The following is a 111,043-nucleotide window of genomic DNA, read 5'->3' on the forward strand; positions in this document are numbered from 1 at the left end:
CGGCCATCGGCGTTGGTGAACTCGGTCTGCTTTTCGCTGAGGGTCTTCGCCGAATTCCGACGGGCAAAGGACTCGGCCGCGGAGGGCGGAGACTCGCGGCCGGCCGCCGCTGTGGAGGTGCCGCCGAAGCCAGTGCAGGTACCTCGGTCACGGTACGCAGTGCCCCGACCGTCACAGGCCGGACTATTCGTCGCTTGAGCGAGGTCACTGATGTCCTTTCAGGCATGGGTGACCGCACATCAGCATTCCCCCCACACACGCATGTAATGTTCGTGTAAATCCCCGCAAGAAAGTACCTCTTTGGTGAAGGCCAAGTCATCACCGGGAGGCGTGAGCTGCCTCACAGCAGTCTCACAAGGTTCTTGTAGGGCCACCTCTGCGCGTGGGCTTACCGGGGATGGTGAGCTTTTAGTGGGCTGGCCCCGGTCGTCCTCAAGAGGCTGAGGCGCTGCCGCGATCCGGGCGGCCTCCGTAGAGCTTGTGAAGGAAACGTAATGTCATGAGGTTGGGCGCCCGGGCTGAACTCTGACGATAGGCAACTCACTTTGTCGACAAAAGTACTGAGCTGGATGCAATACGTGGATTCCTGCTCGGGGGTGTCCCTTGACCGAAGCAACAGAGGCACCCCCGGGTCGGTGGTAGCGGCGGTGCGCCTCATGGCAGGGCGCGAGTGGCCTGTTCAGCCGCGGCCGGCATACCGGAACCGCCCCTCGGTTCGGGCTCAACTGCCGTTGGCAGCTCGCTGGCGCTGGATCAGGTCAGCTACGGCCGCCGGGCGGCTCAGGTAGGGCGAGTGGCTGGTGTCCCACATCTCCGCGCGAGAGCAGTGCCCGGCAAAACGGTCCGGAAGTGGAGTCACGATGGTGCGGTCCCGCCGGCCGCGTAGGTAGAGCGACGGGGTGTCCCGCCAACTCACGTGCGTGGGTGTCGCGTTGAAAATCGACAGAGGTTCCGGACGCAGTAACTCCAGCGCACGCGTGGCCGCCGGCTCGCTGATGTCGCCGAATAGCTTTGTCCGGGCATCGTCCGGGTCGAGGTGAAGGCGCCCGTCCGCGTCCGGCAGCGCGAGCAACCCCTCCCCGGGTTCACCAGGAGTCTCCGCGAGGATCTTGGCGGGGGACTCGTCGACGTCGAGGATCCAGCTGTTGAGGAAGACCAACGAGGCGGCGCCGCGTACCGTCCCGGCGGTGACGCCCCCGAAGGAATGTCCCACCACCACCGGCGGCCGCGACGAGCCCGACACGATGGCCTCGACCTTCGCGGTGCTCTCGGCGAGCGACAGCCCGTAGAGATCGGGCACCTCCACGGACAGGCCCCGGGAGTGCAGCTGATCGGCTAGGTCGGCGTAGTGAGCGGGCTGGTGCCAGGCTCCGTGAAGAATGATCACATCAGTCATTTGGGCACGTTAACGCCAATTGCCCGACTGGCACCAGGTTCTCGGCCTGGCTGGAGGGCGTGGAGCCCGGATGCGAGACACGTGGGCCACACGAGTCAAGAACCTCGCCGCAAAGTGCCGGTTCCACCGCTCGCGGGTGAAGAAGGTGGTGCGCGAGTTGGCGCAGGGCGTACTGCGCCTGAGCCGATCGCAGTGGCCCTGCGCAACAGGGGTGTTGGGCGCTGGACGGGAAAACGTCGAAGGTCGTGCGGGGTTGCATCCGCGAGAGCGTGCTGTCGGCCGGTTACCCCGTACGGTCCCTACCGCGTTGCAGAGCTTGGTGGGCCGTCCTTGTGTAGAGGAGACACGAAAACCACAAACCGTGTCACACGAAAGGATTGTCATGCGTCTCCGAGTAGGCATCGCCGCTCCGGTAGCCGGTCTGGCTGCTACAGCTGTACTCGTTCTCTCCATCAGCCCGGCTGCGGCCGCTACGGACCCCACGCCGCCGGTCGCCCCGCCGGCAGTGCCCTCTCTGCCGGTGACTCCGCCGGCGGTCCCTCCGCTGCCGGTGACTCCGCCGGCGGTGCCTCCGCTGCCGGTGACCCCGCCGTCACTGCCTCCGCTGCCGGTGACTCCGCCGGCGGTGCCTCCTCTCCCGGTGACCCCGCCGGCCCTCCCGGTCACCCCGCCCGTTAAGCCGTAGCGCGGAACTTCCGATGTCCCTGGGCCGCAACTGTTTCCATCAGTCTGCCTCGGCCGTAGGTCGCGCCCGCGTTTCGGCGTCGGCGCTGGGTCGCCGCTGGACAGTCGGCCCGGGACACCGGGAGCCTTGGGGGCGGAATCGGACCGGTGCGGGCAGCGGTCGGCGTGAAAGCTGCGGTGCCCGCCTTTCAGCAACGGTCGATGGGCTCTGCCGCGGTCAGCCCGAAGTGGGCGCGGCCGTCGAGCAGGAGCGGCACCAGTGAGCGTAGCGGCTGCCGCAGAGGTGCCATGGCGCCTCCGTCTGGCATTCGGTACAACTCAAGCCCATGCAGGGCGAGTTGGGTGCCAACGCGTTCGTACTGTGCTGCGGTGAGGCGATAGCCGCAGGGCGGGGGATCGAGAATTTCGGCGGGTCGCGGGCGGGTGTTGTCCGCACCGGCCAGATAGAGGGGCCCTTGGTCGCGGTGACCGGCGAGGCGAGACCTGGCCGTGGCTGCCTCGATGGCTTCCCGGCGGTCCGTCATGAAGCTGAACAGGCCGCCGAGTCCGGTCAGTTGGGATGCCACTCGGCGTCGTCTGTTGGCCTCGGGACTCGTCCTCTCCGCCTCGGTCGCGGCGTCGGCGCGACTCTCGATGAGCAGGGCAATCGCGTGTTTGACGGCCGCCGTGTTGCGCAGGATGCGTTCCTGTCCGTCTCCGGCCACCTGTTTGACGGGGGCGCCGGTGCCCGGGTCGGTCCAGATTCCATAGGTGCCTGTGCTGAGACCGGCGCTTCGCGCTGCTCGGCGAACGTAGTCACCGGACAGCACCTGCGCCTGCTCGCGCAGCCCGGGGGAGGTGTTGAGGTTGCGCGGCCACAGGTCGAACAGGTCCTTGTCGTAGTACCCGGGAACAGCCCAGTACTCGTGCAGGTCATAGACGACATCGGGGTGCCGGTCACGCAGGACCGTCGCGATGGCGGCCGCCTCCGCGGTCCGCAGAGCCACGTGGTCGCGGTTGATGTCGACGCCTTCTGAGTTCTTGCGGGTGTTGCTGGCCCGGCCGTCCGGATTGGCCGTCGGGACGACCAGGACCGCGGTGTGTTCCAGGAAGCGCAGCATGGCCCGATCCCTCGTCAGAGCAAGGTCCCGGACCGTGGTGAGGCACGCCTCACGCCCCGCCGGCTCGTTGCCGTGCTGGCTGCACACGAGAAGCACGGTGGTGGTGGCGCGCTGGGCACCGATGCGTACCTCTTGCAGCGGACGGCCCTGGCGGGTGGTGCCGATCCGTCGGACCGAGGTCCGCTCGCTGAGCCGGTCGACGGCGCCGAGGAACGATTGCTCCTGCTCCTGACTGGTCCAGTGCGCCCCGCCGCTGGTCTCGAAGCCGGTCCGGGGCACAGCTGTCGGCTCTCCGCCCGGGCCGTCGGGAACGGCGACGGCGACGGCGAAACTGCCGAAAGTGAGGCTCAGCGTGGTCAGCAGGGAGAGCCCCACGACGAAGCCAGTGGCGATTGCGCGCCGATGCATAGCGACCCTCATCCCGTGCTATCGGATCGGAACCCCCTGGGGAACCCGACGCTAGACATCAGCCGACGGTTGTGCACTCCGTGAGAGCCGAAAGGCGCCTGCCGGGGCTGCGGCCCTGTTGCGTCTTGCCGCGGCAGTCGCTTGCGAAGCCATCTCGATTTCGCCTCTCGCCGGGCCTTCGTACGGCCGGCCCTTCGAGCTGCGGCTTCCCGGACGGCGGCTCCTTGGGGCGCCGCCCCGCTGCCCCGCCAGGGTCGCGGTTCGACGTCTCGCGTCCTCTGCGGCCGCGACCGGCCACCTCCCTCAACGAGCTTGGCCTGTGCAGTGGTTGATCGTCAGCAGGTACGTCCGCGCCGCTCCGAGTCGGATCGTTTCGCGGAGTGGAGGCTGTCTCGCGGCCTCCCGGCGACACCCACGCTCACGGCCATCGGCGGCCACGTCTCCCCTCCTGCGATGAACAACCTCCGCCTGAACCCTGAACCCTGAACCCTGAACCCTGAACACCGCATGGGCCCAGAACTGGCAGAGCTGCGGGCGGGCCAGGGGGTGGGGGTGACTGCTCGGCCGGACCAGCTGGAGGAGGGCCGGCACGGCGGACGGACGAGGCACACCGCTCGCTGCGAGCGAGGGTCTTTCGTTCCGCCGATCTCTCCTGGCCCCTCCGAGGCGCGTTTCGCGGACGAGCGATGATTTCCGGCGGGGGACCGGGTCTACGTCTACATGACTCGAATCATCGCTGACATCTCAATCTCACTCGACGGCTTCGTCACCGGACCCGACCCCGGCCCGGGCAACGGTCTGGGCACCGGCGGCGATGCCCTCCACACCTGGGTGTTCTCTGACGATCCCCAAGATCGCCGCATCCTGAGCGACGGGACGACCCGGTCCGGAGCCGTCATCCTCGGCCGACGGCTCTTCGACCTGGTCGACGGGCCGGGCGGCTGGAACGACAACGTCGGCTACGGCGCCCGAGAGGTCGGTAAACCCACGTTCGTCGTGGTGACGAGCGAGCCGCCGAAGTCCGTACGCCTCACCGACCTCGACTGGCAGTTCATCACCACCGGGCTGCACGACGCCGTCGCCGCCGCACGCGAGGGTGCCGAAGCCGCGTCCTCGGACAAGGGCCAGGATCTGGACGTCGTTCTCATGGGAGGCGGGGCCCTCATCGGGTCGGCACTCGAAGCCGGCCTGGTCGACGTGTTGAGCCTGCACCTCGCACCGGTCGTACTCGGCGCCGGCACCCCGCTGTTCATCGATGGTGTGCGCCACACGCTGACGCAGCGGAGCGTGATCCCGACGTCAACGGCGACGCATCTGACCTACGACGTCGTGCGGTGATCCGATGACCACTCTCACCACCGGTGACGTCAACAGGATCGATCTGGGCATCGAGTCATTCGGTGACGAGAACGCGCCACTCGTCCTGCTTGCGGGCGGGACGACGATGCTCTCCTGGCCGGACGCGCTGTGCGTGCGCCTCGCAGCCGGTGGGCGTCGCGTCGTGCGCTACGACCTGCGCGACAGCGGAGAGTCGACAACGGCGGACGTGGAGGCGCCCGCCTACACCCTGCGCGACCTTGCCGCTGACGCAGCCGCCCTCGTGGACGCGCTCGGCGGGGGCCCCGCGCACCTCGCGGGCATCGGAGTGGGCGGGATGGTCGCTCAGGTGGCCGTGCTCGACCATCCTGGCGCGTTCTCGGCGCTGACTCTGGTCGGTACCCGCTCGGTCGCCCCGGGCCCGCCCGACGACGACCTCCCCGACCACGACCAGGGCACGATGAGTCGACTGTTCGCGCGTCCGATGCCCGACTGGGCCGACCGCGAGGCGGTAGCCGACTTCATCGCGGCCGGCGCGGAGATCCTCGGCGACGACCCCGTGGCCGCCCGCGCCGTAGCCGCACGCATCTGGGACCGCACGCCCCTAAGCACACCCCCGGTCCACATGGCGAACCAGATGGGCATGGTGTTCTCCAGGCTCGACTGCACCCCGCGCTGGCGGGAGCGCCTGTCGGAGATCGAGGTGCCCACGCTCGTCGTCCACGGCCGCCGGGACCGGTTCTTCCCCGTCGGCAACGCAGAGGCGATCGCGCATGAGATCCCCGGAGCGGAGCTGCTCGTCCTCAATGGGGCCGCCACCGCGATCCCGGACACGTCGGTCGGCGAGGTCGCTCAGGGGATGCTCGCTCTCGGCTAGCGGGACAAGGGATGCCGGCGCCCAGGTGACCCGTATGCGCATTCGGTTAGGCTGAACGTGGCTGGCGTGCGGGTTCACATGGTGAGGTTCCGGTGCCGAAGGTAGGAACCGTCGGACGGAACGGGTAGAGGCGGGGCGCAGGTGAGAGACGGTGACCGGGCTTACGCCCACCGGGGATACGACGCCGTGCGGGCGGGGCAGGTAACGCGTTCCGGCGCCGAGTCTGGGACGGGGCGCCGTGGATAAGCTCGTGCTCACTGCTGGAGCCCTGTACGTCATCGTCCTGCTCCGCGCCGCAGGAACGTTCGCCGTGGGGTGGCTCACCGCTGCCGGTGCCCGCCGCAGCCGGTTCGCCGAGCGGCTTTCCTCGGCGAAGTTCCGTCGCGTCGAGGGGGCGATCCAGCGGTGGGGCGCGCCGGTGGTGGCCGTCTCCTTCCTGACCGTCGGCTTCCAGACCGCCGCCAACTTCGTCGCGGGCAGTGTGCGTATGCCGCTGTCGCGCTATCTGCCCGCCCTGTTCGTTGGCGGAGCTGCCTGGGCACTGATCTACGCGACGGCGGGACTCGCCGTGTTCAAGATGCTGGGAAGGTTCTTCGCCGAACAGACGGCCGTCGGAGTGTCCGCCGTAGCAGTCCTTTGCCTCGTGGCGTGCGGGGTGGTGGTGTACCGCCGAAGGCGGGCGGCCCTGCCTCCCGTCGACGTCGTGCCCGGGGAATCCTGAGCCCATCTGGCGAATTCCCCGTTCGCCGGCGCCCAGATCCCGTGGCTTCCGCTAGCCGTAATTGCCACAGCCCACATCCCTCAGCCCTCTGCCCACAGTCCTGGCTCGCGGTGAGCGCCGAATCAGGTTCCGCCGCCTCGCCGGGGGTTCCCTGCCAGGGCCTGCCAGCGGCCGGATCGCGGTGCCGGACGGGCGGTTGACAGCGGTATGAGGTATGCAGGCGGGATGGATACCGAACGGCTCACCTTCGATGGATGGATCGCCGCTGTGGGGACGGGTTCGGGCACGCGTGTGGTGGTGGGCCACTGGCCACGGTCTCCGTTCGGCGCGTTCAGCGATGTCATGGTGGAGCGCGCTGATGGGTGGCGGTTGCTGTTGGCACCGAGTGAGGCGACGGCTGAGTACGTCTCCGCGGTCTACCACTTCGACGAGGTCCGACGCGTTGCGGTGAAGGTGGAGGTGCGGAATGCCGTGTGGGACGTGACCGCCGGCCCCTTGGACGTGCAGTTCGCCGTCGGGCGTCGGGGCGTTCTGGGACTCGCGCTGCGGGCGGTCCCGCGCCCGTTGGCCAGAAGGCCGCTGTGGGCGGCGCTGGCGGACGGGCCCGCCCGGCTGATGACCGGTGTTCGTACTCGGGGCAGCTCGCGTCCGGGCTGTCGGCAGTGGTACGCGGCCGGTGACCTGCTGCCGATCGTCTCCGCCCGGGCCCGGTTCGACGGCAGCGACCTCGGCCCGTTGGCGCCGGTCTCCCCGCCCGTGCGTTTCGGCTTCGCCTCGGCCCCTGCCGCTCCGTCCCTGGTACGGGTCGTCTCTACCGTGGAGCGCACGCGCTCGGCGTGATCGACCACGATCGCCGAGATCGGCCAGCCTGACGACGTACTGCGTAAGCGTCCACGTCTGTCTCCCGCGTGGGCATCCAGGTACCCGACCGCATATTCCGCCCGCGTTCCGCTCGCCCGCGCGCACTCGCTCAGGTCATGGGGAGGCTTGTGGATCTGCATGGGCCAGCAGGGGGGGCGAGTGGGATGCCGGATCGCGTTGCTGCGGTTCGGCATGCGCGCAGCCGGGCTCTGGTCCGGGGCCGGAACTGGGGCACTTTGCCGCAGCCGCAGGGCTCGCGGCCCTCGTAGCGCAGGCCCTCGTTCAGTACGGCGGCCACGACGGACCATGCCTTGGAGTCATGGCGGTGTGGGGCCGCGAGATCGTGGCTGGCGCAGACCATCGGATCCGAGCATCGGGGGCACTTGGGCTCGCCAGATCCGAGATGCCGCTTGAACGCCACTCGGCGGCGCAGGCACGCGTAGTGCAGCTTGTAAGGCTTCTCGCCGTAGTGGCATACCAGGTGAACGTACGCGGCGGTGTCGCAGCTGGCTTCGTTCACGTGAAGTAACAGCGATTGGTCAGCACTTGGGGCAGCAGTTAGTGATCTTGAGTGCTGCGGATGTTCACCAGATATGGTTCTGGCTCGCTTCCGTGAAGTGCGCACGCTGAGTGACGACCGACGCTCGGATCTGCCTTCGGGAGCTTGCCTGTAAATGACCAGTGCCGATCTTGGTGTGGTCGACAGTGCGGCGTCATGGAAGAGACGTTGCTACGGCTGGAGGAGCTGCTGGTCCCGTCCATCGCAGACGTAGCGGTGCTGTCGGTGGACGTGAACGACGAGACGATAAGCATCGGGTCCCGAAGTACGGCGGCCGGGGCAGCGTGTCCTGACTGTGGGAGCCGATCGAGTCGCATACACAGCTCCTACCTGCGGTTTCCCGCCGACGTACCCAGTGCGGGACGGCGGGTGGTCCTCTGCCTTCGGGTCCGCAGGTTCTTCTGTCCGGACGATTCATGCGGACGGCGGACGTTCGCCGAGCAGATGTCCGGGCTGACCCGGCGGCACAGCAGATGGACCGAGCGGTTGCGTTCGACTCTCGCCGCGGTCGGTCTCGCCCTCGCCGGCCGGGCCGGTGCCCGGATGGCACGAGTCTTCGGGGTGTCCGTTAGCCGCAGCGCGGTGTTGCGGTTACTCGACGCGTTGCCTGACCCGGAGACACCGGCCCCACGGGTGGTCGGCGTCGATGAGTACGCCATGCGCAAGGGCCACGTCTACGAGACGGTTCTGGTCGATGTCGAGACCCGAAGGCCGATTGATCTGTTGCCAAACCGGGAGGCGTCCACCCTGGTCAAGTGGCTGGCGAAGTGCCCCGGAATCGAGGTCGTCTGCCGGGATCGAGCTCCGTTCTTCGCGGAAGGTGCCACGGCCTGGGGCACCTCAGGCGGTCCAGGTTGCTGACCGGTGGCATCTTTGGCACAACCTTGGCGAGGCCGCTGAACGGTGCGTCGCCGATCACCGGGCTTGCCTATGGGGCACGGCGCCCGAGCCCCCCTGCCCGGTTGAGGAGCCCGATGCCCCAACGGACAGTTCTGGCTCGCCGTGGCCCACCGGCCACCGGTTCGCCGACCGGACTCGGGCCAACCATGCGGCCGTCCACGCACTGCTCGCCGCCGGCCACAGCCGCCGTACGATCCAATGCCAACTCGGCATGACGTACCGCACTTTCAAACTCCTCGCCGACGCCACCGCGCCGGAGGATCTCTTCCGCGGCCAATGGCAGGGGCTCCCTTCGTGCTCGATGAGTACAAGCCCTACCTGGACGATCGTTGGAACCAAGGCTGCACCAACGCGTGGAAGGCATGGGAGGAGATCGTGCCGCTCGGCTACAAGGGCAGCTACCAGCGAGTTGGCGCCTACTTCCGCACCAAGCGCCTCTCGACAGATCCAGTCACTGCGCCACCGCCTTCACCTCGCACGGTCGCCGGCTGGATCCTCCGCCACCCCGACACCCTCACCGAGGCCGAACAGCTCCGCCTCAAGGCCGTCCTGGTCCACTGCCCCGAACTGGATGCACTCACCGGACATGTCCGGTCCTTCGCCGAGATCTTCACCGAGCGGCTAGGCCAGCGGCTGCCCGCGTGGCTCGATGCCGTCCGCAACGACAACCTGCCCGGCCTCCACAGCCTTGCCGCCGGTATCGACCGCGACCGCGACGCTGTCATCGCCGGTCTCACCCTGCCCTGGAACTCTGGTGTCGCAGAGGGGCACGTCAACCGGATCAAGATGCTCAAACGGCAGATGTTCGGCCGAGCCGGATTCCCGCTCCTGCGAAAGCGAGTACTGCTCTACAGGTGACCGATGCGTCAGGACGGCTGTCCCGCTGGCTCGTACCCCTCATCGATTCGGCGAGGAGCGACGCCGAGAACCAAGTTCTCCATGGCGTGAGGCATCGGTCCAAAGCTGGCAACCCAGGTTTCGACGAGATAGATCATGCCCACTTCATCGATGCCCAGGAAGAACCGGCCGTGGTCCAGCTCGCCAAGTGGGTAAAGATGGCGCCCGATCGCTTCGCCCCACTCCGTGAATCGGTCGTCCTCGCCCCAGGCCAGCTCGGGGTTGAGCTCGAACGGCGTACGTGCACAGCTGATCCCTGGTCCGCTGACGTTCACAGTCAAGCCGCCGAACTCTTGAAGGAAGGCTTCCGCAGCGTCGTGCATGGCGAGCCCGACTGCATGGAACATGGATCGCCAGCGGGCCGTGTCTACCTTCCGTCCAGGCGTCCATCCCGACGCCTCCAACACCTCATCTACCTCTGGCGACCAGCTACTCATCTGGGGCCCCGACTCCTCAGCTACGGGTGAGCAGTGATCATCTCAGCGGTCGGCGTCGCCGAACAGTGTGTGACCGCTTCACGGAAAGCGAGCCAGAACCCCAGATATGACATCACCCAGTAGTGATGGGGATCGTTGAGACTAGCTCCGCCGGGATTCGTGAAGGCCCCCCGGCCGGCCTGCCCATGGGTCTGTCGGAGTCGTAGGCGACCATGTCGCCCGTGGACGACTTTGCGCAATTGGTCGAACGAGTCGCAGCCAAGGCGGCCGAGAGCGCGCGGCTGCAGCTTCCGGTCACCGCGGATGCTCTGGACGAGGCCGAGCGGAGGCTCGGTTTCCGTCTGCACCCGCTTCTTGCCGCGCTGTACTTGAAGGTGGGCAACGGCGGGTTCGGTCCGATGGACTCGTTGCTGCCTCTGTCAGGTGGTCCGAATCTGGATGGTGTGGAGGCCGCGGTTGAGGACTATCTGGGACGGATCCCGGCTGCGGGCGCGGACACCTGGTGGTCGTGGCCCAAGGGCGTCCTGCCGATCCTGGACTGGGGTTGTGCCATGTTCGCGTGCGTCGATTGCCGGAGCAAGGACGGAACAGTCCTCCTCTTCGAGCCGAACGCAATCAGCGGGCAGGACCTGTCCCTGGCGTGGTTCGTGGATGCGGGGAGCCTCACAGAGTGGCTTGAGACCTGGCTGGCGGGCCGGGGATGGTATGAGGAGGGCGTTGCGGACGAAGGCTTCGAGATGGCCCTGTGGCCCGAAGCTTCCGCGCGGTTGTAGCCGTTCGTCGGTCACGATCTCGACGGTGACGGTTCTCCGCCCGGAGGGCGGGAACCGTCGAGTAGTTACCCGCAAAGGTCAGCTGGCCTTCGCCGACTCCTCGGCCCGCGCCCGCGCCCGCGTCGAGGCGATGCGGTAGGAGTCGGTGCCGGTTTCGATGATAGTGCCGTTGAAGGTGAGGCGGTCGACGATGGCTGCGCAGAGTCGGGAGTCGGTGAACGTCTTCGTCCAACCCCCGAAGGACTCGTTGGAGGCGATGGCGACGCTGTTCTTCTCCTCGCTTTCGGTCAGGATCTGAAAGAGGAGTTCGGCTCCGTGGCGGTCGAGTTCCATGTAGCCGAGTTCGTCGATGCAGAGCAGATCGACGCGGCCGTATCGGGCGATGGTCTTGTTCAGCTGCTTCTCGTCGGCAGCCTTGACCAACTCGTTGACCAGCTTCGTGGCGAGGGTGTAGCGGACGCGGTAGCCCTTCATCGCGGCCTCGGTGCCCAGAGCGATGAGCAGGTGGGACTTGCCGGTGCCGGAGTCGCCGATCAGGCAGAGGGGCTGGCTCTTCTTGATCCATTCGCAGCTGGCGAGGGCGTGGATGGTGGCCGGGTCGATGTTCGGGTTCGCCCCGAAGTCGAAGGATCGCAAGGACTTCTCCCGGGAGAAGCCTGCTGCCTTGATCCGCCTCTCCGACCTGCGGCGAGCGCGGTCGTCACACTCGGCCATCAGCAGCTCCGCGAGGAAGCCGCGGTAGGTCATCTGGTCCTCCGCTGCCGAGGTTGCGATGTCGGGAAACTCGGCCCGGATCGCGGCAGCCGCAGGAGACGGCAGGCTGTGTCGATCGCGGCGTCGGCGGCCTGCTCGGTCATGTTCCGCTGGCGGGGCAAGGTCACTGGGCTTCTCCCTCATGGTGGGTGCCGCCACTGGTGCGGTGGCGGCGGAGCAACTGGCCATAGGGGGCCACCGAGGGCAGCGGCCTGGTGGCCGGCGGAAGGTGTGCGAGCCGCCACTCGTCGTGCAGAGGCGTGATGGTCGCCGAGGACTGGACTGCCGGATGCGGATCGCGCGGGGTGGGGATAGCGGCGGGTTCTTCCTCGGCCTGGGCGGCTTTGCGGGCCTCCAGGGCAACGGCATCGGCGGTCAAACAAGCACCGCCGGGGTGCCCGAGGTTCTTGTGACCCAACCGATGGGAGTAAGAGGCAGCTCACGGGGCGGTTGCACGCGTGGCGCGCGAACGGCGTCCTGAGTAGTCCCCATCGGACCCGGTGGCTGGGCCTGGGTCATCGATCACCACGTGTGGTGGGGATGCCGAGTCGACTTCCGTGGGCTGTCCGCGGTGACGTTCGAGCAGGCGGAGCATCTCCTCGGCGCCGACCAGGCTGACCTGGAGCCCTTCGACTTCGCCGAGCCAGCCTTCACGTTCGGCATCGGCGATGCGGGCGATCAAGTTATCGCGGATGTCGGCAAGCCGTGCCGCGTTGGGACGGGTCAGGTCGAAGGAGCGAGCATCTGACGCAAGCGTGCTCATGAATGCACGGCGTCCCGAAGGCGCGTGCGCGGGCGCCGATGGATACCTTCCGCTTCTCAAAGTGGGCGAGGAATCGAACAGCGCCGTCACCCTCCGCGCTGGCTCCCCAAGATCTGTGCCAGAACCCGTTACCCGTGAACAAAGCCATGCAGCCGACGGAGCCGCAGTCAGGGAGAATCAGCCGCTGTGAACATGGGGATCTTTGGTTTCGAGCCGTCTTTCCTGACCGGGATCGAGGCGATTCGGCAGGCTCACGCATCACGTCTGGCGACGCTCGTGGGTCGGCGGCTGACCCGGTGCGCTCTGGTGCGCTTCATCGAGAACGGAGTCTGGTTCGCCGACTGCCCGGTGGTGCTGGACTTCGACGGTTTTCAGGTGGAGGTTTGCCACTCCAAGCTCGATGAGCTCTCGATCGGCTGGAACACGATCGACACCGCTGCAACCATCACCGGATGGGAGTGGTTCGAGCTCACGCCTCAGTGGTCTCACTACGACGCAGGCCTCGAACACTTCGTCGGCCAGGAACTGCGCGAGGTCGCGCTGCTTGAGTGGCGGCCAGTGGAGCACGACCTGGCGGCCGGAACGGTGATAGTGGAGTTCGTATTCACCGAGGGCTGTCTGAGGATCGTCAACGGACTCGACGAGAACCGCATCGAAATCGCCATCCCGGCCCGCGCCCAGCACGTGACCCAGGTTCCAGATCGTGCGGTCGGCTGCCAACGCGCCGACCAGCACGGCGATCAACACTGAGGTGCCGCGCAGCCGATGCCGTCCGGACAGCGGACCGATCCAGTGCCCCGGACCTTTGGCGGAGATCCCATCCATGGGGTGGGCTCTCCGCCCGTCCGTCACGGCGACGAACCCGTCCTCCGGCCCGTGCGGCACGGTCTGGCGCGGAAGGTCACGCAGAGCGGCCGTTGGCCGAGAAGTGCTGATAGTCCGGCGGATTCCAGCGGCCGCCCCACTGCCAACCCGCTGCGCGCATCGCCTTGCTGATCACATCCCCTGGATGGATCATGCCCTTGGCCTGCTGTGACCGGTCCAGGAAGGCCGCGCCGGCAGCGGGATAGACCTTTTCGTTCACATCGACGTACGGGTTCTCCAGGGTGTTGATGTCCACCGCGTCCCCGTACGAGTGCTGGGAGACCTCGGACGGATCGCCGGTGACCTTGCGGCAGTTGAACGCAGAGGTGTTGTCGGCAGCCATCGCCGCCTCGTCGTTGCCGTCGAATTCTGCCATCACCCGCATCTGGCGAATGGGGAACTTCGCTTGCAGAGCCTGCCCGAACACCTTCAGCAGCGATGTCACCGCCCGCTGCCGTACGACGAGTTCGCCCCGGTGAACCTGATCGTCGAAACCCCAGTGGTTCATCTGCACCAGCCGCAGCTCGGACGCCGGGACCGGGCAGCCTGCGTGCCAGCTGAGGCCAAGCTTGGCCGGCGGTACGGCGGTGACAACGGCGTCGAGCGCGGGACCCGGTGCGTCGCGCTGGGGGACCGGCGGCCGGGCTGCGGCGACGGGGCAGGGAAGGATGTAGAGGGGCAGGGTGCAAACAGCTAGCGCGGCGACGACGGTACGGAGTCGGGTCTTGATCACCGGACAGGCATAGCCCGTTCCGGCAGCTCGATCACGCTTGATATCGGCGATAGGGAAGATTGTGCGGAAACTTCCCCCGAATGCGGCCATCGCTTGTCCGCGGCCCGCGGTGTTCCATGGTCCTTTCGCGACCGGGACCGGGGCTGGGGGCCGCGATCGGGGACCGGGACCGGCGCCTGGAAGACCGGGACCCGGGGCCTGGTGCCTGGGGCCGGGTCCGGGATGCTTTCCGGCAGGGAACGGGTGTCCCTCGAAACGGACTTGGATGAGTGGGAACCTTCGGCCCCGTGCCGGACATGGACGGAGCATGGAACTGAACGACGCTGGTTTCGCCGTACCGGTCGGCGAGACATCTGACCGGGAGCTGTGGTCGAGGGCAGTCGACGGTGACCGCGAGGCGTTCGGCCGGATCTTCGACCGGCACGGCAAGACCGTCTACAACCATCTGTTCAGGCGGACGGCTGACTGGTCCGAGGCCGAGGACCTCACGTCGACCGTGTTCTTGCACGCCTGGCGACGGCGATCGGAGACGGTGCTCGACCGCGATTCGGCGCTGCCGTGGCTACTGGGCATCGCCAACGGTCAGTTGTCGAACACCAGGCGCCGGCTGAGACGGGCCGAAGCCTTGCTCCAGCGGCTCGTCTCGCATGACGAGTCGGTGGGCGACCACGCGGACCGCGTGGCCGTCCGGATCGACGACGAGCGTCGCATGTCGGAGATCCATCGGGCGCTGGCCCGGCTGCCGCGTCACGAGCGCGAGGTCGTCGAGCTCTGTGTGTGGTCGGGCCTTGACCAGCAGGCGGCCGCGGCAGTGCTCAAGGTCGCGGTCGGAACCGTGAAGTCCCGACTGCACCGGGCGCGGCAAAGGCTGGGTGCCGACCTCGGCGAAGCCACGGTCCGAGCGCCGTTCAGTTCGAAGCATCCCGTCAACGCGAAGGAGGTCGCACGATGAACGACGCCCAGGGCGTTCCCGCGGCTCCTTCCGACGATCGTGATCTGCCGAACCAACGGCGGACCCGAGAGGAACTACTGAAGATGATTGATCCCCAGGAGAACGAGATTTCGCTGCGACGCCGATGGGGGGTGCCACTCGGGGTCGCCGCCGGTGTGGCGGCGGTGAGCGTCGCGGCCGTATTCGCCCTCGGCGGGACGGGCGAGGCCGGGACGAGCGCCGCCGATCCCGCACACGGCGGTGCGGGGCCGGCGAACCCCGCTTCGGCACCGGGTGCGAGCGCATCGCACGGGGCCACGTCGGGGGGATCCGGTTCGGCGCCGTCCTCGCCGTCCTCGCCGTCCTCGCCGTCCGCGCCGTCCGCGTCCCGCGCGACGTCGTCCAAGGCTGCTGACTTCACCATCACCGACGGGACGACGACCCCGATCGATGCCGGGTCCATCAGCAGGATCCTGTCCTCCTGCCTGGGGCCGGACGCGTCCCAGTACCACGCGGTGATCGCGGAACGTATGCCGCTGGCCTCATCGGATACGGACGGCGTGGTGGTCGCCGTCAACTCGGCCAAGCAGTACGTGCAGTGCCAGACGAAGGGCAACAAGGGGCAGAGCCAGGACTCTCCGCCCACGTTCATCAACGACCGGCTGTGGGGCACCGGTCACACGGTCGAGTATTTCGACTCCATGCTCCAGCCCGCCGGGAAGGGGAAGTACCTCATGCTGGGCGCCGGACACTACATGTCTGGCGTCGCCAAGATCACCATCAGCTACGGCAACGACCCGAAGCAGTACCCGGCGCGCATGGCGGGCGGCGCGTTCGTCTACGGGGCCGCTCTCTCCTCGGACGCGCCGCCCAGCGCGCACTTCATGGGCCCGGACCCCTACGTCCATGCCTACGACGCGTCAGGCAAGGAGATCTACAACCAGGCCAAGGACCCGAGGTTCACCAGCGAGAAGTAGGCCGCCCGCCCAGGGCCGGCCCCTTACACCAGGCCCCCGTCTGAGGAAGACCGGCCCCGGCCGATGAATCTCCTGGCCCCGACGACAGACGCCAGGTGATTCATCGGCCGGCCTGGCCGGCAGCTCCCGCTCGTCCTTCTCATCGGTGTCCAGGAGCGGTCGTTCGTCCCGCTGTACAGGTCCCCTGTTCCAGCCAGCCAGGCTTGAAGCACGCGGCGCGAGGCGACCGGGTCCGCTCGCCGGGGCCGCTCCGCGCATCGGCAACCGTCCTCGGCCCGGCACCGCTGGTGACCTGGTTCGACGTCGTCGGTCCTCGGCCTCGATGCCGGGCATGTGCCTCCGGCGCCGCCGTGAGGGACCCACCCAAAGGCTCACTCGCCGCCTCCACACAAGACGCACTTTCACGCCACATCGAGATTCCGGCCAAGCTTTGAATGACTCATTGACGCCTGGTCCTTTCGTCGTCGTCAATTGTGGTGCGAGCGGGCCGGGGTCTTCGCCATCCCGGTGCGCGCATGGATATCCGACGGGGGGCGGGTATGATCCAGAACGCGTTTCAGTTTGTGCTGGACCAGAGCGAATGCCATTACGCGGCACGTTCGATCATCCGTGCCTCGCCATCGAGTGATTCGTCCGCAACGCTCGAAGAGCATTTGGAACGCAGCTTTCCGTCTTTCCGGACCGCCTTCGCGGAGTGTCTCACCGGCGAGGCCGATGGATATGTCCTTGAACTGCCGGGCTGGGCGGGGGAGTCGCTGGAGCGGCTTGAGGAGACGACCGTCGCCGTCTTCGACTGGTACGGGGCGCGTTCGACGCCCCGGCGGCCCGCGGTATCGCGCGAGGACGTCACGGACCCCAGCCACTGGTTCCACTGGGGAGAGCACCGGGCGTTCGTCCTCTGCTTCGCCCCCTGCTTCCGTGAGGACCACGCCCGCTACGGGTTCGGGCGGCCCGAGACATTCGTGATGTTCCAGCACGAGCGCGCCTTCCACCGCCGCCACCCGCAGCAGATTCCCGTCGGCGTCCGCCGGGCCGTCCGCCGCACCTTCGACGAGGCCGGGCGGGGATACGAGTACGACATCGGGGCGGTGCCCACCTATGACTGAGCGGCTGACCGGGTTGCTGCCCGCACGCGCCGAACTCCTCTCCTCGCACCGGGACTTCGGCCGCGCAGACGTGCTGCGGCGGCGTGCCCGGCACGTACTCGGGTTCACCCTCGCGGCCGCCTTGCGACGCTTCGGTCAAGGCGACGACGTCATGGCCGATCCCGAGATCGCCGAAGACCCGGCGGTGTGGGCTGCGTTGCAGGCCATGTTCGACGGGCTACACGAGCCGGTGGCCGATCCGGCGTCGGTGCTGGCCGCCGCGGTCGCTCGTGGAGCAGTCCGGCGCGAGGGCTTGTCACCGACCGGTGCGGAGCCACCGCGTATACGCACCGCGCGGATCGGTGGGCGGCGGCGGGGGACCGTGTGGCTGTGGCAAGGGGTGCACGGGCCGCTGACCGCGGCTGTCGATGGCGCTTTCCAACGGTACGCACTCACCGCGCCGCCCACACGTGAGACGCATTCTCCCAACCTGCCTGGCGGGAACGGGGATTCCGCGATCAAGAACACCCTCTATGCCGCCGGAAAAGCAGAACAGAAAGCCGTCGAGACGGCGGCGGAAATGATCCGTGAGGCCGTACCGGAGATCGCTCGCGAGACATTTCCCTTCATCGACGGGATCGCGTTCTTCGATGGTGAACTATTCGCCAGCGGCACGCTTCTCTCGCAGCCGAGGATCATCTTCGTCGAACGCCGCATGACCGGCGATACCGACCGCCTCGCCGAAGCCCTGCTGCACGAGGCACTCCACCTCAAGCTCAACGCGCTGACCCTGACCCGCCCGATCTACCGCGCGGGCGTCATCGACGACAGCGCGGTCCTGCTGCCGATTCCCTGGCACCGGGACGCGTCCGGCGTACCGCACCGCTGGATGGCCAACCGGGCACTGGCCGCCGCCCATGTGTACGTCCATCTCGTTGCGCTGTACGAACGTCACGACCCGCCCGCCCGTAGCCGGGCGACCGGTCTCGCGGCCTGCCGGGAACGTGCCGCCCATTTGCTGACGGAGCTGGCGGGCGAGGCCTCCCGGGACCTGGGGCCTGCCGGGGTCCGTATGACGCGCTGGCTGCGCGAAGTCCTGGAGGCCGCGCCGCAGGACCTGGGCCGTGGGGCGGCCGGGGCCAAGCTGCTGCCCGGCCGCGAACCGGAACCGGAACCGGAACCGGAGCGGCCTCGGCCGAGTGCCGCGGTCGGTATTCCATCCGGCACCCTGCGCCGTGCCGCCCCAGGGCACCGGGGCTGGCGGCCGGAACCCGACCTCGGCCTCGTGGCCACGTGCCAGCCGTGGGACGTGCATGTGCTGAACGCCTACCAGTGGACCCTTTTCACCGCGTGCGACGGACTGGACAGCGGCCTCGCGGTCCGCTCCCTGCAAGCCGCCGCGCCCGGCTCGGCCGCACCGATGGTGGCCCGAGCACTCATGGACCTGCTCGACACCGGCTTGATGGTGATCGAGTAGCGCCCCCAGGACGCAGTCCACGGGGGAACGAACGGGAAGAACGGGGGAGGTGAACAACATGACCACCAAGTCCACCGAACAGGAGCTCGTGGAGAAGCTGGCCGAAGAGCTGTCCTTGGACGGCTTCGAGGACACGGACGAGGCCGCGGCCGAGGCCGTCAGCCTGGGCGGCGCGAGCTACGTGAAGATGCTCGGCCGTACCTGGACCGCCGGCTGACCCATGGCGGCACCGGTGGTCCCGGCAGCACACTCCACAGCCGGGGCCACCACCGGCTCCACCACATCGAGGACACGGACCACAAGGAAGCGCGGGATGCGGACGACTCATCGCTGGCTCGACGAAGCCGGCCACGTATATGTGGCCGAGGGCGGCCCGCAAGGGCAGTGCGTACGACTCAACGCCGCCGCCTCCAAGGTCTGGCGGGCCCTGCTCGCCGAGCAGATCACCCCCGACGAACTGGAAGGCAGCGACGGGGAGTTCGCCCGCTCCCTGCTCGTTACCGGTGTCCTCCTGCCCGGGCCGAGCGACTGATGGCGCGGACCAAGCCGGCCGCGCGGCAGACGACCGGGACCCGGCAGCGCTCCGAGGTCCTGCGGATCGCGCCGGCACTCACTCTCGCAGCGGCTGCCGAGTTCGCCCCGGCCATGGCGTTCGTGAACCCGTCCGTCGGCTACTCGGACCGCCGCAAGTCCAAGCCCATCGGGATCGCCTATGTGATGGCCTATCTGCGCTCCCACGGCTTGGAGAGCGAAGGCTTCGACTTCGGCGGCGCGCTCACCGAGCCGGAGCTGCTCGCCGCCGAACACCGGCTCGACACCTACGACATCGTAGGCTTCTCGGTCTACAACGAGTCTGCCGACAACGCCCTCAGCATGGCCGCCTGGATCAAGGAACGGAACCCGACCGCGCTGATCGTGATGGGCGGCCCGCACGCGACCGCGGTCGCCGACCACCTGATCGCCGCGCACCCGCAGGTGGATCTGGTGGTGCGCCGGGAAGGCGAGGAGCCGATGCTGGAGATCGCGCGCCGAGTCGCCGCGCGCCGGCCGGTGACCGGCGTTCTGGGCACGACGTGGCGGGAACCGAACGGCGAGGTGGCATCCCGGGAGGATCCGCCGTTCATCGAGGACCTGGACACCCTGCCCTTCCCCGACGCTCGGTTCACCTCCGACTCGGGATACCCGACCCTGTCCTACTTCGACGACGTCAGCGGCCGGCTCAAGCCCGCGCTGACCGTCAACACGAGCCGGAGCTGCCCGTACAACTGCTCCTTCTGCGGAGTGCTGACCATCGGACGACGCTACCGGACGCGCTCGCCCGGGTCCGTGGTCGAGGAGATCGACTACTTCCGGAATCGGGACGGCATCCCGTACCAGCACATCTACTTCAGCGACGCCAACTTCTACGTCAACCCACGGCGCTCCCTCGCCGTCATCGAGGCGATCCACGCCTACGACCCCGCGATCACGGTCAGCTTCGGCACCCGCGTCAACCAGATCCTGCGCAGCGAGGACGTGTTGGCGCGGATGAAGGAGATCGGCCTGCGGTTCGTCGAGCTCGGCATCGAGAGCGCCTCGCCCGCCATGCTGGAACGGCTGGCGAAGGGCGTATCGCCCCAGGTCAACGTCGACGCGGTACGCACGCTTCAGCGGCTCGGGCTGGAGATCGTCGTCGACTTCATCATGTTCGACCCCGCGACCACCCTGGCCGATCTCCGGATGAACCTCGCATTCCTCCGACGGCTCGGCTTCTACGACTACGTTCCGCACGAGGCGATCTACACCACCCTCGTGCTCTATCAGGGCACGCCCATCCGAGAGTTCTACGAACGCCGGCACGGCCGTGCCTTCGCGCCCAACGAACTCCCCGACATCGTGGGCCTGTACGAGAACGACGACGTCGCCGCCGTCGCCGCGGGCATGCGCTGGTTCCGCCGCACATGGCAGCCCGCCATCGACACCGCGCTCGCCGACGGTGAACTCTGCGCCGAGAAGTGGCGCTCGGGCGGCCGCACCGGCGACCGCCTCGCCCAGCTCCAGCTGGACCTCGTCGCTCTGCGACACGTTCCCTACGTCTTCATGCAGCACCTTGTGGAGGCGGCCGGAGACGGCCGACTGGCCCTTGAGGAGGAGTACGGCGCCCACCTGCCCAGCACCGGAGCGCCGGCGGCCGCTCTGACCGAACTGCTGGCGCGCGTCGCGGAGTTGGTGGGCGACGAGCACTTCGAACGAGACCCCTCGCTGCTCACCCGTTTCGCGTGACCTTGTGCTCCGCCCGTCCGCCCTCCCGACCCTCCGCCCGTTCTCGTGCCGGCGTAAGGAAGAACTTGACCACTGATCTGCCGTCCCAGGAATCCCAGGAACCGTCCGTCGTGAAGGACGTGGCGGCGATCCGGCGTACGACCAGGATGTTCTACGGTCTGTCCTACGTCGGATACTTCATCGACTTCACCTGGGCCGCCACGTCCGTCCTCTACTTCGCCGCCATCGGTCTGAGCCCGGAGGCGATCTTCGCCACGGTCGCGGTGGTGTGGCTGGCCGAGGCGGTCTTCGAGATTCCCACGGGCCTGGTCGCCGACCTGCTGGGCCGGCGCAGTTCGGTCATCGCGAGTTTCGTGTTCCGTTCGGTGGGGTTCGGGGTGCTGTTCTTCGCGCACGACCTGCCCGCTCTGCTGCTCGCGCACGTCCTGGTCTCCATCGGCACGACGTTCGAGTCGGGGGCGCTGGAAGCATGGGCGGTCGACGAGAGCGAGCACTTCGGCGCCGACGAGACGGTGGACGCCCTGTTCACCCGCAGCCGCATCGCCTGCAACTCCGGTCTCATCTCGGGTGTTCTGGTGGGGGCCGTCATCGGCACCCGGAGTCTGGCGCTGCCGTTCCTCCTGTCGGCGGTGGTGTGCGCGGTGACCGCGGCTGTCCTGCCACTGGTGATGCGCGAACACAGCAGGGCGCCGCGACCCGCAGAGCTCTCCCTGTCCACTGCCCTACAGGCCAACCTGGGCGGCACCGGGGCGGCGCTGCGCGGGGACCGGGTGCTGATGTTCCTGGCCGGGGCCGTCGCCTTCGTGGCACTGATGAGCAGCCTGCCGGGCGTGCAGTGGACGACCTACCTGGAAGGCCAGTTCACCACCAGCCTGGTGCTGCTCGGGCTGGTGCGCTGCGCCGGGCCGCTGGTCCAGATTCCGCTCCTGGACCTCGTGCGTAGGCTGCGCACCAAGCGCGGCGTCGCCCGACCGCCGATCGTGCTGGCCGCCTCGTTCACCGCCGCCATGCTCCTCCTGCTCACCGCGTACAGCGGCGGTGCCTGGCAGGCCGTCGCGCTGTACGTGTGCTTCTCCGCGGCGGCGGGCGTGGCCGTGCCGGTCATCCAGGGTGCCGTCAACGACCGGCTCACCAACGCCAACCGAGCCACCATGCTGTCCTTCGTCTCCCTGGTGTCCGGGGCCGTGACCGGAGTGGGGCTCCTCGTCGTCGGTTCGTTCGTCACCGCCATCGACTCGGTCACCGTCACCTGGTCGATCGCCGCCGCTGGGCTCGCCGCAGGAGGCGCGCTGACGGCCTGGCTCTGCGGCCGGAGTCGGTGAGCGGATGCCGCAGCCGCAGGAGGTGTACCTCGAAGCGCGGGTGCTGGCCCACCTCGGGCTCGGGGCCGACCCGGGACCGGCGCCCGCCACCCCCTCCGGGGGCATACGGAGACTGATGGCTCAACTCGCCCCGGACAAAAGGGGGATGGGCCCGTCGCCCCTGCTCGCGCTCGACACGAGCCCCACCGCGGATCCGGCGGTCCGGCGAGCGGCCGTCGATCGGCGCCTCGACAAGATGGACGCGCACGAGGTGGCGGCCGACTTCCTGGAGCGGCGCAGGACGGGCGACCCGTGGTGGGAGCGGGGGCGCCCCTTCCCGCTCACTGCCGACACCCGGGCCTGGCTGCTCCGTTGCGGCGGGCCGGTGGCGCCGGTCGACGGGCTGCTGCGCCGCTGGTCCGAAGCGGGCCCCGACGAAGACGTGACCACCCCCGAGTTCAGGACCACCCTCCGAGAGGGCCGCCACGGCCCGGCAGTCGCGCTGCCGTCCGTCGACACCCTGCTGCGGACCCTGGTCGGCCGCCTGCGGCAGGCCGGGCTGCTGCCTCCGGAGCACCGGGTCACGCTCGTACGGAAGGTCTGGACGAGCGCCGTGGCCGTGCCGGTACGGGTGCCCGGCCGCAGTGTCCTCGTCCTGTCCAGCACCCCGGCCGTACCCGCCCTGGCCCACCTCCTGCACGAATTGGCCCATGTGTCCGAACACGCCCTGCGAGCACCCGAGTTGGCCCTAGAGGTCCGCTGGTGCTTCGACCCGGTGCGCTCCGAAGGATGGGCACTGCTCCTCGAATCCCTGGCCACCGATCCGCTGTGGCTCGCCTCCCTCGATCTCTCGCACCCGTTCACCGAAGCCGTGCGCGTCACCGCCACCTACACCGAACTCCTCGACCGCCAGATGTTCCGAGCGGCTGCGGCCCTCGACGACGAGCTGCCGCCCGACGCCACATCCGCCGATGCCCTCACCCTGACCCATGACCTCATCGCCCGCCTGGGCATCGCCCGAGTCCCGCAAGCGCTGCTCCAAGACGCTTCCGACGGCCTTCAGGTCCGTGCCTATCTGGCCGGATTCGCCTGGCGCGACGAGGCTCTGAGCTGCCTGACGGGCCGCTGGGGCTCACGGTGGTGGGCAGAGCCGGCGGCCTGGGCGGCCGTACGGGACGTTCTGCGCGGGGACGGCGACGCACGTTCCGCTGTGGCGGCGCTGGCCTCCGACGCCGCGGCGAGTGCGGCGTGAATACCGCCCCGGCCCCCGTGGCCGCGCTCCTCGACGCCTGGGACGACAGTTCCCTCTACCCCGAGGCCCTGCGCGCCGGCCTGCTCCCGTACCTCCACACCCAGGGCCCCTGCATCGCCGTGGGCACCCGCGACGGAAGACGCGCATGGGCCGTCACAGGGCACCGCGCCCTGCGGGAAGCGGCGCTGAGGCCACGGGACTTCAGCGGGGAGCTGCTCGGTACGGCGATGAGCGATGCGACTCCTGAGGAGACGGCTCTGCTGCGCCGCCAGCTCCCCGGGCTTGCCGACGGTCCGCATGCCCGGATGCGGCGTGGACTGTCCGCATCGCTGCGCGCCGACATCAACCGGGGGCTGAGCGAACGGGCACGGGAGGCGGTCGCCGGTCGAACGGCTGCCCTCCGCCGAACGTCCTGCGCCGGCAAGCGGGCGTGCCTCGCGGATCTCGTGGGGGACGTGGTCGTCCCCGTGGTGGCGGACGCGCTCGGTGAACTCCTCGGTGTGCCAACGGCGTTGAAGGAGGAATTCCGGTCCTGGTGCGTGGACAGCAGCGAGATGACGGCAGAACCCGAGGCCGAGGAGCGGGCGCTGCGCGCCTTCCTGCACATCTGCGCACAGCTGCGTCGGCACCGCACCGTCCATCCGGCCGAGGACCTGCCGACTTTCTTGGCGGCCCGGCTGACGTCCACGGCCGAATTCGCGCTCAACTGGGTCCTCCTCGTCAAGGCTGGCTTCGGGGCAACGGTCTCGGCCGGGGCACAGTTGCTGCGGGCACTGCCCCGGGACGGCTCGGCAGCCGAGGAAGTGCCGACGCTCCTGGACGACACCTTGCGCAGACACCCTCCGATCCTCCAGGCACGTCGTACGGCCACGCGTCCTACCGTGCTGGCCGGCCAGGACATTGTGGCGGGCGAGCGTGTACTGCTGGTCTTCGCCGCCCCCGGGCTGGGCCCCGGCGCCGCGCCCCACACAGCGTTCGGGCACGGCCGCCACGCCTGCCCCGGCGCCCCCTGGGCGCGCGCCCTGCTCACCGGACTCGCCCACGGCGCCGCCCCGGCCGCCACCCGCTGGCAGCTGCCCGACACCGCCTCTGCCTATGCCACCTCCTTCTCCCAAGGACTGCTCACGCTCCCGGCCGACCATGCCCCCGCCGCCCGATGCCCCGCCGACCCGAGGTCCGCCAGATGAATCCGCGTATTGCCGAACCGCTCCTGTCCCATCGTGTCCGCGACCACGTGCTGTCGACGGCGGTCGCTCCCGTCCCTGAGGCGCCACTCATCCGCTCCGGGCCGGTCGAGATCTGGGCGACCACGCAATCAGGTGTTCCTGGGACCACCCTGAGCACCGTCGGGGTGTCCGACACGGAGCTGGCCTCGACGATCCGTCGGCGGCCCGTACGAGTCGAATTCCTCGCCATCGCGGGCGAGGACCCATGGCGCCCGGTGCTGACCGCTGCTCTGGCCCAGGTCGCGGAAGACTGTCTGGCGGCCGGAGTCGTCGTCAACCGAGGTTCGGCCGTGCGCTGCCGACCGGAGGTCGCCGCCGCATTGGGCGCCGATCACCTCTACGTGAGCCGGGCCGTCTACCACCACCGATCGTTCTCACAGGTCAGGGCGGAGGGCCGACGGGTCGAACTCTGGTGGCTCTTCCCGCTCCACGCCGAGGAGGAGCGCTACCTCGCCGCGAATGGCTGGGAGCGCTTCGAGGACCTCGTCGTTGAGGCCCGTCCCGCCCTGGCCGATCCCGCCCGGCCCGTGATTCCGCTGCCCGCCGCCCGTCCGAGGCGCACCGGGTGAGCGCCGCGCCGCCGCCCACGGCAGCCCGGCGCCTGCGCATGCGCTGGGACCTGACCGCGCCACCGCGCCACTGTCCGCTGCCCGATTCCTACCGAGTCGCCCCCGTCACCGCGGCCGACGCCACGCTCCTGGGAGCACTGTCCTACCGTGCGTACCGGGGCGGCGTCGACGACAATGGTGAGTCCGCGAGCTGGCACCGGGCCGAGATGAACGCCGCGCTCGCGGGCGAGTTCGGCGAAGTCGACTGGCAGGCGACGCGGGCTGCCTGGTACGGCCCCACCCCGGCGTCCCTCTCGCTCGTGACCCACTGGAAGTCCAGCCCCCTCGTGGCCTTCGCGCTCACCGACCCCGCGCATGCCTCAAGGGGCCTGGCGAGGTTCCTCCTCACACACAGCGCGACGGCACTTCGCGCCGCCGGCGCATCCGAACTCACCCTGGTGGTCACCAACGGCAACCCCGCTGCTCGCCTCTACACCCACCTGGGCTTCGCCCCGGTCGACTGAGTCGCCGATGGCGCCCAAGGCCTGTCCCGTAACCGGCGGATGGGCCGCGAGGTGTGCTGTATATCCTCGACTGGTGCAGACACCCGAGGAGCCGTCGAACGCGACGCACGTTCTGGCGGCGGCGTTCCCGTCCCGTCTTGCCGATGACGTGCGCGATGTCCTGGCCGTGGTGCCGACCGCCGAGTTGTCCCCGGCGCGTTCGTTCACGGTCGAGGTACGGGGCGAGGAAGTCGCCATTCCCTCGCGCATCTACAACGAGGAGCCGGGCGCCGACCCGCAACGGAGTTTGACACCCACCCAGCAGGTCATCCTGCACTGCCTCTACACCCGGCACAGCGACGGCCGGGTCCGTCAACGCCACCTTGAGCGGATCGTGGCGTGCGACGAGCCGTGGGTGGTCCCGTTCGTGATGCAGTTGGCCGGCGAGTACGTGCTGGAGATCCTTGAGGCCATCGCCGGGGGGCTTCCCGGACTGTCCATCCCAGGCTCTGCAGCGCGTCGGCTCTACGGGGAGTTCATCGTCCGGAATCCGGCCTTCTTCGCTCTTACGGAGCAGCGAGCGGTCAGCTACTGGTCGTGCTACTACCGCTGGAGGTATGGCGAGTTCGGGATGTATCCCGGGTCCGCTCTGCTGGAAGCGTTCCGGGCGGCAGCGCGAGAGCAGGTGGGTTAGCCGCGGCCACAGCACAAGGTCTGGGCGTCGTGACGTCCGCCGGGCCGCCGATCCGGAACCCGACGCCCGGTCACCAACCCCACCACGGCCGCCGCCGCAATGACGACAAGTCCCACGACGCTGACCACCATGTCCAGCTTCCAGGAGCGACGTTCGGCGTCGATGTCCAGGCGGTGACGCGTACGAGGCGGGTCGAGGTGTGGCCGTCGTCGGTGCGGACGCTCTTGAGGAGGAAGACCGCGAAGGCCGGCCGGCCGAGTCCGCGATTGCCCTCGGAGGGATCGTTGGCGAACCGGTAAGCGTGCGGCCTGACGCCCGGGTAGTGGATGCCAACCTCCCTCCCCGTCCAGGCCACGGTGATCCTCTTGCCCCGCTTACCGTCGTTGGTGACGGTGAACTCCTGGCCGGTGGAGTGGTCCTGGAAGGCGATGACCACGGCCGTCCCCTCGCGCGGCGAGCGCAGAGCGCGGGGCCGGACCACCGCTTCACCCCGCGGGCACGCGGCGCACGACGTTGCCCTGTCCATCCGCATCCAATGAGGCCGTGCCTTCGGGCCCGGTCACGACGACTCTGACGACAAGGGAGCCGGTGAGACGGTCGGTGATGATCTGCCAGGTCGTGGGGGAGTGGATGCCCAGGGTAGACCTGGCCTGATCGACCAGGGCTGGGAAACGGTCGTAGGGCAGCGCACTGGGGTCAAACTCCTTGGAGTGTGCGCCTGTTGGTGCGAACACGATGGACAGCAGGCGCTCCTGCACGACGACGCTGAGCGCCCGGCGTCTGTCCTCACCTCCGGTCAGCGAGCCGACAGCCCGGACCAACTCCCCCTTGCCGAGAAACGACTGACCTGGACCCAGAGTGACCGTTCCGGAAGCCGATGACACCACCGTGGTCGACGACGTTGAGGAGGCAGTGGGCCGCGCGGCGGAGGGCGACTTCGTGGCGTCGTCCTGGTTCAGGAGATCTCCCCGGAACAGCAGGGCCACCGCGGCCGCACCGAACAGGAGGCCGAGGAGCAGGATGAAGCCGAAGGCACAGCCCTTCGGGGGAGCGGCCACCTTTGCGGCCTCGGGCACCGAGTCGAGGCGGGCGGAGGCCGCTCGGTCCTCCCACTCCGGTGTCGGCCGCTTGACGATCTGCACCCGCCACGGCCGGTCGGACGGGTACTGGACCACGACGACGCCGCGCGGCCGGTAGTCGGACAGGTTTACGAGGTTGATGTCCTGCGTGGTCTCCACGCGGTACGCCGGCTGGTCATCCGGCACGACGGAGAGCTCGAAGCGCACAGGTATGTCGCCCGACTCGCCCCCGATGGCCTTCAGGGATTCGATGACCGCGAGCGCGGTGCGGGGCACGGCCGCGGCCTCCCGAGCACGCCTCGGCGCACTGGTAAGGAAGAACAACAGTCCGTAGACCACCGGCAAGACAAACCCTGCCGCGAACAGGGGTGCGTTCGCGATGATCCCACCCACGGCGAGCGCGGCGAGCGAAGCCCCGACCACGCCGCCGGTCAGGAAACCCCGCGCGAGTGCGAGGGGTGTGTGGTGCGCGGGTGGGGGCGCACCGGGGGTGATCGTCATATGGGGGATTGTGCTGGGCTCAAGTGACGGCCGGTAGGCCTCGGCATGAGCTTCTGGGGGCCCGTCGTGCGGGGCGCGGTGCGCATCGGGGTGCGGATCGGGGTGCGGATCGAGGTGGTGCCGCCGTCAGCCTCGTCGGCGCGAACGCGTCGGCGCGTCTGGCGCTCTCCGGTGTCGGCCCGCATCGAGTGAGGCCGGTGGGCGGCGTACCGGTGGTGATCGATAGAACGTGTGCCGATTGCGTGGCGGCTGCCGACGGCGAAGGACTCCAGAGAGAACTACTTGAAGCAAATGCTGAATCAGCACGGATCCGTCCCCTTCCCCGTCCGCGTGTGGCGGGCAAGATGGTGGACAGCTCTCAGCACCCCTGGGGCCCATGGTCCGGCAGAAGCCGGCGGCATGGCGGGAATGGTCATAGTGAGGGGCTGGCAACATGCCAGAAGATGGCTCCGCCGGAGTGCAGTTCATAACGAAGAGGATTGTCGACGAGTTCCGGCGGGAGGGCATGCTGACTCCGGAGAGCGTGGAATCGGCCGGATTCGAACAATGGGACCGGGTGGTACCCAGCTGGATCGTCCTGGTAGCCCTCCAGTCTGTGATCAGGGTCAGATGGGAGAAAGGGATATCCGCCGTAGGCCAAGTCCCGCGGGATCTCACCAAGATAGGTCTGAGTCACGACGAGGCGGCTCTGGTCATCGGTTCCCTGCTCGGTGATGTTGCCGGTGGCCAGGAGGCGCAAGCGCGCGGTCTGCTCACGCTGCAAAGCATGCTGGGTCTGTTCTGCGCCATGGCCGAAGAGGATTCGCTGTCCCCACGGCAGCTCGATGATCTTTTCGAGTTGGGTGAGGAGATCTGCCGGGAGACGCTGCGGAGCGGAACCCCGATCCGGCTGCCTGTGCGTGGTGTGGAGGTGGGGCCATGGGATGCCAGTGAAGAAGAGGCAGCACCCCGGCTCGACCGTGTCGACCTGGGAGGACTGAGAGTCCCCACTTCCGACGGCTTTGAAATCCAGCCGATGCATGGCGGTGACACCATCCTTGCGGTCACCGTGATCCAGGGGCCGACGGCGATTCAGCTCCAGGCCTTCAGATCGGAGCAGGCCGGATCCTGGGAGGGCATTCGGCAGAAATTGCTGAGCCGGATACGCGTGTCCGGCGGCTCCGCGAGCGAGTGGTTCGGCGTCGCTGGTGTCGAGATCAGAGCCGAGGTCCCCGTGACCGACCAGGCAGGGAGGCCGGCGAGACGACGCATCAAGATACTTGGCTGTGATGGCTCACGGTGGACACTGCGCGGCTTGGTGTCGGGACTTGGAGGGGAACTCGACAGTACCGACGACTGGGCCTACGAGACGTTCCTGGGTACCGTCGTGGTCCCAGACTTCTGGGACGGCCGCGACACGACCATCGCCCTGCAATGGCCCCAAACGAAACGCCAGTGAGCCGTCCGTCCTCGCCTGCTTCATGGGAAGCCGTCGCCATCACACGGGTGCGCTTTACTGCTCGGTGCGACGGCGACGGCTGACGCTCACGTTGACGGAACGGGAGCGGTCACAGTCCGTGTCGCGCCGCGTCCCATCACCTCCCACCGCCTCCCCTCGGAGCCCGACGTCCGCAGCGCAGAAGCTCTTACTGCACCTATGGACACCGCTGCCGGGCATGCAGCCACCCGCATGCGATGCCCGTCAGCCCGAGCCGATCCGTCAGCCCATCTCGCAGTTGCTGAGCTGGCCGCGCCGGGGATGCCGACCGGTGCATGCATGAAGGTGCGTATTGCCGACGGCAAGGCAGGGTTTCTCTTGTCATTCACGCTCACGACCAATCCGCCCGAGTCGGAGGTCTTGGTAGAGGAACCACGCCGTACCTCCGACGATCACTCCGCAGACCGTCGGCACGACCGGCCACGGGAGCCCCGCCCATACCGTGACGAGGCCTACTCCAGCGCAGCTGGCCCCCATGACGATGAGCAGCCACTTGCCATACGCACGCCAGGTGAAGTGCCCGGTGTTGCGGGGCCTGGCCAGATATACCGCGCCGAACATCAGGCACAACGCCGCGCTCAGGCCCGCGAATGTGCCGACAGCGACTGCGATCTGAGGTTCGTCGCGAGGTGCATCGGCGGAAGTCTGTCGCTCGTGCCCGACGGCGACCACTACGACAACTCCACGCCACACGGTGCCGGTGACCTTGTCACCATCCTCCAGTCCTCCGAGCACGGGGCCACGGTTGCCGAACAGCACATCCGTCCTGGCGAAGGGAGCAGGGCCGAGCAGAGTGGCCCGGAGATCCTTGCCGTCCTTGTGTGTGCCCTCAACGGTGAACGCGATCTCCCGGAGGCAGTCCTGCGAACTCAACATCTCCGTGTGGGCGGGGCAGGGTTTGGCCTCCTCGTACTCCCGGTACGAGGCCAGGTCTGCCGGCAGCCAGGTGGTGAAAGTGGTATGGCAGGTCAGAGCCGCCAGCACGGACAGCATGATGAGCGCTGTGCCCACCAGCCGGTTGCGGCCGGCGCTGTGGCGAGACGACACCTGTGCGTCCACGGCCTGGACTGAACTGTCACCTGGCGTCGTCATTTTTTGCGTGTCTCCCCGCCGTTCCCACCCCTGTGAAGCCAGTGTGCTTCACACGCGATCATGCAGGCAAGGAAGGAGAGCTACCGGCACTCGGGGCCATATTCATGGCAGTTGGCTGCGGCCATACGTTCCGGAGTGCCGCCCGGCCGGCGGGTGTGCCCCTGTCGCCCGGCAACGCGGGCCGCCGAGACGTGCAACATGCCGACGTACGACATGCACGCCACCTTGCTGGCACCCGGCCGGACCCGTCGCCCGGAAGTGCACCGCTGCCTCGGCGAAATGAGCTCGGGATGCGCGTAGTTGGGAGCGGCTCCAACTGCGCCGACGCTTCGTCAGAGCACTCACCCCGTCTCGTCCTGCTCGGGACAACGCCGCAGTCTCGCGGCGGCGCACGGCCCAGCGTCAGGACGCGGCAGCAGCACGCAGGTCTACGGCCGTCAGCAATGACAACAGGCTGATCCCCGCTCTCTTGAGGGCCTCGGTACCGCCTTGATCCCGGTCGATCACGCACAGCGCCCCATCCACCTGCGCGCCCAGGTTGCGCAGGTCCGCGGTCGACAGCACGATCTGCCCACCGCTGGTGACCACGTCTTCGATGACCAGCACCTTCCGGCCCGCAACCTCCGCACCCTCGGCCAGACGGCAGGTGCCGTACGGCTTGGCCTGCTTGCGCACGAACGCGCAAGGAAGGCCCGTGCGTCGGCCAAGCGCCGTGACTACCGGGATGCCCCCCATCCCCAGGCATCCCCAGGCATCCCCAGGCCGGCCGGCACCTGCGTGCCCGACGACACCAGGGGGCCGTCCGCAGGGCGACCGGCTCCGCTACAACATGGGGCCGGCACGCCCTAGCCGCAAGTGTGGGGGCGGTGTTGGGCTACCGAGGCGTTGCAGAGCTGGAACTCATCCGCGTCCTCGAAGACGAGGATCACGTCCGAGGCGGGGACGCGAATCGCGCACTGGCCCTCAAGGGTCAGCGGTTCGTACTCCTCCCAACGGCACCCGGCCTGCGCCAGCGTTCTCAGGACATCTCCGTATGTGGGGTACCCAGGAAACGTCGCTGCCCGCCCCGGCTCCCGCGTCGGCCATTCCATCGTCGGCAGGTCAGTTTGGATGGCGATCGACTCGATCACCTGGCAGTGGGCCTGGCAGGTGGCAATCTCCAGGCTGCCGTACGCGTACAGATAGGGCAGTCCGTCGGCCCCGATGGATGCGCCATGGGCCCACGGTTCTCCCAACGCGGCTGTAACGTCCTTGAGTTGGGCGCCAATGCGTGCCGCGCCGATGCGGCCGGTTTGGGCGAAGGGGATGAGGGCGTCCAGAGCGGTCATGTGGTGCAGGGTTTCACGGTGCTGTCCGCGTGCTGTCCGCCGGTACATTGCCGTGGCTGCGCAGCACAGTGCAGCGGACGCCTACGAACCCGAGAATCCACCTTCAGGCGCTATTGGGGCCACCACATCTCGCAGGTCGCCCACCGGGGACCGATGCGCTCCCCGCTGCACCCGGAATGCGGCGCTGCTGGACGGCGCCCGCCACGTCGGCGGTGCCTTCGGTTTCGCTGCTCGTTTCCGGTATTTCCCTTGGACTTGGGGGCTGCTTTGCGTCTGGAGCCCGAACCATCAAGGCATACGAATCGTAGCAATCCGTAATATTCGGCCATATTTGTCGTGAGGCGGCCCACAGGACCTTGGTCACATACGAGGAGGCCTAGTGGCCCACCGGCGAGGCCACGGCAGTACTCGTTCACCGCCCACGCGCGGCGGGGATCGGGTTGGGGGCGGGACGCTACAGGGGTGGTGGTCCGGCCTCGCTGCGAAGCCCGTTAGTAACAGGGGGCATTGCCAGGCCATCGGCACATCGGTAGAACTGGATGAGTCGCCAGGCGGCACGGGTGCTTCACCCGCCGCAGACGAAGCCCTCCCCATCGTGTGAGCGGCTCATGCATGCCCCGGCATGCCGCGACCGCCCTTGTCCCCTTCGGAAGGCATCTTCGTGTCCAACGCAGTCATCCGCCGCATCGCCGCTTCCAAGAAGACCCTCGCGGGCACCGTCGTCGCCGTCGGTGTCGCCGGTTCCCTGTTCGCCACGGTTCCCGCCCAGGCGGCCCCGACGAACGCCAAGGCGATCGCCCAGCAGATGATCAAGGACCCGGCGCAGTTCGCCGCCTTCAGCAAGATCGTCTCCAAGGAGAGTGGCTGGAACCACACCGCCACGAACTCCTCCTCCGGTGCCTACGGCCTGGTCCAGGCCCTGCCGGCGTCGAAGATGGCGTCCGCCGGCGCCGACTGGAAGACCAACCCGGCCACCCAGATCAAGTGGGGTCTCGACTACATGAACTCCCGCTACGGCAGCCCGGTCGGCGCCTGGAACTTCTGGCAGGCCCACCACTGGTACTGAGCCACCAGCTGACTCAAGACAGTTCCATCCGAAATGCCCGTCGCTGAAGCGGCGGGCATTTTTGGTTGCGGCGACATTCCGCGATGCGGCCGGTCCGCGCTGGTGTGAGGCGCTCTTGCCGGAGCGCGATGGGGCTTTCAGACTGCGGAGCAGGGATGGGGGCGGGGAGGGCGGGGGCGCGATGGCAGCACCGCGGCGGCGGCAACGGCAACGGCGTATGAGCAAACGGACGCGTCGGCGGGTACGGGGCTGGGGCTCGGTCGTGGGGGCGATCGCCGTGTTGTGGCTGGCCACCCACTGGGCTTCGGTCTGGCCCGTGCTGTTGACCGGGCTGGCAGTGGCAGTGGCAGTGGCAGTTGCGGGATGGGCAGGCTGGGGCCTGTGGCGAGCTCACCGCTCCGCGGTGTCACTGGACCGCGCATGGCGGGAGCAGGTGGCAGTTGCGGGATGGGCAGGCTGGGGCCTGTGGCGAGCTCACCGCTCCGCGGTGTCACTGGACCGCGCATGGCGGGAGCAGGAGGAGGCGAAGGCCCGGGAGCTGTCGATGGCGCAGGTCGACGCGCTCTCGTGGCAGGAGTTCGAGACGTACGTCGCGGAACTGTGCCGGCGGGACGGTTGCACCGAGGTCGTCGTCAGTGGCGGCAGCGGTGACCTGGGCGCCGACGTCATCGGGTACGTCGCCGACGGTCGCAAACTCGTCATCCAGTGCAAGAAGTACGCGCCGCACCGCAGCGTTCCGTCCCAGGACATGCAGAAGTTCGTCGGCACCGCACGCCTTGAACACGGCGCGGACGTCGCTCTCTTCGTCACCACCTGCCGCGTGTTCACCAAGGCAGCCATGGGGCTGGCGTTACGGCAGTACATCGTGGCGGTACACCGTGACTTGCTGGGGGCCTGGGTGAAAGGCGCGCACCTGGAGAGCCTGATCCAGCTGAACGGCAGCGGTGGCAGCGGCTCATGACGCCATCAGTCCGGGCCTGCCAACAACCTTGCCCGATGCGGGCGCTGCTCGGATACGTATGTCGCCCCATGACAACCATGCGCACTGTGGCCACTATGGCAACACCTGGGACTCAGCAGGCCCACCGAAAACGCAGTTGACCTCACGACCGAGCGATACCGGACCGTCAGAAGCGGGACTTGACGTCCTCTGTACTCGGTTCCGGCGTGGTGGTACTGGGTTCACCATGGATGCGGATACAAGATCCATGGCAGGCCCGTGGGGAGGTGCTATAGCGTCAAGCCATGACGATTCCACCCCGGCTGGGACGCCTGGCACGGCGGGCGTGGCGGGACACCGGCTTCCTGGCCACGGGTGTCCCGGTGCACCTGGCGCTGGTGCCCGTGTGGGCCTGGGGCGCGGCGACCACTGCCAGGACGGGGAACTGGGCGCTCACGCTCCCGGTGTCTGTCGCCCTGGTCCTCGGCGTCGTCCCGGTGCTGACGGTGGTTCAGCGGTATCGGCACCGGGCGCTGCTCGGGGTGGACATCCGGCGCTCGGCGCCAGTGCCGCAGCAGTGGTCGCCGACCACGGCCCTGCGGTGGCTCTCCTCGCCGCGCGCCTGGCGCCAGGTCGGGTACCACCTGCTGCTGGGCCCGCTGGTGGCCCTGCCGGAGCTATGGGTACTGATGACGGTGGCGGTGGGTCTGGCGGGCGCCACCGGGTACGGCTGGGTGTGGGCGCTGCCGGCCGGGGTGCGGCACGACTGGTTCGGCTGGGCGACCCTGATGCCGTGCTACAGCGTGCTCGGCCTCTTGCTGCTGTCCCTCCTGCCCTGGCCCGCCGGGGTGGTGGCCCGGGCGGAGTCACGTTCCGCCGCGGCGCTGCTCGGACCCAGCCAGGCCGATCGGCTCCAGGAGCGGGTCGCGTACCTGGCGGGCAGCCGCACCGACCTGATCGAGGCGGTCGATGCCGAGCGTCGCCGGATCGAGCGCGACCTGCACGACGGCACCCAACAGCGGCTGGTCTCGCTGGCGGTCAACCTGGGACTTGCCATGGCCACCCGCCCCGACCTGCCGGGCGAGGCTCGCGAGGCGCTGGCGGAAGCACACCTGGAGGCGAAGGCGGCGATCGCTGAACTCGGCGACATGGTACGAGGGTTGCACCCGGCGGTGCTCGAAGACCGTGGCCTGGACGCGGCGTTGTCCGGACTGGCCGCGCGAGTTCCGCTGCCGGTACGCCTGCGGGTCGAGCTGCCCGAACGGGCGGCGCCCGCGGTGGAGTCGGTCGCGTACTTCGTGATCTCCGAGGCGCTGGCGAACGTGACCAAGCACGCCGGCGCCTCGCGCATCGAGGTGACGGTCCGACGGGTCGGGACGGTCCTGCGGGTGAACGTCACCGACGACGGGCTGGGCGGCGCCGACCCCTCTGGTGGTACGGGGTTGAGCGGCCTGGCCAAACGGGTGGGCTCCGTCGACGGCACTTTCCGGCTCAGCAGCCCCGTCGGGGGGCCGACGACCGTGACGGTGGAGCTGCCGTGCGCGCCGTGATCGCCGAGGACTCGGTGCCGTTGCGGATCGGCCTGGCCAAGGTGCTGGAGAGGGGACTCGGCTCTGCCGGATGTCGAGGTGCGGATGGGAGGTCTTGAGGTATTGAGGTGACGAGCAGCCGATGGCAGGCTCATGCCGCATGATCGATGAATTCGCGAAGGACAACCTGCACGGGCGACTACGGCGGGACCGCCAGGCGCTGCTCTGGAAACTCGACGGCCTGTCCGAATACGACGCCCGCCGACCCTTGACAGTGAGCGGGACCAACCTACTTGGCCTGGTCAAACACGTGGCCGGCGTGGAGGCCAGGTATTTCGGCGAAGTCTTCGACCGACCGTCGCCGGAACCGCTGCCCCCGTGGCAGGACCACGACGGCAGCGATCTGTGGGCGGCTGAGGACGAGACGCGCGATCAGATCGTTGAGTCCTACCGGCGCACGTGGGAACACTCAGACGCGACGATCAATGAGCTTGCCCTGGATGCCTCCGGCCACGTGCCGTGGTGGCCGGAGCCTCACACCCACACGAACCTGTTCGCCATCCTGGTCCATGTCCTCGGTGAGACCAACCGGCATGCCGGGCACGCCGACATCCTGCGTGAAGGCGTGGACGGCCGAACCGGGATGCGCCCCGAACACGAGATGCAGATCGATCAGGACGCCCGTACCGCCTACTGCGCGAAGATCGAGCAGGCCGCCAGATCGGCCGCAGCCGCTTCGGATATCGCCGCCTGACCACAGCGTTCCGCCGTGGCCGTGATGACGGCGGATGTCACGACCACCGGTGGTCGACCCCGGCGCGTTCTGGCCAGGGGACGCGACGGCCCAGGTTGCGGGCCAGCCGCCGGTTGACCGCTCCGGGCATGCGCAACAGCTTCCGCGAAGCGAGCACTTAAGCCACATATGCAGCATGCCCCGGAGCGGGCACGACTGAGCGCAGTACGAGATCAGGCGCCGATGTCTTCGTGCCAGAGTTCAGGTCGGTTCTCGATGAAGGTGCCGAGAAGTTGCTGGCACTCGGCATCCTGGATCACGACGATCTCCACGCCGTGTTGAGCCAGCCAGTCGTGACCACCGTAGAAGTTCACGGTGTCACCGACCACTACGCGTGATATGCCGAACTGACGGACCAGGCCACTGCAGTACCAACACGGAGAAAGGGTCGTCGCGAGTGTCGTGTCTCGATAGCTGCGCCGACGCCCGGCAGCGCGGAAGGCGACTGTCTCGGCATGCAGCGTGGGGTCGTCGTCCTGCACCCGGCGATTGTGCCCACGGCCGAGCAACGTGGAGCGGTCCGGCGCGTACAGCGCGGCGCCGATAGGGACGCCACCCTCTGCGTATCCGAGGCGAGCTTCTGAGACCGCGCTTCGCAGCATCTCGATGTCTTGGTCCGACGGCACCTGGACCCTCCTTCGATCCGTTCGGTGTGCGGATGGACTGATCGGGCCGGTACGTCAGTCTGGTCGCTGCCCTGATCCCGTGCAAGCCAGGAGTGTCCCTGCGGCCACCGCGGCGTGATCAGCTGCGCTTGCGGGCAATCGAGAGGCGTGCGCAGGGGTCGGCTCGCCGAGGATTCGAGGGGCGTTGCGTTCCCCTCACCCGTGCCAGTCCGAGTTGCGCAGGCACTCGGTCGTCAGGCTGACCGCCACGCTGTTGAACGGCCGTGCCACGGTGGGGCGTTCATGTTTTGAGGTGATGGTGGCGCTGCCTGAGCCGGGCATCTTCAGAGTCGCGGAGACCTTGCCGTTCACTGGTGCGATGCCATCAGGGTGTGGTCCCTTCCACCCCTTGGCCTCCATCCGCGTAACGACTTCGCGGACGAGCTGCGTCGGAGAGCGCTTGTCCGAGGGGGACGCGTAGAGATAGATATAGGCGGACCCGATGACTTCGCTGTCATCCGTGGAGTCGCCGATGAAGTCTGTGGGGTGGCACCCGCTGTGTCCGCCGGGGGACTCATCCGGTTTGATGCGAGGATCGACGGCCTTCACCGCATCCAGAGTGGGCTGGTACATCGCATCCCAGGCCTGTCGGTCAGACCGTGCGGAAGGGTCGACGCGGCCGGCACAGGCAGTGGTGGTGCCCGCGAGGGCGAGCAGCGCAGCGGCGCGTAGCGCCCAGGTGAGGGGCAGGGGGCGAGACATGTCTCCACCTCACCTCAATGTGGCAGCTCTGTCTTGAGTACGGGTACTCAGTGGCCTCGTTCAACGGGACCGTGACCGTGACCGGGGCTGCCCTGCTCGGTCTTGTCATCAGAACACCCCAACTGGCGCCGCCGCAGCCAGCGATGGGGGCGTTGTCTGCCGTGCGGACATCGGAGGCTCGTCGTGGGTGGTGACGTCTATGCTGCCCTGATGGCTGGAGTAGTAGATATGAAGAAGCCGCAGGACAAGGGTGTCGACAAGGGGCTGTACTTCCTGTTCACCCTCGCGGTAGTGGTGCTTGGGTGGGTCATTGCGGCGCTCAACACCGCTATCGCGTATGTCGCGTTGGGCATGGACGTCATCCCGATTGTTACTGGTTTCATCGGATGCCTTGTCTTCGTGATCGTTCTGCGCTTTCTGCACCATGCGTGGTGGCTCGCGTTCCTTTCCGTAGTACCCGCGTTCTTCGTGCTCGTAGGTTCGGTCGAGTACGCCCCGGAGGCCGCGCTTGAGAACCGGGGCGTGCGTGAGACGGTGCGCATTTCTTCCGACAGTGCCGCTGCTGACGGCGGCTCACGCCACCGGTTCACCCTCGTCGGTCCGTCAGGTGAGCTGAAGGAGACCCTGAACTATGACGGTGGACACCCGAAGTGGAGCGTGGGGGAGCGCATCGAGGTCGTGAGGGACCCGGATCGAGTCGTCCCGATGGAAGAGCGGCCCGACGTCGATGCCAGCGGCCAACTCGGCGCTCTCGTCATGGGTGTGGTCGGCTGGACGGGCATCGCCCTGCTGGCCGGACGCCGCGGATTCGTGCGTCGCCGGGCCGGGAGGCGCCCCGCGTTCGAGGACGTCGACTGACGCGGGCCCCTGGTGATCGATCTGATGACGCCTCCTGCGCGTCGTGCGGCGGCAGGAGTTCCTCACGGGTCTGCGGCTGAACAGTTGGGCTAATGGGCTAGGCCGTGTCCGTAAAGTCGATGGTTCGTTGCTCCGTTCGTGGTGCGTCGACATGAACTAACCGATGAGTCGTGGGCATTGATCGCCCCGTTGCTGGCGCCGGGCCGTATGGGCCGGCCGGTACGGGACCGGCGCCAGGTGGTCAACGGCATCCTGTGGAAGCTGTCCACCGGTGCCGCCTGGCGTGACCTGCCCGAACGCTATGGGCCGTGGAAGACGGTCTACGAACGTTTCCGGCACTGGTCCGCCGACGGCACCTGGGACCGCCTCCTGGCCCACGTCCAGCAGCACTGCGACGCCGTCGGGAGTGTCGACTGGAGCATCGTCTGCGTCGACTCCACGACGGTGCGGGCTCACCAGCACGCGGCCGGAGCTCGAAAAGGGGGCCCTGGGAAGGCGAGGCACTCGGCCGGTCGCGCGGCGGGCTGACCAGCAAGATCCACCTCGCCTGCGACGGCCAGGGCCGGCCCCTCGCCTTCACCCTGACCGGCGGCAACGTCAACGACTGCACCCAGTTCGAGCCGGTCATGGACCGAATCCGCATCGCCCGGCCGGGACCGGGCCGACCCCGGACCCGGCCCCAGCGCGTGGTCGCGGACAAGGGCTACTCGGCCCGCAAGATCCGCGCCTACCTGCGGCGACGAGGCATCGCTTGCACCATCCCGGAACGGATCGACCAGATCAACGGACGCCTCCGCCGAGGCGAGAGCCGCTGCCGCCTGGACCGAACCGCATACCGGCGGCGCAACGTGGTCGAGCGCTGCTTCAGCCAGCTCAAGCAGAACCGGGCCCTGGCCACCCGCTACGACAAGCGAGCAGTCCACTTCCAGGCCATGGTCACCCTCGCCTGCCTGCGGCTCTGGCTCCCATGACTTTCCGGACACCCCCTAGGGCCTGTCTGGCGAATAGTCACCCGGTGGATTCGCGGAGCCACAGGGTTAGCGCTGCCACGACGAATCGAGCCCGTTAATGGTTGGCGAGCTTGTCGAGCCATGTCGCGATCGCACGGAACTGCTTGAGACGGGCGAAGCACCGTTCAATCACGCTGCGGTCGCGGTAGATGTCCTTGGCGACGGCGGGTGGGCTACCGCAGTGGGTTCCACGTCGTCGGCGGTTGGCCTCTGGCTCCGGCATCAGCACGGGGTAGACGAGCCATCGAGCAGGGTTCCCGTGTCCGACGACGTACCGCGCAAAGTGCACTTGATCAACCGGCTTAGGGTTCCTGCATGATGACTACACTCTGTCTGCGGGAGATCACCCCGGCCAACTTCGATGCAGCGATCGGTCTGCGGGTTCGTCCGGATCAGGAACACTTGGTCGCGCCGGTCGTGAAATCTCTGGCCGAGGCATACGTCTACCCCGGCGTAGCGTGGCCCCGCCTCATTCTTGACGGTGACCGTCCCGTCGGCTTCCTCATGGCCTTCTTGGACATCGACTGGAGGGGCGACGGCACAGGCACCGATATTCGTTCCGGTCTCTGGCGGCTCAACATCGCAGATGGTGAGCAGGGTCGAGGTTACGGTCGCTTCGCGGTTGAGTCCGTTGCTGCTGAAATCCGCAGACGGGGCGGCACCCGCCTCACCACCACTTGGCATCCGGGCAACGACGGCCCCGAAGGTTTCTACCTCGGGCTTGGATTCCGTCTGACGGGTGAGACCAGCGGTGGCCAAACAGTCGGCGAGCTGGATTTGCGCTAGGACTCGACCTGTCGGACAGGCCCCCGTGGGTCTGTGTCTTGGTGTGGGGGCCGCGCAGCGCCGCTGTCGGCGGTGCGCGGATGTGCGGGACCCGGACGAGCGGAGCGGCGACAGCAGGTGTGAGGCGGGCGTCAAGTCCCCTTCACCCGAAGGGATTGCTTCCGTATAGAGAGACCTCCATGTCCGGCGCCTCGGACGTAATGTTCTCGGACTGCGCCTGCCCAGGGGAGTGCGGCAGGCCGGACCGGGGAGAGGACGGCGTTGAGGTGGCGCGAGACGAGCACGAAACCTGGGCGGAACGAGGGCTGTGCCGAAAGGTCGACCCGGACACCCTGTTCGTCGAGGGCGCAGCTCAGAACCATGCCAAGGCCTTGTGCACCGGCTGCCCGGTGCGCACCGAGTGCCTCGCTCACGCCCTCGACAACCGCATCGACCACGGTGTGTGGGGCGGTACCACGGAACGGGACAGGCGCGCGCTCCTGCGGCGCCGCCCCACGGTGACCTCCTGGCGGAACCTGCTGGAGGCCGCTCGCGCTGAGTACAGTCGGCAGAGCCCCCACCAGGAACCGGGCGCAGGGTGGACCCAAGCAGTTTGATCGCTCTCTCGGGGTAGTCGTCCGCCGGGTTGATCACGGGGGTGTGGCTCGGTCGATGTCCTCGATGGTGATGAGCCGGCAGGCGGCTGCGAACGTGATCGCGCTGAGGGAGAGGTTTCCTGCGCTGCCGGACGCTGCCGGATACCTGACGTCCAGACCGGTGCGGCGGGGATTCTTCTGGGACAGCTTTGACTCCGGGATCGCAGCCGCCCTGGTTGGGGACCCGGACACGGCCCGTGATCACTTCGAACGAGTCCTTCGAGAGGACGCGCTGGCCCCGTGGATGGCCGAAGCCCAGGAGAACCGGCGTGAGCTTCACGCGATCGCGGTAGACCGGGACGCCGTGACCGCCTGAGTCACGCGGGCCGTCGACTCATGCCGGAGCAAGCTGGGCCTGGATCCCGGGTTTCCTTTTCCGGGAACTTGCGCCAACGGCATCTAAGATCGGCCGAGTTGGCCGGAACGACGGCTTTGTGTCGCGGGTGAGCCGGGGGGTGTATCGGGAGCGCAGTGCCGCTGGTCATGGACGCAGCCCTATGGGTGCCGCGGAGCCCGTTCCCTCAGTTCCCTGCGGCTGACGGCAAGCAGCAGGGTCAGCCCCAGCGGGCTGAGGCGACCCGCAGTAGGTCGGCAGCGTGCTTGGGGTGTCAGCTGGAGGATGCGCCGGTGCACCCACAAGTGCCGACCAGTGATCGATCCCACGCCAGTGGCCACTGGACGGCGGCCTTACGGGTCATCACGGCCGGGGGCTCGAAGGCGTGCGCAGAGCTGCGCGAACCAGGCCGGCCAGGCGAGGAATGCGGAGACCGGGCGAACCAAACCGGACGAGGTATGCGGAGAACCGCGCGAACCGGCGGCCAGGCACCGGCTTGATTGCCCACCGATCAGTGCGCCGCCTCGTCCCGCATCCAGTGCCTGCCCGTGGTCCAGCCCATGAATTGACGGGGCAGGACCTCATTCCGTGTGTCGATGGCTGCGGTGTCGTGCGCCGCGAAGGTGCCGCCGTCGGCCACGAGCCGCAGGCCGGCCACGACGGGGGCGAGGCGTGCTGCCACGTGCGCCGGTTGGCGTTCTGTCTCCTCGTCCAGCCAGGTCAGGAAGGCCTGTTGGGTGGTGGGCGTGCACAGTGAGAGGTAGAACACGGTCTGGCGCCACGCGTATGCCGCGTCCTTGATCGTGCTCAGTGGCCGGGGATTGCCGTGGACCCGGGCCACCAGACGGCACACGGTACGGGCCGCACATCGCGCCAGGTCGTCCCAACGGGGGCCGGGGGTGAACCCGACTCGATGGACCAGCGTGGCCAGGTTGTGGGTGGTGAGGATCTGGGCCTGCTCGATCACCTTGCCGTTGGCAGCCACCGACCACTCGTTGGCCTTCGTCCCGGCCCGTGCCACGCACAACCGGGCGAAGCCGGGGGAGGTGCGTGCGCCACCGCTGCGCAGCAGCCCCTCGCCCGCTTCCAGGACGGCGAGGTTGCGTACGGCTGCGTAGTCGATGCCGTAGTAGCGCTCGTACAGCGTCCCGGCCAGCAGCTCGCCCGCGACGCGCGCGGCCACGAGGAACTTGGGGGTGAATGTGCCCATGAAGATGTCCGCGGCGAGCTCCTCGACCAGCGGTGCGCCGAGCTCGGCCTGGCGTACGAGCATGGCGAGTTCGCGGATCAGGGGATTGGGCAGGATCGTGCCGGGGAAGCCGCGCACAGCCAGTTCGCCGAGCTGCCGCAGCGCGGCGTGGGCCGACTCCGCGGTCGACTCGGGCCGGTGTTGTGTGGTCAACGCCCGTACCCAGGGCAGTTCTTCGTACTGTGTCTGTCGCTGCAAATTGAGCAGCAGCAACGAACGCCGGTTGCGGAAGGCCCGGTAGTGGACCGTCATCAGAGTGCGCAGCGTCTCGTCGGTGTACGCCTGCGCCGTGGTGGCGGCGACCAGCTGCGGGACGAGTTCGGCGAGGACTTCGGCGGAGGGTATGAGACCGCGCTCGACGAGCACGTCGATGGGGGCGCTGGTGGACGCCTCCACGATGTGGCGCAGCGCCGCGGGCACGGCCGCGCCCGTAGGCAGGCCGGTGTCACGGTGTTCGGGCTCGGTCACCGGCGCGACCAGTGGCGCGATGTCTGCGGCACCCACGTCCTGCGGCGGCTCGGACAGCCGCCGCAGCACGAGCTGCGCGAGCGCGTGGTGGGACGGCAATGCGGCGTGGGCAGCCTGCCGCTCGCGCAGCGCGCGGTGCCGGTCCGAACCGGGAAGCCCACGGCGGCGCACCATGGACTCCACGGCATGCCGCAGCAGGCCGAGTGATCGTCGATCGAGGGGGCGTCCTGCGAGGGTCTCCTCCAACGCGACGCGCAGGATGGCGAGGTTCTCTTTGGGCTTGCGGTGTTTCGTGCAGCGCGTGTACTTGGCCGCCAACTCGACGTAATGCGCGAGGAGTTGAGTGCCACGCCGGTTCCAGTCGGTGCCCGGTGTGTGTTCCAGGACCCGCCCGGACCCCGCCGTCTCCAGCCAGTGGTCGAGCAACTGGTCACCGAAGGGCTGCCAGACCGTGAGGGCCTCGCGCTGCGCCTCGACCGCGGGGTTGGGCCGCCGCCGGGCCAGACTCACACCCGCCTCGGCCACAGTGCGCCGATGCACCGCGGCGTTGTCGGGCAGGGGTGTGTCGCAGCGGCGTGGTGTGAAACGCAGACGGTCCGCGAACGGCGCGATGGTTGCGACGAGTTGCACCGCCGCGCTCACCTCGCCGGCCCGCACGAGCCAGGCGACGGTGAGCAGAGCGGCCTCTTCGGGGACGGCCACTTCGTAGCGCCCGCTGTCGAGGAGCGCTTGGAGTCGGGCCAGCCCGGCCTCCGTGAGGCAGTGCTGGAACAGTGCGCGGCGCTCGGCGGGCACCCCGGCCGCGCGTGCGGCTTCGATCTCGTACGGCTGGAGCGGGCCGCCGGCGCAGGCGTCCCCCGTGGCGAATCCCCCGCGGACGACTTCGGGGGTCACCCACACGGGCAGGCCGGCCACGGGGGTCCGCGAACCCACGCTCAGGCTGCCGTCCGCCATGCCCGACAGCACCGCGCGCCAGCTTCGCCCCCGGTTCTCGGCACGCGCCCTGGTCTCGGGGTCGGCATGGGTCAGCGCGGTGACGAAGGCCTTGGCCAGCTGCGCCGTCGCGTAGGAAGCGGAGGCGGTCGAAAGCTGCTGCTCTGCGTCGTCGTTCATAAGCCGACGTGGCAGGTTCCGCCCCTGCGCCCTCCGGGTCTCAAGCCCGGTGCTCTGGCTACTGAGCTACACGTCGTGATGCCCCACAACCTAGCCGCCGTCACGGACGCGGGCAACGCGGTTTCCCACACACCGGGCGTCGCCCCTCCGCGGCCGCGGGCACCGGACCCACCTCCTGAACTACGCTTCAGCGAGCTGATCTTGGGGACGTCGACAGGCCACGGGTGGTCGTGTGCGGTCGAAGCTGAGAGGTGTCCAAGGTCCTGCGCCGTCGAAGCTGCGGGGGATCCCTTATTCCCCACATTCTCCACGCGGTTCTACGATCATTGGCGACGCCTGCTCTGTTTCTGCCAGGGGCCGACGAGGGGTTGCCCTGCTAGTCCACGAAGGGCTGGGATACCAACCCCTTCAACCGCGACGAGGCCAACCCGGTCTTCCACGTGTTTCCTTTCAACCGTCGGGGAGGTCGAAGCCCGAGGGGCCGGAGGTCGACCGCGGCGTGAGTATCCTCGAGAACGCTGATCAGGTCGTTCCGTCTCGGTGCATGTCCGGCGCCTGGCCGTGGCTTTGGCGGCGCTCGGACTCATACTGATCAATCGCCGCGTCCCGTTGTCACGTACTGCTCCCGCAGGCCAAGGGACGATCCAGGCTGGACGCACCGTTGCGTAGCGTCTGAAGGCTCTGGCCTACTCTGGCCCGGGAGGCAGGCATGGAACGAGGATGTACGGCTGCCGCGATGGCCGCGGTCGGGCCGGATCCGGTGGTACGCCACTACGGCGTCAGGCTCGGCCGCAGCGCACAGGTCCTGCACGATCCCCGCGTTCGCCGCCGCCCTCCGGTCCAGCTACTTCACCGAGCAGCGCCGACGCGAGCGACTCCCGTTGGAACGTCCGCTGGAACGCGGCCAGTTCGTCCTCGGAGCTCACATGGCGCCGGAGGTCGACGAACCCATGGGACCGGACTATCGCCATGTCCTGGTGACGGCGGAGCCCGTCGACCAGGATTTCACCGACCGCCTCGTCGAGGCGTTCCTGCACCGCCGCTCGGACGCAGCGGACGCAGGGGAGATGGAGAGCAGATGACTCTGAAGGCAGGCCAGCGAGTGGTGCTGGCAGCGGACACCCGGCTGACCGATTCGGACGAGGTGTCGGGGGTCGTCGTCGGGTTCCTTTCCTTGGCGGCGGGCACCGGCGGAACCGTCGAGCACGTGGTCGGCCATCAGGACGAGAGCGACGACGTACGGGAGTACGAGAGGCTCAAGTCGCTGCTCGATGCCTTCGGGCGCGAGATGCCCATGGAGAGCAGGAGGCAGCTCGAAGAGAAGGTCGACTCTCTCGAATCCGCGTGGAAGGCCTTCCAGGAACAGGCACCTCGCGTGAGTGTGCGGGTGCGCTTCGACAACGGATTCATCCTGGACGGAGCTGACGAGGGCGTCTTCGTCCCTGCCTGAGGGATCGCTGCCCGAGGGAGCGTCCCCGGTTGGACCGGTGGCCAGTGGCCAGTGGCCGGTGGCAGCGCTCGCGCCGATGGGCCCACAGTTTGACTGCCGCCGGTGTCCGGGGGTGTTCAGGTGCGGGGGAGCGCAGGTGTCCAGCGTCGGGGGAACTCCGCGCGCCCGAGGTGCTCGCCCGCCCGGCGCCGCGTGGAATGCATCGTGGACATCCCCGAACTTCAGAACCTGCTCGCCGCGTGGGGCATGGGGCATGGGGCATGAGGGCGTGAACGCGACCTACCACTTCCTCTTCGGGGACCCCGGCCGAGCGAAACCTGGGGCCTTGGCGGCTTCGCCTGAGTTCCCTCACCTCCCCCGGCGAACTCGTCCACCTCTTGGATCAGGCTGGTCGATCGGAGGCGTATCGAGCGAGCGTGGTCTCCACTGCCTGCTCGACGGCGTAGCGGATGTCAGAGGCTGAGGGGTTCCAGTCGGTCAGCAGCATGCGGGGCCACAGGACGTAGTTGGCGATCATTCCGAGGAACTGGTTGGCGGCGCTCTCGGCGTCCGGAACGTCGGCGTTGCCGGCCTCGTGCTCCGACTCCAGGTAGTGCTGGACCGAGGTGAAGTAGGGCAGCTTGCCCAGCTGGAACTGCATCTGCCCCAGTTCGGGGAAGCGGGGCAGCTCGGCGATGACGATGCGGAACAGGGCTGTCATTTCGGGCCGGCCGATCAGGTCGGCGTAGCGGTGGCCGATGGACGTCAGGCCGGAACGGAGGTCGCCGGCCTGAGGGCGCGCGACGGCGCCCGCGGCGTCACGCTGCCAGGACTCGGTGACGATGGCCTCGAAGAGAGCTGCCTTGGTGGGGAACTGCTTGAACAGGGTGGACTTCGAGACGGCCGCCCCTTCGGCAATGCGCGCAAGGGAAGTGCCGTCGTAGCCGCGCTTCAGGAAGAGGTCCGTGGCTGCGGAGATGATCGCCTCACGTTTCTGCTGGGCGAGACGGCGGTGGTGTGCGGAGAGCTCTGCTGCCATGGGTGCAGTATGCCGCAGTTCCGAGGCGAGTCACTTGACTCGCCTCTTTTGGTATGCCTACGCTGCAGGAGAAAGGCGAGTCGACCGACTCGCCTTTGATGGCGGTGCCTGATGCCTCTCTGGTGCCGTGCGATGAGGGAGCAGCTGATGACAGCCGACAGGATCGCTTTGGTGACCGGTGCGAACCGTGGTCTGGGTAGGAGTACAGCGCTTGCTCTGGCTGCGCGCGGGGTGCGGGTCGTGGTGACTCATCGTGGTGACGTGGCTGGGGTCGAGGAGACTGTGCGGCACGTGCACGCCGCGGGCGGGACTGCTGCTGGGGTGCGTCTCGATATCAGCGACATCTCCTCTTTCGGAGCCTTCACCTCCGAGGTGAGCGCACTGCTTGAGCGCTGGGGGGCCTCGCGGCTCGACATCGTGGTCAACAATGCGGGCGTTGGCGTTTTCGGTCCGCTGGAGGCGGTCACGGCCGAAGACTTCGACACGGTGTTCGGCACGAACGTGCGGGGCACGTTCTTCCTCATCCAGTCGGTTGTGCCGCTGCTGGCGCAGGGCGCCCGGGTCATCAACGTCTCGTCGTCGTTGACTCGCCACACCAGTCCCGCGACGTCGGTCTACTCCGCTTCGAAGGCCGCCGTCGAGGCTCTGAGCCGCACTCTGGCCGCAGAGCTTGGCCCCCGCGGTATTCGGGTCAACTCCGTTGCCCCGGGGCCGACCGCCACCGACTTCAACGGCGGGGCCATGCGGGATGACGTCGGTATGCGCCAGGGGCTGGCCGACCAGACCGCGCTCGGCCGTGTCGGCGAACCCGAGGAGATCGGCGACGCCATAGCCAGCCTGGCGGAGGAGGACCTGCGCTGGATGACGGGCCAGCGCGTCGAGGTCTCCGGCGGCTTTCTCCTCTGAGACCGCGTTTGAGATCTGGGTCGGTGGCCTCTCGGAGGGTGCCCTAGGCTCGGTCAGGTGATCTTCGACAGCTTTCGCTTCGTCGGCGACTTCAGGGAGCTGGAGTACGGCAGTCCGGACGGGCCGTCGATCCGGGCTGCTGTGCGGACGGCTGCGTCTGAGTATGAAGGCGATCTGGTTCGGTACTTGCGCGCCGGCACGACCTTGGTCGCCACGCCTTCGGCTGTGCCTGATGTGCTGAGCGAGAGTGCTGCCTTCATAGGAGGGCTGCACCTGTTCACGGACGGACAGTGGCTGTGGTACTCCGACTTGGCCCATTACGTGGGGCTCTACCACGTGGCGCTCGACCCAGCGTTCGTCGAGCACGCGCGCAGCAACAACTGGACCGTTCCGCAGGTCAGCGACGAGCGCGTCGAAGAGATGGTGACGTGGCTCATCGGAGACGAGAACGAGCTGGGTTGATGTGGCTACCCACGCCTCACTGTCAGGCCGAGGTTCGGGTCGGCGGGCGCCGACCCGCTCGGGAAACCGGCCCCACCCTGGTCAGGCGGCGGACCATGATGCCGATCATCGCCCACCGGATCATCGTCTCGAAATGGGCGGGGCTGGTCTCGTAGTCGCGGGCCAGGCGCCGGTGGGCGGTCAGCCACGAGAAGGTACGTTCTACCGCCCACCGCTTCGGCTGGACTTGGAAGCCCCGTTGGCCGGGGTCCTTGCGGACGACCTCCAGCTCGCGGCCATGCACGGTAGTGGTCCAGTCGACAAGGCGGCCGGTGAAGCCCTGATCTGCCCAGATCTTCTTGACACTCGGGGGGCGAGACGGGTCCACAGCAGTGGTCGGCGGGCGCCGTCGCGGTCCTGGACACTGGCCGCGACGACGTATACGGCCAGGAGCAGGCCGAGGGTGTCGGTGACGTTGGACCTCTTGCGGCCCCTGACCTTTTTGCCCGCGTCGAATCCCCTGGTCACGGCGGGGACGGTGCCGGCCGTGCGGACGGACTGCGAGTCGATCAGACCCGCGCTCGGCTCCGCGTTGCGGCCGTCAGCCTCACGAACCCTGCCGCGCACGGCGTCATGGATGCGCTCGACGGTGCCGTCGTCGTGCCACCACGTGAAGTACCAGTAGACCGTCGGCCACGGCGCGAAGTCCTTCGGCAGTTGCCGTCAAGCACGGCCAGTCCGCACGACATAGAAGATCGCGTCCGCGATCCGCCGCCGCGGATGCTTCTCCCGCCTACCGCCCTTGGGCCCCACCCGCGCGGGTGGCAGCAATGGTTCCACCAACGCCCACTGCTCGTCCGTCAAGTCTGACGGATACCCACCCCCAGCACCGCTCACGAGATGCTCAACGACCACACCAGCAACGAGTCGCTCCAGATCTCAAACGCGGTCTGAGTGACCTGACGGGACTGTCCCGGGCCGCGGCGGATTCATTCCGCACCGGTTGCGTCCTCGTTCAATGAGCGGCTGCCCGCTGGAATCAAGCATCCAGCGGGCAGCTGCTCTATGCGTTTCAACTGTCAAGTCCTACCCCAAGTGGACGCGCCACTCAAGCATCCGTCCCTCATGCAGAGAAGGAGCTCGGGGTATGGCGGTCACCGGAGTCTGGTTCTCCAGTGCGATACACAGATCCGCCAACATGAGGTCCAGGCGCGGCCACAGCATGCGGTATTCGGGATCCCCGAACGACATCTCTCCGATTTCTCCAGCAAATTGATATCGGTGGTCCATGAAGAGCAGGTCACCCGATACGTTCTGGGCCAGCGGCACCCATCGGCTGTCGGCGATGCGGCCTTCGACCAGCTCCTCCTCGCCCTCGTTGCGCGCATCCTCCACCATCGACACGAGGTCGCGATGGGCTTCCTGTATTCCGTCGACATCCAGAACGCTGTAGCCGAGGAGGAAAGCCCCGGGTTCCGTGCTCGCTCGCCGCATTTTTACACCGTTGTGCAATCGGAGGAGTTCCACCATGTCTTGGTGTAGAGGGAAGCCAAGACCGTCTTCCAAGTGCTTGACGTCATCCTTCGAGGCCCCCAATCGCAACGATGCATGGTCTTCGGGGGCGTGCTCGGCCAGCCAGGTCTCGAAGCGATGCCACAGGTGCGTGAGGCCAGACATTTCAGTTCCCATGCCAACTTCTATAGCATGACAGCCTTTTCGACAGTCAGGTGCTACCCCACTGTTGGCATGTAGGGGAGTGGCACCCATCAAACGCCTACAAGCCGGGCTGCCAAGCCGGGCTGCCGTGCCAGGTCCAGAGTGCCGACCTGTCCGTGATGCGGACCTTGGCGAGTGTCCCCCCCTGGTCCGGGTGAAGGCGAGCAGAAAGGCTGGGCGAGCAGAAGGGCTATCGGACGCGCCACGTCCTGGCTCGCCTGCTGCCGACGACTCCACCGCCGCTCCGAACGCAAGGTCGAGCGCTTCCTGGCTCCGCCTAAGGGTTGTCCCGCAACTGCCCTGCTGGCCTCCGGTCGCCGTGGCAGACGCCGGAAACCGGGTACAGCAGGCCATGGACGCCTGGCATCATGGCTCGCGTGATCATTTGTCGAAAGGCCGATGCCGCGTAGACGGCCGCGCGCACTGCGCGTTGAACAACCGGTCTCCCGTGTCTGGGGGCCGACCCCACCGTTCCGGATCCATAGGCTCTCCGCCCGGGCGAGCCATGCCGTGCAGCGGGCCGAGCACCTGAGCGGCAGCTTCTACATTCACCCCGGTGCCACCGACCGTGCGTTGCGGCGGTATCGCGAGTTCCTCCACCCACCGGGCAGACGTCCGTTGTACCCGCGGGAGTCGTTCTGCTCGTGCACCTGGTGCTCCTTCGACGACGTCAGACATGCACGCGACGTGCTGGAGGAAATCCTGGAGCGGCTGCCGGAACGAGCCCGTGCCGAGCTGGGCCGGCTCGTGAAGCCTATGGATGCGGTGTTCTTGCGCCGTACTCTGCCGGACCCGTTCGTGCACCGGCGCCAGTGGCGGACACAGTGCTGGTGGTACCGCCGCCTGGCCGACAGGTCGGAGTGGGGGTGACGGACCCCGTGGTCGCCCCGTGACAAGATGGGATGGTCACAGCCATGGGTGTTGTGATCACGGGGTCGGAGTCGTCCGGGATAGCCCCGTTCACCGGGCTGAGCTCGCACGGCTTCCGCAAGCTGATCACGGTCCTCCGCCGCGAAGGTGCCGACACCATGCGGCCGGGCCGGCCCTGGAGTCTTTCGCTGGAGGACCGGGTCCTGCTGGTCGCGGCCTACTGGCGGACCAACCTGACTCTGCGGCAGATCGCGCCGCTGTTCGGTGTGTCCAAGTCGGCGGCCGACCGAATCGTGGACCACATCGCCCCATTGCTCGCACTGAAGCAACGGAAGCGGTTCGCCAAGGACACGGTGCTGATCGTCGATGGCACCCTCGTCCCCACCCGGGACCACGTCATTGCCGCGAAGTCGAAGAACTACCGGTACTCCACAAACCACCAAGTCGTCGTCGACGCCGACACGCGCTTGGTCGTCGCAGTCGGCAAGCCCCTGCCCGGCAACCGCAACGACTGCAGGGCATGGACGGAGTCCGGCGCGAAGGACGCCGTCGGCAGGACGACCACGATCGCCGACGGCGGTTACCCGGGCACCGGCCTGGTCATCCCGCACCGCCGCCCCAAAGGCGGCGAACTCACCGACTGGCAGACCGAGCACAACCACGATCACAAGAAGGTTCGCGCCCGAGTCGAGCACGTCTATGCCCGCATGAAGAACTGGAAGATCCTCCGCGACTGCCGTCTCAAGGGCGACGGCGTCCACCACGCCATGCTGGGCATCGCCCACCTCCACAACCTCGTCCAAGCCGCGTAACGGACCCCATCGACGGCCAGTCGTTCTTGTCCTAACCCGCCCAAAGATCAGTTACGGGACAGCCCTTAGTCTGTGATTTTCTGACGGGAAGTAGAAGGCAGTGAGGAGCGACACTTGAAGGAAGTTTCCTACCAGAGTCGGCGGAACCGCGAGGTCGAGCTCTGCCCCAAACCGGGCCTGCCGACCTTGGTCGAGTTCCAGGCAAGGAATGCGTGGAACAGTGCGTTTTTCGTCGGTGGCATTGCAAGATCCGCTGGACGCGAGGATCGAGAACCTGCCTCCATCAGCACGTGGGGCCGCAAGCCCTACCGGTTTCTGCTTGAGCCGAGATTCACCCACGTATTCGTGACACGGCTCTCGGGCTCGAAGAGTGGCGGGGGGATCGCGCGTTGGCGCCTTCGCGCCATACCTGCCAGCGCCGCCCGAATCCTGTCTTCCGTAGAGGTCGGGCTGGCGACAGACGTGGTTCGCTGCACCACTGCGGCCCGCTCCGTCAGCTACGAATTATCTCCGAAGGCGGCCACCCAAGACATCAACATCTTGCACATCCCCGAAAATGGGAAGAAAGTGACCGAATTGATCGACCGGGCGATGATTCGAGGCACTTTTAAGATACCGGGACCTGGATATCTCCAAATCGAAACGCCTGGCCCATGGGAGATCAGACTGTAATCACGAAGCCAAACAAAGGATCCGCCCGCTCTTCGTCGCAGGCGGATCCCTTAAGAGCGTCGACTCATGGCTCGGGCACGCAGAGGACAGCATCTTGAACGTCGAATGCGAACTCGTATACGTCGCGCATTCTCTCAACGACAGCAAGCCCGAGGCGATGCTTCCCGGAGTCGGTCTGGCGATGGCCGGACGGCCGGCGCCCGGCTGGGCGCGAGTTGTACATGAGGTCGCTGGAAACCTGACCCGGTAGCCTCAGCCACTTTACCGGGCGCAAGTCATTACGCGCCCAACTCCTCAGGGTGCTGCTTCGCAGTCACTACAGCCGGCAAGCGTCCCTCAATCACTGCACGTCGCGGGAGAGACAGCCCGAAGTGCTCCTCAAGCGCCTTCATCGTTGCTCGGACGTCGTCAAAGTCCTCCGGCTGGTCAGACATCAGCGGATCGTCAACGAGTCCCGCCTCTTCGAATGCTGGCGCCAGGAACTCCATGCCTCCATCGGGTATCTCCCCGATGTTGAAGCGGTCCACGGTGACTCCGTCGCGGTAGTACCAGACCTCGGGCGGAGGTTGGTGGGCCTTCGGCGTCAGATGCAGCACCTCCACCCCGCCGGCGGACAGATGGGGCCTGCCCCACCAGCCGGCCGAGGGGGCGATCGGCTCCACCGCGAATGACCACCCACCGCACTCACCGAAGCGCGCCACGCGGGCGCACCCCTCGGAGCCGGTCATGCTGGCCGCCTCTGCTGACGTGATGTGGCCGAACGGCGTGCCTGAGGCGGCGCCGAGCCGAACGACCAGACCTTCGGGGTCGACACCGCGTGCGAGCGTCACATTCAGACTGTGCGAGAGCCACACGTCGGCCAGCCAACTGATTCCGTCCATGATCTCCCCCGCCTGATCAACAGGTTGAAGATTAACCGGGCCGTGGCGATGTGCTCGACAAGAAAGCCTTTGTCTTTCACGGGACGGTCACCGTCCCCGCGATCCAGCTGTGGCTCCGGTGATGATCCGCAGTGCAGTTCTTCGCGGTCCGGAGACTCCCGGGAACCATTGAGAGGTCGGTGATCGGGGAGGTCAGGGTTTCCAGGGGAGACGGAGGGCTTCGAGGCCGGGGTTGTTGAGGAGGGCCTCGATCAACGGGGTGGGGCCTGCGACCTTGGTGCCGTGGAGGTCGAAGTGAGTGAAGGTGACCCAAGTCCGGTCAGCTGGCCAGATATTGGAGGGGCTGTATGCCATAAGGTCGGGATGGTGGTAGAGGTTGTGGGCGTCGCCCAGGCGGCCGGTGAGCACCATGGGGACGTGGTAGTAGAACATGTTTCGGCAGAAGTGGACCAGGCAGCGAGTGTCAGGGCCGTCCGGGCTGTGCTCAATGAGTAGGTCGATCAGCTGGTGCCAGGTTTCCCGGTCGAGGCTGCCTTCGTTCGACCACAGGATGTTGTCCGGCCAGCTGTGGTCTTTGGAGCGCCATGAGCGCAGTTGGTATCGGTCGGGATAGGAGCCTTCCTCGACGATCGCGTCGCCGATGCGTTCGGCCAGCTCGGACCAGCGCACGCGCTGCCAGTCAGGCCCGGGACGCGTGGCCCAGTCCGTTTCATCGTCGCAGTCGTTGGCGCCTTCCGTGCCGATCGCAGCGTCCGTGACAGCTGGAGTGGCCGGGCGTCGCGGGTCCTCGTACATGGCGTGCAGGATCCAGGCACTGTCAGGGCGAGCCGGTGGCTCGAAGCCAAGAAGGCCGTCGTCACCGGACAGCGCGGCCAGCCAGCGCGTTTCGGTCTCGGCGGGAACGCGTGCCCAGGTGGCGAATGACGCAGCCTCCTCGGGCGTCAGGAACCGCGCAGCCCTCTCGGTCTTATCCGCCACGAGGACGCTCCGCAGTGCCGGAGGCACCTCAGCCGTGTCGGGAAGGCCGTAGATATCTTGCATACGGCCATCCTCCCAACCCGCAAGGGCCGCCCGGCGACGGTGTCGATGAGCCGGCAGATAGTGTCTGGCGGCGGCACCTACTGGTCGCGGACGTCAGGTGTCGAAGCCACCTATCGGACAGGCCCTAACCCTAAGACGCCATGTCGTTTGGTGTGATCTTGCGGCAGTTTGGTGTGGTGACGACTGGGCTTGTGCAGCGGATGGTGCCGGACGGCTTGTGGGAGTTGTTCGAACGCGTGGTGCCGTCGGCGCCGGAACGTCCTCGGGGCGGTGGGCGGCGTCGGCATGGGGATCGGGAGGTGCTGGCTGTTGCGGTCATCTTCGTGGCCACCTCTGGGTGCACCTGGATGGCGGGCTGGACGCGCCGGGCGGCTTCTGCTACTTGCGGTTGAGGGTTTGATCGTCCCCGTTATCAGGATCTCCCACGCTGCGTCGCATCTTCGGATGCGCCTTCGAGCCGCCGATTTCCCACGGGTTGCCGTCGCAGACGGTGGTCCAAACCTTCTGCGCTTCCTTGTCGTTGGGATACGCGCCCCACTCGCCGGTGCCGCCGCACTCCGACACCTTGTCGCCGTCGTTATTGAACTCGGCAAGGTTGGTTACGACGACGGTGCCGTCGTCCTTGAAGAGCACGGTCCCGGTATCGCCCTCGGTCCAGGTGCCTACGATGTCGGCCCGAGCCAATGTCTGTTGCTGCCATATGCACCCCGTGGCCAGTGTCAACACCGCGACCGCCAAGACCACTCCACGCAACCCCCCAGCGACTCGCCCTCGTTCATCACGCATGACTCCCCCTTGCGTACGTCAAAACCCTGGATGCTTCGCACACCAGATCGTCAAGCGCTCACGCTGCCACGAAAGATGAACATGTTCAACTCTGCTCGGCGCGCATTGGCAGCCCCACTCCACACCGAATTGAGCGGTGCACCTTGGCCACTCGCCATAAGAGGTCGTTTCATCCTGGTATGCAGCTTTGATGTGCTGGTGAGGGGTCGCGCCAGGAGATGGTGTTCTCGCCGGTGAGGCGGCGGGCCATGAGGTCGGTCATGGCGAGGTGGATCATGTCTTCGGAGCGATGCGGGTGGGTCTCGTAGTCGCGGGCCAAGCGGCGGTTCAGCATCAGCCAGCCGTAGGTTCGCTCGACCGCCCAGCGTTTGGGTATCGGCGTGAAGCCCCTGCTTCCGGGGTGGCGTTGGACGATTTCGAGATCGATGCCGAGAGTGGCGGCTCGCTCGATGAAGTGCTTTCGGTAGCCGCCGTCGACCCACACCTTTCGCAGGCCAGGATGGTCGGCAGCGGTCTGTTCGAGGAGGGTGGTGCCGGCCGTGGAGTCCTGGACGCTGGCCGTGGTGACCAGCACAGCCAGCAGGAGGCCAAGCGTGTCGGTGATGATGCCGCGTTTGCGGCCCACGATCTTCCTGCCCGCGTCGATGCCCTGGCTGGTGGCGGGGACGCTGGTGGAGGTCTTCACGCTCTGTGTGTCGATCACGCAGGCCGACGGGTACCTGTCGCGCCCTTGCTGCTGATGATGCGGCGGTAGCAGATCAGGGTGCTGGCGATGCCGACGAAGGCGAGGAAGTGCTCGGGCTTGCGTTCGTAGCGGCGGTGCAGGCGTCGGCATCCGTTCAGCCAGGACATGGTTCGCTCGACCACCCAGCGGTGCCGGCCCAGCCGATCGGAGGCTTCGATTCCGCGCCGCGCGATGCGGGGCACGATCTGTCGTCGTCGCAGCCAGTTGCGCAGGTGGTCGTGGTCGTAGCCCTTGTCGCCGTGGAGCTTGGCGGAGCGGCGGCGACGGGGGCCGAAGCGGGAGCGGATCGGTGGTATCCCTCGCATCAGCGGGATCAGGGCCTGGCTGTCGTGGTCATTGGCGGCCGAGATGCCTATCGAGATGGGCAGGCCGTTGCGGTCGACGATCAGATGGATTTTCGATCCTGGCTTGCCACGATCGGTCGGACTCGGTCCCGTCAACGGCCCCCTTTGAGGGCCCTGATGCTCACGGAATCGATCGCGCACCTCGACCAGTCCAACTCGCCGCGGGCACCGAGTTCATCCAGGACCAGGCGGTGCAGCTTGGCCCACACCCGGGTCTGCGACCACTCCGTGAAGCGCCGGGACGCCGTCACTCCGGAGGGGCCGAAGTCGGGCGGGAGCTGGTTCCAGGTGCACCCAGAGGTGGCCACGAAGATGATCGCAGCCAGCACCTCCCGATCCCCGTGCCGACGCCGGCCACCGCCCTGAGGACGTTCCGGCGCCGACGGCACCACGCGTTCGAACAACTCCCACAAGCCGGCCGGCACCATCCGCTGCACAAGCCCAGTCGTCACCACACCAAACTGCCGCAAGATCACACCAAACGAAATGGCGTCTAAGCCACTTCAGGGCTATCCGCAGCTTGCCAACACGAAGTCTGCACAGTTCCAACCACGCCTGGGAGCGCGGGACTTGATGCAACGCGATGCTTGCGTGGGCGACGTCGGCATCCCGGGCGCGCGCTGTGCGGCCGGGACCGGCACCCCGGTGCCCACACATTGCCCGCTGTTCACGGGCCGTACGAGATCTGAAGAGCGGTCGACGAACCTTGCCGTCTGCCGTCTTGCCGATCAGCATTCTGGATGGTGGTGGTTCGATGACGACGAGTGCGAGTACGAGTGGTGGGGGGCGCCCCTATGGTGTTGCAAGTCGGTTCAGCCTGCCAGTTGCTGTAGCCATTCGCGGAGCAGCGCTGTCTCCGTGGCCCGCAGAGGTACCCCGCTACCAGCGTCCGGATGCCCGGTGGTGAGCGCGGTTTCCAGTGCGGCATCGAGGGTGAGTGCGCGTGCGGCCAGGTCGGACCCGGAGGGGGCGGGCGCGTCGGTGGTGACGGAGGCGATGACGGTGTCCCGCAGCCGGGCCGACGTGGCCAGGTCCTGTTGTGAGGGCTCTTCGCCGATCAGGGCCAGGGTGGCGCCTGTTGTCGCGGCGTGGATGACTCGGGTGGCCGGTGCCACCGGAATGCGAAGGCGCCCGGCCTCCGCGGCACGGCCCAGCAGTCTCACCAGCAGGGCGTGCGCTTCGTCCGCCGCCGGAGGGCGCCTTCCGGGCCGCACGGTGCCGTACATGAGCATGTAGAACGCGGGGTGGCGCAACCCGAAGTCGACGTGCAGGTCCCAGCCGCGGTAGAGGTCTGCCACCGGGTCGTCGGGGGTCCTGGCCAGTGCATCCTGTTTCTCGGACAGGTACATCTCGAAGCCGTAGGCCGCGAGCTCGGCCAGGAGTCCGTCCTTGTCCTCGAACATCCGGTAGAGCGCGGGGGCCGTGATGCCTGCGGCTGCGGCGACAGCGCGTGTGGAGACTGCTTCGCTGCCGCCCTCCTCCAACAGCTTGGCGGCCACCTGTAGTACCTGTCGTCGCGCGGCGCGTCGTTCCTCGCTCATGGAGCGACGATATCGCATCTTGCGTAACGGTGCCTTATCGGTGATACGTTCTGAACCGGAACGCTGATCAAGGCTTGGGATTGGCCGCGGTTCCGCAGGATCTGGCGTGCAACCTGCCCGCCCGAGCCTGCGGTATCCGAGCGGGGACCAGTACGGCCAGCAGCCGCAGCGGACGTTCCGCTTCCCTCGATACCTCACGAAGCCTCACGAACACGCCGTCATCGCGGCGGGGAGGAACACCATGTCCGACGTCTCGATCGTCATCGCGTCGCATTCCGGCTACGGCCACACCGCACAGATCGCCGCGGCCGTCGAAGATGGCGCGCGCTCCGTCGCGAGGACCGTCGTCCACCGCGTGGACGTCGCGTCTCTCGGTGACGCCGACTGGGAGCTGATGGACGCCGCGGACGCCATCATCTTCGGTACCCCCACCTACATGGGAACCGCCTCGGGAGCGTTCCACGCCTTCGCCGAAGCCACGAGCAAGCGGTGGAGCACCCGCGCCTGGAGCGACAAGCTCGCGGCGGGGTTCACCAACTCCGGCTCCATGAGCGGCGACAAGATGCACACCCTGCAATACCTCGCGCTCCTGGCGGCCCAACACGGAATGCTCTGGGTGAGCCTGGGACTCCTGCCTGGCTGGAACACCACGACATCCAGCCCCCAGGACGACAACCGCCTCGGCTTCTACCTGGGAGCCGGCGCTCAGAGTTTCAACGACACCCCTGCCGTCCACGACGCAGACCTGAACACCGCCCGGCACCTCGGCCGCCGCGTCGCCGAGCACACCCGTATCCACCGTGCCGGATTGACCGCGGCAGCGGCCTGAGGTCCGGCACTCATCGACTTCCGGTGCCGCCCCGCTCTGCCCCTGGCCCGTCACGGTGCCCGGCGCGCGAACTCGTCGCGATGGCCGTCCCCGCTACTCGGGCTTCGGGCCGTTCGTGGTCGTGCGCGCCTCACTGTCACAGCGTGATGGGCAAATGGTGTGGCGCGAGGGGGCCTGACGGTCCGGCAGTGGGCTCGACTGGAGCCGCTGCTGCCAGCAAAGTAGACGTCGGGGCGGCTACGGACTTGGGCGCGTCGGCGGTTGATCGACGGGATACGGTGGCTGACGCGGGCTGGCACGTTCTGGCGGGGCCTCCCCGAGCGGTACTGTCCCACGGGACCGGGGCCACGACCGGTTCCACCGCTGGCGGCGCGACGGCACATGGAAGCGGATCCTGGAACAACTGCACGTCCCAGCCGATGTATAGGGCCTGATCGCCGGGGGCCACTGTCACGACAGCCCGCAGTTCCAGCCCGTCCTCGAACGCATCCGAGTGCCTCGCACCGGCCCCGGACGCCCGCGCACCACGCCGGACAGGGGCAGTGTCGACAATGCCTACGGATCCCGCGCGAAACGCTCCTAGCTGCGCAGACGCAGGATCGGATGCGCCATCCCGGAGCAGGCCGACCAGGTACGCAAACGCAAGAAGCTCGGCTCCCGGAGTGGCCGGCCACCGGCCTTCGGCAAGGACGACTACAAGGAACGCCACACCGTGGAGTGCGTGATCCACCGGCTGAAACGGAACCGCGCTGTGGCCACGAGATACGACAAATTCGACGTCCGATACGAGGCGACCGTGCTGGTCGCAGCCCTCAACGAGTGGCTGTGACCAGCGCTTTCGGGACCGACTCTAGGTGTGGAATGTAGTGGTTGCTTCCAGGGCCGCCCGGCCGGTCGCGACCCGGTTTACCGGCGCGTACTCATCGGCGTAGCCGAAGGAGACACCCACGAGCAGCTTCCCCTCGTCCACTCCGAGTTGATCGCGGACGGTGTCGGCGTAGAAGCTGAGCAGGCCCTGCGGGCAACTGGCCACCCCGTAGCCGGTCATGGCGAGCAGCAGCGTCTGCAGGTAAGCGCCGGCGTCGGCGGCCAGTCGCGGCCCGCCGTCGCCGGTGACGAACAGGAACGCGGCATGGGGCGCACCGTAGAAGCCCAGGCTTTGCGCGTCGTAGGCCGCGCGAGCCGGGTGGTCGTCGGGGCCGATGCCCAGCGCTCCGTACAGACCGGCACCGAACGCGGCCCGGCGTTCCTGGTGGACGGGGGCGTACATGTCCTCGGAGTACGGGTAGTCGGCCGTGACGCGTCGCTCGGCGTGGGCCGTTCGCAGGGCGTCGGCCAGACGGTCTCGCCGTGCGCCACCGACCACCTCGACCCGCCACGGCTGCGCGTTGGAATTGGACGGCGCGGCGCCGGCCAGGGAGAAGACCTCGCGCAGAGTGTCTTCGGGTACCGGGTCGGGACGGAATGCGCGGGCCGCCCGGCGCCCGCGGATCAGCTGCTCGGCGTACTCCGACGTTCGCGCCCCGTCCGGCTGTGTCCCGCCGGTGGGCGCCTCGCTCGTGGGTGTCCGAGTGAAGACCGGTCCGCTCATGGAACTCTCCTCAGGATCGTCGAAGTAAACGCAATCGTTTACGTGGCATGCACTATAGCCAGCCCTCCCCTCCGAAGTAAACGAGAACGTATACTTACGTCATGACCACGATGACGACGGCGTCTCGACGGCCGGGGCGCGGAGGGCGGGAGCGCATCCTGGCCGCGGCGGCCGAACTGTTCACGGCCCAGGGGATCAACGCGACCGGCATGGAGCAGATCGCGGAGCGGGCGCCGGTGTCCAAGCGCACCCTCTACGCGCACTTCAGAACCAAAGACGAGCTGGTCCTCGCCCATCTCAAGGACCTCTCCTCAACGGGACGCACCCTGGAGGGCGTGCTGGCACGCGAGGACATCCCTGCCAAGGAGCGAATCCTCGCCCTGTTCGACCCGCCCCCGACCGGCACGGATCCGGTGCGCGGATGCCCGTTCATCGACGCCGCCGCGGAGTTCCCCGACCTCCAGAACGCGGTCCACGCCTACGCCCGCGAACAGAAACTGCTGATGGTGCGGCTGGTGACCGACCTGGTAGCGGAACTGGGCTGCCGCGAGCCCGCCACCCTCGCCGAGCAACTCGTGACCCTCGCGGACGGCGCCGCCAGCCGCGCCATGGTGCTGGGCGAGTTGAACTACGGCCGGCACGCACGGACAGCGGCGGAGACCCTCCTGGAAAACGCGCTGCCGACCACGATCTGACACCCCCCACCGGGTTGCTCGGTATGCCTAGCGCCCGATGCAGAGATCCCGCTGCTCGACCGAGAGGAAGGCGGGACCTTCACAACAGACCCCAGTTGCCCTTGAGGAGCGTGAGGAGGAGGTAGTGCGGCACCGAACACTCGGAGCCAGGGCGGAGGTTGCGGCGATCGGCCACGGCACGATGGGCCTGACGATGGCCTACGAACCCATCGAGGCGGAGGCCGACATCGCCGCACTCCGCTGCACCCATGGCTTGGGCGTCACTCTCTCCGACATCGCCGAGATGTAGGGCTGGGGCACTGGAGTCAACCGGATCCTGGTCGGCAGGGCGCTCAGGGATTTCCGTGACGACGTAGCCCTGGCCACGAAGTTCGGCGTCGGCATGTCCGTAGTTCCGGAGCAGATCGACGGCGTTCTCGACAGCTGGCCGGACAACATCCGCAAACTCCCCGACAACAGCCTGAGCTACCTCGTGGCTGCGCACCGAATTCCGCCGTCCTGGTCTCGTCGGCCGTCCCCAGGCTGTTCGATGTGCCGCTGGGGGCGGTGCTGTTCTGCTACACCATGGCCGGAGCCCCGCCGGCCGCTGCGGCGGGACTTGCAGAGCCTGCCACGCCAGGCTGGTCACCACGGACACCCGAGCGGTTGCCGCATGGGCGGTCGCGCTGCCGGATCCAGGGGCGGAGCAGTCGGAGTGTGCGCCGCTCCCTCCTCTACGAGTCCGCCCTGCACAGGCTTTGCCGCGGAGTTGGCCGGCCCGTTGCCCGGCCGAGCCGGCCGAGTGCTGCCATCCGGCGCTCTTGGTGGAAACGTCACTGGCATGACAGGAGTAGCGGCCATCTCGGCGGTGCCGGTGTGTGGGTACTGCCTTTCGGGATGCTGGAGGGAGTGGTTCCGCAGGGCTCGTCCCCGGAATGGATCCTGCCATGCTGTCCGGCACCGAACGGAGCCGGATGGTCCACGCGTTACCCGTCGGAGTCGGTATGCCGCCTGTGGTGCTCGGCCAACCGTCGCAGAAGACGGTTGCGACCGCGGACGGGGACGGTCCACAGCGTGTGTCCCAGTACCCGCCATCGATCGAGAAGGGCGTTGGCGGCGAGCATGCCACTGGTAGCGGCGCGCTCCATCAGGGCCACGGGAAGTCCGGTCCGTACGAGGTCGCCGGCCACCATGAGGTGGGGGTGGCTCGTGCGGACTGTGGGACGGTCGGTGTATCCGGCGACCGGGAACAGCGGGCAGTCCGCACGCCACTCGTGCCGTTCGTCGATGATCTGAGCGGTGCGGGTCTCCGGATAGACCCTGTGCAACTGCTCGATGAGGCGCTGCTGTTCGGCGGTCTTGTCGGCGTTCTCATCGACGGCGTAGGCGTGCAGTTCGATGACCGACCCTCCGGTGCGCCGTGACCATCGGACGGCTTCCTGCTCCCAGCGTTCCAGCACACTGACGTTGTCCAGGCTGCCGTAGCCGCTGGTGCCCAGAAAGCCCGGACGGTCGGACCTGACGGGGCGGTTCAGCCACAGTCGGGAGACGAGGAAGGGGGGAGCGGTCCTCAGGCGGGCGACGCGCTGGTGCCAAGAGGCGTCGGCGATGGCGGGACTGTTGGTGGCGAGCGACTGGAGGCCGTTGGTGTCGAGGGCCAGGACGCAGGCGTCGAACCTCTGCTCCCGGCCGTTCGCGGTGATGCGGAAGACGTCGTGGTGAGGGGCGATGTGCTCGACGGCGGCAGAGCAGTGAACGTCGACACCAAGTCGCTCCAGATAGGCGCCCAGGGGGTTCCACAGGGCGGTGGGGAACGGGTCGTTGGGAACGTCGAACAGCAGGCCTTCCGAGGAGCCGAGGAAGTAGATGTGGAACATCAACACCATCTCGGCTGCGGACAAGCTGCGTGGGTCGGCGAAGAAGCTGCGCGAGAACACCTCGAACGCCAGATGATGGGCGGCCTCGGGAAAGCGGATGGAGGCGAGGAAGTCGTGGGCGCTCGTCGCGTCCAGGCGGTCGTACACGTCCGGCACGCGAACGTCCATGAGCGGGAGAGCGGCGGCCGCGTTCATCCGGGGAAAGTCGCGGAGACGGAACGTGGGACTGCTGATCGCGAACCCCAGAGCGCTCCATGGGGGAGTGCGCGGGACCCGGCGGAAGCTGTCCTTGAGCCCGTCGGCATGCCAGAGGGGATAGTCGGGGAGGCGAGTGAGGCGCGTCTGGCGGGGGTCGGTACGTCGCAGAAGGGATCGCAGGTTGTAGTACTGGGGGAAGAAGGCGTGGAAGCCGCGGCTCATGGTGACGGTCGAACCGTCCTTGAGCGTTGTGGGCCATCCGGCGAGGCGGCCGCCCAGGACCGGGTCGCGTTCGAACAGCGTGACGTGGACGCCTCGTTCGGCCAGCGCTGTTGCTGCTGCGATACCGGCAATCCCACCTCCCACCACCGCCACCGCGGGAGGGTCCCCGACGACCTTCGGTGACCCCGGTCCGGCGGGGATGCAGTGCGCTCGGCGATCTCTGACATCCGGCGTTCCCTCAGAAGCAGGCCGCGCGGAAGCACGCCGCACGCATGCAGAGGCGTGCTTCACGCGTGCGCTCCCTCGCCCAGAAGCTGACCGGCCCGGTCAGCCGTGCCACAGATGGCCATATCGCCTGGCCCGCTGGGCGAGGCGTCTGGATGTGCCGTAGGGGGAGCGAGGCGCTTGGCGGTCTGCATCATTCTCCTGAGAACGGGACGCCGAAAACGGCGGATTACTGTTCGGGGTGGCGGCGCCTTCTGCGCGTCGGCAGTTCTACTGCGCTACGGAGCATCGGCCCAACAGGAGTGCGCAGGCCGATGGCGATGTCCTGGAGCAGAGTGGTGTCGCCGTCGAGGAACCGCAGCAGACGTGCCATGGGCATCCGGGAGAACAGGCGGGTGAAGAACTCGCTGCCGTCGAGGCGCCCGTGGGCCAAACCGTGCAGAAAGACCGCGTCCATCGCCTGCGACCGTCGTGAGTGAGGTGGTGGCGGTATGGGTTCGTGCCCCTGTGCGAGAGCCTGCGCGATTGCGGCTGTCTGCCGCTGGATGGTGGCGAAGGTGTATCCCGTGGACGGCCGGGTGGCTCCGCCCGCCGCTCCGATCCGGAACACGGAGGGGGCGCAGCGACGGACGAAGCGGGCATCGGTCATCGGGATGACACCGTGTTCGGATTCCTCGATGTCGAAGACGCGTACACCGAGGACCTCCTGGACGTAAGCCTGGAGTGCGCGACCGTATTCCTCCCGGTGCAGCACCTCCGCGGAGAACTGGGTGTATTCGACGAGTGCCGTGTGACGGCTGAGGGGCAGCACGTAGCAGAAGGCCAGCCCGCTCCGCGGCTGCGGAACGCGGAAATCCATCAGCTCCACGCGTTCGGGATCGAATGCGGGCCGTTCCGTGCGAACGAACCAGCCGTGGAAATGCTGGAGCAGCGTGGTGCGCGCTGCCGGCAGTCTCTTCAGTGGACGGGAGTCGAACACCCAGCGTGCTGAGAGAGCTTCCTGCTTGCCGTCCGAGGTGCGCACATGGACACGGGCGCCGTCCGCAGCACCTTCGACGGTCTCGACGGTGCCCTCGCGCCGGGTGAATCCGGGACGGTCCGTGAGACGCCGGGCGATGAGGCGCTCGAAGTCGTCGGAACGGATCATCTTGTACCGGAGCGGGTCGATGCAGTCGTCGAAGGCGGCTCCCTGCGGACTGTGCACGCGGAGCGTGGACCAGGCCCTGGTGACTGCCGCGTCGTACCGTCCGGTGCCTGCTTCCCAGAAGCACCAGGTGCGCTGCGGTGGGCGGAGCGGTCCGGGCGGAGCGTCGATCAATCGCACGGTGAGCGAGCGAGGACATGTCGCACCAAGACGATCGGCCAGGGACAGCCCTGCCGCGCCCGCGCCGATGATGGCCACCTCCACACGCTCCACCGCCGCCTCCCGAGTTCGCCGTCAGCCCCTGGAGACCCTTCCATCCGTGCGGGGTTCCTGGATGCGCGCCACGCGTGCCGGTTCGTGGCCGACGGGCGGCACCGGCGTCCAGGGATCTCGCACAAGCGGTGCCTACTCCGATTGACGCCCTGGCGCATCCGAACACGTCGAGGAGGGGGAAGGACTTCACGACATGCTCAGCCGATCCCACGCAGAGGAGCAGCCATGCGCCCCGACGAGGCAGCGCGTGCCACCACGGATCGCTCCACGCTCCGCCCGACGCGGCCGCACGCTGGGGGATCGACGGGCACCGAGGCGCTGCGGCCGGCCGACGAGCGGCTGAACACGCTGGTGCGGGAGATCGACCTCGATGTGCCCGGCTCCGTTCAGTGCCGGCTCGAAGGGCTTCTGGCAGAGCGGGTCAAGGAGGCGCACGGCGCCGACGAGACGTTCGGGCGGGACATCGCAGACCGAGTTGCCCGGTTCGCCCTGGGAGGTGGCCACCGGATCCGGCCGCAGTTCCTGTGGTGGGGCGTGCGGGCCGCGGGACTGCCCACGTTCGACGAAGTCGTCGCCGCCCTCCGCCTCGGATCGGCGCTCGAACTCATCCAGACCTGCGCCCTGATTCACGACGACGTGATGGACGCCGCCCCGTCTCGCCGCGGACACCCGGCGGTGCACGTAGACCTCGCTGGGCGATACGAGGCGGGGTCGGGCAGGGCAGCCACCCGTTTCGGTGAATCAGCCGCGATCCTCGCCGGCGACCTCGCACTGGCCTGGGCCGACGACGAACTCGCCGCGCTCGATCTGCCGGCGCCGCAGGCCAACGGTGTGCGCGCGGTGTGGGCCCAGATGCGCATGGAGATGGTGGCCGGCCAGTACCTGGACGTCCAGGGGGAGCTGACGCGGAACAGGTCCCTGGCGCGGAGCATCCGCGCGGCCTATCTGAAGACCGCCCTGTACACCGTGGAGCGGCCCCTCCAACTGGGAACCCTGATCGCGGGCGTGCGGGAAGAGGTGGCGCGCGCCCTGTGCGCCGGCGGCCGGAGCATCGGGCTTGCCTTCCAGCTGCGCAACGACCTCCTGGACGTCTTCGGGCGCCCCCGGGGCGAGACCAACCCCGTGGGGGCCGATGTGCGTTCAGGTAAACCCACGTACCTGATCGCCCTCACCCAGGCGCGGGCCGAGGCGGATGGTGACCACCGTGCGATGGCCATCCTGCGCGACAACGTCGGTCAGCCGGATCTCGACGACTCAGGGCTGAACGAGGTCCGCCAGGTCATCGAGCGCAGCGGGGCCAGTCGGCTCGTCCTCGAAAAGATCGGCCGGCTGCACGCGCAGAGCATGCGCCACCTGGCCAGTGTGGAGATCGACCCCGTGGCCCGGGACCGGCTGGTGCGGCTGATGGGTGTCGCCGCCGGGAAGGACGCCCCGGACATCGCGCGCGAACCCGCGCGGAGGGCCGGCCCGGCCCGGATCGGCGCGGACGAGGTGGCCTCCTCGTGAAGACCGTGCGGGGCCGGACGGACCATGTCGTCGTGGTGGGTGCGGGGCTTTCCGGACTGTCGGCCGCGCTGCACCTGCTCGGCAGCGGGCGCCGGGTGACCGTAGTGGAACGCGACGCACTTCCCGGCGGCCGGGCCGGGCGCCTCACGCGCGGCGGATACCGCATCGATACCGGCCCGACCGTGCTGACCATGCCGGAGCTGGCGGACGAAGCCTTCCACGCGGTCGGCGAAAGCCTCCATGACCGGGTCGAACTGATCCCCCTCCACCCCGCCTATCGGGCGGCTTTCGCCGACGGCACCGCACTCGATGTCCACACCGACGCCGACGCCATGACGCAAGCGGTCGAAAGCTTCGCGGGCCCCGACGCCGCAGCCGGATACCTGCGACTGCGCGACTGGCTGCACCGCCTCTACCGGGCACAGATGAAGCACTTCATCGACACCAATTTCGACTCGCCCCTCCAGCTCCTGACACCCGACCTCGCCCGGCTCGCGGCCCTTGGCGGTTTCGGCCGCCTGGACCCACAGATCGGCCGGTTCATCAAGGACGAGCGGCTGCGCAGGGTCTTCTCCTTCCAGTCGCTGTACGCCGGAGTGCCCCCCGCCCGTGCCCTCGCCGCCTACGCGGTCATCGCCTACATGGACACCATCGCCGGGGTCTATTTCCCCCGCGGGGGAATGCACGCCCTACCGCAGGCCATGGCCGACGCAGCCGAAGCGGCGGGTGCCGAGTTTCTGTACGGGCATGCTGTAACCCGGCTTGAGCGAAGCGGGCACCGCGTCACCGCCGCGATCACCGAAGACGCACGCATCCCCTGTGACGCCGTCGTTCTCACCGCCGACCTGCCCGCGGCCTACCGGCTGCTGGGCCGAACTCCACGCCGATCCGCCCCGCTGCGCCACGCTCCGTCCGCCGTGATCGTTCACGCGGGGACGGACCGCACCTGGCCCCAACTGGCCCACCACACCATCTCGTTCGGTGCTGCCTGGCATGAGACGTTCGACGACATCACTCACCGAGGCAGGCTGATGGCTGATCCGTCTCTCCTCATCACCCGGCCCACCGCCACGGACCCGTCGCTCGCCCCACCGGGCAAACACCTGCACTACATCCTGGCGCCCTGCCCCAACACCGACATCGGACCGAGCCCTGAGCAGTGGGCAGATCTCGGCCCCCAGTACCGAGCGGACATCCTCGACGCACTTGAGCGACGGGGTCTGGACGGTCTCGCCTCCTCCATCGAGGAGCAGTGCCTGGTCACACCCGCGGACTGGACCGCTCAGGGGCATGGGGCCGGCTCCCCGTTCTCGGCCGCCCACACCTTCGCCCAGACGGGCCCCTTCAGGCCGCGCAACCTGGTACGGGGAACAGACAATGTCGTGCTCGCGGGCTGCGGAACGACTCCCGGCGTCGGCGTGCCCACCGTGCTGCTGTCCGGAAAGCTCGCCGCAGCACGGATCACCGGCTGCCCACCCCGCACCCGCTCCGCGCAGTCGGCACGCGACTACACCAAGGGAGCGCTGTCTTGACCGCCCGAGAACTCGACGCCGCGGCCATCATGGACCCGGCCCTGCGCAAGGCGTACACCCACTGCCGGCAGCTCAACGCACACCACGGCAAGACCTACTTCCTCGCCACCCGGCTCCTCCCCGCCGACCGACGCAGCGCCGTCCACGCGCTGTACGGATTCGCCCGCTGGGCAGACGACATCGTCGACTCCGGTGATCCCAGCCGTTCCGTCACCGGCCGGGCAGCAGCCCTCCAGCGCCTCGCCGTTCAGTTGCGAACGGGTCTGCGCGAGGGCGAGAGCGACCAACCCGTCGTCCACGCGCTCGCGGACACCGCACGCCGCTACGCCATCGACCACCAGCACTTCACGGACTTCATGAAAGCGATGCACGACGACCTGTCCGTCACCGACTACGCCACCTACGCCGACCTGCGGCGCTACATGCACGGCTCGGCCGCCGTCATCGGGCTCCAAATGCTCCCCGTGCTGGGCACAGTGGTGCCCAGAGCCGAGGCCGCGCCGCACGCTGCCGCACTCGGTGTCGCCTTCCAGCTCACGAACTTCCTGCGGGACGTCGGCGAAGACCTGGACCGCGGCCGCGTCTACCTGCCGGCCGACCTCATGCAGGCCTATGGCGTCGACCGGCAGCGTCTGCGCTGGAGCCGCGACACCGGCCGGCGGGACGACCGCATCACCCGGGCACTGCGGGCGTTCGAAGCGATGACGCGTGGCATCTACCGGCAGGCCGCACCCGGCGTCGCCATGCTCGCGCCGGTGTCGCGCCCCTGCATCCGGACGGCGTTCGTCCTGTACGCCGGCATCCTCGACGCCATCGCCGCCGACGGCTACGCGGTGCTGCACCAGCGCGCCGTGGTTCCCCGACGGCGAAAAACCGTCGTGGCGCTGGACGGCCTCGTCCGCATCGTTCACGCCCGGACCCGCTACCGGTCGGCGAGCCACCGGCCACCGCTGGAGCACACCCCTCCGGACCGCGGCCTGTCCCCGGCCTCCGGTTTCCGTGCCGCGCGCAAAGGAGCGATGTGATGGCCCGGTCACCAGGACGCCCCTTCCCCCTCACCTTGCGGCGGCAGCCCGTGGCCTGGGAGCGCCAGCAGCCGACGTGGCGCGACGCCGGCCCCGCCGTCATCGCGTCCGCCCTCGAACGAGCTCGGAGCCGCCCCTCGGGCAACTGGTTCGTCGTCGGCGCCAGCAAGGACGTACGAGCCGCCACGCCGGTGGGCCGCACAGTGGCCGGGCGGGAACTTGTGCTGTGGCGCGATGAGAACGGCGACCTGGTCGCGGGCCCAGGAGCATGCCCGCACCTCGGCGCACCCCTGAAGGACAGCTCAGTGCGCTGCGGTGTGCTTGTCTGCCACTGGCACGGCATGAAGCTGAACCCCAAGGGTGTCGCGGGATGGCAGCCGTGGCCCGCCCATGACGACGGCGTACTCCTGTGGGTCCGACTGGATTCGGTCGGCGCGGAGCAGCCCCTCGACCGTCCCGCGATCCCGATGCGCCCCAGCCCGTCGCAGTCCGTGAGCGCCGTCTACACCGGTGTCGGCCGGTGCGAGCCGGCCGACATCGTGGCCAACCGGCTCGACCCCTGGCACGGCGCCTGGTTCCACCCCTACTCGTTCGTCGACCTCCAGGTCACCGCGGCCCCCGAGGCGAACTCCGGCCCGGACGACGACCAGTTCGTGGTCGACGTGTCCTTCCGCCTCACCACCCGACTCGTCGTACCCGTAAGGGCGGTCTTCACCGCGCCGGGACCGCGCACCGTCGTCATGCGCATCACCGACGGAGAAGGCCGGCACTCCGTGGTCGAAACGCACGCCACACCGCTGACCCCGCAGGGACACACCCGGCCCCGCACAGCCGTCGTCGAAGCGGTGATCGCCACGTCGCACCGACCCGGATTCACGATCGCCCGTCATGCCGCCCCGCTGTTGCGTCCGCTGATGCGTGCGGCTGCCGGCCGGCTCTGGGCCGACGACCTCGCCTATGCCGAGCGTCTATGGCAACTGCGCAGCCGACCACCGGTGCGCTGACGGGCCACCGGTCAACACATGGCCGCCATGTGGATCGTGCCGGGGGTGCGGTTTCCGCCATGCACTGTGGGCCCGCGCTCGCGTGTCGGCCGGCTCGACGGCCGCCGGCGCTGGGCACCATGGCTCATGGCCTATGACGAGGATCTCGCCGAACGTATTCGGGAATGCATGGCTGCGGAGTCGGGCGTGAGCGAGCGGTTGATGTTCGGGGGGCTTGCCTTTCTCCTGCGGGGGAACATGTGCCTCGCCGTCAGCAGGCAGGGAGGAATCCTGGTCCGTGTCGACCCGGCGGCCGCTGACGAGCTCGTTGCCGCGGCCAAGGCCGAGGTGGCCGTCATGGGTGGGCGGCCGATGCGAGGTTGGCTGAGGGTGGCTCCTGAAGATCTTCGAACCAAGCGCCGGCTCGCCCCATGGGTGCGCCGAGGCGTTGACTACGCCCGTTCACTGCCCGCCAAGTGACCGGGCTCGGCGCATCCCCGTCACACCGCTGAAGTGGGCCTCGCCGTGGCCTCGTTGAGCTGGCGGCGCAGGGTGAGAAGACCGCGCCGGATGTGGCTCTTGACGGTGCCCAGAGGCAGTCCTGTCAGCTGGGCGATCTGTGTGTGCGTCAGGTCCCGGTAGTAGGCGAGTGCCACCAATCGGCCTTGTGCGGGGGGAAGGCTGCGCAGTGAGCAGGACAGCATCACCCGCTGTACCGCCGCCTCCTCGTGTCCGCCGGGGCTGTCGGGGCCACTGCGGGCAGCGAGAGTGGTCGCGGTGAGAGTCCGCCGGGTCCGCGCGGTGAGTGCGTCCGCAATCTTCTTCCGGGTGATGCCGACGAGCCACGCGGATACCGGGCCGCGTGCCGGATCGTAGCCGTGCCTGCCGCGCCAGGCCGCCAGGAACACCTGCTGGGTGACATCCTCTGCTTCCTCGCGGTCGCCCAGCTTGCGGACCGCCAGGCCATGGACGATGCCGACGGAGCGGTGGTAGATCGCGGCGAAGGAGGCGAGGTCGCCGGACAGGAGACCGGCGCCGAGGTCGACGTCTGTCTGCTCCTCGTCACGGGTCCGGCTGGGCTCGTGGGCACACGGTCGCGTGCGTGTGATGTTCATGCAAACCCCTTGGCTCGGCACCGTGCCGACCGGGCGGTGTCCTGGGTGTCGGCCGGCCCGGCTGACCTCGTACACCTGCATCGTCTTAGCCGTGCCGCGCGCCAGCCAATACGCAGCGTTTGTGCATCGATTCATGCATCGATTCCGGCATGGTCGAGAGACGCTGGGGCCAGTTGCAGCGCTTGCCGGGTGAAAGTGCGGGAATGCAGCCAGAGCACAGCCTGGACACGGTCCCGGCTTCGGTCGGCAATTTCGGCACTTGCAGCGCTTTACGGGGCTGCTGACCTGCGTAGAGTGGAAGCATGAGAAGTTCACTCGCTCGCGATGCCGTCCCGGATGAGTCAGGCGTGGGCGCTGTGCTGACCACCGGGGCGGTCGCCCGTGTCCTGGGGGTGTCGCCGGCCACGGTGCGGTCCTGGGAGCGCCGCTACGGCATCGGACCGGCCCGGAGGGAGGACGGCCGGCATCGGCGGTGGACGCCGGGCGATGTGGCGACGATCCAGGAGATGTGCCGCCTTGCCGCGCTGGGTGTTCCGCCCGCCGAGGCTGCTCGCTCGGCGCTCGACGCACGCGGCACGAAACCAGCCGATGTCGCGCCACCTGCTCCTGTGCGCCTCGTCGGCGGCCGGACGCCCGGCGGACGCGATGCGCTGCCGCTGGGTGAGGTGAGGCAGGAATGCCGGGGCCTTGCGCGTGCCGCTGTCCGCCTCGATGCGCCGGCCGTCGCCCAACGACTCGCCGCCGCGCTGGAGGAGTACGGCCTGGTCACCGCCTGGGAAGAGATCATCATGCCCACGCTGCACGCGGTCGGACGCAAGTGGGCGACCGCCGGGGAGAGGTACATCGAGGTCGAGCACCTGTTGTCGTGGCAGGTGTCCTGCGCCCTGCGCCGCTTGTCGGAGACGCCCCCCGAGGGCACGGGCCTGGCTGCCGTGCTCCTTGCCTGCACCCCCGAGGAGCAGCACAGCCTGCCGCTGGAGGCACTCGCGGCCGGCTTGGCTCAACGCGCCCTGCCGGTGCGGATGTTCGGCCCCGCCTTGCCGGCCGGGGCCCTGTCGGATGCGGTGCGCCGCCTGGGCCCGGCTGTGGTGGTGCTCTGGTCCCAGAGCCGGTCGACGGCGCAACCGGAGCTGGCCCGTCGGGTCTCCGGGATCGGCTGGGGCGTGAAGGGGGCGCGCCAGCATCCCCACCTCCTGCTGGCCGGACCCGGCTGGGCCGGAACGGCGCTCGGAACGGGGTGGGGACGGCTGACCGGACTGCGTCCGGCCCTGCACAGCATCGAGTCGCGCCTCTTGGCTTAGCCCCCACTCACCGGGAGGCGCGTGCCTGCTGGAAGCGCGTACGGGCATCGGCGAGGTCGACGAGGGGATCGGGGTAGTCGAAGCGGGCGCGCTCAAGCCCCTGGAGCTTCCACGGTTCGTGCACCGCGGCGCCGGGCAGGTCGGCGAGTTCGGGGACCCAGCGGCGTACGTAATCGCCGTCGGGGTCGTACCGCTTGGCCTGGATGACGGGGTTGAGCACCCGATTGGGGCGGGTGTCGGTGCCGGTGCCCGCCATCCACTGCCAGTTCAGCTGATTGTTGGCGATGTCCCCGTCGACCAGCAGATCCAGGAAATGCCGGGCGCCGATGCGCCAGTCGACGTACAGCGTCTTGGTCAGGAAACTGGCGGTCAGGAGCCGGCCGCGGTTGTGCATCCAGCCTTCCTCGGCGAGCTGACGCATGGCGGCATCGACCACCGGATAGCCGGTCCGACCCTGTTTCCACGCCTCGATCTCCTCGCTCGACGTGGCTCCTGTACGCCACTGGTCGTCGCGCGGACGGTAGTCCAGCCAGGACACACCCGGGCGGGCCGCCAGCACCTGGTGGTGGAAGTCGCGCCAGCACAACTGGCGTACGAACGCCCGGGACCCCGCGCCTTCGGCGAGACGGGCGCGGTGGACTGCCTCCACGGGGGAGAGCGTCCCGAAGTGCAGATGCGGTGACAGCCGGGAAGTGGCATCGCCGGCGAGATCGTCGTGGCGCTCTTCATACGCGTCGACGCCCGTTCGCAGCCAGGAGGCGAGCAGGCGACGTGCCTGGCTCTCTCCGCCGCTCGCCAGCGCCGGCGAGATTCCGCCGACCTCGTGCCGCTGGGGGAGCGGATCGGAGGAAAGGGCGGGCGGCACGCGTACGGCTCGGGGTGCGGCGAGAGGCGTGCGCTGCCGCTTCTGGTCCCAGTGGCGCCAGTACGGGGTGAACACGGAGAAGTGGCCGGATCCTGCGGGGGTGACCTCGCCTGGAGCGACAGCCGTGATGACGCCGTCGTGTGCGTACAGGCGCCTGCCCTCGGCTTCCAGCATGTGCCGCAGCCGCTCCTCGCGCCGGGCGGCGTAGCCGCTGACACCGGCCGACATGTGCACTTCGTCGGCGTCGCACTCCAACACCACCTGCCGGACCGCGGCGCACACGTCGCCGGACCGAACGATCAGGCGTGCCCCGCGCTCGCGCAGCGACGCGTCGAGATCGGTGAGACAGTCCGCGAGAAACGCCCGGCGATTGGGGACGGCGAAACCGGCGACGGCCACGGCGTCATCGACCACGAACAGAGGGACCACCTCATCGGCCGAAGCGATGGCGGCTCGTAGCGGCGGGTGGTCGTGCACGCGGAGGTCGGAGGTGAACAGGACGACGGAGACGCTCATACCGACCCCTTGAGAGTGGTGAAAGGTGCGAGGCGGCCCGTGGGTCGGGCCAAACGCGGACATCCGGCGGTGACTTCCGCGATGGGCCGCGCGGCGGATGCGGCCTGAACGCGGCGGCTGCGAGTTCAGCTCCTGCGGCCTCGGCGGTGGCGTCGCCGCGCGGGCGGGGTGCCCGCGGCGGCGTGGGCGATGTTGCGGGCCATGCCGCCGAAGACGAAGGCGTGGAAGGGGGAAACGCTCCACCAGTAGAGATGCCCCAGCAGTCCCCGCGGGTGGAAGAGGGCGCGCTGGCGGTACCGGGCACGTCCGCCGGGAGCGGGCTCGGCACAGAGTTCGAGCCAGGCAAGGCCGGGCAGTCGCATCTCGGCCCGCAACCGCAGCAGTCGCCCCGCTTCGATCTCCTCCACGCGCCAGAAATCCAGCGAGTCGCCCACCCTGAGCCGCTCCGCGTCCCGCCTGCCGCGACGCAGTCCCACACCACCGAACAGCCGGTCGAGCCAGCCGCGCACGGCCCAGGCCAGCGGAAACGAGTACCAGCCGTTCTCGCCGCCGATGCCCTCGATCACCCGCCACAGAGCGGCCGGAGAGCAGTCGACCGCCAACTGCCGTTTGTCGGTGTACAGGCTGCCGCCCGCCCAGTTGGGGTCGGTGGGCAGCGGGTCGCTGGGTGCGCCGGGCAGTGTGGCGGACGACCAACGCGTGGTGACCTGGGCGTCACGGACCCGCTGCAGCGCCAGCTCCAGAGCGCGGTCGAAGCCGAGCGGGGCACCCGGGGGATCGGGCACGTACTGGGCGATGTCGTGCTCGTCGCAGACGACCTCGTGGCGCAAGGACTCGGCCAGAGGGCGGGCCAGTGCACGCGGCACGGGTGTGATCAGGCCGATCCAGTGGCTGGACAAGCGCGGTGTGAGCATGGGAACGCGCACGATCAGCCGCCGGGGCAGTCCCGCTACCTCGGCGTACCTGCGCATCATCTCCTCGTACGTCATGACATCGGGGCCGCCGATGTCGAACGCGCGATTCAAGCTCTCGGGGATCGAAGCGCTTCCGGTCAGATAGCGCAGGACGTCGCGGACGGCGATGGGCTGGATACGTGTGCCGACCCAGCTCGGGGTGACCATCACCGGCAGCCGCTCGGTCAGATAGCGCAGCATTTCGAAGGAGGCCGAGCCCGATCCGATGACGACGGCCGCACGCAACACCACAGACGGCACCGATGACCGCAGGAAGATCTCCCCGACCTCGGCCCGTGACCGCAGATGCGGAGACAAGTCCTGCGGCCGCACACCGTTCGGTGTCAGGCCGCCCAGATAGACGATCCGCCGCGTGCCCGCGGAATCGGCGGCGTCGGCGAAGGTCTGCGCACATTCGCGGTCGGTCTCCTCGAATCCGCGGCCTGTCCCCAGTCCGTGCACGAGGTAGTAGGCCACATCGATGCCCTGGAGCGCCGCGCTGACGGACGCGGCGTCTTTCACGTCGCCCCGCACCACTTCGACGTCACCGATCCACGGATAGTCCCGGAGCTTCTCCGGCGTCCGCGCCAGACAGCGCACCCGGTGGCCGGCCGCGAGCAGTTCGGGCACCAGACGGCCCCCGATGTAGCCGGTTGCCCCCGTTACCAAGCAGTGGAGACCAACTGTCGGATCAGATCCCATGAGATTGCTCCCGAATCGGCTGCAAGCCGCCTGCCGAGCGGTCCTTACATCTAGAGACATCCAGAGACATCCAGAGGTCCTTACCTCTGGAGCTTCGGCCGGAAGCGCCGCAACGGATGCACTCTGCGCCAGCTCACCATGCAGGTCCCGGCCCGACAGCCGATCCAGTGAATTTCCCGACGGGTGCAACCGATGGTGCCGCCCTGCCGGAAGAAGCTGATGAATGTGCACAAAAGCCTCGGCATAGAGAGGTGCCGCATCATGAAACTCCATGACGAACTCCCGACCGACCACAAGCTCGCCCAGGTGTACCGCTGGGGCGCGGCCTTCTGCGGCCTGGTACTCCTGATTTTCGGGTGCCTCGGATTCGCCGATCAGCTCAGCCCCTTCAACACCAACGGCAGCCACATCGCCGGGATGAGCACCAACGGCGTCTTGAGCCTGCTGTCCGTCGTCTTCGGCCTGGTCCTCATTGCCGGGGCGGTCGTGGGCGGCAACGTGGCCTCGACCGTCAACATGAGCGTCGGAACCCTCTTTCTCCTCAGCGGCTACGCCCACATCTTCATCCTCGACAAGCCCGCCAACTTCCTGGGCTTCGGCATGACCAACGTCGTGTTCAGCTTCATCATGGGACTGGTCATCCTCACGTTCGGCATGTACGGACGTGTCACGAGCCGCCTCCCGCACGACAACCCCTACTGGCGGCGCCGCCATCCGCGCCAGGCAGCACGAGAGGCAGTCGCACGACGGGCAGCCGTCCGCCCTCGGCCGTCCCTGCCGCACGGCGGAAGCAGCACCGGCACCGCACGGTAGAGGGAGCCGGCAAGGCGCGGTAGAGGAAGCCGGCAGGGCCCGGCCGCCCCTGGTGGACTCCCAGACGTCGTGGTGGTCGGCGCGGGAGTCGCCGGACTCGGGTGTGGGCGGACTCGCGCGGATAGGGTGTCCGGGTGGACAGCCGTGAACCGGATGAGATCTGTGCAAGTACCGGCCCCGCGGAACGGGCGCCCAGGACGTCGGCCCCGCACCCGGATCTGCAAGCACTCGCTGTTCAGTTGCGCCGTCTCAACGGGGAGATCAATCGCCTGGTACACGGATTCGCGGCGGGCCAGGGTCTCCATCCCACCGATGTCCAGGCGCTCGCCGCGATCCTCGACTCCACAGCGCCCGTCACGCCGGGCATGCTGCGCCGGCGGTTGGGGCTCACCTCAGGTGCGGTGACGGCGTGCGTTGACCGGTTGGAGCGTGCCGGACACATCACGCGGGTGCGGGAGAGTTCCGATCGGCGGGTCGTGCATCTGCGGTACGTGCCGGGGGCCCAGGCGCGGGCCCGGTCGTATTTCAGCCCGCTCGCGGAGGCCACCGAACGGGTGCGGAGCACCTTCACCGAGGGCGAACTGGCCCTGGTGCTGGCGTTTCTCGGCACTCTCAACGCGGAACTCGCGGGGAGCGGACGGCCGCAGGAAGAGTCCTGAAGCCGTCGTCGGTCTGCATCCAAACCCTGCGTCTCAGCAGAAGCAGTGACGAAGTTTCCGTGCTCCGCAATCTAACTCAATCATTGAGATACTTTTTCATTGAGTCTTCTGGTTGTCGTCCCTGGGAGAACCATGTTCCGTACCTCGCGCGGCACTCGCTGGCTGGTGCCGCTGGCCTTGTTGATCATCTGGCTTGCCATCGGCGGCACACTCGGTCCGTACGCCGGACGGCTCGGCCAGGTCGCGACCAATGACCAAGCGGCCTTCCTGCCCCGCAATGCCGAGTCCACCCGCGTGATCGACGCGCAGCGCGTGTTCCAGGCAGACGAGACGCTGCCGGCGATCGTCGTCTGGACCTCCCGCGGCAACGGCCCGGTGAACAAAGAGCAGTTGAACCAGGCCACGCAGGCCCTGGCGTCACTGAAGGGAACGCCCGGTGTCGTAGGTCAGGCGTCACCCGCCCTACCCTCCAGCGACCACCAGGCTCTCCAGGGCGTAGTGCAGTTGCGCCCCGATCTCGGCGACGATCTCCCCGCGACACTCGACGCGGTGAAGAAGCGGGCGGCAGCGGTCGGCGGAACCACGGTCGCCGTAGCGGGACCGGCAGCCAGTCAGGTCGACCTTTCGGACGCCTTCGCCGGAATCGACGGCCTGCTGCTGGTGGTTGCTCTGGTCACGGTCCTGGTCATCCTCCTGCTGGTCTATCGCAGCATCCTGCTCCCCTTCGTGATCATCCTGGGCGCGGTGTTCGCGCTGGGCGCCGCCTGTGCCGTCGTCTACGCCCTCGCGCAGCACGGTGCCGTACGCGTCGACGGACAGGTCCAAGGCATCCTCTCCATCCTGGTGATCGGAGCCGCCACCGACTACGCCCTCCTCCTCACCGCTCGCTATCGCGAGGAACTCGCCGCCGCCACCGACCGGTTCGCCGCGATGCGCGCGGCCCTGCGACGGTCGACCGGTGCCATCGTGGCCAGCGCCGGCACGGTCGTCCTCGGCCTGCTCGCGCTGCTGCTGAGCGATCTCACCAACAACCGGGCGCTGGGCCCGGTCGGCGCGATCGGCATCGTCTGCGCCGTGCTGAGCACGCTGACCTTCCTCCCCGCGGTCCTGGTACTGCTCGGCAACGCCGCCTACTGGCCCGCCCGACCACGCCCCACCGAGGCAGCGGGCGGCGGCCACCGCGTCTGGCACAGCATCGCCCGCAAGGTAGAAGGAGCGCCCCGCAGGATCTGGGCCATCGCACTGGTGGCACTCCTGGCCTGTGCGGCCTTCGCACCCACGCTCAACTCGAAGGGCGTACCGCTCGACGAGATCTTCGTCAACGACGCGCCGTCGGTCGCCGCCCAGGCCACCCTCGCCCAACACTTCCCCGGCGGCTCGGGCAACCCGACCGTGGTGATCGCCGACGCCGGTCACCAGGACCAGATCCTGGCCCGGGCCAAGTCGACCCCGGGCGTGGCCGATGCCGCCCCACTCGGCGAGCAGGGCCGGCCGGGCACCGGAGCCGCCCACGCGGTTGACGGCAGGATCCGCGTGGCTGTGACCCTGAAGGACCCCGCCGACAGCGACGCGGCCAAAGACACCGTCGCGCGACTCCGCACGACGCTCCATGACATCTCCGGCGGGGACGCCCTCATCGGCGGCTACACGGCCCAGCAGTACGACACCCAGCACACCGCCGAGCACGACCGCAACCTCATCGTCCCCGTCGTCCTGGCCATCATTCTGATCATCCTCATCGCACTGCTGCGTTCCGTCCTCCTGCCCCTCCTGCTCGTCGCGACGGTCGCTCTGAACTACCTGGCCACACTGGGCATTTCATCGCTCGTCTTCCGTCACGTCTTCGGATTCTCAGGAACCGACGCCTCCGTACCGCTGTACGGGTTTGTCTTCCTCGTGGCGCTCGGCGTGGACTACAACATCTTCCTCATGTCCCGAGCGAGGGAGGAGTCCTTGGAACACGGGGTACGCGACGGCATCCTCAAGGCCCTCGTCGCAACCGGGGGAGTGATCACCTCGGCCGGCGTCGTGCTCGCCGCGACCTTCGCCGCGCTCGCCGTCATCCCCCTCGCGTTCCTCGTGCAGATCGCTTTCATCGTGGCGTTCGGGGTGCTTCTGGACACGCTGGTCGTCCGGTCACTGCTCGTTCCAGCTCTCGTCCGGGACATCGGGCCCAAGGCCTGGTGGCCCGGACGCCTGAGCCGGCCCGGGAGGTAGTCCAGGTACGTCGGGGGTGTGTCGCTCGGTCGCGGCCCGGCCCCTTCCGGAATGGGTCCGTTGAGCGGTTCTGGGGCGGCGTCGATCCGGGCACGTGGCCCGGCCCGATCAGGCGCGGGGTGCCGGTCGCGCCGCTGATGTGCCGGCGCGGGCGGTCGTCGTACGTCCACGGTGGTGACCGATGGGGGAAGCGTGCTCGGTACGACGTGTGCGGCGCGCGACGTCCCCTGGTGCGCGGGTCACCTCGCACCAGGGGACGGCCACTGCGTCGCCGCCCGTGCGGGGCCTCAGACGATGCCGGTGATCGTCACCGTCACCGTGGCATCGACGGTGGCCGTGGCGCCCTCCGCGAGCAGGTGGGCGAGGACCGCGGCGCGCGTGGCGCGGGTGACGTCGCATGCCCGGTGGCCGGCGAGCGTGACGATCCGCACCTCGATCTGCCACGGGCCGGTGTCTCCACGGCGGTTGAGCCGCACTCCGGCACCCGGCAGGCCGCCGCGGCGAGGGTCCTGGAAGGCGGAGCGCAGCCGGCCCGCGATCCCGGGGGTGAGGAAGGCGACGCCGGGTACGTCGCGCACGACCTGTGCGAGTGTGTCGCCGAGGGCGGTCGGGGTCACGGGAGGAAGCCCTTCTCGCTGTCGTCCGATGCGTCGGCGAAGCCGATGACGTGGACGTCGATGCCGGTGATCTCCAGGCCGAGCCGGCGGTCGGCCGACTCTCCTACGCTCCTGCGGACCTCGTCGGCCAAGGCCGGGAGGCTGGGGGCGGTTATGGGCGCCAGGATGTGGAGGCTGACTGTGACCCGGCCGGGCATGTCCCGCTCAGGAGTGATGCGGCACGAACCGGAGCGGACGCCGGGCACGCGTTCCGCCGCAGCACGCAGGACGCGGGCGGCGGCGTATTCCATGACCCACATGTCCTCCTCCGGGGTGCCGAGGGGGAGCGGGTGTCCGGGGCGCAGTTCCAGGCGTACGACGTCCATCACGCGCTCGGTCAGCGGTGCGGGGTCGTAGCCGGACGCGTCCTCGGTGTCGTCGCGCAAGCCGCGCACGGCCGTCTCAAGCCGTTCCAGTTCAGCCACCGCGGCGGTGCAGTCGGGGCAGGCCGCCGCGTGCGAGTCGGCCGCGCCCTCCTCCCAGTCCGACCAGACCCGGGACAGCAGCCGCCCGCACGGCAGGCACTCGTCGTCCGGGTCGTGCGGAGGGGGTGTGTCGGGCGGATGGATGCGTGTGGTCATCGCCAGGCCCCCAAGGCGTCGGTGAGTTGTCGGCGGGCACGGAAGACGCGGGCGCGGACGGCCTGTTCACTGATGCCGACCGTCTCCGCGATGAACGCGTAGGGCTGTTCGTCCAATTCTCTCAGCACCCAGCATGCGCGCTGTTCGGCCGACAGACCGGCGAGCGCGTGGTGGAGTTCCTCGATTGCGGCACGGCCTTCCGTGATCCGGTCGGGAGCCACACTGTGCTCCGGAGCCGAGATCCGGGAGGCAGCCTCCAACTGCGACTGCGGTTTACGGGTGCGCAGGATGTTCAGGCACCGGTTGGTGACGATGCGGTAGAGCCAGGTGCCGAAGGAGGACTGACCGCGGAACTCCGGAAGTTTGCGCCAAGCGCTGATGAAGGCCTCCTGCACCGCGTCCTCCGCCTCGGTCCTGTCCTGCACCAGCCGGGTGGCCAGGCGTACCAGCGCCGGCGCGTGACGGCGGACCAGTACGGCGAAAGCCTCCTCGTCGCCCTCGCCCGCGCGCACGGCCAGCAGGGCGTCGTCCGGCCCGGTACCCGCATCGGGTGCCCAGGTCGGTGTGCGGTTCCCCGGCACAGGCAGCTCCCCTCGTCACGATCGCTCTGTTGGTTGGACAACCCGACTGGTCCTTCTGTGACGCACCGGTTCGGAATGCCGTGTGCGCGCCCGCCGCCCGAGGCGGTCAAAACCAGGTCACAGCACGTTCCCTCATGTGCCCGCGGATGCCCCGCCAACGCACCGGCAGGGTGGTCACCGAGGGCGCCGACTGCCGTATGTGCCGAGATTTTCTCGAAACGGTCCGTCACAAGCGGTGTTCAGCGGTGTCTGACCCAGTGAAAGCATCGCGGCGCCATTCCCGAGGCGCCCCGGAGAAGGGACGAACGCCATGACCACTCAGCAGCTGATCCCCTCGGCGAAGAACACCTCCGCCCCGAAGCAGGGTGGGACGAGCACCGGCACCACCGATGTGTCCCTCGGCAAGGCGGGAGTGGACGAGCCGGCCGCCACACGGGGCAAGACGTCCATCGCCGATGTCGTCGTCGTCAAGGTGGCGGGCATCGCCGCGCGGGAGATCCCCGGCGTCCACGACATGGGCGGCGGCCTGTCCCGCACGATCGGCGCGGTCCGCGACCGTGTCCCCGGCGGTCGTCCGAACGTCGGCCGGGGCGTGAAGGTCGAGGTGGGTGAGCGGCAGACCGCCATCGACCTGGACCTGGTCGTCGAGTACGGGGTCTCCATCACGGACGTGGCTGCCGACGTACGCGAGAACGTCATCGCGGCCGTCGAACGGATCACCGGCCTGGAGGTGGTCGAGGTCAACATCGCCATCAACGACGTGCACCTGCCCGAGGACGACAGCCACGATGCCGCCGTCGAGTCTCGGGTCGAGTAGCCGGGCCCGTCGTCGGAGCGCTGGTGGAACGGTCGGGCCCGGTGCGGGCCCGGGGAGGAAGGCAGGGGAGAGATGAGCAGAGCCTTCATCGGAATGGTCGCGGGGATCGCCCTGGCGTTCGCCGCGTACTTCGGGGGCTTCGTCGCCTTCGTCCTGGTCGCAATCCTCGGCGCGGCCGGATACGCCGCCGGAGCCTGGCTCGACGGCGGCGGGGATCCACGTGAGCTGCGGGACGCGTTCGAGCGGAGCCGTCGATGACGGCGGCCGCCGGACGAGGGTCGACCGTCATCGCGGACAAGGCCGTGCGCAAGATCGCCGAGGGTGCGGCACGAGAAGCGATGCCCGCTTCGATGGTCTCCAGGCCGAGGGGCTCCGCGACGGTCCAGGGGCGCCGGGCGGCCGTGGCCGTGCGGGTCGCGCTGCCCTACCCCGCTCCGCTGTCCGACACGGCCCGGCAGATACAGCGACACGTGGCCGAACGGACCCGGCAGCTGACCGGGCTGGAGATCGCCCTGCCCCGGCTGGCCGTCACCGGGCTCGAATCCCAGCACGTGGCTTCCGAACCACCGGCCGGAGAGCCGCGGACCGCGAGGTCAGCGCAGCGCCGTTGGTGGTCGGCCCGCCGTGCCCCGACGGCCCTGCTGATCCTCGCGGCCGCCACAGGGTGCGCGGCAGTCGCCTCCGACGTCATCCGGGTGCACACCACCCACCACGCCGCCGCGCCCTGGCGCGCACACGCGGTGAACTGGCTGGCCGGACACCGGTCCGGCGACCTGGGGACGACCGTCGGCGCGCTCATGGTCGCCACCGTCGGGGTAGGGCTCCTCGTGCTGGCATTCACCCCGGGGTGCCGTCGCCGGCTGACCCTCCTGACCACGGACGGCCCCCGGGGGAGTGTTGCCATCGACCGGGCTGCCGTGGCCGCGCTCGTCAAAGACGCCGTCGGTGCCGTCGACGGTGTCGAAGTGGTACGGGTTCGGGCGGGCCGGCGGCGGCTCACCGTCCGAACCCAACTGGCCTTCGGGAAGCAGGAGGACGCGCTCCGCCAGGCAACCGAGGCCGCCGCGCGGACCCTCAACGCCTGCCTCCTGCGCCGGACCCCGCGGTGCAGGGTCTTCGTGACTCCGGCACCGACCTGGCAGTCCCCCCAACAGTCCACCGACGACGAGCCGTTCGTGGAGAAGGGCCCCACCGCATGACCGCGCCCCGTACGGCAGCCAACCGCACCGTTCTCGCCACGGCTGGATTCGCCATGCTGGCGGGCGGCGTCTGGCTTGCCACCGCCCACGACCCGATCACCAACCGGCTCCCCGCCGGGTGGCCCACCGCCGCCTCCGGAACCGTGCTGCTCAATCGCAGTGATCTGGCGCAGCTCCGTGGTCACACCTGGTGGGTTCCCACCGTCACCACGGCCTCGGCGCTCGCCACCGTGCTGCTCGCCTGGTGGCTCTTCGCGCAGATCCGGCACCGCCGCCGTCCCCGGCTGGCCCTGGCCGTTGCCGGGGGTCACCTGCGCACCCGCGCTCTTGAGGACGTACTCGTCGAACGGGCGGTGGCACTCGACGGCATCCGCCGCTGCCATGCCCGCGTACATGCGCGCCGGCGGCGTGTGTGCCTGAGCCTGCATGTGTGGCTGACCCCCGACACAACCCCGGACCAAGTGGTGCGACAGCTCACTACCCTCATCCGCGAGGCCGGGCACGCGGCCGCGCCCTACGAGATCGACACACGCCTGCGCATGAGCCACGTCACCCACCGGGCACATCATGTCCGATAGCACCCAGTCCCTCGCCATCGCCAGTAGGTGCGCCAACTCCCATGGCATGTACGGCAGTTGGTGGCCGGCATTGCGCCGTACGCCGGTGGCCATGTGGAACGACGACATCACCGACTACGCGGCCGCGCTCACCTACTACGCCATTCTGGCGATCCTGCCCGCCTTGCTTGTCACCGCCCTGGCCTTCGGTCTGATCAGCCCGAGGGCCGCGGAACAGTTCATCGTCGGCGTCACTCACTATGCTCCGGGCCAGTCCGGCACGGAGCTCCACGATCTGCTCGCCCACATAACGGCGGAGCACTCCGCCGCCTTCACGCTGATCGCGGCGGGCACCGCCAGCGCCGTATGGTCGTCGTGCAGCTACCTGGCCGTGTTCCGCCGAGCCCTGCACCGCATGCACCGGGTCGCGGACAGCCGCTCACCCTGGCGCAAGGCACACCGCATCGTCGCCACCGCCCTTGTACTGCTCGTTCTCCTCGGTGTGTGTGCTCTCGTGCTGGTACTGAGCGGACCCGTCGCCAGGACAATCGGGCATCTGCTGCACCTCGACAGTGGGGTGACGCTCGTCTGGAGCCTGGTCCGCTGGCCCTTGCTGTTGTCCCTGGTCGCGCTGCTCGTAGTTGTTGTCTTCCACACCGGGCCGCCGTCCGCACACCGACGTCGGTACAGCCTGCCTGGCGGCGTGCTGGCGGCAGCGCTGTGGTTGACCGTGTCGGCGGGCTTCGCCCTCTACACCTCCCTGCTGGGCACCTACAGTCGGCTCTACGGCTCGCTGGCGGGAGTCGTCGTCTTCCTGATCTGGCTCTGGCTGTCCAACCTCGCGCTGCTCAGTGGCGCACAGTTCACCGCCGAGCTTCAGAAGGAGGACGCCGTGCAGAGGAGGGTGGAGAGGGAGCCGGGGAAGGGATAGTCCGACTGGAGGCTGAGCACGCCAGTGGCAAACCCGGACAGCACCCCGCCCGAGGTGGTGTGCAGCGCGACGGCGAACGTTCCGCGGGGTAGCAGCCAACGTCGTTGAACTCCGGCGCCCCTTCCTCACGGACGGTGGCCGCGATGGCGGAGCCGGGATGCGCGGCGGCCGCCCAGAAGGCGGCCGCTTCCTTTTCAGGAGTCACTGCCAGGTGTGCCAGCACCCGTCGCTCCACCAGCCGTCGTGCCAGTACTGGTTGCCCTGGTTGCCCTGGTTACCCTGGTCGCCGTAGCCGGACCCGCCGTAATCCCGGTTGTCATGCCGGTCACCGGAGCCGTACCAGCCGTACCAGCCGTAATCGCCATGGTCTCGCCCGTCCTGGCCCCCGCCTCCGTCGTGCTGACTCAGCGATGTCGGCGCAGCCGCGGGTGCTGCCGCGGTCGCGGTTCCTGCCAAGCCGAAGGCAGCCCCGCCGGCCAGCACGGCCCCCGCCGCACCGAGAACAGCCGCCCTCTTCATGCCGCGTGCACGCATGATTTCCACCTCCTCTCTTCCAGTGTGTGCTTCCTATGAATGATTCGGAGCCCGGCTGGTCACGGTTTGGCCGTTCGGGGAGGCCCTCCGTCTGCGGGCGTGGGCGAGCCTCCGCGCAGCCTCACCGACGGACCGGATCGCGGTGGATCCCCCCTCTGTTACGCGGTTCAGCCCTTTCGCCGTGCGCCATGGATCCCCCGGGCACCCGATTGAAGCCACTCATCGGCCCTGACGGGCGCGTGCGTAACCTTGACGCACGTGGCTAATAGAATTAGCTTATGGCTATCTCGACTAGCCAATGGGAGAACGCCATGACGGAATACCTGACGGTCCGCGGCGGAACGATCGGCTACGAGGTGACTGGTGAGGGGCCGCTGGTCGTCCTGGCCCCGGGCATCGGCAACAGCCGCAGCGCATACCGATTCGTCGCGCCGCGTCTCGTCGACGCCGGCTACCGAGTCGCGGCCGTCGACCTGCGCGGATGCGGCGAATCGAGCGTGCAGTGGACTTCCTACACGCGTACGGACATCGCCGGTGATCTGATCGCGCTGATCCGCCACCTGGGCGGTCCGGCCGTGCTGGTGGGTCACTCGATCTCCGGAGGTGCCGCCACGATCGCAGCCGCCCAGGCACCCGATCTGGTCCACGGCATCATAGAGCTGGCGCCGTTCACCCGTAAGCAGTCGTTCAAACTGGGTGATCTACGAGTCCGTCGTTACCGCAAGGGCACCTTCCAGTTGATCGGCACCATGCTGGGCAGTCTGGCGTCCTGGAAGCGCTACCTCGACATCGCCCATCCCGGAACGAAGCCGGCCGACTGGACCGCCGACCTGGCCCGCATCGACGCCATGCTGCGCGAACCCGGCCGGATGAAGGCTCTGCAGAAGATGACCCGGGCCGCACCGGCCGACGCCGGCGCTCAGCTGGCGAACGTGCGCTGCCCGGCACTCATCGTCGAAGGCTCGCTCGACCCCGACTGGGCCGACCCGCGAGCCGAGGGGGAAGCCGTGGTGGCCGCGATGCCGGCGGGACTGGCCCGGCTCGCGATGATCGAGGGAGCCGGCCACTACCCGCACGTGCAGCACCCCGACGAGGTGGTATCCCTCGTACTGGCCTTCCTGGAAGCCAACGCGCATGCCTAGGGCGGGTCTCACGCCGGCCGCGGTCGTCGAGGCCGGGGCGGCGCTCGCCGATGAGGTCGGCTTCACCGACCTGACCATGGGCCTGGTGGCGGAGCGGCTAGGGGTGCGCACACCCTCGCTCTACAAGCACGTCGACTCTTTGGACGCCCTTCGTCGAGGCGTCGCCGTCCAGGCCAAGCGCGAGCTCACTCATGCGGTGGCCAGGGCAGCCGTGGGCCGGTTCGGCCCCGACGCGGTCCGCGCGTTCGCCGACGCCTACCGCCGGTGGGCGCTGGACCACCCCGGCCGCTACGCCGCCACCGTTCGCGCACCCGCCGCAGCCGCAGCCGATGACGAGGAGGACCGGCGGGTCAGCAACGAAGCCGTGCAGGTCCTCTACGACGTCCTGGCGGGCTTCAAGCTGCGCGACGCGCAGATCGTCGACGCCGCCCGATCCCTGCGGGCAGCGATCCACGGCTTCGCCGCCCTCGAAGCCGCCGACGGCTTCGGTCTGCATCGCGACGTCACCCGCAGTTACCACTTCCTCATCGACAGCCTGATCGCCGGTTTGCAGGCCGACCAGCACGACCACCCCACATCCCCGGAGGACGACCAGGACGAGCAGAACCCGTCCCACCGATACCACGAGACCGGGACGACTACCGCCCCATAGCGACCCCGCTCCCCGCGCCGGGCCCTGCGGGCTCATGCAGCCGCTCGCAGCGGCTCCGGGGCCGAGAGCGCCCCGCCTCCCGGTCACCGGGATCGCGTATCGGTCTGCGTCTACTGCGCAGCACGGCTGCGAAACACGTGACCAGATAAGGGCGTTCAGGACAGCACCGGCCTCGATGCCGGCTTCACCCGGTGACCGCCTACGGTCACGGCGCCAGGCCCCCACCCGGCGTTACCTGTTGAGCGTGACGAGCCAGCGGTCGTGACGCGCAATCAGGCTCCTCTCATTGTCACGCCCCCATGTCGCGGCCAGCGGAACGCGTTGAGTGATCATCTACTCCTTGCCTGCGCTGGTTGTTCGACATCCACGCCACCTGAAGAGGGCAGAGCCCATGGACAACCTGATCTACATCCCGATCGCTGGGGTCGTCATCCTGATCGGGAGCTATCTGATTGGCAAATGGTGGAACAAAGGAAACTGAGCACGTTCGGTATGCGATATCGACTCGGCGGGCTCAAGCGGGCACGCGCGTGAGCCCGCTGCTCGTGCACCCCCTGGCAGCGCGTAGGCGTGACGCCTCATGGCACCCGGGGTATACGGCGCCTGCTATTTTCGGGCTTTGGGTCCTGCTGCCCGAGGAAGCACCACCACCGGCCACGGCACTGTTTCCGTGCCCGCAGACAGCTGGCCGATGAGCAGGACGGCCGGGCTTCAGTGGAAGCCAAGTCGTTTGAGGAAACCAAGGGACGCTGTTCGCAAGCGACCTGGCATCCGGCCTGTCAGCAGCTCCCGACCCGCCAGTTGCAATGCGACAGGACATCAAGTCTTGACGGCCTCTGCGATCTGCTGGGCAGCTTGGACGGGGGTGAGGTGCGTGGTGTCGACGACCTCGGCTTCATCGTGCAGCCACGTGCGGGCGGCCTCGGCGTAGGGCTCCAGGTATGCGAGGCGGAACGGGGAGTTAGGGCCGAGAATGCTGTCGCCCGCGATCCGCGCGCGGAGGGTGTCCTGGTCGGCATGAAGGACGAAGTGCCGGACCGGAATATGATGCCGGGCAAGGCCCGAGCTGATCTCGCGCCAGTACTCCTCGACCAGGACGGTCATGGGCATCACCAGGGTTCCGCCGGTGTAGTCGAGGACACGGCGCGCGGTCTCGACCACGAGCGGCCGCCACGGCGGCCAGTGCTGGAAGTTGTCCGTCTCGGGCAGTCGCGGCGTGATGTCCATGAGCGTCTCACCCACCTTCTCGGCGTCGAATACCCGTGACCCCGGAACCAGCTGCTGGACGAGTGCACTGGTCGTCGTCTTGCCCGCGCCGTGAGTGCCGTTGAGCCATACGATCATGGACCGGAGGATAGCGCCGCGCCGACCCCCATGAACATCTCCTGGTGACAATAAGGCTGGCGAACGAGGCTGGCCGCTGTCCACAGGACCCGATCCCGAGCATGCAGGCATGAGTGATCACGAGCAGCGGCAGCCGGCGCCGCGGCAAGGTCCTGGAGGCCGCGCGCGGGCGGAGCGGATGTGTAGGTTCCCGCGGACTGCGTCCTTGCCGATCGCTCTGAGCAACGGGTTCGGGCAGCAATCCCAGGGGTGTGTCACCCTCCCATTTCCGTGGGGCTGTCCATTTCCTCGGATTGCTCGGCGTCGAGGAATTCCTGAAGGGGAACCAGCCGCGCGGCGGGTGTCAGTGAGTAGTAGACCCGGGTGTTCCCGGCGCGGCGCATGCGGTTGCTCGGGAGCTCACGCTGGCTTCGTAGCCAGCCGGCAGCCTTCAGACGCCGGAGCTGGACGTAGATGGTGGAGGACTCGATGCCGGTGGCGGCGTGGATCTCGCCTGCGTAGGTCTCTGAGCCGGTGTCGTAGAAGAGGTGTCGTAGGAGCGGCAGCAGGGGTGCCGGGACGTTGAGGTGTTCTGGGAGTGCCGTGTCTGGTGGGAGCCGAGACAAGGGAGCCTTGCTGCCACCGAAGGTGAGGACTGCGTTGGCCAGCACGTCCTTGGTGGGCAGAGGCGTGATGTCCGGCCCGAGCGCGTGGCGCATCAGCTCTTGGGCGTGTTCTTCGTCGAGATGCCGTAGCAACAAGGCCCCCGCGTCGGTCGCCTGGTGAGGAACGGGCGGCGCTGCCCGGGTAAACAGTTGTGCGCCGATCGCGGTCTCCAGCTGTTTGATCTGTCGTGCGAGGGATGAGGGTGTGATCTTGAGGTAGGCCGCAGTCGCCTGCAGTGAGGGGAATGCCATGTGGATTTGGAATCGGCGCAGACGGAGCCACCCGTGGAAAGTGCCTTCCACCGACGCCCGGATGTCCCGGGGCACTGACTCGTCGAGACGGGCGAGTACCTCTCGGCGGCTGTGGGCGCCGGTTGGCCGCAGGGTGACGCCGAGCTCGATGAGCCTCCGTTTGACGGGGCCCTCGCTGGTTCCGATGTCGCTCCCGATGGCTTTGATGCTTCGCAGCCCGACGAGGTACTGCTCCCGTAGCCAGTGATCGTCGAGGCTGCGCGGCCGGCAGCCGATCTTCAGGCTGCGGCCGAGTTCTTTGTATCGCTCGATGACGATCGCGTAGGGCAGGCCGAGCTCCTTGGAGATCTGGAGCAAGGACCTGTTGCTCGCGTCGTACTCGCGGTTCAAGAACTCGGGCGTGATGACGGTGCGCGCCCGTTCACGCGCCCGCCATGAGCCGAACAGCGAAGCGTGTTCTGTGGTCTGCTCGAAGATGAGCTCCCGGGCCTGGTGGGACACGGTGTCCATGGCGGCGCTGTGGCCCGTGGAGAGTTTGTTCTCCAGCTGAGTAAGCAGTCGGTCCGCCGCGGGGAAGATCCTTTCGGCGGCGTCGTGACCATACAGGTCAAGGACGTCCAGTTGCTGCTGGACGTCGGTTAAGGGGTGCTGAGGGCTGAGGCTGAGCGGCGCGACGGCGCTCATGTCGGTTCCGCAGATGTCGTTCTTCTTGGGAACGGGTTTGTGGAAGCACTGCGAGGGCCGGTGTTGATGAACCGGACCGGGGACTGTCTGGCGTGGCGCTGTCCCGCAGCCGGGGCAGAGAACGTGGAGGAGGGCCTGGTGGCGGGTGCAGGCGAACGTCCAGGGAAGCCACCAGCGCAGCTTCCAGCGTCCTTGCGTCTCGGCGAGGCACTGTGGGCAAAACCGGCACTGCGGCGACCGTCGGCCGAAGAGGTCGCCTGGGACGACGGCTTCGTCGAGGCGTCCCGCAGGTAGCGCGAGCCGGACCTCCAGGCGACGCAGATCCTGTTCGGCAAGGCTGGTGACCAGTCGGTGGGTGCCCGCGCGCGTTGGCAGGCCGAGCGCGGCGATGAGCGCGGGGAGCGGCATCCAGCAGCGCCGGGCGAGGGCCTCCAGCCAGCTGTCCAGACTCTCGCCGGGCAGCGGCGCCACTCGGATGGACAAGGTCCTCAGCCCGTTCATTCCGCAGTCCGCTTCGGTCGGCTCACCAAGCGGCCGGAGGTGAGGGCTTGATCGAGCTCGTCGCGGGCGCGCTCGGCCGCGGCGTCGTTCTTCACGTTGTCCAGCAGCTTCGTATCCACGTACTCGGCGCCGGTGCGTACGGCTCGCTGGCAGCCGCGGTTGACCAGGGTCATGAGCGAGCCGATGTGCCCGCTGCTGCGGGCGAACAGGTAGTCCGACAGATCGTCCGCGAGCATCCCGGGACGCTTGCCGGCCAGGACGACGCGCTCTTCGATCGCGAGCAGCATGTTGCGCCACTCCTCCCGCCCTCGTTCGGCGTTGATGTCGAAAGGGGCCATGCCGAGGCGGGTGGTGCGGCGGCCGGTTTGGGCGAGGACCGCGTTCTTGTATTCGGTTCCCTCGCTGAACAGGCCGCGGGCTTCAAGCCCGACCCCGATCAGGAGCAGGGTGACCGGGAACTCGTTGGCGATGTACTTGAAGTGATTGCTCACCTCGATTCCGGCCTGCTGGTTCCAGCGGAGAAAGTGCAGGTCGTCGACGATCAGCAGCTTTGTTTCGGCCGTCAGCATGCTGTCCAGGGCCCGGTAGCCGAAGTCTGCTGCGGTGCCTCGGAAGCGGCCAGGATGTTCGTAGTACTCCAGGATCGCCCGGTTGAAATCGCGCATTCCGGTGTTCGCGGTCAGCCCGACGCGGCAGACGGGCCAGCGTTGATGTCCGGCGTCGGTGAGTTCGCCTTCCTCGCGCAGGATCCTCCGGTGGAGTTTGCGGGCGAAGGCGAGTGCGGCCGTGGTCTTGCCCAAGCCGGGAAAGGCGTCCAGCGCGATGCCGCCCTTGATCTTGTCGCTGTCCTGTTCGTTGCTGTCGAAGATGTCCCACAGGTCCTCGTGGAGGGACTCCATCTGCGGAGTCCACAGCGGGCCGAGGTTCGCGTGCCACTGGCGCCGGCCCCGGTTGTATTCGGCGAGGGCCCTCTCGCTCAGCAGCTTCATCTGGTGGCGGGTCAGCGGCTCGGGCCGCGGCCGTGGCGGAGCTTCGGCGAAGCGCTGGAACCCTTCTTTGTGGGACAGGGTGAGCTGGTCCAGCCGTGACCGCCGATCGCAGGGTGCGCTGGCGGAGCGCGTCCGGGAGCGGTCAGTCTTCATCGATGTCCTTCAAGGCCGTGGCGTAGAAGTCGAGTTCCTCATCCAGCTCCTCCAGTCCATCGGCGTCGTCGTCGCCCACCTCTGGCTCCCGGTCCCGGGCGGCCTCGATTGCCGGAGGGGCTGGCTGTTCGGGAAGGGACAGCACGCGGGCGACGGACGGCAGCGAACTGACGGCGTCGGCCGGCTGGTCGGGAAGTTCCAGAGCGGTCTGTTCGCGGGAGAGCCGCAATGCCGTCCGCCGTTCGACCAGGGACGTGCCCAGACCGAGGTTCCACCGCTTCAGCAGCAGGGCGATGGCGAGCCGGTCGTTGGGATAGGTGTACTCCTTCGCCGCCAGGCGCCGGGCGAACTGCAGCGCTTCCTCGCTCAGCGGCATGTTCAGGCTGGGCGCGTGCTCCCACTCAAGGGTGTGCCAGACACGTTCGTGGTCCCGGAAGTAGATCCGTGTGGCGTCGTCGGGGTCCGCGAAGAACGGCAGTCGTCGCTTGTCCAGGGCGATGTCGGAGCCGGCCATGTCCCGCAGCCCGTCGAGGCAGTCGCCGTTGTAGCGGCGGCCGTTGATCTCGACGCCGTAGTGCTGGACCGTACGCATCGTGACGTCGAGGAACTCGTAGGCCAGGTCCGGGTCACGGGGCACCTCGATGTAGCCAGCCCGCGCGAGGCCGTGCTCGAACATCTTCGCCGGTGACAGCTCCACCTTCGGCAGGTGCGGATCGACGAGCCCCTCGTGTGGCCTGCGGTGATACGTCACTGCGGTCCACTCGCGGATGATCGCCTCCAACTCGTGGTGGAAGAAGAAGGCGTCCTTCTCCGGGTTCAGCCCGCGCGAGTGGATGTCCGGTCCCTTGTAGCCGGGCAGCCGCTGCAGCAGGTCCTCTCGCACGGTGCGGAAATATCGCTCCACGGGCCCCTTGTCCCGGCCCGTGCGCAGCCTCGCCGGCTGCACCGAGATTCCCATTCGGCGGCAGACGCTGGTCAGATGGGCCGACAGGTAGATCTTGCCGTGGTCGACGACCAGCGTCTCCGGCACCATCTTGGGCCCCCAGACCCCGGTGGCGGGGCCGTGCACGGCCCCGGCCTCCACCAGGACTCCGCGCGGAATGCCGTGCTCGGGCCAGGCCGCCTCCGTGGGCCAGCTCTCCGGGACCGGCTGGGGACGGTATGCCTGATAGAGGACGGCCGCCGCGTCGATCGCCTTCGTCGACACCGGCGTCACCCGCAGACCGACGATGCAGCGGGTGTACCAGTCCATCGCGACGGTCAGCTCCGCCTGCATCCACCGCAGCGTCACCGGGTCGAGCGCGAATACGTCCAGCCTCGTGGTGTCCATCAACACGTACTCGCCCGGCCGCGTGGGCCGCAGCTTCCCGTAGACGCCCTTCGGGCGGTCGGCGATGTCCCGGTTGCGTTGGGTGCTCAGCCGGAACGTCGGGTGGCGCCGTTCCAGCTCCTGCATCCACCGATAGGCTGTCGTCCGCGGCGGCATCGGCACCTTGACCAGCTTGAACTTGGTCTTGACCCGGGCCTCGACCTCCTCCAGCACCACCTTCACCGAGGGCCGCGACTCCTCCTCGTACTCGTTCAGCACCTCCACTGCGGCCTCAACCCAGCGCTGATCGGCATTACTCAGCCCACCGTCCGCCTTCGCGGTCCTCGGTACTAGCCCGGCCTCGCCGTGCTCGCGGAAGGCACCAGCCCACCGGCGCGTCGACCGCGCGGACACCCCCAGTTCCGCCGCCTTGGCCTCGTACCGAGCCCGCAGCGGACGGTCAGGGGCGTACTGAGGCCGTGGCTCATCGGGGCGTGGGAGGTCTTCGCTGCCGGAGCGGTAGCCGGTCAGCATTTCCCGGACGTGCTCGGCTCGCTTCAGGACGTCCTTCTTCTCCTCCTTGGAAAGCCGGTTCAGCACCACCGCTGCAACGTCTGCGTCATCGGCGGAAGACGGACCCGCCCCGTCGTCCATCAACTCGGCACGATCCGAGGTCAGCAGCTCACGCAGCGAGATCCGGGCCAGCCGGTCACGCCCGTCCTTGAGGACAACCTCCATGCCCGTGGCCAGGCTGGCGAACTCCACGACCTCGACCGTCTCACCGTCCAACCGGAAGTGCGTCCCGACCCCCAGTCTCGTCCCGGCACCGTTCATACGGTCCGCCGCAGCACGTGCGCCGAGCTCAGCGGCCGGTCCAGCGCGGTCGTCACATGCCTGGACCACAACAGGTGCAGCACCGCCGACTTCACCAGCGGCCGAGGACGCTCCGGCCGCAGCCCGAAGGCATCGCCCAGCGACAACCCGTCCAGATCAGCAGCCCGCAGTACGCCGACCAGGTCGGGGTCGAACAGCCAGGCGCGGCGGTAACCGGCCAAGAACCGGACGTTCTCCAGCACGAACGGATCCGGCTCGCTCCACACCTCGTAGCACCACCCGCGCGACGTGACCGCCTCCCGCGTCCAGGCGAAGGTGAAGGCGACCTCCGGCTTCTGAAGCCGATGGCGCGGTTTGACGTCCACGACCACCGGACCGTCGTCCGTCAGCAGCAGATAGTCCGGGATGTGCTTGCGGACCTTGCCATCGATATCGGCCTTGAACAGGAACGGCTGGGCAACGATGTGCCGCACCTCCGGGGCGGAGTCGGCGAGCAGGAGCCGCCCCAGCTCCAGCCGCGACTCGTAGATCACGTGGTCGCCCACCGTCGCCGACCAGTACGTGCCCGAATAGTGCTGCTGCCCCTTGCACCAGCGGAACGTCCGCCACGGGCCGGCCTCCCGCAGCAGCCCGAGCGGCACCGACGGCCACTCCAGGTCCTCCACCACGGACTCGTCACGACGCCGGACACTCAGCCGTACCGGCGCGGCCACCGCTGTACCCATCGGACCACCAACCCCGCGCTGCCCGAGGCGACCCCTCGGCCGCCGACCGCCGAGGTCCTGCCCCGGCCACGCGCTCAGACGCTGACCAGGGCGGTCCTGTACACGAATAGGGGAACTGCATGTCCACGGAGCATGATTTCCACCCCCGCGTCCCAGTGGCCACACGGTGGCCACCGCTGATGGAACGTGGCCACGCGCGTTGGGAACCTACAGGATGGTCTTCACCCGGTCCGCGCCGAAATTCCGCCAATGCACAGGTGAAATTCCTCCTCACGCAGGCGAAGGGGTCGACCAATTGACCGGGCGGAGCGCCTGGCGTCTCGCGCCGGACCGTGGAGCGCTGCCGGGCCGGGAAGCTGACGACCCCGGAGAAGCGCCTCCAGGCCGCCTTGGTGGAGGCGACGGAATCCGAGTGGCAACCACAGGTCAGAGCCCAAGCGCGTGCACAGGCGTCCATCTCCAGGGGGATGATGGTGAAGGTGACGCCTATTGCGGATTCACCGGCACGGGCAGCTCGGACGACGGCCGCGAGCGCCAGATCACCACAGACATACCGTCCATCTACGTGAGGCAGGTCCTGGAGCTCCAGGAAACCGGTGAGACGCAGAAGGGCCTGCACCCGATCGTCGCGGAGTCGTATTTCACGAAATGGGGTACGCAGGCCGAGGGTTTCCGCGCGGACTCCACGTCCGTGTTGTCAATTTCCTTCCGGTTATGATCCGGCCGAACTCCGGGCCTGCTATGCACCAAATCTTGAGCCGAAGCTTGGCAGTTTCCACCTGGCCAGGGCTGTCGTCACCGGGGCCTGTTCAAACCCGAGCGAAAGCGAAAGGCGCGCGTCTGGCGGGTGGCGATCCGTCAGACACGCACCTGCCTGACGCTCTGTCAGCTCAGTGTCAGACTGTTATTGATGTGGCCACGGAGCACACCGGAATCGTTCAACTCAGTTGCCGGTGAAGGTGATCCAATTCAGCGTCAACCCGCCAAGGGCAGAGGTGCACCCGTTCCGGCCGAAGTCATGCGGCTTTCCCGCAGCGTCCTGTACGTATCCCACATAGCTGCCCGAGCACACACTCTGGGCATTGTGGATGTTCATCGCGCCCACGTAGCCGCTGGCCTTGTACCGTCCCAGACGTAGCAGTAGGCGCCTCCCGTGTAGTTGACCCTGACGGCATTTGACAGGTTGCAACTGGAGTTCACAACCTGGGCGTTGGCCGGGCTTGCGGCGAGGACGCCGGCGCTGGTGAGGCCAACTGCGGTGGCTCCGGCTGCCAGCTTTCGGACAAGGTTCATGTGGTGCCCCCCTGAGAATGCGTACTTGGTGAGTTGTCTCCCATGCGAGCAGTGCCGCTGAGAGGCGTGCGAGCCCCCGCGAGCGCGCTCAGCTGCATTACCGCTTGCATGACCGCTCGATACGGGGGCGTTGTGCAAGATCGACGCTAGGAGGCGCCGTCCTAGGTCCGTCCTTGCGCACGCCCTGACCGCGCACCTCGGGCGCTCCCGCAACCCGGGGCTGTGCGGCCATGGCGGTCACCTGTGCGAAGATCCTGCAACGGAATCGGGGGGGAGCATTCATGCGTGGGATCAAGGTGGCTTTGGTGGCTGTCGCGGTGGCGGCCCTCGCGGCGGGGGTGAGCGGGGTCTTTGACCCGCCGCGCAGGGCTCCGTCCACCGCCAACGACCTCACCCCGCGTGAGCGCGCTATGCGTTACAAGGAACAGCTGAAGATCAGCGCGGACATGAACTGGGAGGTGAAGCAGGAGTTCATGTCGGTGGGGCTGGACGTCATGGACGGCATGTCCGCTTACACGGTAGAAGCCACGTGCACGCTGGGGCTGCGCGTCATTTACGACGAGACGAAGAAGCCCCAGTTGGCCAAGGCGTACACCGAACTGCAAGCAGACGGCTGGCAGCACAACACGGACGCGGGACCGAGTGCGCTCCGGTACCACAAGGACAACTCGGCCACAGCCAAGTCGAAGTACGCCAACGACACATGGCAGCTAGTCGTGGGTCGCGAGCACGATGTCAACGAGCCTGGCAGCGACATCGACCTTGGCAGGCCGGGCAATTACGTCGACATCACGGTCGACAACTGCACGCCGCCGACCTGAACCGGGCTCACCGAGGCCGTCCAGTAGGCGGCAAGTGCATCGGCCAGGGCAGCCAGGGCCGGTGACGCGAAGCCGTCGGCGGCCTACACTCCCGCACGCGCCGGCACATCACCGCCCCGGCATCTCCAGTCCCGATGGTTTTGAGGTGGGCCACCAGAGTGCCCATATGGCCCACGAGCGCGGAGGAGCCGGCCGATCCTTCAGCTCAGTTGGGCACCGTGTAGGTCTCCACTGCCTCTACGTCCACACCATGCCGAGCCCCCGCATCGCCGGGAGCTGCTCCGCGGTGAGCTTGTCCCGCCTGGAGCGGGTGTTGGACAGCCACATCCCGAGACGGACGGGCGTGGATTCAGCTCGGCAGCTGGGGCGTGGTCGATGATGATCCGTGTAGGGCGGTACCCGCGGCGTATACCCCGTGCAGCGGAACACGATCCTGCCCGCGTTCAGGCCCGCGTTCAGAGTGGCACGCGCCTCGAAGCCGCGGGCGGTCAAGGGTTGGAGCGTTCAGGGCGCGGTACGCACCATGAAGAGGATCTCGCATGCCCCTGTATTCGCCTGAATTCGCCGCCTCCAAGGCCCGACCCGCGTGACAGCCGAGGAACGCGCCCGCCGTACCGCGGGCGGCGGCTCCACCGGCCACCACCGGGCTCGGCGCGACGCCGGCCCGATCCGTACCCCGATCCCGTACCCCGATCCTGTACGAGGATTGGCGACAGCGGGGCCTCGCTCCAGAGCAGCGGACGTACACGATGCCGGCCGCGCTCAGGGAGGCGGAGAAAGGCGCGCGCCTACTTCAGCACGCGACCTTCGCTGCGTGAGTACGTGAGTACGTGACCGATACGGCCCCTGACGGTCACGGCGGGGGCCGCGTCGGCCTGCTGCTGTTCGTCGATCGTGATGTCCACCCCCGCGCTGCGCGGGACAGGCCCGCCCTGCGGGTTCAGTGCTCCTCGGGTGCCCCGAGGACGGTCTCCTGGGCGCGAAACCTCCTGGATCTCTCGAGCCCTGCCTGGCCTGCACCGCCGTTCCACGACGTGATCCGGCCACATCTGGGGTTGGGCGGTGCTGCGCCAACCACGCCCGAAATGGCGCGAGTTGAGTCATGACGCGGGGTCGGTTCCACCGTGCAGCTAGGTGCACAACAGCTTGCTGCACACGGCATGGGTGGCGGCCGGGTCCGTGGGCCGGGCACGGTGATGAACGTGCTCGCCGGACAGCCGCACCACACCAGGGCCGCCATCGCCGCCAACCCGATCCGTACCCGGCCCGTACCTGCGGCGCAGCACGCCCGGGGGGAGGGGGGGGCCGAGGTCCGCCCGAATGATTCGTTTCCGACGCACACCCATGCGCTGAGCAGGACGAATTGAGGAACGATGCAGAGTGTTCACACGCAGACCAGGGAACGCACCGACTCCGCAGTGGAAAGGCTGCCGCCCGATGCCATCGGCGGACGCCACCGCGCCTACACCACCAGCACCCCCGGTGAACTGTTTCGCGTGCTGCCGCTGACCGGTGCCGCGGCGCGTTCGGTGAGTGCCGGTCGCCGGATGACGCGACGGGTGCTGGCCGGTGACGACGACCGTCTGCTCGTCATCGTCGGCCCGTGCTCGGTCCACGACATGGACGTCGGCCTGGCGTATGCCGAGTCGCTGGGCGAGCTGGCCCATCGCCTCGCCGACGACGTGGCGGTTGTCATGCGCGTCTACGTCGAGAAGCCGCGCACCTCGGTCGGTTGGACGGGGCTGCTCGCCGACCCCGCGCTGGACGGCAGCCTGGACGTCGACCGAGGGCTGCGGACCGCCCGTGAGCTCATGCTGAGGATCGCCGAGCAGGGGCTCCCCATCGCCACTGAGTGGCTGAGTCCGGCGGCGCCCGCCTATCTGGCCGACCTGATCTCCTGGGGAGCCATCGGCGCGCGGACCGTGGAAAGCCAGGTGCACCGGCAGCTGGCCAGTGGCCTGCCCATGCCCGTGGGCATGAAGAACGGCAGCACCGGCTCGGTGGGCGTCGCCGTCGACGCCATCCGTTCCGCTGCCGCCCCGCACGCCTACCTCGGCTTCGACCGTGACGGCCGCCCGGTCACGCTGCGCACCAGCGGGAAGCCCGACTGCCAGTTCGTGCTGCCACGCGGCACGGCAGAGCCTGCTGACGGGCGAGAGTGGCCTGTGCATCGCGGCCGGTGTCAACATCATCCTGTCCCCGCGCGACGCCATCGCGTACTCCCAGCGAGCCATGCTCTCGCCCACGGGCCGTTGCCGGTTCGGGGACGCCACCGCCACGGGTTCGTCCGCAGCGAGGGGGTGGGCGTGGTGGTGCTCAAACGGCTGGACGACGCCCTGCGGGACGGCGACCCCGTGGCGGCCCTGCTGCTCGGCAGCGCGGTCACCAACGACGGCGCGGGCAGCGGACTGCTGCTCCGGCCCTCCGTGGAGGGTCAGGCGGACATGCTGCGCGAGGCATGCGCCAGCGCCGGAATCAAGCCTTCACAACTCGACTACGTCGAGGCCCACGGCACCGGGGCCAGCGTCGGTGACGCGGTGGAGCTGAGCGCGCTCGCCCATGCGTCCGGCCGGGATGGGGAGCAGCCGTTGTTGACGGGATCGGTCAAGACCAACCTCGGCCACGCCGAGGCGGCGGCCGGCATCGCCGGGCTGATCAAGACGGTGCTGATGCTCCGCCACGGTACGGTCCCGGCCTCACTGCATCTGAACGAACCCAATCCCCTCCTTGCCCAAGAGGGCTTTCCGGTGGAGGTGGTGACGAGCAACCGGCCGCTGCCCGCCGGTTCTCGCTCCCTGCTCGGCGTCAGCTCCTTCGGCCTGTCCGGGACCAACGGGCATCTGGTCGTGGCCGCCCACGAGCGTGAACCCGCGAACGCCGCAGGGGTCGGCGCAGACACGGTGGACGACACCGAGGCGCCAACCACGGCCGGAGCAACAGCAGCCAGTGCAGCGTTACTTGACGCATCGTCAGCCAACGCGGCCGGCGCAACGACCATCACGGGCGACGCCATGACCGTCATGGCCGACCACCCGGAAGCCCCGGCCACCACGACAGCCATTACTCACAGCACCGAAGCCACCGCGAACGACACCGCCCCGCGCTCGGACCTCCATTGGCCTCGACGCCTGCGACCGGGCCGTGCGCGAAGAACTGGGCTGGTCGGTCCTGGAGCGCCTCGGCTCCGAGGCCGAGCTTCCGCCGGACGTCGACGTCGTCCAGCCTGTCCTGTGGGCGGTACAGGTGGCGCTGGCCGCGGCCTGGCGTGAACGGGGCGTACAGCCGCACCTGTGCATCGGGCACAGCATGGGGGAGGTCGCGGCGGCGCACGTATCGGGTGCCCTCTCGCTCAAGGGCGCGGCCGCGGTCATCTGCCGACGCAGCCGCCTGATGCAGCGGACGGCCGGGCAGGGAGCCATGCTGGTCGTCGAGCTCTCGGCCGCCCGGGCCCGCGAACGCTCCAAACCCTACGGTGACGCCGTCGTCGTCGCGGTCGAGAACGCCCCCACCACCACCGTCCTGGCCGGAGACCCGGAGCCGCTCGGTGTCCTGCGCGGCGAACTGGAGCGGGACGGCGTCATGTGCCGGCCGGTGAAGGTCAACGTGGCCTCCCACTCACCCAGGATGGACGCGATACGTGACGACCTGTCACAGCAGCTGGCCGATCTGGCTCCGGTGGCGGGCAGGACGGGAATGATCTCCACGGTGTACGGCCACGAGGTCGACGGGGCCGGACTCACCGCCGACTACTGGGTCGACAACGTGCGCCACCCTGTGCGCTTCTCCGACACGCTGCAAACCGTGGCACGTGACACGGACAGCGTCTTCTTGGAGGTCGGTCCCTACCCCGTTCTGCTGGCCGCCATGGACGAAACCCTCGCCGCGGCGGACCTCGCCCCTTCGACGGTCGCTTCCCTGAGCCGCGCCACCGACGAACCCACCGAACTGTGCCGAGCGGCAGGCCGGCTCTTCGCCCAGGGTGGACGGGTCGACTGGCGACAGTGGTACGGCAGCCCACGGCCCCATGTGCCGTCACTGCCGACCTACTCCTGGGACGCGGTGCCGTACCGATACGCAGCCTCCGGGGCCGCCGCCACCGACCGGTCCACCGCGAACCACGTCCGCCGCATCGACCTCGCGACATGGGGTGCGACCGCGGAATGGGGTGGGGGCGTGGCGGTTCACGGGATCGGGACCGTACCGCCCGTCGCCTATCTGGCCGCGATGCTGGAGACGGCGAAGGAGGCCGCGCCCGGCACACCGCTGGAACTGCGGGACGTACGGCTCGGCGAGACGTTCGTCCCGCTCGACGCGGCCGGCGGCACCACGCTCGACGTCACTCTGGAGGGACACCCGCACGGGCAGGGAGACGGAGGCCTCCGAGGTCGAAGTGGCCTTCCCCGTACGTCAGTTGTGCGAGCCTCGGTGCCGGGCGCTCCGGACTCCGTCCCGTGTGCTTCGGGCCGGGTGGTCACGGCGGAGTCGCAGGACGAGGCCGGCCCCTCGCCCCTGACCACCCTCGACGCCGTGCTCGCGCGCTGCCGCGACTACTTGGGGGCACAGGACTTCGACCGGCTGGCGCGGCGCCAAGGGCACGACATCGCGGAGCCGTTCCAGGGTGTGGAGCACCTGTGGCGGCGGGACGGCGAGGCCGTGGCCCGGGTGCGCCCGAGGGCATCGCTACCCCGCGTCGGCTGGGAGTCGGGCCTGCTGACGATCCTGGCGGCACGTCCGGGTGCCGCGTCGGAGCAGGACGATGCCGCACACCGTGCCGAAGGCGCCCGCACACCACGAACCGGCAGTCGTCCGTGGCGCCCGTCGTGACGGCACTGACCCATCCTTGGCCGAGTCCGCCGCGACTCTGCTGGGCATGCCGGCGTCGGACATCGACGAGCGGCTGCCGCTGCGGAAACTGGGGCTCGATTCCCTCATGGCCGCCCGGCTTCGGGTCCAACTCCAGCGCACGCACGGCATAGAGGTCACCGCGGGACGGCTTCTGGGCCCGGAGAGCATCGCCGCCCTGGAGAGAAGCCTCGCTCGGCAGAGCACGAAGCCGTAGCCCGAGAGGAACGCGGCGCGAGGAGCACACCGATGACGTCCACACCACCAGCCCCACACGAAATCAGGCCAGCACGTGGCCCGCCCCGCGCAGGACAACGGTAAAGTTGGACGAAGGTATAAAAAGCTCATGGCGCGACAGGTGTGACGGACAACCGGGCTCGGGCGCCCGGCCGCCACCCGGGACGCGCCACGCGGACTCGGTGAGTCCGAAGGGAACAGGAGGGCCGGGGATGTCCTCGGAAGCGGCAGCGCAGCCGCCGGTGGGCCGCCGGGAACGGAACAAGCAACGCGTAAGGGAGCGGCTGTACTTGGCCGCGGTCGAGCTGTTCGTGGAGAAGGGGTACGGCCGCACCTCGATCGACGAGATCGCGGAACGGGCCGACGTGGCCCGCGGCACCTTCTTCAACTACTTCCAGCGCAAGGAAGACATCATCACCGCCTGGGGCGAAAGAAGGCGCGCCTCGTTGGTGACCGCGCTGGAGGAGGACGGCGTCCTCACGTCCACGTCGACGGGCCGGTTGGAGCGGTGCATGACGGTCCTGGTCCGCATCAACCAGGACGATCCCAAGCTCACGATCGCCATGCTCGCCGCATGGGTGAAGATCGGCGGCCCGATAGTGGAGGAACCCTACGTCGCGGAGGTCTTCGCCGACATCGTCGACCGAGGAGTGCGGGAGGGGGAGATGACCCCGGGGACCTCTCCCGTCCTCGCGGGGAACATCCTGCGCGACGTGTACCTCGGAGCCCTCTACCGATGGGCCAACCGCGCATCGGAGGAAACCGACTCGCTGGCCGAAGAGCTTGAGCAGAGCCTACGTTTCCTGCTGGGAGCCATGACCGGCACGCGAGCGGGCTGAGGACCCGTCATGTCTCCGGTGCCGGCGGCTCGACGATCCGATCCGCATCCGTCCCGGGGGTGAGGCCAGGCGCTTGGCCCTGGCGCACCGGGATGCCTCCGGGGTGACGTGGCCCTGCGTCGGGTGGCGCGGGGTGGTCAGACGGCGGCCGGGGCGCTCCTTGAACGCGGCGCCCTGGCCCAGCTCGCCCACCGCATTGCCGCCGGACCCCGTCGGCTTCTGGATGTACTGACGGGCGGCGTCCTGGGTGGGGCGCGACAACACTCGCGTCGGCCCTCGGGAGTGCGGCACCAGACCTCGGGGCCATCTGGAACCATTCTGTCCGGACGGCCCTGAGACAGTGCCCTCGTGTACCTGGCACCGGGACGTCTCCTTCGCGTATGTAGGAGAGGAAGCATCCCAACGCAGGAAGAGGCCTTGTGCACAACTACGACGATGCCAGAAGGGCCGACGTCGCGAACGGGCGTGGCCCAAGCGGCAAGCCCCCAGCCAGGGGTGCGGCACCGCAGGGCCTGCGCGCACTACAGCAGACCGCAGGGAACGCGGCCGTCGTGCAGCTCCTCCGGCAGGCCGGTCACGCGGGGGAGTGGGAAAAGCACCAGCACGGCGCCGGTTGCGGCCACACGGCTGAGCGGCCCGCGGTGCAGCGTTCCGCCGTGCACGACGTCCTGCGCGGCAGCGGGCGCCCCTTGGACGAGGCGACGCGCGGCGACATGGAGTCCCGACTCGGCGCGGACTTCTCCGACGTACGCATCCACAACGACAGTGCCGCCAAGGCCTCCGCGGCGGAGGTCGGCGCCCGTGCCTACACCTCGGGCAACCACGTCATCATCGGCGACGGCGGCGCCGACAAGCACACCCTCGCCCACGAACTCACCCACGTGATCCAGCAGCGCCAGGGCCCCGTGGCGGGCACGGACAATGGGTCCGGGCTCAAGGTCTCCGACCCCTCCGACCGCTTCGAGCGGGAGGCGGAGAGCAACGCGCGCCGCGCCATGAGCGGGGCGGCGCCGAGGACCGAGCAGCACGCACAGGAGACGGACCGGTCCGGCCAGGGGGCGGCCCAGGAGTCCGTCCAGCGCTGGGCGGCACAGGCCGACACGAACCAGCAGCCCATGACGGTCTCGGCGAACGGCTTCTTCGCCGTCCCGCGCAACGACGCCACGTCGATCTGGATCCGCGTCAGCGCGCCCGCGGGCTCCTACTCCCCGGCCCTGCGCCCGACAAGCACGGCGCAGCAGGCCCTCTTCGGCGGCACGGAGCTGTACCAGGAGCACGAGCTGGCGCGGAACATTCTGGACGACTGCCTCCACACGGCGGAGGAGATCATGCACAACGCCGTCGGAGAGCTGGCGGACGGCGCGAACAGCAATGTCCGGACGAGCGCCGGGCTCAAGGCCTTCGGCATGTCGGACGAGCAGAACCGCGAACGCGCGGGCGACTTCCAGGGTGAGACGGACCGCAACGCCAGCCCGGTGGTGGGCCAGTCCTACCTCATGCTCGCCATGAACCCCGGGGAGCAGATCATGTCGCAGTACCACGCCGCAGCGGTGGTGGGCATGGACGGTCAGGACACGGTGACGATGGAGGCCTTCGCAGGAAGCGAACAGACCTCCGCGAACCCGATGACGTACACCATCGGCACGGTCGCCTCCTTCCACGACTACTGGACGGGCGCGTACTACACCCCCAACTATCCCGGGGTCACGATGAAGACAGTGGTCCTCGTCAAGCGCGGCAAGGGCCGCCGGGTGGCAGCGGGCCAAGAACAGCCGGCCAACCCGAACGTCGCCTAGGTCAGGAGACCGCCCGACACCGACCCGCCCGTGAAGCCCGAGCAACGGCGCCCGCCGAACCTCGGGCAACACCACGCCAGGCTGTGAAGGAAGAAGCGCAGGTCGGGCCGGAAGAGGCGTGACGGACCGCCAGCCGACCGTCGGGGCGGATGGCGGTCGAGGCAGGGAGTGTCTCGGGTCATCCGGCCTTCGCCGGTTGCCAAGGCTCCGGGCGCGGGTGCTGGCAAGACGGGCGGACGAGCGGTTCACGGCAGGGGGCAGCAGGAGAAGGGGAGAACGCGCTGGGTGAGGCGTCCGGTCACCTGCGTGCTGCTGAAGTCACTGTCGGCGAGCCAGCCCGCGGCGGTCAACTGGTCGATGAGGCCGGGCGGTTCACCGACGGGGATCGAAGTCGCCGAGAGGAGCGCCTCCGGGGGGAGGCCTTCGCCGCTGGGGCCGAGAGGCCTCACAAGGCTGGGCGGGGCGGCCAGGACGAGGGGGAGCATGCGGGTGGCCGCGGTCGACTTCGTCTTGCGGAGGTTTTTGTCGGCGACGGCTTTCTGGGCCCAGCCGCTGAGCTTCGAGCGCGTTGTCCTGCCGAACCGGAACGGGCCGGGACCACCCCGGTCGGGGGTGTCGGGTATTCGTACAGTTCAGATCTGTCCATCGCTGTCACCTGCAAATTCTCAACTGCATTCACAGGAAACGAGGTTGAGCCTTCTGCCTGGGCGCCCTGCTTCGATGGGATGGCCGGGTTCCTGGGGGTCTCGGTGGCAAGCCTGCGGCCTGGGGCGCCGCATCTCTATCGAGATGTCTCAACTACACGGATGCGCGCGCAGTTGGTGTCGCACGTTTCGACTACGTTCTGAAGCATTTTCGTGGCATCTACCGCACCGTCGGCGAGAACTCCGCCTACGGCGTCGGCGTCTACGGCCCGCGCAACGTCTGCCAGCGTGTCTCCGACGCCGGATACGCCGCCGCTGGCTTCGTCTCCGACATGTCGTCCGGTTTCTCCGGCAACCTCGGCTACCCGCTGCCCACCAACTGGGCGTTCGACCAGATCGCCACCATCAAGGTCGGCTCCGGAGACGGCGCCATCGAAATCGACAACAACATCGCCTCCGGCCGCGACACCGGACAGGGCGACTTCGACCCCGGGGCCCCGGTCAGCTCCGACCTCGACGCCGACTTCAACAAGGCGACGTACCGGGCGGCGGCGCTCAAGGACGTCCAGGCATATCTGACGTCGATCGGTGTCCCGGAGACCGGCGGCGAAGGCTGGACCCTGGACGACGACTGGGTGACGTACGGCGTCGTCTCCACGACAGAGGCATTCAACAAGGTCATGGACGCCGACTGGCTGTTCACCAACCTGGCCAGGACCCTGAAGCTGCGCAAGGCGCTCATCCAGGCACCAGTGCTGTGGGAACTGCGCAAGCTGAACCCGCTCGACGCGGTCGCCGACGAGGCGGTGAAGGCTGGTGCGAAGAACGACTGCAGCACCGGCTGGGGGCAGATATTCGCCTGGGTGACCATCGCCGCCCGCAACTACTGCATGAACCAGGGCATCATCCACGGCACTCCGCTCACCGGCTCGGACACCCGCGCGGTGTGGGACAACCTCCAGGATCCCGAGTACAACATCCCCTCGGTGGCCTACCTGACCATCTACAACGCGCAGCAGCTCGGCATAGCCCGCCCGTCGCTGACCACCAGCCAGGCAGACAGCCAGAAGCTGCTGGCCCGCTAAAACGGCACCGGCGACAAGGCCGAGAAGTACGGCCGCGAGCTGGTCGGGCTCTACAACGTGCTGGAGAACTACAACAAGCTCAGCCGCGCCAAGTAGACCGGAATGATCGTGAAGAATGAGCGCATGCGGAAGCTCTATGTCCCCGTCGTCGTGAACCTGCTGCTCGGGGTGCCTGCCATCGTTCCTCTGTTCCTGGCGTGGTACATCCTGGCCAACGGGCCGCTGGCGGCGATCGGCTGGACCATGCAGGACCCGAACGAGAACGACGGGATGCTTCTCTGGCTGGTCATCGCCGCCCCGGTGTTCTGTCTGTTCGGCCTGGTATGGGGGCTCATCAACGCCTGGCTGCGGCGCCGGACGCAGGTACGGGGCTCCCGCTACTGGCCGGTGTGTGCCGCCGCTTCCATCGCGCCATTCCTCACGATCTTCGGTCTGCTCTGACAGCTGATTCAGCTCACAGGGAGACAGGAAACGTGGATCACAACATGACACGGCGTACGGTCGTCCAGGCCTGCGCCGTCATCGGCGGGGCCGCGGCCATCGGGTCGATGCTGCCCGCCACCGCAGCGGTGGCCGGCGAACGGCGCGGGCCCCGGCGTCCGGCAACTTCCGCCAACGGCTGGACGACCCAGCCGAACGCGGACCTTGACTCACAGGTGTGGACCCGCCCGGTGGCCGGTGTGGGACTGGACGTACAGGTGTGGATCGGCGATGTGGAGGCGGTGCTCGTACACATCGTGCGCCGCTTCCACTACGAGGTGCAGGAGCTCGCGGCGGTGGACCTGGCCGGCTGGCGCCCGGCCAAGGCCTTGCGACGAGGCCTCCCGGAGTCCAACCTGGCCTCGGGCACGGCCGTCCGGATCCGGCAGGGCGCCGGGGCGAAGGGCTCGCTGTTCCCACTCCAGGTCGCCGCCGTGCGGGACCTTCTCGCGGACTGCCAGGGCATCGTCCGCTGGGGCGGCGACGACAAGCCGGTCGACGAATCGCTCTTCTACATCGCGGTCGGCCCGCACGACGAACGATTGCCCCGGCTGGCCACCGCCATCCGCGAGGCGACGTTCCGCTAGGCACGGATCGAAGAGTCTCAGCCGGCACCCGCGTGACGTCGGGGGCCGCGCGGTCGTTGAACAGCGCGAACCCACGACGGGCCCCGGGGATGTCAAGGCTGAATCCCCGGGGCCCGTCGTGCGACCGGGTCACGATCAGGCCGTCCCGGCCCCCGTGGCGGTGAGCCGGTCGACAGCTTCGGCGTCGGTCATGCGCAGCACTCGCACCAGGTGGGCGGTGCCGTCCTTCACGACGTGCGCGCGGCCCGGGTGCGCTCTGCCCTTGGCGACAGGGCCGGCTATCGGAACGAGGCGCTGCCAAGTGCCCACGCCCACCTGGGCGAGGACCCACGGTGACGGACTGCCCGCACGCGGCCGGGCCGAGGCTGCCGCAGGCGCCCCGATGTGAGGCACCTGCGGCGGATCAGTCTCGGTATTCTCGGCGGCCGTAGTTGTCGACGGTCACGGTCGGGTGCGCGGGCACCGACTTCCCGGCAACTGTTGTCGACAACTCGGTGGGCCACGACGCACCCGGATAGACACCGACCACGGGGGTGTTGATGTGGAGCACCACGTCGAACCCGTCAGGTCCCATGACGTCGCATCCTCAGCCGCGCCGCGGAGATCGCCTCCGCAGAGGGCATGGAAGAAGTCGCTGGGCACGGAATCCAGGCCGAGGCGCCAGCGACGGCTCCCCAAGATCTGTGCCAGAGCCGAGTTTTGACAGCACCTGGGCTTGCTGGGCGCTCCTCCTTGGGCAAGCACGCGGACCCGATAGGACCGCCCGCGGCTGGCGGGTACTCGCCGTATTGAGTTACGGGTGCATCTGCCACCAGCGGTCCGCCTCAGCGCGAACCACTTCGGCGTCGTACTGATTGGCGTTGAAGTGGAGGTCCGCCGGAGGAAGGGGCGCCAGGGCGTAGGACTCCTGCGGGACTTCCCAGTCCGACCACTGCACGATCCCTCCAAGCCGACGCACGACCACCGTCAGGAAGCCGCAGCAGCCACCGGTGCAGTCCGGTTCGCCCAGGTCCAGGCGGCGCGCCTGGTCGGTCGGCCGGAGGGGGCTGGGGCGGTCGGCTGGCAGCGCGTCAGCGGCGTACGGCCCCCGGCCGCCCGCGCCAACCACTTTCCTGACGACGTCCTCACCGTTGACCAAGAACCGCAGCTGGGCGGCGAACCGGGGTCCTGGTGGCAACACCCTGATCTCCAAGCGATCGAACATCAGACCACCCTATGGGGCTCGCCGACGTCGGCAAGCTGCTCAGCAGACGTCGACTTCAACCCAGCTGAAGGGGGAGGGGCCGCGAAGCGCCTCCCCTTCTCGTGAACATCGACCACGGCCCCGGCGAGGTGCCTCCCAAGCCGTGCACGACTGCTGTCGGAACTCGGGTTCTGGCGCAACTTGTGTGAACCCATACCAGTCCGGTTCGGACATGGGCTTGGGTCATGCCGCCGACCTGCCGTTTCACGCGGGTCGCTGCCCTCGAATCCCCAGGGTCTGCTCGATTTCACAGAAGCTGTGCCAGAACCGGAACTCGCGAACAGAACCATGCACGCCCCTGGTGTCGGTGTCCCGCATGTGCTGCTGCCCGTGCATGCGGGGCGGGAGCGTCAACTTGTGGCTGCCGCGTCCTGAGGTTGGCTGGTTTCGGCGACGACAGTGGACTGTGTGTTGGTGTCGGCCGAACGCCAAGCCAGTTTGCCTTGTGTTACGGCGAGGACGGCACCCGCCACCAGCACCAGTGCTCCGATGCCCTGAAGCCAGCCGAAGGATTCGCTCAGGAGGAGGGTGGCGCACAGGGTGTTGATCACGGGCACGTTGAACATCATGAGGGAGGCCTTGGCCGGCCCCACGCTCTTGACTCCTCGGTAGTAGAGGAGGTTGGCCACGGCTGCGGCCCCGACTGCCAGGAAGATGACGTTCAGCCAGACCGTGGTAGGCAGTTCGCTCCATGCAACGTCCATGGCATCGGGGGCCGCCAGGAGGCCGAGCAGTACGGCGCCCGCGCAGGTTGCGTATGTGGTGGCCTTGAGCGGGTCGATGCCGGCCAGGACCCGCGGTCCTGCCAGGGTGTAGGACGCCCAGCAGACTGCGCTTGCAAGGAAGAGAGCGTCGCCCCAGAGGCGGGACGATCCGCCGCCTCCGCTGCCGCCGGCACCGATGAAGAAGATCCCCGCGCCGGTGAGCCCGAGAGCCAGGCCCGTGACGCGCGCCCAGGTGGCCTTCTCCTTGCCGGTCAGCAGAAGAAACGTACTCGTCAGGACGGGGCTCATGACGGGGATGAGGATGCCGGCGTCCAGGGAGGGAGCCATCGACAGGCCCCAGAAGAAGAACCCGTTGTAAGCGAAGACACCCAGCACGCCCGCGCCTGCGGCGAGCCATCCATTACGGGCCGGCACACGCGGAGTCCGCCTGCCGAACGTCGCGACGGCGAGCAGCAGGGCCAGTGCACCGCCGCCGAATCGTAGGAAGGCTCCCACGGAGTGCGGCACATGCTCCACGACTGATTTGGAGCTGGAGAAGGAGCTTCCCCACAGCACCATCGTCACCATCAGCAGCGGATACGGATTGCTGAACCTACTGGTCTTTCCCATGCGCCGACTCTGGCTGAGGATGCCCCCCTCTGACTTGAACGCTCGTGCGCGACGACAATGGGTCCATGAGGAATGGAGACAGCTGGGTGCGTTACTGGCGGGACGGGGGCCGTGATCTGGAGGCCATGCACGCGCACTTCCATGATCATGTGTATGCGCCGCACAGCCACGACACCTATTCCTTCGGCATCACCGACCTGGGCGCGCAGGCCTTCCGCTGTCGAGGGGCGCACCATACGAGCGGGGCCGGCATGGTGATGGCGTTCAATCCCGACGAGGTGCACGACGGCCAGGCCGCTGCCGAGTTGGGGTACCAGTACCGCATCGTGCACATCGGTCCTTCGGTGGTGCGCGCGACCCTGGGAGATGCCGCGGGAGACGGTTCCGCAGGGACGATGCCCTTGTTCGTGCGGCCGGTATTGACGGACCCCGTGCTCACCGGGGCGCTGGCGCGTCTGCATGAGGCGCTGGTGCACGGCTGTGGTGACTTGGCGCGGGAGGAACTCCTGACGGCCACGGTTGTCGCGCTCGCGGAGCGGGGTGCGACGCGCGCGCCGCGCAAGCAGACCCTGGGGGGCGCGGCGCAGCGGCAGGCGGCACGGCGCGCGCATGCTCTGCTGAACGAGCTGTTCCTGGAGCCGATATCGGCGAACGACCTGGCCTTGGAGGCCGGCTGCAGCCGGTTCGCGCTGTATCGGGCGTTCCGCACGGAGTTCGGGATGGCGCCGAGCGACTATCAGCGTCTTCTGCGCCTTCGTCGAGCCCGGCGTCTGTTGGCCGGCGGACTGTTGCCGGCGGATGCCGCGGCATCCGCCGGCTTCTCCGATCAGGCCCACTTCAACCGGTGGTTCAAGCGGGCCTACGGAATTACTCCGGCGGTCTACCAGCGGGCTGCGCGCTGAGGGAGTCTGTGCCTGAGAGGGCGAGCGCCGCAGTCTCGGAGGTGTGTCCTGTGACTGGCTCGGCCCCGCCCCGAGGACCCCTCCGGGCGCAGGGCGGGGGCCTTGCCGTTGTGGCGAATGGCATTGCCGAGCAACTCGCCCACCACGAGGGCGACACTTGTGACGAGCGGCGGGGTGTCGCCGACGCCGCCTCGCCCCCCGGCGGTTCAGTGGCACCGGCCGCTGCCGCTGTAGCACGGGGTGTAGTGGGGGTCCGGGGGCGGAGAGGGCTCGGGATGGCGCTGGTCGTAGCCGTGCTGGGCGAGAGCGAGCAGCACGGCCGTCGCGCCGGCGACGAGGAGCTGCAGCACCGTCGTCCACGGGGCGCGCGACAGCGCCGCGACGACAGCCAGGATCAGGACGACGACGAGGAAATGTTCGAGCCAGGCGATGCCGGAGAGGCCGGACGCGTCGGTCCTCGTCCGGTCGCCCTGGGCCGCCCAGAGCTCCATGCTGTCGCTGAAGAGCTTCCAGGCGCCGAGGGCGGCCTCGATCATCAGGAGCAGGATGCCCCCGGCCAGATCCGTGCCGAGGGAAGTCCTGCTGGACCAGGGGAAGCGCCGACGCGTCGATGGTTCGGGTAGTGGCTGTGCCATGGGGCGCACCCTGCCAGGTCCTCCGGGGGAACGCCTGAGTACGCGTACTCAGTCCCGGCCGCGGCGGGCGTACGCCGCGGCCGGCGCACTCAACTTTCCCCCTGCATAGGCCAGTTGGCCCGGCAGTACGCCATTCCTCAACATCACTGATAGGGCGTTTGGGCGGCCAGTCGGCCCAAGAGGGCTACGCACTGCCGGAGTTGCCGCCGCTCTTCGGGGTCGAGCGTGTCGGTGATGGCCGTGTTGAGCCATCGGGCGCGCTGTGCACGTTCGTGTTCGAGGTGGGCTCGGCCCGAGTCGGTGATGCGCAGGAGGAGTTTGCGGCCGTCGCTGGGATGGGACTCGGATCCCACCAGGCCCTTGCCGAGGAGCTCCTTCACGGTCTTGGATGCCGCCTGGTGTGTCACACCGCGTAGCTGGGCGAGGTCGGCCGTGGTGTGGGCGCCGCCCCGCGCCAGGTGGCCGAGGATGGCGGCCTCGCCGGCGGGCATCGTGTCGGCGGCTCGCACCGTGCGGACCAGTTCGCCGATCACTTGCCGCAGGTCCTCGGCCAGCGCGTCATCGTTCATGGCCCGAAGCCTACCAAAAGTGTGTAACCTATCTGTACAACCATGTTGTATAAATTTTGGAAGGACCGAGAACTCGCCATGCTTCTCACCAAGTTCGGGCACGCCTGCGTTCGCATGGAGAGGGACGGCCGCCGACTGGTCGTCGACCCGGGCGGCCTGACCGAAGCCCAGGCACTGGACGGCGCCGACGCGGTCCTGGTGACTCATGAACACTTCGATCACTTCGACGAGGCAGTCCTTCGCGAAGCCGCCCTGCGCAACCCGGCCCTGAGGATCTGGACCAA

Annotated in this window: 112 protein-coding genes, 1 tRNA gene and 10 pseudogenes (1 of these 123 cut by a window edge); 75 read left to right on the forward strand and 48 right to left on the reverse strand. The window is 68.4% G+C overall.

Annotated elements, in window-relative coordinates; all coding sequences use genetic code 11:
- Positions 1 to 721: 721 nt before the first annotated feature.
- Both CG740_RS32835 and CG740_RS32840 read right to left on the reverse strand, forming a co-directional pair.
- Entirely contained in the window at positions 722 to 1,396 is a 675-nt protein-coding gene (locus tag CG740_RS32835) for an alpha/beta hydrolase (RefSeq protein ID WP_100578967.1), read from the reverse strand.
- 872 nt (positions 1,397 to 2,268) lie between these two features.
- Positions 2,269 to 3,588 (reverse strand): M14 family metallopeptidase, encoded by a 1,320-nt coding sequence (locus CG740_RS32840; RefSeq protein ID WP_100578968.1) that lies wholly within the window; start codon positions 3,586 to 3,588, stop codon positions 2,269 to 2,271.
- Between the two features lie 720 nt (positions 3,589 to 4,308).
- Here CG740_RS32840 and CG740_RS32845 point away from each other — a divergent pair.
- The 6 genes from CG740_RS32845 (at position 4,309) to CG740_RS40480 (ending at position 9,681) form a co-directional block, all read left to right on the forward strand.
- Entirely contained in the window at positions 4,309 to 4,926 is a 618-nt protein-coding gene (locus CG740_RS32845; RefSeq protein ID WP_100578969.1) for a dihydrofolate reductase family protein, read from the forward strand.
- Positions 4,927 to 4,930: 4 nt separating this feature from the next.
- Complete coding sequence (locus CG740_RS32850) at positions 4,931 to 5,782, forward strand: alpha/beta fold hydrolase (RefSeq protein WP_100578970.1); 852 nt, start codon at positions 4,931 to 4,933, stop codon at positions 5,780 to 5,782.
- Positions 5,783 to 6,020: 238 nt separating this feature from the next.
- The gene (locus tag CG740_RS32855) at positions 6,021 to 6,503 is read left to right on the forward strand and encodes a DedA family protein (protein ID WP_100578971.1); all 483 of its coding nucleotides are present in this window, start codon (positions 6,021 to 6,023) and stop codon (positions 6,501 to 6,503) included.
- Between the two features lie 225 nt (positions 6,504 to 6,728).
- Positions 6,729 to 7,343: a hypothetical protein gene (locus tag CG740_RS32860; protein ID WP_100578972.1), complete on the forward strand. Its 615-nt coding sequence runs from the start codon at positions 6,729 to 6,731 to the stop codon at positions 7,341 to 7,343.
- A 736-nt stretch (positions 7,344 to 8,079) separates the two neighbouring features.
- Positions 8,080 to 8,784 (forward strand): ISL3 family transposase, encoded by a 705-nt coding sequence (locus CG740_RS40475; protein WP_199846643.1) that lies wholly within the window; start codon positions 8,080 to 8,082, stop codon positions 8,782 to 8,784.
- A gap of 315 nt (positions 8,785 to 9,099) precedes the next feature.
- Complete coding sequence (locus CG740_RS40480) at positions 9,100 to 9,681, forward strand: transposase (protein WP_199846644.1); 582 nt, start codon at positions 9,100 to 9,102, stop codon at positions 9,679 to 9,681.
- A gap of 8 nt (positions 9,682 to 9,689) precedes the next feature.
- Here the strand turns inward: CG740_RS40480 and CG740_RS32875 are convergent, their stop codons facing one another.
- Entirely contained in the window at positions 9,690 to 10,157 is a 468-nt protein-coding gene (locus CG740_RS32875; RefSeq protein ID WP_100578974.1) for an SUKH-3 domain-containing protein, read from the reverse strand.
- A gap of 212 nt (positions 10,158 to 10,369) precedes the next feature.
- Between CG740_RS32875 and CG740_RS32880 the strand changes: the two genes are divergently transcribed.
- Entirely contained in the window at positions 10,370 to 10,930 is a 561-nt protein-coding gene (locus CG740_RS32880) for an SMI1/KNR4 family protein (RefSeq protein WP_100578975.1), read from the forward strand.
- A 78-nt stretch (positions 10,931 to 11,008) separates the two neighbouring features.
- Here the strand turns inward: CG740_RS32880 and istB are convergent.
- Positions 11,009 to 11,811: pseudogene (gene istB / locus CG740_RS32885) on the reverse strand (IS21-like element helper ATPase IstB).
- Positions 11,808 to 12,062: a hypothetical protein gene (locus CG740_RS32890; protein ID WP_234376610.1), complete on the reverse strand. Its 255-nt coding sequence runs from the start codon at positions 12,060 to 12,062 to the stop codon at positions 11,808 to 11,810. Before CG740_RS32890 ends, istB begins: the two are co-directional and overlap by 4 nt.
- Before the next feature lie 192 nt (positions 12,063 to 12,254).
- Between CG740_RS32890 and CG740_RS32895 the strand changes: the two genes are divergently transcribed.
- Both CG740_RS32895 and CG740_RS32900 read left to right on the forward strand, forming a co-directional pair.
- Entirely contained in the window at positions 12,255 to 12,431 is a 177-nt protein-coding gene (locus tag CG740_RS32895) for a hypothetical protein (protein ID WP_199846645.1), read from the forward strand.
- Between the two features lie 207 nt (positions 12,432 to 12,638).
- The gene (locus tag CG740_RS32900; protein WP_234376626.1) at positions 12,639 to 13,196 is read left to right on the forward strand and encodes a hypothetical protein; all 558 of its coding nucleotides are present in this window, start codon (positions 12,639 to 12,641) and stop codon (positions 13,194 to 13,196) included.
- Between the two features lie 151 nt (positions 13,197 to 13,347).
- Here CG740_RS32900 and CG740_RS32905 read toward each other — a convergent pair whose 3' ends face one another.
- Positions 13,348 to 14,133: a M15 family metallopeptidase gene (locus tag CG740_RS32905; RefSeq protein WP_100578976.1), complete on the reverse strand. Its 786-nt coding sequence runs from the start codon at positions 14,131 to 14,133 to the stop codon at positions 13,348 to 13,350.
- Between the two features lie 217 nt (positions 14,134 to 14,350).
- Between CG740_RS32905 and CG740_RS32910 the strand changes: the two genes are divergently transcribed.
- The 13 genes from CG740_RS32910 to CG740_RS32965 all read left to right on the forward strand — a co-directional run bounded on the left by CG740_RS32910 (position 14,351) and on the right by CG740_RS32965 (position 26,299).
- Positions 14,351 to 14,995, forward strand: coding sequence for an RNA polymerase sigma factor (locus CG740_RS32910; RefSeq protein ID WP_100578977.1), 645 nt, complete (start codon positions 14,351 to 14,353; stop codon positions 14,993 to 14,995).
- Positions 14,996 to 15,078: 83 nt separating this feature from the next.
- Positions 15,079 to 15,951 (forward strand): hypothetical protein, encoded by an 873-nt coding sequence (locus CG740_RS32915; protein WP_234376611.1) that lies wholly within the window; start codon positions 15,079 to 15,081, stop codon positions 15,949 to 15,951.
- A gap of 653 nt (positions 15,952 to 16,604) precedes the next feature.
- Entirely contained in the window at positions 16,605 to 17,057 is a 453-nt protein-coding gene (locus CG740_RS32920) for a hypothetical protein (RefSeq protein WP_159030448.1), read from the forward strand.
- A gap of 151 nt (positions 17,058 to 17,208) precedes the next feature.
- Positions 17,209 to 18,513, forward strand: a complete 1,305-nt coding sequence (locus CG740_RS32925; RefSeq protein WP_159030449.1) for an aKG-HExxH-type peptide beta-hydroxylase — start codon at positions 17,209 to 17,211, stop codon at positions 18,511 to 18,513.
- A gap of 58 nt (positions 18,514 to 18,571) precedes the next feature.
- Entirely contained in the window at positions 18,572 to 18,730 is a 159-nt protein-coding gene (locus CG740_RS39920) for a hypothetical protein (protein ID WP_159030450.1), read from the forward strand.
- 96 nt (positions 18,731 to 18,826) lie between these two features.
- Positions 18,827 to 19,045 carry a hypothetical protein gene (locus CG740_RS32930; RefSeq protein WP_100578981.1) on the forward strand — a complete coding sequence of 73 codons (219 nt, stop codon included), beginning with the start codon at positions 18,827 to 18,829 and terminating at the stop codon, positions 19,043 to 19,045.
- The gene (locus tag CG740_RS32935) at positions 19,045 to 20,775 is read left to right on the forward strand and encodes a B12-binding domain-containing radical SAM protein (protein WP_100578982.1); all 1,731 of its coding nucleotides are present in this window, start codon (positions 19,045 to 19,047) and stop codon (positions 20,773 to 20,775) included. The genes CG740_RS32930 and CG740_RS32935 overlap by 1 nt, the downstream gene beginning before the upstream one ends.
- A gap of 65 nt (positions 20,776 to 20,840) precedes the next feature.
- On the forward strand, positions 20,841 to 22,097 hold the full coding sequence (locus tag CG740_RS32940) for an MFS transporter (RefSeq protein WP_100578983.1): 1,257 nt from the start codon (positions 20,841 to 20,843) through the stop codon (positions 22,095 to 22,097).
- A gap of 4 nt (positions 22,098 to 22,101) precedes the next feature.
- Positions 22,102 to 23,328 carry a hypothetical protein gene (locus CG740_RS32945; RefSeq protein WP_100578984.1) on the forward strand — a complete coding sequence of 409 codons (1,227 nt, stop codon included), beginning with the start codon at positions 22,102 to 22,104 and terminating at the stop codon, positions 23,326 to 23,328.
- The gene (locus CG740_RS32950) at positions 23,325 to 24,515 is read left to right on the forward strand and encodes a hypothetical protein (protein WP_159030451.1); all 1,191 of its coding nucleotides are present in this window, start codon (positions 23,325 to 23,327) and stop codon (positions 24,513 to 24,515) included. Before CG740_RS32945 ends, CG740_RS32950 begins: the two co-directional genes overlap by 4 nt.
- Entirely contained in the window at positions 24,512 to 25,123 is a 612-nt protein-coding gene (locus CG740_RS32955; RefSeq protein ID WP_234376612.1) for a suppressor of fused domain protein, read from the forward strand. The genes CG740_RS32950 and CG740_RS32955 overlap by 4 nt, the downstream gene beginning before the upstream one ends.
- The gene (locus CG740_RS32960; RefSeq protein WP_100578987.1) at positions 25,120 to 25,626 is read left to right on the forward strand and encodes a GNAT family N-acetyltransferase; all 507 of its coding nucleotides are present in this window, start codon (positions 25,120 to 25,122) and stop codon (positions 25,624 to 25,626) included. The genes CG740_RS32955 and CG740_RS32960 overlap by 4 nt, the downstream gene beginning before the upstream one ends.
- 73 nt (positions 25,627 to 25,699) lie before the next feature.
- Positions 25,700 to 26,299, forward strand: a complete 600-nt coding sequence (locus CG740_RS32965) for a hypothetical protein (protein WP_100578988.1) — start codon at positions 25,700 to 25,702, stop codon at positions 26,297 to 26,299.
- A gap of 70 nt (positions 26,300 to 26,369) precedes the next feature.
- Here CG740_RS32965 and CG740_RS32970 read toward each other — a convergent pair whose 3' ends face one another.
- Positions 26,370 to 26,780 carry a hypothetical protein gene (locus CG740_RS32970; RefSeq protein ID WP_234376613.1) on the reverse strand — a complete coding sequence of 137 codons (411 nt, stop codon included), beginning with the start codon at positions 26,778 to 26,780 and terminating at the stop codon, positions 26,370 to 26,372.
- 4 nt (positions 26,781 to 26,784) lie between these two features.
- Positions 26,785 to 27,879: a hypothetical protein gene (locus CG740_RS32975; protein ID WP_100578989.1), complete on the reverse strand. Its 1,095-nt coding sequence runs from the start codon at positions 27,877 to 27,879 to the stop codon at positions 26,785 to 26,787.
- A 45-nt stretch (positions 27,880 to 27,924) separates the two neighbouring features.
- Here CG740_RS32975 and CG740_RS39925 point away from each other — a divergent pair, with 45 nt between their 5' ends.
- On the forward strand, positions 27,925 to 28,071 hold the full coding sequence (locus CG740_RS39925) for a hypothetical protein (RefSeq protein WP_159030453.1): 147 nt from the start codon (positions 27,925 to 27,927) through the stop codon (positions 28,069 to 28,071).
- Between the two features lie 265 nt (positions 28,072 to 28,336).
- On the forward strand, positions 28,337 to 29,317 hold the full coding sequence (locus CG740_RS32980; RefSeq protein ID WP_199846646.1) for a DUF3710 domain-containing protein: 981 nt from the start codon (positions 28,337 to 28,339) through the stop codon (positions 29,315 to 29,317).
- A gap of 360 nt (positions 29,318 to 29,677) precedes the next feature.
- Here CG740_RS32980 and CG740_RS32985 read toward each other — a convergent pair whose 3' ends face one another.
- The 3 genes from CG740_RS32985 to CG740_RS32995 form a co-directional block, all read right to left on the reverse strand.
- Positions 29,678 to 30,415 (reverse strand): hypothetical protein, encoded by a 738-nt coding sequence (locus CG740_RS32985; protein ID WP_100578991.1) that lies wholly within the window; start codon positions 30,413 to 30,415, stop codon positions 29,678 to 29,680.
- 435 nt (positions 30,416 to 30,850) lie between these two features.
- A complete protein-coding gene (locus CG740_RS41195) occupies positions 30,851 to 31,123 on the reverse strand; it encodes an orotate phosphoribosyltransferase (RefSeq protein WP_234376614.1) in 273 nt (90 codons plus the stop codon).
- Positions 31,124 to 31,293: 170 nt separating this feature from the next.
- A complete protein-coding gene (locus CG740_RS32995) occupies positions 31,294 to 31,776 on the reverse strand; it encodes a hypothetical protein (RefSeq protein WP_100578992.1) in 483 nt (160 codons plus the stop codon).
- A 622-nt stretch (positions 31,777 to 32,398) separates the two neighbouring features.
- Here CG740_RS32995 and CG740_RS33000 point away from each other — a divergent pair.
- The 4 genes from CG740_RS33000 (at position 32,399) to CG740_RS33015 (ending at position 36,065) form a co-directional block, all read left to right on the forward strand.
- Positions 32,399 to 32,842: a transglycosylase SLT domain-containing protein gene (locus CG740_RS33000; RefSeq protein ID WP_100578993.1), complete on the forward strand. Its 444-nt coding sequence runs from the start codon at positions 32,399 to 32,401 to the stop codon at positions 32,840 to 32,842.
- Between the two features lie 217 nt (positions 32,843 to 33,059).
- Positions 33,060 to 33,803 (forward strand): restriction endonuclease, encoded by a 744-nt coding sequence (locus CG740_RS33005; protein WP_442802865.1) that lies wholly within the window; start codon positions 33,060 to 33,062, stop codon positions 33,801 to 33,803.
- A gap of 284 nt (positions 33,804 to 34,087) precedes the next feature.
- Entirely contained in the window at positions 34,088 to 35,332 is a 1,245-nt protein-coding gene (locus tag CG740_RS33010; protein ID WP_100578994.1) for a sensor histidine kinase, read from the forward strand.
- Positions 35,333 to 35,471: 139 nt separating this feature from the next.
- Entirely contained in the window at positions 35,472 to 36,065 is a 594-nt protein-coding gene (locus CG740_RS33015; RefSeq protein ID WP_100578995.1) for a DinB family protein, read from the forward strand.
- Positions 36,066 to 36,277: 212 nt separating this feature from the next.
- Here CG740_RS33015 and CG740_RS33020 read toward each other — a convergent pair whose 3' ends face one another.
- The gene (locus CG740_RS33020; protein WP_100579060.1) at positions 36,278 to 36,706 is read right to left on the reverse strand and encodes a nucleoside deaminase; all 429 of its coding nucleotides are present in this window, start codon (positions 36,704 to 36,706) and stop codon (positions 36,278 to 36,280) included.
- Between the two features lie 219 nt (positions 36,707 to 36,925).
- Positions 36,926 to 37,471: a hypothetical protein gene (locus CG740_RS33025; RefSeq protein WP_100578996.1), complete on the reverse strand. Its 546-nt coding sequence runs from the start codon at positions 37,469 to 37,471 to the stop codon at positions 36,926 to 36,928.
- A 228-nt stretch (positions 37,472 to 37,699) separates the two neighbouring features.
- Between CG740_RS33025 and CG740_RS33030 the strand changes: the two genes are divergently transcribed.
- Together CG740_RS33030 and CG740_RS33035 are read left to right on the forward strand one after the other, a co-directional pair.
- Positions 37,700 to 38,329: a hypothetical protein gene (locus CG740_RS33030; RefSeq protein ID WP_100578997.1), complete on the forward strand. Its 630-nt coding sequence runs from the start codon at positions 37,700 to 37,702 to the stop codon at positions 38,327 to 38,329.
- Between the two features lie 207 nt (positions 38,330 to 38,536).
- Positions 38,537 to 39,300, forward strand: a pseudogene (locus CG740_RS33035) (IS5 family transposase).
- A 97-nt stretch (positions 39,301 to 39,397) separates the two neighbouring features.
- On the opposite strand, the pseudogene CG740_RS33040 reads toward CG740_RS33035, so the two are convergent.
- A pseudogene (locus tag CG740_RS33040) lies at positions 39,398 to 39,556 on the reverse strand (IS5/IS1182 family transposase); the annotation flags it as partial.
- Between the two features lie 98 nt (positions 39,557 to 39,654).
- Between CG740_RS33040 and CG740_RS33045 the strand changes: the two are divergent.
- From CG740_RS33045 to CG740_RS33055, 3 genes are all read left to right on the forward strand, one after another.
- Positions 39,655 to 40,125, forward strand: a complete 471-nt coding sequence (locus CG740_RS33045) for a GNAT family N-acetyltransferase (protein WP_100578999.1) — start codon at positions 39,655 to 39,657, stop codon at positions 40,123 to 40,125.
- A 200-nt stretch (positions 40,126 to 40,325) separates the two neighbouring features.
- Complete coding sequence (locus tag CG740_RS33050; protein ID WP_100579061.1) at positions 40,326 to 40,721, forward strand: WhiB family transcriptional regulator; 396 nt, start codon at positions 40,326 to 40,328, stop codon at positions 40,719 to 40,721.
- Positions 40,722 to 40,776: 55 nt separating this feature from the next.
- Complete coding sequence (locus CG740_RS33055) at positions 40,777 to 41,076, forward strand: hypothetical protein (protein WP_159030455.1); 300 nt, start codon at positions 40,777 to 40,779, stop codon at positions 41,074 to 41,076.
- 529 nt (positions 41,077 to 41,605) lie between these two features.
- Here CG740_RS33055 and CG740_RS33060 read toward each other — a convergent pair.
- Positions 41,606 to 43,924, reverse strand: a complete 2,319-nt coding sequence (locus CG740_RS33060; RefSeq protein WP_100579001.1) for a hypothetical protein — start codon at positions 43,922 to 43,924, stop codon at positions 41,606 to 41,608.
- A gap of 3 nt (positions 43,925 to 43,927) precedes the next feature.
- A tRNA-Ser gene (locus tag CG740_RS33065) sits at positions 43,928 to 44,000 on the reverse strand.
- 736 nt (positions 44,001 to 44,736) lie between these two features.
- Here CG740_RS33065 and CG740_RS41200 point away from each other — a divergent pair.
- Together CG740_RS41200 and CG740_RS33070 are read left to right on the forward strand one after the other, a co-directional pair.
- Positions 44,737 to 45,006 carry a TetR/AcrR family transcriptional regulator C-terminal ligand-binding domain-containing protein gene (locus CG740_RS41200; RefSeq protein WP_234376627.1) on the forward strand — a complete coding sequence of 90 codons (270 nt, stop codon included), beginning with the start codon at positions 44,737 to 44,739 and terminating at the stop codon, positions 45,004 to 45,006.
- Entirely contained in the window at positions 45,003 to 45,374 is a 372-nt protein-coding gene (locus CG740_RS33070; RefSeq protein WP_100579002.1) for a hypothetical protein, read from the forward strand. The genes CG740_RS41200 and CG740_RS33070 overlap by 4 nt, the downstream gene beginning before the upstream one ends.
- Positions 45,375 to 45,756: 382 nt before the next feature.
- On the opposite strand, the gene CG740_RS33075 is transcribed toward CG740_RS33070, so the two are convergent.
- Complete coding sequence (locus tag CG740_RS33075; protein WP_100579003.1) at positions 45,757 to 46,392, reverse strand: TetR/AcrR family transcriptional regulator; 636 nt, start codon at positions 46,390 to 46,392, stop codon at positions 45,757 to 45,759.
- Between the two features lie 147 nt (positions 46,393 to 46,539).
- On the opposite strand from CG740_RS33075, the gene CG740_RS33080 reads away from it, so the two are divergent.
- The gene (locus tag CG740_RS33080) at positions 46,540 to 47,298 is read left to right on the forward strand and encodes an SDR family NAD(P)-dependent oxidoreductase (RefSeq protein ID WP_100579062.1); all 759 of its coding nucleotides are present in this window, start codon (positions 46,540 to 46,542) and stop codon (positions 47,296 to 47,298) included.
- Positions 47,299 to 47,355: 57 nt separating this feature from the next.
- Complete coding sequence (locus CG740_RS33085) at positions 47,356 to 47,760, forward strand: hypothetical protein (RefSeq protein WP_100579004.1); 405 nt, start codon at positions 47,356 to 47,358, stop codon at positions 47,758 to 47,760.
- Positions 47,761 to 47,782: 22 nt separating this feature from the next.
- On the opposite strand, the pseudogene CG740_RS33090 reads toward CG740_RS33085, so the two are convergent.
- A pseudogene (locus CG740_RS33090) lies at positions 47,783 to 48,636 on the reverse strand (IS5 family transposase).
- 189 nt (positions 48,637 to 48,825) lie between these two features.
- Positions 48,826 to 49,428 (reverse strand): SMI1/KNR4 family protein, encoded by a 603-nt coding sequence (locus CG740_RS33095; RefSeq protein ID WP_100579005.1) that lies wholly within the window; start codon positions 49,426 to 49,428, stop codon positions 48,826 to 48,828.
- A 941-nt stretch (positions 49,429 to 50,369) separates the two neighbouring features.
- On the opposite strand from CG740_RS33095, the gene CG740_RS33105 reads away from it, so the two are divergent.
- Together CG740_RS33105 and CG740_RS39930 are read left to right on the forward strand one after the other, a co-directional pair.
- The gene (locus CG740_RS33105; RefSeq protein ID WP_100579063.1) at positions 50,370 to 51,137 is read left to right on the forward strand and encodes a transposase; all 768 of its coding nucleotides are present in this window, start codon (positions 50,370 to 50,372) and stop codon (positions 51,135 to 51,137) included.
- A 114-nt stretch (positions 51,138 to 51,251) separates the two neighbouring features.
- Positions 51,252 to 51,809, forward strand: a complete 558-nt coding sequence (locus tag CG740_RS39930) for a hypothetical protein (protein ID WP_159030456.1) — start codon at positions 51,252 to 51,254, stop codon at positions 51,807 to 51,809.
- A 278-nt stretch (positions 51,810 to 52,087) separates the two neighbouring features.
- On the opposite strand, the gene CG740_RS33110 is transcribed toward CG740_RS39930, so the two are convergent.
- Positions 52,088 to 52,690 (reverse strand): hypothetical protein, encoded by a 603-nt coding sequence (locus tag CG740_RS33110; protein WP_234376617.1) that lies wholly within the window; start codon positions 52,688 to 52,690, stop codon positions 52,088 to 52,090.
- 9 nt (positions 52,691 to 52,699) lie between these two features.
- Between CG740_RS33110 and CG740_RS41980 the strand changes: the two are divergent.
- Positions 52,700 to 52,812, forward strand: a pseudogene (locus CG740_RS41980) (IS5/IS1182 family transposase); the annotation flags it as partial.
- A gap of 70 nt (positions 52,813 to 52,882) precedes the next feature.
- Here the strand turns inward: CG740_RS41980 and CG740_RS33115 are convergent.
- A complete protein-coding gene (locus CG740_RS33115) occupies positions 52,883 to 53,731 on the reverse strand; it encodes a hypothetical protein (protein ID WP_234376618.1) in 849 nt (282 codons plus the stop codon).
- Between the two features lie 176 nt (positions 53,732 to 53,907).
- Here CG740_RS33115 and CG740_RS40485 point away from each other — a divergent pair.
- Positions 53,908 to 54,078: pseudogene (locus CG740_RS40485) on the forward strand (transposase); the annotation flags it as partial.
- Positions 54,079 to 54,109: 31 nt separating this feature from the next.
- On the opposite strand, the gene CG740_RS33125 reads toward CG740_RS40485, so the two are convergent.
- From CG740_RS33125 to CG740_RS33140, 4 genes and pseudogenes are all read right to left on the reverse strand, one after another.
- A complete protein-coding gene (locus tag CG740_RS33125) occupies positions 54,110 to 54,469 on the reverse strand; it encodes a hypothetical protein (RefSeq protein WP_159030457.1) in 360 nt (119 codons plus the stop codon).
- 217 nt (positions 54,470 to 54,686) lie between these two features.
- Positions 54,687 to 55,256, reverse strand: a pseudogene (locus tag CG740_RS33130) (transposase); the annotation flags it as partial.
- Positions 55,217 to 56,034 (reverse strand): IS5 family transposase gene (locus CG740_RS33135; protein WP_234376628.1). Its coding sequence is split into 2 segments (ribosomal slippage): positions 55,217 to 55,704 and positions 55,704 to 56,034, totalling 819 coding nucleotides; the frame shifts between segments, so codons are not numbered across the junction. The gene CG740_RS33135 and the pseudogene CG740_RS33130, both read right to left, overlap by 40 nt.
- 384 nt (positions 56,035 to 56,418) lie before the next feature.
- Positions 56,419 to 57,147: a TetR/AcrR family transcriptional regulator gene (locus tag CG740_RS33140; RefSeq protein WP_100579009.1), complete on the reverse strand. Its 729-nt coding sequence runs from the start codon at positions 57,145 to 57,147 to the stop codon at positions 56,419 to 56,421.
- A 241-nt stretch (positions 57,148 to 57,388) separates the two neighbouring features.
- Between CG740_RS33140 and CG740_RS33145 the strand changes: the two genes are divergently transcribed.
- Positions 57,389 to 57,976 (forward strand): flavodoxin family protein, encoded by a 588-nt coding sequence (locus tag CG740_RS33145; protein ID WP_100579010.1) that lies wholly within the window; start codon positions 57,389 to 57,391, stop codon positions 57,974 to 57,976.
- 850 nt (positions 57,977 to 58,826) lie between these two features.
- On the opposite strand, the gene CG740_RS33155 is transcribed toward CG740_RS33145, so the two are convergent.
- Positions 58,827 to 59,567, reverse strand: a complete 741-nt coding sequence (locus CG740_RS33155; protein WP_100579011.1) for a nitroreductase — start codon at positions 59,565 to 59,567, stop codon at positions 58,827 to 58,829.
- Between the two features lie 101 nt (positions 59,568 to 59,668).
- Between CG740_RS33155 and CG740_RS33160 the strand changes: the two genes are divergently transcribed.
- Together CG740_RS33160 and CG740_RS39935 are read left to right on the forward strand one after the other, a co-directional pair.
- Positions 59,669 to 60,262, forward strand: coding sequence for a TetR/AcrR family transcriptional regulator (locus CG740_RS33160; RefSeq protein WP_100579012.1), 594 nt, complete (start codon positions 59,669 to 59,671; stop codon positions 60,260 to 60,262).
- Positions 60,263 to 60,386: 124 nt separating this feature from the next.
- Complete coding sequence (locus CG740_RS39935) at positions 60,387 to 60,551, forward strand: hypothetical protein (RefSeq protein WP_159030458.1); 165 nt, start codon at positions 60,387 to 60,389, stop codon at positions 60,549 to 60,551.
- Between the two features lie 676 nt (positions 60,552 to 61,227).
- Here the strand turns inward: CG740_RS39935 and CG740_RS33165 are convergent.
- On the reverse strand, positions 61,228 to 62,808 hold the full coding sequence (locus tag CG740_RS33165; RefSeq protein WP_100579013.1) for an FAD-dependent oxidoreductase: 1,581 nt from the start codon (positions 62,806 to 62,808) through the stop codon (positions 61,228 to 61,230).
- A gap of 184 nt (positions 62,809 to 62,992) precedes the next feature.
- Positions 62,993 to 64,180, reverse strand: a complete 1,188-nt coding sequence (locus CG740_RS33170; protein ID WP_100579014.1) for a lycopene cyclase family protein — start codon at positions 64,178 to 64,180, stop codon at positions 62,993 to 62,995.
- A gap of 225 nt (positions 64,181 to 64,405) precedes the next feature.
- On the opposite strand from CG740_RS33170, the gene CG740_RS33175 reads away from it, so the two are divergent.
- The 5 genes from CG740_RS33175 to CG740_RS33195 all read left to right on the forward strand — a co-directional run bounded on the left by CG740_RS33175 (position 64,406) and on the right by CG740_RS33195 (position 69,706).
- Positions 64,406 to 65,686 (forward strand): polyprenyl synthetase family protein, encoded by a 1,281-nt coding sequence (locus CG740_RS33175; protein ID WP_100579015.1) that lies wholly within the window; start codon positions 64,406 to 64,408, stop codon positions 65,684 to 65,686.
- A complete protein-coding gene (locus CG740_RS33180) occupies positions 65,683 to 67,218 on the forward strand; it encodes a phytoene desaturase (RefSeq protein ID WP_100579016.1) in 1,536 nt (511 codons plus the stop codon). Before CG740_RS33175 ends, CG740_RS33180 begins: the two co-directional genes overlap by 4 nt.
- The gene (locus CG740_RS33185) at positions 67,215 to 68,243 is read left to right on the forward strand and encodes a phytoene/squalene synthase family protein (protein WP_100579017.1); all 1,029 of its coding nucleotides are present in this window, start codon (positions 67,215 to 67,217) and stop codon (positions 68,241 to 68,243) included. Before CG740_RS33180 ends, CG740_RS33185 begins: the two co-directional genes overlap by 4 nt.
- Complete coding sequence (locus tag CG740_RS33190; RefSeq protein WP_100579018.1) at positions 68,243 to 69,247, forward strand: DUF5914 domain-containing protein; 1,005 nt, start codon at positions 68,243 to 68,245, stop codon at positions 69,245 to 69,247. The genes CG740_RS33185 and CG740_RS33190 overlap by 1 nt, the downstream gene beginning before the upstream one ends.
- A gap of 126 nt (positions 69,248 to 69,373) precedes the next feature.
- On the forward strand, positions 69,374 to 69,706 hold the full coding sequence (locus CG740_RS33195; RefSeq protein WP_100579019.1) for a TfoX/Sxy family protein: 333 nt from the start codon (positions 69,374 to 69,376) through the stop codon (positions 69,704 to 69,706).
- A gap of 20 nt (positions 69,707 to 69,726) precedes the next feature.
- Here the strand turns inward: CG740_RS33195 and CG740_RS33200 are convergent, their stop codons facing one another.
- Positions 69,727 to 70,341 (reverse strand): sigma-70 family RNA polymerase sigma factor, encoded by a 615-nt coding sequence (locus tag CG740_RS33200; protein WP_100579020.1) that lies wholly within the window; start codon positions 70,339 to 70,341, stop codon positions 69,727 to 69,729.
- 302 nt (positions 70,342 to 70,643) lie between these two features.
- Here CG740_RS33200 and CG740_RS33205 point away from each other — a divergent pair, with 302 nt between their 5' ends.
- Positions 70,644 to 71,642, forward strand: coding sequence for a MerR family transcriptional regulator (locus tag CG740_RS33205; RefSeq protein WP_100579021.1), 999 nt, complete (start codon positions 70,644 to 70,646; stop codon positions 71,640 to 71,642).
- A 7-nt stretch (positions 71,643 to 71,649) separates the two neighbouring features.
- Here CG740_RS33205 and CG740_RS33210 read toward each other — a convergent pair whose 3' ends face one another.
- Together CG740_RS33210 and CG740_RS33215 are read right to left on the reverse strand one after the other, a co-directional pair.
- Positions 71,650 to 73,023 carry a cryptochrome/photolyase family protein gene (locus CG740_RS33210; protein WP_100579022.1) on the reverse strand — a complete coding sequence of 458 codons (1,374 nt, stop codon included), beginning with the start codon at positions 73,021 to 73,023 and terminating at the stop codon, positions 71,650 to 71,652.
- Between the two features lie 125 nt (positions 73,024 to 73,148).
- Positions 73,149 to 74,678, reverse strand: a complete 1,530-nt coding sequence (locus tag CG740_RS33215) for an SDR family oxidoreductase (RefSeq protein ID WP_100579023.1) — start codon at positions 74,676 to 74,678, stop codon at positions 73,149 to 73,151.
- A 261-nt stretch (positions 74,679 to 74,939) separates the two neighbouring features.
- Here CG740_RS33215 and CG740_RS33225 point away from each other — a divergent pair, with 261 nt between their 5' ends.
- From CG740_RS33225 to CG740_RS33235, 3 genes are all read left to right on the forward strand, one after another.
- The gene (locus CG740_RS33225) at positions 74,940 to 75,491 is read left to right on the forward strand and encodes a DUF4383 domain-containing protein (RefSeq protein ID WP_100579025.1); all 552 of its coding nucleotides are present in this window, start codon (positions 74,940 to 74,942) and stop codon (positions 75,489 to 75,491) included.
- A gap of 158 nt (positions 75,492 to 75,649) precedes the next feature.
- Positions 75,650 to 76,150, forward strand: coding sequence for a MarR family winged helix-turn-helix transcriptional regulator (locus CG740_RS33230; protein WP_100579066.1), 501 nt, complete (start codon positions 75,650 to 75,652; stop codon positions 76,148 to 76,150).
- 132 nt (positions 76,151 to 76,282) lie between these two features.
- Positions 76,283 to 78,367, forward strand: coding sequence for an MMPL family transporter (locus tag CG740_RS33235; protein ID WP_100579026.1), 2,085 nt, complete (start codon positions 76,283 to 76,285; stop codon positions 78,365 to 78,367).
- 287 nt (positions 78,368 to 78,654) lie between these two features.
- On the opposite strand, the gene CG740_RS33240 is transcribed toward CG740_RS33235, so the two are convergent.
- From CG740_RS33240 to CG740_RS33250, 3 genes are read right to left on the reverse strand one after another with little or no spacing between them, the layout of a single operon-like run.
- Positions 78,655 to 78,984: a hypothetical protein gene (locus CG740_RS33240; protein WP_100579027.1), complete on the reverse strand. Its 330-nt coding sequence runs from the start codon at positions 78,982 to 78,984 to the stop codon at positions 78,655 to 78,657.
- Complete coding sequence (locus CG740_RS33245) at positions 78,981 to 79,604, reverse strand: hypothetical protein (protein ID WP_100579028.1); 624 nt, start codon at positions 79,602 to 79,604, stop codon at positions 78,981 to 78,983. The genes CG740_RS33240 and CG740_RS33245 overlap by 4 nt, the downstream gene beginning before the upstream one ends.
- The gene (locus CG740_RS33250) at positions 79,601 to 80,191 is read right to left on the reverse strand and encodes an RNA polymerase sigma factor (RefSeq protein WP_376493647.1); all 591 of its coding nucleotides are present in this window, start codon (positions 80,189 to 80,191) and stop codon (positions 79,601 to 79,603) included. The genes CG740_RS33245 and CG740_RS33250 overlap by 4 nt, the downstream gene beginning before the upstream one ends.
- A 304-nt stretch (positions 80,192 to 80,495) precedes the next feature.
- Between CG740_RS33250 and CG740_RS33255 the strand changes: the two genes are divergently transcribed.
- From CG740_RS33255 to CG740_RS33275, 5 genes are all read left to right on the forward strand, one after another.
- Positions 80,496 to 81,002: an Asp23/Gls24 family envelope stress response protein gene (locus CG740_RS33255; RefSeq protein WP_100579030.1), complete on the forward strand. Its 507-nt coding sequence runs from the start codon at positions 80,496 to 80,498 to the stop codon at positions 81,000 to 81,002.
- A 72-nt stretch (positions 81,003 to 81,074) separates the two neighbouring features.
- Positions 81,075 to 81,260, forward strand: a complete 186-nt coding sequence (locus CG740_RS33260; RefSeq protein WP_100579031.1) for a hypothetical protein — start codon at positions 81,075 to 81,077, stop codon at positions 81,258 to 81,260.
- Complete coding sequence (locus tag CG740_RS33265) at positions 81,257 to 82,201, forward strand: DUF6286 domain-containing Asp23/Gls24 family envelope stress response protein (RefSeq protein ID WP_100579032.1); 945 nt, start codon at positions 81,257 to 81,259, stop codon at positions 82,199 to 82,201. The genes CG740_RS33260 and CG740_RS33265 overlap by 4 nt, the downstream gene beginning before the upstream one ends.
- Positions 82,198 to 82,779 (forward strand): hypothetical protein, encoded by a 582-nt coding sequence (locus CG740_RS33270; RefSeq protein ID WP_100579033.1) that lies wholly within the window; start codon positions 82,198 to 82,200, stop codon positions 82,777 to 82,779. The genes CG740_RS33265 and CG740_RS33270 overlap by 4 nt, the downstream gene beginning before the upstream one ends.
- A gap of 46 nt (positions 82,780 to 82,825) precedes the next feature.
- On the forward strand, positions 82,826 to 83,689 hold the full coding sequence (locus CG740_RS33275) for a YihY/virulence factor BrkB family protein (RefSeq protein WP_234376630.1): 864 nt from the start codon (positions 82,826 to 82,828) through the stop codon (positions 83,687 to 83,689).
- 201 nt (positions 83,690 to 83,890) lie between these two features.
- Here CG740_RS33275 and CG740_RS33280 read toward each other — a convergent pair whose 3' ends face one another.
- The gene (locus CG740_RS33280) at positions 83,891 to 84,232 is read right to left on the reverse strand and encodes a hypothetical protein (RefSeq protein WP_199846647.1); all 342 of its coding nucleotides are present in this window, start codon (positions 84,230 to 84,232) and stop codon (positions 83,891 to 83,893) included.
- A 302-nt stretch (positions 84,233 to 84,534) separates the two neighbouring features.
- Here CG740_RS33280 and CG740_RS33285 point away from each other — a divergent pair, with 302 nt between their 5' ends.
- The 3 genes from CG740_RS33285 (at position 84,535) to CG740_RS39940 (ending at position 86,498) form a co-directional block, all read left to right on the forward strand.
- Positions 84,535 to 85,365 carry an alpha/beta fold hydrolase gene (locus CG740_RS33285; RefSeq protein WP_100579035.1) on the forward strand — a complete coding sequence of 277 codons (831 nt, stop codon included), beginning with the start codon at positions 84,535 to 84,537 and terminating at the stop codon, positions 85,363 to 85,365.
- Complete coding sequence (locus tag CG740_RS33290; RefSeq protein WP_100579036.1) at positions 85,358 to 86,017, forward strand: TetR/AcrR family transcriptional regulator; 660 nt, start codon at positions 85,358 to 85,360, stop codon at positions 86,015 to 86,017. Before CG740_RS33285 ends, CG740_RS33290 begins: the two co-directional genes overlap by 8 nt.
- Positions 86,018 to 86,342: 325 nt before the next feature.
- Positions 86,343 to 86,498: a hypothetical protein gene (locus tag CG740_RS39940; protein ID WP_159030460.1), complete on the forward strand. Its 156-nt coding sequence runs from the start codon at positions 86,343 to 86,345 to the stop codon at positions 86,496 to 86,498.
- A gap of 338 nt (positions 86,499 to 86,836) precedes the next feature.
- Here the strand turns inward: CG740_RS39940 and CG740_RS33295 are convergent, their stop codons facing one another.
- The 5 genes from CG740_RS33295 to CG740_RS33315 all read right to left on the reverse strand — a co-directional run bounded on the left by CG740_RS33295 (position 86,837) and on the right by CG740_RS33315 (position 93,452).
- Entirely contained in the window at positions 86,837 to 87,361 is a 525-nt protein-coding gene (locus CG740_RS33295; protein WP_100579037.1) for an AAA family ATPase, read from the reverse strand.
- Between the two features lie 254 nt (positions 87,362 to 87,615).
- Entirely contained in the window at positions 87,616 to 89,442 is a 1,827-nt protein-coding gene (locus CG740_RS33300; RefSeq protein ID WP_100579038.1) for a TniQ family protein, read from the reverse strand.
- Complete coding sequence (locus CG740_RS33305) at positions 89,439 to 90,584, reverse strand: AAA family ATPase (protein ID WP_100579039.1); 1,146 nt, start codon at positions 90,582 to 90,584, stop codon at positions 89,439 to 89,441. Before CG740_RS33305 ends, CG740_RS33300 begins: the two co-directional genes overlap by 4 nt.
- Positions 90,574 to 92,727, reverse strand: a complete 2,154-nt coding sequence (locus CG740_RS33310; RefSeq protein ID WP_100579040.1) for a Mu transposase C-terminal domain-containing protein — start codon at positions 92,725 to 92,727, stop codon at positions 90,574 to 90,576. Before CG740_RS33310 ends, CG740_RS33305 begins: the two co-directional genes overlap by 11 nt.
- Positions 92,724 to 93,452: a TnsA-like heteromeric transposase endonuclease subunit gene (locus CG740_RS33315; protein ID WP_234376619.1), complete on the reverse strand. Its 729-nt coding sequence runs from the start codon at positions 93,450 to 93,452 to the stop codon at positions 92,724 to 92,726. The genes CG740_RS33310 and CG740_RS33315 overlap by 4 nt, the downstream gene beginning before the upstream one ends.
- Positions 93,453 to 93,864: 412 nt before the next feature.
- Between CG740_RS33315 and CG740_RS33320 the strand changes: the two genes are divergently transcribed.
- Positions 93,865 to 94,170 (forward strand): hypothetical protein, encoded by a 306-nt coding sequence (locus CG740_RS33320; protein ID WP_234376620.1) that lies wholly within the window; start codon positions 93,865 to 93,867, stop codon positions 94,168 to 94,170.
- An 856-nt stretch (positions 94,171 to 95,026) separates the two neighbouring features.
- Entirely contained in the window at positions 95,027 to 95,566 is a 540-nt protein-coding gene (locus CG740_RS33325; protein ID WP_100579041.1) for a hypothetical protein, read from the forward strand.
- Between the two features lie 237 nt (positions 95,567 to 95,803).
- Here CG740_RS33325 and CG740_RS41985 read toward each other — a convergent pair whose 3' ends face one another.
- Positions 95,804 to 95,893 (reverse strand): helicase, encoded by a 90-nt coding sequence (locus CG740_RS41985; RefSeq protein WP_389633604.1) that lies wholly within the window; start codon positions 95,891 to 95,893, stop codon positions 95,804 to 95,806.
- Positions 95,894 to 96,939: 1,046 nt separating this feature from the next.
- Here CG740_RS41985 and CG740_RS41990 point away from each other — a divergent pair.
- From CG740_RS41990 to CG740_RS42005, 7 genes and pseudogenes are all read left to right on the forward strand, one after another.
- Positions 96,940 to 97,698: pseudogene (locus CG740_RS41990) on the forward strand (3-deoxy-7-phosphoheptulonate synthase); the annotation flags it as partial.
- Positions 97,631 to 97,807: pseudogene (locus CG740_RS41995) on the forward strand (beta-ketoacyl synthase N-terminal-like domain-containing protein); the annotation flags it as partial. The pseudogenes CG740_RS41990 and CG740_RS41995, both read left to right, overlap by 68 nt.
- A gap of 113 nt (positions 97,808 to 97,920) precedes the next feature.
- Positions 97,921 to 98,262: pseudogene (locus tag CG740_RS42000) on the forward strand (polyketide synthase); the annotation flags it as partial.
- Between the two features lie 445 nt (positions 98,263 to 98,707).
- Positions 98,708 to 100,390 (forward strand): acyltransferase domain-containing protein, encoded by a 1,683-nt coding sequence (locus tag CG740_RS33335; protein ID WP_100579043.1) that lies wholly within the window; start codon positions 98,708 to 98,710, stop codon positions 100,388 to 100,390.
- The gene (locus CG740_RS41645) at positions 100,323 to 100,625 is read left to right on the forward strand and encodes an acyl carrier protein (protein ID WP_100579044.1); all 303 of its coding nucleotides are present in this window, start codon (positions 100,323 to 100,325) and stop codon (positions 100,623 to 100,625) included. The genes CG740_RS33335 and CG740_RS41645 overlap by 68 nt, the downstream gene beginning before the upstream one ends.
- Positions 100,626 to 100,857: 232 nt before the next feature.
- Positions 100,858 to 101,484 (forward strand): TetR/AcrR family transcriptional regulator, encoded by a 627-nt coding sequence (locus tag CG740_RS33345; RefSeq protein WP_100579045.1) that lies wholly within the window; start codon positions 100,858 to 100,860, stop codon positions 101,482 to 101,484.
- Between the two features lie 551 nt (positions 101,485 to 102,035).
- Positions 102,036 to 103,280 (forward strand): eCIS core domain-containing protein, encoded by a 1,245-nt coding sequence (locus CG740_RS42005; protein WP_442802866.1) that lies wholly within the window; start codon positions 102,036 to 102,038, stop codon positions 103,278 to 103,280.
- A 245-nt stretch (positions 103,281 to 103,525) separates the two neighbouring features.
- On the opposite strand, the gene CG740_RS33355 is transcribed toward CG740_RS42005, so the two are convergent.
- On the reverse strand, positions 103,526 to 103,765 hold the full coding sequence (locus tag CG740_RS33355; RefSeq protein WP_100579047.1) for a hypothetical protein: 240 nt from the start codon (positions 103,763 to 103,765) through the stop codon (positions 103,526 to 103,528).
- Between the two features lie 359 nt (positions 103,766 to 104,124).
- Here CG740_RS33355 and CG740_RS33360 point away from each other — a divergent pair, with 359 nt between their 5' ends.
- The 3 genes from CG740_RS33360 (at position 104,125) to CG740_RS33370 (ending at position 106,076) form a co-directional block, all read left to right on the forward strand.
- Positions 104,125 to 105,009 (forward strand): glycoside hydrolase domain-containing protein, encoded by an 885-nt coding sequence (locus tag CG740_RS33360; protein WP_267895432.1) that lies wholly within the window; start codon positions 104,125 to 104,127, stop codon positions 105,007 to 105,009.
- A 123-nt stretch (positions 105,010 to 105,132) separates the two neighbouring features.
- Entirely contained in the window at positions 105,133 to 105,450 is a 318-nt protein-coding gene (locus CG740_RS33365; protein WP_100579048.1) for a hypothetical protein, read from the forward strand.
- 44 nt (positions 105,451 to 105,494) lie between these two features.
- Entirely contained in the window at positions 105,495 to 106,076 is a 582-nt protein-coding gene (locus CG740_RS33370; protein WP_234376622.1) for a twin-arginine translocation signal domain-containing protein, read from the forward strand.
- Between the two features lie 135 nt (positions 106,077 to 106,211).
- On the opposite strand, the gene CG740_RS39950 is transcribed toward CG740_RS33370, so the two are convergent.
- From CG740_RS39950 to CG740_RS33380, 4 genes are all read right to left on the reverse strand, one after another.
- Positions 106,212 to 106,385 carry a hypothetical protein gene (locus tag CG740_RS39950; RefSeq protein ID WP_159030462.1) on the reverse strand — a complete coding sequence of 58 codons (174 nt, stop codon included), beginning with the start codon at positions 106,383 to 106,385 and terminating at the stop codon, positions 106,212 to 106,214.
- Between the two features lie 94 nt (positions 106,386 to 106,479).
- On the reverse strand, positions 106,480 to 106,650 hold the full coding sequence (locus CG740_RS39955) for a hypothetical protein (RefSeq protein ID WP_159030463.1): 171 nt from the start codon (positions 106,648 to 106,650) through the stop codon (positions 106,480 to 106,482).
- 219 nt (positions 106,651 to 106,869) lie between these two features.
- On the reverse strand, positions 106,870 to 107,280 hold the full coding sequence (locus CG740_RS33375) for a hypothetical protein (RefSeq protein ID WP_100579050.1): 411 nt from the start codon (positions 107,278 to 107,280) through the stop codon (positions 106,870 to 106,872).
- Positions 107,281 to 107,669: 389 nt separating this feature from the next.
- Positions 107,670 to 108,653, reverse strand: coding sequence for a DMT family transporter (locus CG740_RS33380; protein WP_100579051.1), 984 nt, complete (start codon positions 108,651 to 108,653; stop codon positions 107,670 to 107,672).
- A gap of 65 nt (positions 108,654 to 108,718) precedes the next feature.
- Here CG740_RS33380 and CG740_RS33385 point away from each other — a divergent pair, with 65 nt between their 5' ends.
- Complete coding sequence (locus tag CG740_RS33385) at positions 108,719 to 109,555, forward strand: AraC family transcriptional regulator (RefSeq protein WP_100579069.1); 837 nt, start codon at positions 108,719 to 108,721, stop codon at positions 109,553 to 109,555.
- Positions 109,556 to 109,761: 206 nt separating this feature from the next.
- On the opposite strand, the gene CG740_RS33390 is transcribed toward CG740_RS33385, so the two are convergent.
- Positions 109,762 to 110,190, reverse strand: a complete 429-nt coding sequence (locus tag CG740_RS33390) for a DUF6234 family protein (RefSeq protein WP_100579052.1) — start codon at positions 110,188 to 110,190, stop codon at positions 109,762 to 109,764.
- Positions 110,191 to 110,333: 143 nt separating this feature from the next.
- A complete protein-coding gene (locus CG740_RS33395; protein ID WP_100579053.1) occupies positions 110,334 to 110,759 on the reverse strand; it encodes a MarR family winged helix-turn-helix transcriptional regulator in 426 nt (141 codons plus the stop codon).
- 78 nt (positions 110,760 to 110,837) lie between these two features.
- Here CG740_RS33395 and CG740_RS33400 point away from each other — a divergent pair, with 78 nt between their 5' ends.
- Positions 110,838 to 111,043, forward strand: partial view of an MBL fold metallo-hydrolase gene (locus CG740_RS33400; RefSeq protein WP_100579054.1) — the 5' portion only. Its footprint extends 436 nt past the window's final position; 206 of the gene's 642 nt are visible here — the first part of the coding sequence; it begins with the start codon at positions 110,838 to 110,840; its stop codon lies off the right edge, out of view.

Source organism: Streptomyces sp. CB01201 (assembly GCF_002803085.1).
GTDB classification, from domain to species: domain Bacteria; phylum Actinomycetota; class Actinomycetes; order Streptomycetales; family Streptomycetaceae; genus Streptomyces; species Streptomyces hundungensis.

Bases quoted from the DNA above. Each gene is read 5' to 3' on its own strand.
- CG740_RS32835 (WP_100578967.1), bottom strand. From the start codon at position 1,396: ATGACTGATGTGATCATTCTTCACGGAGCCTGGCACCAGCCCGCTCAC.
- CG740_RS32840 (WP_100578968.1), bottom strand. From the start codon at position 3,588: ATGCATCGGCGCGCAATCGCCACTGGCTTCGTCGTGGGGCTCTCCCTG.
- CG740_RS32845 (WP_100578969.1), top strand. From the start codon at position 4,309: ATGACTCGAATCATCGCTGACATCTCAATCTCACTCGACGGCTTCGTC.
- CG740_RS32850 (WP_100578970.1), top strand. From the start codon at position 4,931: ATGACCACTCTCACCACCGGTGACGTCAACAGGATCGATCTGGGCATC.
- CG740_RS32860 (WP_100578972.1), top strand. From the start codon at position 6,729: ATGGATACCGAACGGCTCACCTTCGATGGATGGATCGCCGCTGTGGGG.
- CG740_RS40475 (WP_199846643.1), top strand. From the start codon at position 8,080: ATGGAAGAGACGTTGCTACGGCTGGAGGAGCTGCTGGTCCCGTCCATC.
- CG740_RS40480 (WP_199846644.1), top strand. From the start codon at position 9,100: ATGGCAGGGGCTCCCTTCGTGCTCGATGAGTACAAGCCCTACCTGGAC.
- CG740_RS32875 (WP_100578974.1), bottom strand. From the start codon at position 10,157: ATGAGTAGCTGGTCGCCAGAGGTAGATGAGGTGTTGGAGGCGTCGGGA.
- CG740_RS32880 (WP_100578975.1), top strand. From the start codon at position 10,370: ATGTCGCCCGTGGACGACTTTGCGCAATTGGTCGAACGAGTCGCAGCC.
- CG740_RS32900 (WP_234376626.1), top strand. From the start codon at position 12,639: ATGGGGATCTTTGGTTTCGAGCCGTCTTTCCTGACCGGGATCGAGGCG.
- CG740_RS32905 (WP_100578976.1), bottom strand. From the start codon at position 14,133: ATGGCCGCATTCGGGGGAAGTTTCCGCACAATCTTCCCTATCGCCGAT.
- CG740_RS32910 (WP_100578977.1), top strand. From the start codon at position 14,351: ATGGAACTGAACGACGCTGGTTTCGCCGTACCGGTCGGCGAGACATCT.
- CG740_RS32915 (WP_234376611.1), top strand. From the start codon at position 15,079: ATGATTGATCCCCAGGAGAACGAGATTTCGCTGCGACGCCGATGGGGG.
- CG740_RS32925 (WP_159030449.1), top strand. From the start codon at position 17,209: ATGGCCGATCCCGAGATCGCCGAAGACCCGGCGGTGTGGGCTGCGTTG.
- CG740_RS39920 (WP_159030450.1), top strand. From the start codon at position 18,572: ATGACCACCAAGTCCACCGAACAGGAGCTCGTGGAGAAGCTGGCCGAA.
- CG740_RS32930 (WP_100578981.1), top strand. From the start codon at position 18,827: ATGCGGACGACTCATCGCTGGCTCGACGAAGCCGGCCACGTATATGTG.
- CG740_RS32935 (WP_100578982.1), top strand. From the start codon at position 19,045: ATGGCGCGGACCAAGCCGGCCGCGCGGCAGACGACCGGGACCCGGCAG.
- CG740_RS32945 (WP_100578984.1), top strand. From the start codon at position 22,102: ATGCCGCAGCCGCAGGAGGTGTACCTCGAAGCGCGGGTGCTGGCCCAC.
- CG740_RS32955 (WP_234376612.1), top strand. From the start codon at position 24,512: ATGAATCCGCGTATTGCCGAACCGCTCCTGTCCCATCGTGTCCGCGAC.
- CG740_RS32975 (WP_100578989.1), bottom strand. From the start codon at position 27,879: ATGACGATCACCCCCGGTGCGCCCCCACCCGCGCACCACACACCCCTC.
- CG740_RS39925 (WP_159030453.1), top strand. From the start codon at position 27,925: ATGAGCTTCTGGGGGCCCGTCGTGCGGGGCGCGGTGCGCATCGGGGTG.
- CG740_RS32995 (WP_100578992.1), bottom strand. From the start codon at position 31,776: ATGACCGCTCTGGACGCCCTCATCCCCTTCGCCCAAACCGGCCGCATC.
- CG740_RS33000 (WP_100578993.1), top strand. From the start codon at position 32,399: ATGCCGCGACCGCCCTTGTCCCCTTCGGAAGGCATCTTCGTGTCCAAC.
- CG740_RS33005 (WP_442802865.1), top strand. From the start codon at position 33,060: ATGAGCAAACGGACGCGTCGGCGGGTACGGGGCTGGGGCTCGGTCGTG.
- CG740_RS33010 (WP_100578994.1), top strand. From the start codon at position 34,088: ATGACGATTCCACCCCGGCTGGGACGCCTGGCACGGCGGGCGTGGCGG.
- CG740_RS33015 (WP_100578995.1), top strand. From the start codon at position 35,472: ATGATCGATGAATTCGCGAAGGACAACCTGCACGGGCGACTACGGCGG.
- CG740_RS33020 (WP_100579060.1), bottom strand. From the start codon at position 36,706: ATGCTGCGAAGCGCGGTCTCAGAAGCTCGCCTCGGATACGCAGAGGGT.
- CG740_RS33025 (WP_100578996.1), bottom strand. From the start codon at position 37,471: ATGTCTCGCCCCCTGCCCCTCACCTGGGCGCTACGCGCCGCTGCGCTG.
- CG740_RS33030 (WP_100578997.1), top strand. From the start codon at position 37,700: ATGAAGAAGCCGCAGGACAAGGGTGTCGACAAGGGGCTGTACTTCCTG.
- CG740_RS33045 (WP_100578999.1), top strand. From the start codon at position 39,655: ATGATGACTACACTCTGTCTGCGGGAGATCACCCCGGCCAACTTCGAT.
- CG740_RS33050 (WP_100579061.1), top strand. From the start codon at position 40,326: ATGTTCTCGGACTGCGCCTGCCCAGGGGAGTGCGGCAGGCCGGACCGG.
- CG740_RS33055 (WP_159030455.1), top strand. From the start codon at position 40,777: ATGTCCTCGATGGTGATGAGCCGGCAGGCGGCTGCGAACGTGATCGCG.
- CG740_RS33060 (WP_100579001.1), bottom strand. From the start codon at position 43,924: ATGAACGACGACGCAGAGCAGCAGCTTTCGACCGCCTCCGCTTCCTAC.
- CG740_RS33070 (WP_100579002.1), top strand. From the start codon at position 45,003: ATGACTCTGAAGGCAGGCCAGCGAGTGGTGCTGGCAGCGGACACCCGG.
- CG740_RS33075 (WP_100579003.1), bottom strand. From the start codon at position 46,392: ATGGCAGCAGAGCTCTCCGCACACCACCGCCGTCTCGCCCAGCAGAAA.
- CG740_RS33080 (WP_100579062.1), top strand. From the start codon at position 46,540: ATGACAGCCGACAGGATCGCTTTGGTGACCGGTGCGAACCGTGGTCTG.
- CG740_RS33095 (WP_100579005.1), bottom strand. From the start codon at position 49,428: ATGGGAACTGAAATGTCTGGCCTCACGCACCTGTGGCATCGCTTCGAG.
- CG740_RS33105 (WP_100579063.1), top strand. From the start codon at position 50,370: ATGGGTGTTGTGATCACGGGGTCGGAGTCGTCCGGGATAGCCCCGTTC.
- CG740_RS33110 (WP_234376617.1), bottom strand. From the start codon at position 52,690: ATGGACGGAATCAGTTGGCTGGCCGACGTGTGGCTCTCGCACAGTCTG.
- CG740_RS33115 (WP_234376618.1), bottom strand. From the start codon at position 53,731: ATGCAAGATATCTACGGCCTTCCCGACACGGCTGAGGTGCCTCCGGCA.
- CG740_RS33140 (WP_100579009.1), bottom strand. From the start codon at position 57,147: ATGAGCGAGGAACGACGCGCCGCGCGACGACAGGTACTACAGGTGGCC.
- CG740_RS33145 (WP_100579010.1), top strand. From the start codon at position 57,389: ATGTCCGACGTCTCGATCGTCATCGCGTCGCATTCCGGCTACGGCCAC.
- CG740_RS33155 (WP_100579011.1), bottom strand. From the start codon at position 59,567: ATGAGCGGACCGGTCTTCACTCGGACACCCACGAGCGAGGCGCCCACC.
- CG740_RS33160 (WP_100579012.1), top strand. From the start codon at position 59,669: ATGACCACGATGACGACGGCGTCTCGACGGCCGGGGCGCGGAGGGCGG.
- CG740_RS33175 (WP_100579015.1), top strand. From the start codon at position 64,406: ATGCGCCCCGACGAGGCAGCGCGTGCCACCACGGATCGCTCCACGCTC.
- CG740_RS33190 (WP_100579018.1), top strand. From the start codon at position 68,243: ATGGCCCGGTCACCAGGACGCCCCTTCCCCCTCACCTTGCGGCGGCAG.
- CG740_RS33195 (WP_100579019.1), top strand. From the start codon at position 69,374: ATGGCCTATGACGAGGATCTCGCCGAACGTATTCGGGAATGCATGGCT.
- CG740_RS33200 (WP_100579020.1), bottom strand. From the start codon at position 70,341: ATGAACATCACACGCACGCGACCGTGTGCCCACGAGCCCAGCCGGACC.
- CG740_RS33205 (WP_100579021.1), top strand. From the start codon at position 70,644: ATGAGAAGTTCACTCGCTCGCGATGCCGTCCCGGATGAGTCAGGCGTG.
- CG740_RS33210 (WP_100579022.1), bottom strand. From the start codon at position 73,023: ATGAGCGTCTCCGTCGTCCTGTTCACCTCCGACCTCCGCGTGCACGAC.
- CG740_RS33215 (WP_100579023.1), bottom strand. From the start codon at position 74,678: ATGGGATCTGATCCGACAGTTGGTCTCCACTGCTTGGTAACGGGGGCA.
- CG740_RS33225 (WP_100579025.1), top strand. From the start codon at position 74,940: ATGAAACTCCATGACGAACTCCCGACCGACCACAAGCTCGCCCAGGTG.
- CG740_RS33235 (WP_100579026.1), top strand. From the start codon at position 76,283: ATGTTCCGTACCTCGCGCGGCACTCGCTGGCTGGTGCCGCTGGCCTTG.
- CG740_RS33245 (WP_100579028.1), bottom strand. From the start codon at position 79,604: ATGACCACACGCATCCATCCGCCCGACACACCCCCTCCGCACGACCCG.
- CG740_RS33255 (WP_100579030.1), top strand. From the start codon at position 80,496: ATGACCACTCAGCAGCTGATCCCCTCGGCGAAGAACACCTCCGCCCCG.
- CG740_RS33260 (WP_100579031.1), top strand. From the start codon at position 81,075: ATGAGCAGAGCCTTCATCGGAATGGTCGCGGGGATCGCCCTGGCGTTC.
- CG740_RS33265 (WP_100579032.1), top strand. From the start codon at position 81,257: ATGACGGCGGCCGCCGGACGAGGGTCGACCGTCATCGCGGACAAGGCC.
- CG740_RS33270 (WP_100579033.1), top strand. From the start codon at position 82,198: ATGACCGCGCCCCGTACGGCAGCCAACCGCACCGTTCTCGCCACGGCT.
- CG740_RS33275 (WP_234376630.1), top strand. From the start codon at position 82,826: ATGTACGGCAGTTGGTGGCCGGCATTGCGCCGTACGCCGGTGGCCATG.
- CG740_RS33285 (WP_100579035.1), top strand. From the start codon at position 84,535: ATGACGGAATACCTGACGGTCCGCGGCGGAACGATCGGCTACGAGGTG.
- CG740_RS33290 (WP_100579036.1), top strand. From the start codon at position 85,358: ATGCCTAGGGCGGGTCTCACGCCGGCCGCGGTCGTCGAGGCCGGGGCG.
- CG740_RS33295 (WP_100579037.1), bottom strand. From the start codon at position 87,361: ATGATCGTATGGCTCAACGGCACTCACGGCGCGGGCAAGACGACGACC.
- CG740_RS33300 (WP_100579038.1), bottom strand. From the start codon at position 89,442: ATGAACGGGCTGAGGACCTTGTCCATCCGAGTGGCGCCGCTGCCCGGC.
- CG740_RS33305 (WP_100579039.1), bottom strand. From the start codon at position 90,584: ATGAAGACTGACCGCTCCCGGACGCGCTCCGCCAGCGCACCCTGCGAT.
- CG740_RS33310 (WP_100579040.1), bottom strand. From the start codon at position 92,727: ATGAACGGTGCCGGGACGAGACTGGGGGTCGGGACGCACTTCCGGTTG.
- CG740_RS33315 (WP_234376619.1), bottom strand. From the start codon at position 93,452: ATGGGTACAGCGGTGGCCGCGCCGGTACGGCTGAGTGTCCGGCGTCGT.
- CG740_RS33325 (WP_100579041.1), top strand. From the start codon at position 95,027: ATGCGTGGGATCAAGGTGGCTTTGGTGGCTGTCGCGGTGGCGGCCCTC.
- CG740_RS41985 (WP_389633604.1), bottom strand. From the start codon at position 95,893: ATGTGGCTGTCCAACACCCGCTCCAGGCGGGACAAGCTCACCGCGGAG.
- CG740_RS41645 (WP_100579044.1), top strand. From the start codon at position 100,323: ATGCCGCACACCGTGCCGAAGGCGCCCGCACACCACGAACCGGCAGTC.
- CG740_RS33345 (WP_100579045.1), top strand. From the start codon at position 100,858: ATGTCCTCGGAAGCGGCAGCGCAGCCGCCGGTGGGCCGCCGGGAACGG.
- CG740_RS33355 (WP_100579047.1), bottom strand. From the start codon at position 103,765: ATGCTCCCCCTCGTCCTGGCCGCCCCGCCCAGCCTTGTGAGGCCTCTC.
- CG740_RS33365 (WP_100579048.1), top strand. From the start codon at position 105,133: ATGCGGAAGCTCTATGTCCCCGTCGTCGTGAACCTGCTGCTCGGGGTG.
- CG740_RS33370 (WP_234376622.1), top strand. From the start codon at position 105,495: ATGACACGGCGTACGGTCGTCCAGGCCTGCGCCGTCATCGGCGGGGCC.
- CG740_RS39955 (WP_159030463.1), bottom strand. From the start codon at position 106,650: ATGGGACCTGACGGGTTCGACGTGGTGCTCCACATCAACACCCCCGTG.
- CG740_RS33375 (WP_100579050.1), bottom strand. From the start codon at position 107,280: ATGTTCGATCGCTTGGAGATCAGGGTGTTGCCACCAGGACCCCGGTTC.
- CG740_RS33380 (WP_100579051.1), bottom strand. From the start codon at position 108,653: ATGGGAAAGACCAGTAGGTTCAGCAATCCGTATCCGCTGCTGATGGTG.
- CG740_RS33385 (WP_100579069.1), top strand. From the start codon at position 108,719: ATGAGGAATGGAGACAGCTGGGTGCGTTACTGGCGGGACGGGGGCCGT.
- CG740_RS33390 (WP_100579052.1), bottom strand. From the start codon at position 110,190: ATGGCACAGCCACTACCCGAACCATCGACGCGTCGGCGCTTCCCCTGG.
- CG740_RS33395 (WP_100579053.1), bottom strand. From the start codon at position 110,759: ATGAACGATGACGCGCTGGCCGAGGACCTGCGGCAAGTGATCGGCGAA.